This is a genomic window from Paenibacillus sp. FSL M7-1455 (genome assembly GCF_038004655.1).
Lineage (GTDB): Bacteria > Bacillota > Bacilli > Paenibacillales > Paenibacillaceae > Paenibacillus_AQ > Paenibacillus_AQ cookii.
Map to the genome: position 1 here is coordinate 4,156,138 of NZ_JBBORO010000001.1, position 115,343 is coordinate 4,271,480.

Sequence of the window (115,343 nt, forward strand, 5' to 3'; positions counted from 1 at the left end):
AATGTGGCTCATGGCCAGATTGACGGTTTCGGGCGTAAACTGTCCGGCAAGCTTCTTCATGAGCGTGCCTACGCGGGCGCTGTACGCCTTGCGCAGCTCTTCTTCCCCGCCTTCCGCCGAAAGCAGTTCGTTCAGCCTGGCTTCGGAAGGATAAGGCAGCGCGGCGATTTTGGCGATTTCCCCCGTCCGGGAAACGCCCACCGTCACCGCCTCGGCCACGGGCAGCCCGATCAGCGTAATCCCCTGGCGCGCCACCAAAGGCGATACCGAAGAAACGCGTTCAGGCTGGTCGTGATTCCCGGAGATGACGACCAAAGGCCGCCCGTTTTCCGTCAGCTTCGCGCAAGCCTCGTAAAAAAGCTGCTCCGCGGCCGCGGGCGGATTGACGGAATCGTAGACGTCTCCCGCCATCAAGATCAAATCCGCCTGCTGCCAATCGGCGATGCGGACGAGCTCGTCCACGAAATTCTCCTGCTCCTTCAGCCTGCTGCGGCCTTCGAGCGTTTTTCCGAAATGCCAGTCCCCGGTATGCAGTATCCGCATGCGGCGTTCTCCCCTTTCCCATGTGCAAAACTTGACATCTATCAAATTGGGCATGCGCAAACTTGATCCTACAAGCGGACGGCATGTCCGCCGTCAAAAAAGTACAGCCATTTCTCGGCGATTTCCTCGTGCAAAATGTCTTCCAGCGCTCTGGCGTACAGGTTCAGCTGGAATCGATACCGTTCGGTGAGCCCGTCGATTCCCCCCCGATGCTCGAGCACCCTGTCCGTTTTATAATCGACCAGCACCAGCTTGCCGTCATGGCGGAACAGGCAATCGACCACGCCTTGGATCAGCACCGTTTCTCCGTTTAAAGCGGAGGCCTCGAACAAGTCGGGCTCGTCCGGATGCAGGCCCGCCTGCTGCGTGAACAGCCCTTGATGGGCTTCCTCCGCGGGCATGCCGTAGCTGAACGGCATTTCCCGGGCCGTCCATTCGGCGGCCAGCAGCCGCTTTCCGACCTCCGCGGCAAAAAACATGCCTGCTTCTTCCGGCCGGATGACCTCCGCCTGCTCGCGCGTCAGCAGCTCGTGTTCGACCAAACGGCTTACGGTTTCCCTGACGGTCTCGGCGTCGACATGGCCCCGGTCCAGCGGTATATGCTGCATCAGCGTGTGGTACACCGTGCCGCGCTCCGCCGGCGTCAGCGCCGTTTGTTCCATGAATTTCGGCCGTCTGAGCGGAAGCGTGGCCGCCGCAACAAGTTCCGGACCGTCCGAGATTTCCCGGCGAAGCATCTCGTCCTCCATCCAATTTTCGGACGGCTGGTCCTGCAGCGTCAACAGCTTCTTCATTTCGGACACCGAGGTTTTGGCGGACAGCCGGGTCACGGTTTCGTAAGGATACCGCCAGGTCAAGCGTTCCGATACCCAGGACTCGCCGCGGGCCTCCCCGCTCTCCGCGGCCTCCACCGGCCGGCGTTCCATCATGGCTTGCAGCCGCTGTTTCCTGTCGGGAGAGGATGCCTCCTCCTCTTCCCAGCCGCCGAGCGCCGCCAGCGAAAGCTCGTCCGCAGAAAGCACCGATACGCTCCACCTGGAGGGATCGGAAGCGAGGACCGGCGGGGGAGCGGCGTCCGTTTCCGCCAGCTCCCGAAGCTTGCCGGCTCCCGGATGCCTGATGAGCGCCGGACCCACCCAGTCGATGTAGCTGCGCCCCCTGGCGAGCAAATAATCCGGAAGCGTATATTCGCGCTGCTCAAGCACCTGGGCCCAGGATGACGCCTTTTTGCCGACGTCCTTGATCGTCCCGATCAGGTACAGCTTCTCCTTCGGGCGCGTCAGCCCGACATACAGCACGCGCATTTCCTCCGCCAGCAGCTCCAGTTGGGAGCGGCGGCGGATCGCGAGGTTCGGGAGCGTCGGGAAGCTGACCCGCTTCTCCTCGTCCACGAATTTGGGCCCGAAACCCAGTTCCTTATGCATCAGGAACGGAGCGTTCAAATCCTGTTGGTTGAAGGTTTTGGACATGCCCGCCAAAAACACGACGGGAAACTCGAGCCCTTTGCTTTTGTGGATGGTCATGATCCGTACGGCGTTGTCCCGCTGCTCGGTGCCGCTGCCGCCGCCGAGGTCGCCGCCCCGGTCGCGCAGCCGGGACACGAAGGTCAGGAACCGGAACAATCCCCGGGATGCCGTCGTCTGTTCGAATTGGACGGCCCGGTCGTGCAATGCTTTCAGGTTGTTCTGGCGCTCGGCGCCTCCCGGGAGTCCCCCGACCCAATCGAGATATCCGGTCTCCCGGTAAACCTGCCAGATCAAATCCCCGAGGCTGATTCTGCGCGCGGCGTCGCGCCAGTTTTGCAGCTGCTCCGCGAACCCTTGGATTTTTTGCTGCAAAGCAGCCGGGATGCCGTCAGCGGCTTCGGCTCCGATCGCTCCGGCGTCCCCCTTGGCCTCCGCGCGGTCCGCAGGGAAAGGCGCGGCTTCCGAGGATGCCGCCGCCTCCGCTTCCGCAAGCAGGAGCTCCCTACGGGCCTCGTCTCCGGCGGACGCCGTACCGGGCCAAGCGGCCGCCGTCAGCGCATCGTAGAACGATCCGCCTCGAACCAGCCGGATCTGCGCAAGTTCTTCCTCCGTCAAGCCGACGATCGGGGAACGGAGTACGCCGGCGAGCGGAATATCCTGCATGGGATTGTCGATGACCTGCAGAAGGGACAACATCACTTCCACTTCCGTCGCCTGAAAATAACCGCGGGCCTGCTCGCCGTCGGCGGGAATCCCGAGCTGCTTCAGCTCCTCCATCATCAGCGGCCCCCAAATATAGGCGGAACGCAGGAGAATGACCATATCGCCGTAACGCACCGGCCGCATTTCTTTAAGGCCCTTGTCGTAAACGAGCAGCGGCTTGGCGGACGTGTCGCCCATCAGCTGCCTGATCTTTTTGGCAATGGCCCTTGCTTCAAGCTGGGCCGTCTCCATTTCCTGCACTTCGCTTTCCTGCATCAACCCGTCCTGCTCGCCGGCCTGCGCCTCTTCCTGCTCGGACGGCCCGCTGCCGGCACGGTCGATCAGCAGAAGCTCGGGCGCATACGGATCCGCCGCCGCTTCCTCCGGCTCGGGAAACGAAGCCCCGTATACAAGCTCGGCCCGCTCGTCGTAGCCGATCTCGGCCACGGTTTCGTTCATGATCTGGCGGAAGATGACGTTGACCGCGTCAACCACTTCCATCCGGCTGCGGAAGTTCCGCGCCAGGTCGATGCGGATTCCGCTTCCGCCTTCGCTGCCGTAGCTTCGGTATTTATCCAGGAACAGCCCCGGCTCGGCCAGCCGGAACCGGTAGATGCTCTGCTTCACGTCGCCGACCATAAATCGGTTTCCCGGTTGTTCCCTTGAAATCAGCCCGACGATCGTCTCCTGCACGCTGTTGGTATCCTGATATTCGTCAAGCAGCACTTCGTCAAACTGCTCGCGGTATTCAACGGCCGCATCGGAAGGCATCGGACGCTCCGGCGTCGAATCGGGATGCAGCAAAATCCGCAGGCAATAGTGCTCCAGATCGCTGAAATCCACGGCCCCCCGCTTCCGTTTTTCCGCTTCGAACCGGTTGCCGAACTGAATCACAAGCTCCGCAAGCTCCCGCATCAGCGGGGCCGCTTCGTTCATTTCCGCCAAAAAGGATTCGGCCGGGCGGCCAAACAACGCGCCCCGCAGATCGGTCAGCGTTTTTTTGACGGTATCCCGCAGTTCCTTCACGCGCTCCTGCAGCCGGGGATCGGTATCGTCCTTGCGCACGCTTTTCAGCTTGCCGAAGGAAATCCCCTGAAACACCCCGTACAGTTCTTCCCAAGGACGATGATCCAACGCTTCTTGCAGGCCGCGGACCATGTCCAGATCGGCGTCCAGGTTATCCGCGTACGGGGCCGGTCCTCCGGAAGCCAACGCCAGTCCGCGCGCTTGCCGCAGGAGGCCTTCCGCGCCGGCCAGCGCCAGGCGGGCATCCTGCAAAATGCTGCGCACCCAGGCGGTTTCTCCGAGGCTGGCGGCATCCGAAACCGCAAAGGCTTCGGCCATGCTTCGCAGCCACTGATCCGGCCAGGCATGGCTGCGGGAAAAATCGTAGAGCTTTTGCACCAGCAGATGCATCGCGTCGTCGCTGCGCTCCCCGCTGAACCAATCCACCAGACGGATAAAATCGCTGCCGTCCGCTTCCTCGCCGTATTTTTCCTCGAAAAGCTCCTCGAGCAGCTCCTGGCGCATCAGCTCCGCTTCGTTTTCGTTGATGATCCGGAAATTCGGGTCCAAGGGAATCATCTGGTAGTAACGCCGGATGACCTCGAGGCAAAAGGAGTGGAGCGTCGTGATCGACGCCCGGCCCAGAAGGGAAAGCTGACGGCGCAAATGCACGTTGTCCGGCTCCTTCTCCAGCTCCTTGTCCAGCGCTTCGCGAATCCGGTCCCGCATCTCCGCGGCCGCCGCCTTCGTGAAGGTTGCCACGAGCAGGCGGTCCACGCTGAATCCCTGCTCCACGTCCGTTATTTTACGGATGATCCGTTCCACGAGCACGGCGGTTTTGCCGGAACCGGCCGCAGCGGCCACAAGGATGTCGTCGCCCGTTTCGGCGATCGCCTTCCATTGGTCGTCGCTCCATATGCTGCCTTCGGGTTTCGGTTTTAAGCTCAAGACGTTTCTCCTCCTTTATGCTCGGACAACAGTTCCCATACCTGCGTTTTATCCGGTTTGCCCAGCAGATGGTAGTGGTTGCCTTCGACGGTCTCGTCAAATTGGCATACCGGCTTGAACGGGCAAAACGTGCAGGCGGTTTCCTGCTGGATGCGGTACGGTTCGATCCGCACGTCGCCCTCCGTAATCCTCGTTCCGATGCTTTCAATGCTGCGGCGGACCGAAGCCAGCAAATCGTCCCACTGCTCCGGCGTTGCCACGGACGCGCTGCTGTAGAAGCTGCCGTCCGCTTTGACGGCCACCGGCAGAATGGACGAATGCCCCTTGTCCAAGGAAGCGTCCATCAAGGACACCGTCTCCCGGTCGGCAAGCAGCAGCCCTTTCATTTTGAACCGTTTGAGCAGCTCTTCCGCCGCCTGCTCCATCGTCATGCCGTTGGCCGACTGCAGGATCGGGTCATGCACGTGAAAATACAGCGTCCCTGCCGGCAGCGCCTTACTGCCGAGCCACTTCTCCGCATAGGTCAGCAGCACGTCCAAATACGTCAGCATTTGCAGCGCAAGTCCGTAATACACTTCATGCAACTTCAGGTCCTTATGCCCGGATTTGTAGTCGATGACCCGCAGCAAAAGCCCGTTTTCCCCATGGGCCAGGTCCACGCGGTCGATTCGGCCGACGACTTCCATCACGGAACCGTTCTCCAGCTTGAAGGTCAGCGGCGGCAGCGGTTTCCCCGGCCCGAAATCAAGCTCCAGCCCCACGGGCTCGAAGCTGCCGCGGCGGGCATGCTCGCCCAAAATGACGGAGGCTCTGCCGACGATGTTTTTCAGCTTCCTTGAAATGTAGCCGTAGCGCTTCGAGCTGAGCAAAATTTCGCCCTGAAGCATCGGGGCGAGCCGTTCCACCGTCAGTTCCGCTTCCCTTCGGCATTCCTCTGCCGTCAGGCTTCCCCAGCTGCGGTTCTGCTCCTTCAGCCGAACGGCCATTTCGCTTAGCGCGGCATGAAAAAGCTGACCGATGTCCGGCGCCTTCAGCCGGTACAGCTGGCGCTCCCTCAGCTTTAGCCCATGGGAGGCAAAATGCGAAAACGGGCACGCCACGAACCTCTCCATCCGCGACACGCTCGTGCGGACCTTGCTGCCGTACAGCCGGCGGCTGGTGCCGGCCGAAAGCGGCTTCGTCCCGTTGCGGTAAAACAGCGAACGGAGCAGCATGTCGAGCGGTCCGCGCCACTGCGGATCGGTTAAATACCAGTTGTAGGCGTTCCACCATATCTCCGGCATGTTCATACCCTGTTTCCATCGCCGCAGCTGCACGATCAGATGCTTCAGCGTCTGGCGGGGATGTTCGATGAAGGCTTCATGCTCCGAAGCGGGCTGTTCCGCTCCCGGCTGGGCCAAAAGCGGCCGTGCCTGAAGGTGCGGAAACATTTTCGCCAAATGGCGGACGACTTCCGAAGGAAGCAGCTCCTTCCCTTCGTCGTCCGCCGCCGGATAACTGATCCAGACATGCCGGCTGGCGGAAGTCAAGGCGTTATAGATCAGAAAGCGTTCATCCAGCAGCCGGCGCGAAATGCCGGGGGCCAGTTCCATGCCCGCATCCGCAAGCACGGACCGTTCCTGTTCGGTAAGGACGCCGTCCTCCTGGAACACCGCCGGAATGACCCCGTCGTTCACCCCGAGCAAAAAAGCGTATTTGACGCCGCTCGTGCGGGTCCGGTCCATCGTTCCCACGAGCACCTGATCAAGCGAAGGGGGAACGAGTCCAAGCTTCAGCTCGCTGAGCCCGGTCTCCAGCATGCCCGCGAACAGGTCGAACGCCATTTTCTCCGGCCCCATCATCTCGACGATCTGATCCAGCAAATCCAGCACCTCGCCCCAAAGCTGCCGATGCTCCCTGGCCGCTTCCGGACGGCCGCCGAGCAGCGCTTCGCGGTTCCACGCGTCCAATTTCTGGGGAACGCCCGCGTCCTCAAGCAGCCCGTAAACGGCCGTGCACATCTCCCGTGCCGTTTTGGCGCGTTTCATCCGTTTCTCGAAAGCAGCCAGCGGCCCGGTAACCGCCGCCCGGCAGCGTTCCATCAGCTCAAGCGTCTCTTCGGCCGTCTTCGGCCGCGCAGATCCCCCTTCTTCCAGCGACAGGCTCGGGACCGCCTTGAGCGGCCTTCCGTCCGTCCAGCGGTAGCCCTGAAGCCCGCAAGCGAGCGCATAGTTTTCGAAGCGGTCCATGTCTTCGCGCGTCAGCGACCCGTCAAGCGGGAGAAGCAGGTCGCTTTTGACGCAGCGGAACACGTCCTCATGCCTCCAGAACCGCCGGACCACATCCAGCGCGGCGCGAATGAACTCGGCAAGGGGATGGTGAAGCTCGCTCCTTTTCTGGTCAAGGAAAACCGGAACGCCGTAATCGTGGAAAAGCGGCATGACGAGATGCTCGTAATCCGCGAGATTGCGCACGAACACGGCCATTTCGCGGAAGCGTACGCCTTCCTCGCGCGACAGCCGAAGCATCTCCCGCAGCGCTCCTTCGACCTCCGCCCGCCGGCTGGAGGCGGGATGGATCGAAATCGCTTCGCCGCTTTGGCCGGCGTTCGCCTCGTAGCGAAGGCGGCGATCGTACCCCCGCTCCAAATGGGCAAGCATCGGACTTTCCGCGAAACGCGGCGGCACGGGCGGAGCCAGCACCGTATCGTCGATGTCCAGGCCCAATTCTTCCGCCATGCCCCTCAGCTTGACATAGGTCGTGGCGGTCGGATGGAACAAATCGAGCTCATGCGGCATCCGCGCGCCGTCGTAAGGTTTGTCCAGCGTCAAGGAAACGGTGACGGACCGGGCATGGAGCATCAACTGGCCGACCGCCAAAAGCTCCTGCGGAGTAAAACCGTGGAACCCGTCGATCCATATTTCCGCTCCGCGCAAATAGGCGGAGTCCTTCACCGCTTCGGTCAAACGGATCAAATTGTCTTCCTCGTCGATATACAGCGGCGACATTTCCTGCTCGAAATCTTTGTATACCGTCCACAAATCTTCAAGCTTGCTGCGAAGGATCGGCGTGACGCCTTGCGGCGGCAGTTGCTCCAGCAGCTGCCCGACGGCGGACGCATCGACGCAATACCGCTTCATCTCGGTATACGCGTCGCCGAGCTTGCCGACGAACCCGAGCTGCTCGCCCGAGGCCCCAAACAGTTTCAGCTCGTCCTTGCGGCGCTGTATGATTTTGTACAGCAGCATTTTTTTGCCTTCGTCGCTGATGCCGACGCGCGCCGTTCCCCCGGTCTCCTGCATGACGCGGTAGGCGAGGCGGCGGAAGCTGAGCACTTGGGCCCTGACGCTCCCCTTGATCCGCCCCGACGTAACCAGCCCGTGTTCGGCCTGGAACGAACCCTGCTCCGGAACGAGCAAAATGATCGCATTCCCTTGCGGCTCGGCCTCCAGTTTGGCGGAAATTTGATCCAATATGGCCGTCGTTTTGCCGCTGCCCGATCGTCCGATCAGAAAATGAACCGGCATGTTCCTCCCCCTTCATCTATGTAAAATAAAAAACTATGGATTTTGCTCCAAATCTACCTTCCAGTATATCATACACAGCTCAAAATAGAACGTATGTTTGCAAAGATCACATCCACGCCGGTAGCCCTGCAGCCGTTAGCTCTGCCGTGCAGAGCGCTTCTCCTATTTTACCACTAAATTTCCGCCAAGGTTGAACGTCCAGTATTTGCAAAAAAGCGCTGCAGGCCGCATTTTTTCGAAGCTCCTATTTTCTTGCAAAAAAAGAAAGAACCGCCGCCGAATCCTCTCGGATTCAAAACGGCAGTCCGGTATCTTCCCGATTAAAAGGTTTTGCTTCTCACTTCGAAAATCGCAAACTTCAGGTAGTGTCCTTCATCGACGCCCAAAATTTGCGGATGGTCTTTCCCGGCGGCGCGCCATTCGATCAAACGCAGAATCTTCCCTGCATCCGCCGCAGCCTCCCGGATCGTTTCCAGGAACAAATCGGGGCGCATATGGTACGAGCAGCTTGCCGTGACCAGGTACCCGCCTTCGTTCACCAGCTTCATGCCGTGCAGGTTGATGTCCTTGTATCCTCTGCAGGCGCCTTTTACGGCGCTTTTCGTTTTCGCGAAGGCTGGCGGGTCCAAAATGACGACGTCCCATGTTCTGCCGCCCCCCGCGGTCATTTTTTGCGAGGTGTCGATCTTCCCTGCGCCGGCGGAACGGATCTGTCTTTCCTCCAGCCCTTTGACCTGCGACCGGAGATACTGGAACGCGTCATCCACGACGAACTCCACGCGGTCGCCGAAGCCGTTCAGCTCCACGTTTTCCCGCGCGCTGTCGATCGCATGCTGGGAGATGTCCAGGCAGGTCACTTTTTTGGCCCCGTATTTGCAGGCATGAAGCGTAAAGCTGCCGGTATGCGAAAAACATTCCAGCACCGTCGCGCCGTCCCAGTAAGGGAACGTGACGACCTTGCCGCTTTTGTTGACCGGACGCCGGACCCGTTGCCCGTTTTCTTCGACTTCCCGAACCTCGATCCCGCTGCGTTCGCCCCAGCCGGTCATCAGCGGCTCGATGGACGCGCGGTTTTCCCGCTGGTCGAAAAAGTAGCCGGTTTTTTGCCCTTCTTCGATATCGACGCGGATCAGCAGCCCGTTTTCCCGGACCGTAACGTATCTCGGGCATTCCCCGTAGAGGGGCCCCTTCGTCTGCTCCAATCCTTCGAGCTCCCGGATCGGTACATCGCTCCGTTCATAGATGCCGCGCGGGTTCATCACCTTAGCCAAGGCGCCGACGATTTCCTTGCGCCGGATATCCATGCCCAGCGTCAAGAGCTGAATGACCAGCACGTCATCGAACCGGTCCACGATGAGTCCAGGGAGGAAATCGGCCTCCCCGTACACCAGGCGATAAGCATTTCCTTCGTCCAGGAAGCGCTCCCGGTGCTTCAGGCAGCCAAGGAACCGCTCGGCGAAAAAGTCCTCGTCCATCGCTTCGATCTCGCGGTAGGAAACGGCGCGCACGGTAATCTGCGATGCCGGGTTGTAATAACCGGTCGCCAAATAGCGGCCTTGATGGTTCACGACTTGGACCAGGTCCCCCGGCTGCGGATCGCCTTGAACCGACTCGATTTCGTTTTTGAAAATCCAGGGATGACCCTGCTCCAGCCTTTTTTTGCGGTTTTTATGAAGAACGACAGTTGCCAACATGTCCACTCCTACTCATGTCTATTTCTTGATCCTAAAGGTTTGCTCCCCGGCCTCCCGTGTCATGGTTGTCCAGGCAGCGACATATACGTAATACATGGACAAGAATTCGCAAAGGAGAACCTTACCCATGTTTCATACGATGATTTTCCCCGTCGTGTACGGGCTGATCATTTTCCTGGCCGGGATGAAAGTGATGGAAGCCGCGCTGGGCAGCTGGGCCGGACCGCTGCTTTCGTCCTTCCTGCAAAAAGCGACCGCCTCCCCGCTCAAAGGCATGCTGTTCAGCACCGGCATTACGGCGGTGCTCCAAAGCAGCACGGCCGTGACCGTGCTCACGATGGGACTCGTCAATGCCGGCTTGCTTTCATTCGACCGGACGCTGGGCATCATTCTCGGCAGCAATATCGGCACATGCATCACGACCGAGCTGATCGGCCTGCAGATCGGCCAAATCGCGCTGCCGCTGCTTGGCGTCTCCATCGTCGTGTGGGCGGCCGCGGTCCTGTTCGACGAGTACGGGCTTTTTGGGAAAAGCGGCAAAACGGGGCGCTTTATGCCGATACAGCTGATGGCGCTGGCCGCTGCCGGTTTTGCCATGGTCATGCTCGGCATCCGCGTCATGCAGATGATCGGGCCTTCCCTCGAAACATCCGGACTGTTCGGATGGTTTATCGCCCAATCCACGCATAACCTGTGGTGGAGCCTCGCTGCGGGCGCGGCTTTAACCGCGCTTATGCACAGCAGCGCCGCCGTCATCGGCCTGGCGATCGTGCTGGCGGCGTCCGGAACGCTTCCGGTGGCCGTCGGGATCGGCATCGTGCTCGGCGCGAACGTAGGCACTTGCGTAACCGCCGTCATTGCAGCGGTCGGAAGCACGAAATCCGGCCAATTCGTCGCCTGGACGCATGTCGTGCTCAACGTGGGCGGCGCGCTGCTGTTTATGCCCTTCATCCCGCAGCTGCAGCTTGCGGTGTCCTGGCTGTCCGCCGAGAGCGGCGCCCAGATTGCCCATGCCCAAACGCTGTTCAACATCCTTTGTTCGCTCGTCGCGCTCCCGTTATGTTATTTGCCGGCGTGGAAAAAAATCCGTTTTCACGGATAGTCCCCGAGGATCCTCCAAAAAGGCGGCCTGCCCTTGATGCCCTTTAGACCTGAATGCCGAGGCGGGCAAGCGCCTTGCGGACGATGACGTCGTTGTTGTCGTAACCGCCTTGTTCCTGCCTGCTCCACGCTTCCTTCGGATCGTACCAGGAGACGCCGCTGATTTCCTCCACCTGCGGGCGCAAGGTGCCGCTTTTGGCTTCGACGAGATAATAATGGACTTCCTTGTCCACTTCGCCATGGACCGGGTGAATGTATTTATATTTAATGATATCCACGGGAGCAACGATTTCTCCCCTGATTCCCGTTTCTTCTTCGATTTCCCGCAGCGCGGTCTGCTCCACGGTCTCGCCGGGCTCCATTTTCCCTTTCGGGAGCGAAATTTTGCCGTAACGATCCGTGATGAGCTGCACCATCAGCCGGTCTCCTTCGCAGCGGTATACGACGCCGCCCGCCGAAATCTCCGTTCTGGCCATCCCCATTCCTCCCTTGCCGAAGCCATAGTGCAACAAGGATTCCACTTCCTTGTTTGCACCGGAAATGAAATCCTTGTTTTTCAATCCATTTGGTTCCTGGTTTACATCGCTGCGCCGGTAGCTCCGTCCAGAACGCGGACAAGCTGGCCTTCGCATTCATGCACGCCTGCTTTGGTGACTTTCACCCGGCAGAGCTGGCCTTGAAGGTCCTCGGAGCCGTCAAAAACAAGCTGCAGGTAGTTGTCGCTGAAGCCGTGCATTTTGCCCGGGCCATGCGATTCTTTCGAGCCTTCCGGAATAACGTCCAGCACTTGGCCGACGAATTTTTCCGCATAGGCGAGCTGCATGCTCTCCGAAAGGCTGATCAGCTCGCGCACGCGCTCGTGTTTGATTTCCTCGTCGACCTGGTCCTGCATCCGCGAAGCGGGCGTGCCGTTCCGTTGGGAATACGGGAACACGTGCATCTCGGAGAAATTGATCTCCTTCATGAAATTGTAACCGTTCCGGAACATTTCATCCGTTTCCCCCGGGAAACCGACGATGACGTCCGTCGTAATGCCGACGTCCGGCATCGCCTGGCGGATCATCTGCATTTTATTGTAGAACTCCTCGGTCGTGTACTTCCGGCGCATCCGTTTCAGGACGGTATCGTCTCCCGCCTGCAGCGGGATATGCAGATGACGGCACATTTTGGACGAGCGGTTCAGCACGTCCAGCATGTTGTCGTCGATTTGGCTGGCTTCGATCGAACTGATGCGGATCCGCTCCAGCCCGTCCACCTTGTCCAAATCCCACAGCAGGTCCGACAAACGGTAGTTTTCGAGGTCGTCGCCGAAACCTCCCGTATGAATGCCGGTCAGCACGATTTCTTTGTAGCCCGCTTCGACCAGCTGATGCGCCTGGGTGATGATGCTTTTCGGATCCCGGCTGCGCGACAGACCGCGGGACCACGGAATGATGCAAAACGTGCAGAAATTGTTGCAGCCGTCCTGGATTTTCAGGAAAGCGCGGGTCCGGTCCGCAAAACTCGGAACGTCCATGTCCTCGAACACGCGGTTTTTCATGATGTTGCGCACGGCGTTGATCGGCTCGCGTTTTTCGCGGATTTCATTCACGAACGGAATGATTTTGTCGCGGTCCTGGTTGCCGATGACGAGATCGACGCCCGGAATGTCCATAATTTCGGCCGGAGACGTTTGCGCGTAGCAGCCCGTTACCGCGATGATCGCTTCGGGATTGCGGCGCACGGCACGGCGGATGATCTGCCGGCTCTTCTTGTCACCGGTGTTCGTTACGGTGCATGTATTGATCAAATAAACGTCTGCGGTCTGTTCGAAATCCACCTGCTCGTAGCCTTCTTTTTTGAACAGCTGCCAGATGGCTTCCGTGTCGTAAAAATTAACTTTGCAACCTAATGTGTAAAATGCAACGGATGGCATTTTCAAACTCCCCCCATTTCTCCGGATTCGTAAAGTATGCATGCAAGGGCAACCATACCCGCTGTTTCACAGCGCAGGATCCGTTTGCCGAGACCGACGCTGGCCGCTCCCGTTTCCTCCGCCTGACGGCATTCCTCCTCGCTGAACCCGCCTTCGGGACCCACGAGGAGCAGCACGCGCGGCGAACGGTCCGCCGGCATAACGCCGATGAACGGTTTCAACGCATCCCGCAGTTGGAGGCCTTCTTCCTTCTCATAGCAAAAATAAACGGCATCGTAGTTGCGGAACGTCGCCAAAAGCTGCTTCCAGCCAAGCGGCTGCTCCACCCGCGGAACCGTATTCCGGTGGCTTTGCTCGGCCGCTTCTTTCGCGATTTTGTTCCAGCGCTCCAGCCGCTTGGATTCCTTTTTGGCATCGTACTGGACGATCGTCCGCTCCGAAATGAACGGAACGAAGGAAACCGCGCCGATTTCGGTGCATTTCTGGATGACGGTCTCCATCTTGTCCCCTTTCGGCAGGCTCTGCGCAACCGTTACCTTCACGGCGGGTTCGTGCGTCATCTCCAGCGGCCGGACGATGGCCGCCGTGACCGTGCCGGATTCGATCGACGCAATTTCGACGAGCGCCTCGCGGGACACGCCGTCGCTGACGATGAACTGATCCCCGCTTTTGCCGCGCATGACCTTCGAAATATGGCGCGCATCCTCGCCGGATATGTCCACTGTATTTTCCTTGAACTGCTCAGGCGATACGAAATACCGCTGCATGTCATCAACATCCTATTGAAGATTTTGCAAAAATCCTGAATTTAAAAAAATCACAATCCTCATCATACAACATTTGCCCGCCCGATGACCAGTACATGTTTACCGGTCGGGCGCCCCCGGCCTATGACAAAATATGCAAAAAGACCTGCATGAAGTGGTAATACAAATCCCTTGCCAACTGATAGAGAGGCGAAATCGTATATCTTTGCAGCACCGGGATAAACAAAATAAGCAAAAAGATGAACACCGACCACTGCTCCACCTGCTGCAGCTTGCCCCTTACGCGGCCCGGAACGAGATCCTCCACGATCCGGTAGCCGTCCAGCGGCGGCAGCGGAATAAGGTTAAACAAAAACAGGAAAAAGTTCATCAGTCCGAACAGCTGGAAAAACATCATGATCGCTTCCAGCAGCTTTTCATTCGAAATCGACGCCAGCACGCCCGTGCTGATGAGCAGCGAATAGATGAACGTGCCGATGACCGCCAGGAAAAAGTTGCTCAAAGGACCTGCGGCCGACACGACCACGCCCATCAAGCGCGGGCTTTTGAAATTGTCGCGGTTGACCGGAACGGGCCTCGCCCAGCCGAAGCCGGCGATCAGGAGCAAAATGATCCCGAGCAGGTCGAAGTGAACCGCGGGATTTAACGTAACCCGGCCCAGCAGCTTCGCCGTCGGGTCGCCGAATTTATTGGCAAAATAAGCATGCGAAAATTCATGCACCGTAAAGGCGATGACCAGCACGACCAAATAAAAAGGGAGCTGTTCGAGCGGTACGCTGAGTATTTTGTTCAAAAAATCCATTATGACCTCTTTCTAGCTACAAATGCGACCCAGTCCTCATCGCGGCATACGTCCTCAATGGCAAAACCGGAATCCTCAAGTGCCTGCTGTACGATTTCCACTTTATTTTTATAAATGCCCGACGCGATATAAACGCCGCCCGGCTTAAGCGCCTGATACACGTCATCGATGAACAGCAAAATGATTTCGGCCAAAATGTTGGCCACGACGATATCGACCGGCAGCGTGATCCCCAGTTCGCTTCCGTCGCCGCCGCTTAGCAGCCCCAGCAGATCGCTTTCTTTTACCGTAATCTGCCGCTCCATGCCGTTCAGGGCCGTATTTTCGCGCGCGCTGGATACCGCCACGGGGTCCAGGTCCAGGGCAAGCACATGTTTTGCCCCGAGCAACACCGACCCGATGGACAAAATGCCCGAACCCGTTCCGACGTCGATGATTTCTTCTCCGCCTTTGATCACCTTCTCCAGTGTCCGCAGGCATAACGCCGTCGTCGGATGGGTGCCCGTGCCGAATGCCATGCCGGGGTCCAGCTCGATGATTTTTTCGGCTTCATGCTCCGGCTCGTATTCCTCCCAGGTCGGTTTGATCGTCAGCCGGTCGGAAACGCGCAGCGGCTTGAAATACTGCTTCCAGGCCGTCGCCCAATCATCCTCGTTGACCGTTTTGATCTCGTAACGGACATCTCCCGGATCGATCCCAAACTCGCGCAGCCCTTCGATTCTATGCTTCACTTCCTCCAAAATGTCCTCCACCTTGGATTCTTCCGAAAAATATCCTTTGATTTCGGCCTGTCCTTCAGGAATATCGTTAAGCGGCACCTCGTACCATTGACCGTAAGACGTGTCGCGCTTTTTGTTCAACGAACCGGATTCTTCGATCGAAACGCCGCCTGCCCCGGCTTCATGCAGGAAATTGGAAATCATCTCCACGGCTTCCTCTGTCGTATGTATCGTCATTTCATGCCATAACATCGTAATTCATCTTCCTCCTCAACTCGTGCATAGCTTTTATTGTACTATACATGGGCTGCCGAGTACAAAATTTTAAGGAAATTAGCCGTTAACCTTCGATTCAGCTGATAAAAAAATAACCGCGCCAAGGCTTTGTCAGCTTGTGCACGGTTATCGAGGCGGATTCCCGCATCAAGGTTTGGGGGAGGTCCAGCCGTCATCCATCTTGCGCAGCTGGCGCTCGTCGGCGGCTTCGCTGCGGCGGATCGCTTCCACGTCGTCCGCGTCGGCAAGCGCCCCGGAAAATTCGACGTCTTCGTTTTTCATGGACATCAGTTCCTTGATTTTTTCCGTTTTGGTCATAATGCGTCCCTTTTTATCACGGCTTGCCACTATTTCGCACCTCTTTCGAATTGGTAAACGTGTCTTCAAGACAGCCATCCTTAGGAAAAGTTACACAAATCCGCCCGCTTCTTCGATAATTTTCATCGCTTTATCGAAGGATTCTTCCTCGACCACGACGGTCAGCAAAATATCCCGTCCGGTCGGACCTCCCTGGCCCCCGTCGCTCATGCCGCTGGCCGACGTGTTCGTGGCGGCCAGCACCCCGGCATCGCCGCCGATCGTGTTCCCGAACGTCACGGAGCTCAGGCTGTCCATGCCGGTAAGGTTCCGGTCCCCATAAGGGTCGGTCCCCGGGTACATGCTGAAGCGGTCGATCGACATGTCCACGACGCGCAGCGACTGCAGCTTCCGGGACACGCTTTCGGCTTCTTCCGGGCTTTTGAAATAAGCCAAAATATTTTTTTCGCTCAAAACGCTCACCTGCCTGTCGTATGTCTTCCTTGGCTGTTGCATAGGCTTTCCTGCCTTTGGTTAGATTTTGCCTTATGCGGACCGAATATGCGCCGGATTCCGACGAAAGCGCGGCTAGCCGGCTTTGGACACGAAAAAAACCGGCCAACAAATGGCCGGTTCCCCGTCGTGCGTATATATCCATTATTCCCCGCGGAAAGCGCGTTTCATGCGGTCGAAAAACGATTGTTCATGCTCGTGCGTCTGCTCGCCGTCAAGGGCGGCAAACTGGCGAAGCAGCTCTTTCTGCTCATCGCTCAGCTTGCTTGGCGTAACGACGACGACCTTCACGTGCTGGTCGCCTTGCCCGATGCCGCGCAGGCGCGGAACGCCTTTGCCCCGCAAACGGAAATAAGTTCCCGTTTGGGTGCCCGCAGGAATTTTCAGCTTCACTTTTTCCGTCAGCGTCGGGATTTCGATCTCGTCCCCAAGCGCGGCCTGGGCGAAGGTCAGCGGAATTTCGCAGTAGATGTCGTCCCCTTCGCGTTCGAAGAAATCATGGGATTTGACCCGAATGACGATGTAAAGGTCGCCCGAAGGGCCGCCGCGCAGGCCGCCTTCGCCTTCGCCCGTCATGCGGAGCTGGGCGCCGTCGTCCACGCCGGCAGGAATTTTGACATGAATTTTGCGCTGCTTTTTCACTTTGCCGCTGCCGCCGCAAGTCGAGCATTTATCCTTGATGATCTGGCCGGTGCCGTTACAGTTCGAACAGCTGCGGCGGTTCACCATGCGCCCGAACGGCGTGTTTTGTACCACTTCCTGCTGGCCGGAGCCGTGGCACACGGAACAGGTTTGCGGCTTCGTGCCCGGCTTGGCGCCGGTTCCGTGGCAGGTGTCGCAGTTTTCCGTGCGCGGAATCGTAATATCCTTTTCCACGCCGAATACCGCTTCCTTGAATTCGATGGTCATCGTATATTGAAGGTCATTCCCCCGCTGCGGCGCATTCGGGTCGCGACGGCCGCCGCCGCCGAAAAACATGTCGAAAATGTCGCCGAAGCCGCCAAAATCCGCTCCCTGGAATCCTCCGCCCATGCCCTGGTTCGGATCGATATGTCCGTACTGGTCATAAGTGGCGCGTTTTTGGCTGTCGCTGAGCACGTCATAAGCTTCCTTGACTTCCTTGAACTTGGCTTCGGCGTCAGCCGCTTTGTTGACGTCCGGGTGATATTGGCGGGCCAGCTTGCGGTAAGCTTTTTTGATTTCGTCTTCCGAAGCGTTTTTGCCGACGCCAAGCACCTCATAATAATCACGCTTATCAGCCACTCTTCCACCCCCGTTGTGTCCTCTGGAATATGCCGCTCATGGAAAAAGGAAAGCCGAAGCACCTGGGATGCCCCGGCTTTGACCTTCCCTTCCTGAACATAACTTTCTTAAGGTTAACCTTGTTTTTTATCCTCGTCAACAACCTCGTAATCCGCGTCGACGACGTTGTCCTTTTTAGCTGCGCCTTCCTGGCCGCCTTGAGCCCCTTCTGCGCCTTGCTGAGCCTGAGCCGCTTGCTCATACAACTTCACGGAAAGCTGCTGCACGATTTCGGTCAACTCTTCGGTTGCTTTTTTGATTTGCTCGAGGTCGTCGGATTCGATCGCCGCTTTCACTTTGTCTTTGGCTGCGTTCGCTTTTTCCACTTCCGCCGCATCGACTTTGTCGCCGAGGTCCTTGATCGTTTTTTCGGTGGAATATACGAGCTGGTCGGCGTTGTTTTTCGCTTCAACCAATTCTTTGCGTTTGCGGTCTTCCTCGGCATGCGCCTCGGCGTCTTTCATCATGCGTTCCACTTCCTCGTCGCTGAGGCCGCTGGAAGAAGTGATCGTGATTTTTTGCGTTTTGTTCGTGCCTTTATCCGTAGCGGACACGTTGACGATCCCGTTCGCGTCGATGTCGAACGTAACTTCGATTTGCGGCACGCCGCGAGGTGCCGGAGGGATGTCCCCAAGCATAAAGCGTCCCAGCGTTTTGTTGCCGGCCGCCATTTGGCGTTCGCCCTGCAGCACATGGATTTCCACGCTTGGCTGGTTGTCGGCGTACGTAGAGAAAATCTGCGATTTGCTTGTAGGGATCGTCGTGTTGCGCTCGATCATTTTCGTGAATACGCCGCCTGCGGTTTCGATACCGAGGGACAGCGGAGTTACGTCCAGCAATACGACGTCTTTGACGTCGCCCGTCAGCACGCCGGCTTGCACCGCTGCGCCCAGCGCGACGACTTCGTCAGGGTTTACGCCTTTATGAGGCTCTTTGCCCGTCAGTTTTTTGATCGCTTCCTGAACGGCAGGAATACGCGTCGAGCCGCCGACAAGCACGACTTTGTCGATGTCGTTCGGAGTCATGCCCGCATCGCTGAGCGCTTGACGGGTAGGACCCAGCGTACGTTCGACGAGGTCTGCGGAGATCTCTTCGAATTTGGCCCGGGTCAGGTTCACTTCCAAGTGCTGAGGAACGCCGTCGACGACCGTGATGAACGGCAGGGAGATCGTCGTGGTCAGTACGCCGGAAAGTTCTTTTTTCGCTTTTTCCGCCGCGTCTTTCAGACGCTGAACGGCCGCTTTGTCTTTGCTCAGGTCGATGCCCTGTTCTTTTTTGAACTCGTTGACGAGGTAATCGATGATGACTTGGTCGAAGTCGTCGCCGCCCAGGTGGTTGTCGCCGCTGGTCGCTTTTACTTCGAAGAAGCCGTCGCCCAGTTCCAGGATGGATACGTCGAACGTACCGCCGCCAAGGTCATAAACCAGGATCGTTTGGTCTTCCGATTTTTCGAGGCCGTAGGCCAGCGCTGCCGCCGTCGGTTCGTTGACGATCCGGAGAACTTCCAGGCCCGCGATTTTGCCCGCGTCTTTCGTTGCTTGGCGCTGGCTGTCGTTAAAGTATGCAGGAACCGTAATGACCGCTTGGGTCACCGGCTGTCCCAGATAGGCTTCGGCATCGGATTTCAGCTTCTGCAAAATCATCGCCGAAATTTCTTGCGGCGTATATTCTTTGCCGTCGATGACTTCCTTGTGGTTGGAGCCCATATGGCGTTTGATGGAGATGATGGTACGGTCAGGGTTCGTAATGGCCTGGCGTTTTGCCGTTTCGCCGACGATGCGCTCGCCGTCTTTTTTGAAACCGACGACCGAAGGGGTCGTGCGCGCGCCTTCCGGGTTCGGGATTACGACTGCTTCGCCGCCTTCCATCACGGCTACGCAGGAGTTGGTTGTTCCAAGGTCAATACCGATAACTTTACTCATGAGAAAATATCCTCCTTCATTTATGAATCAGACGCTTTATATTCAAAAGCCGCCGAATTACATGCTGACTTTGACCATGGCCGGTCGCAGCACTCTATCTTTTAGCATGTAGCCCTTTTGGACTTCCTCAACGACGATGCCTTCTTCGTATTCTTCGCTTTCCACCTGCATGATCGCTTGATGGAATTCGGGGTTAAACGGCTTTCCTACCGAATCCATCGCTTCAAGGCCTTCAGCCTTCAGCACGCCTTCGAGCTGGCGGAAAATCATGCCCACGCCCTTGGCGAAAGATTCGATCTCGGCATTGTCGCCGGCAGCGGAAATCGCCCGGTCAAAATTGTCGATGATCGGCAGCAGTTCCGTAATCAGCTTGGAGGAAGCGTATTTAGCAAAATCCTCTTTTTCCTTCAAGGTCCGTTTGCGGAAGTTGTCAAAATCCGCTTGGGTCCGCAGTGCGCGCTGCTGATATTCGTCGGCAAGCGATTGAAGACGCTGTACCTCGCTTTGAAGCTGCGCCGGGTCAACCGCTCCCGCATGTTCCTCTTCCGCAGAAGAAGCATCTGTGCCCGCCTCGGCAGCCGCTTTTTCTTGTTCGGCCGCTTCCTCGATGTTTTGGTTTTCATTCAATTCGTTTTCGTTTTCTTGAAATTGCTGGTTTTCTTTCAAGATGTCTTCACCTCCTTAATATGCTCTATCTTTTTTGGCGTCGAACTTACTTTTCTTTAGCGACTCTTTAGCGACGTTCATTCATTTCGGCTGCCTCTCATCTTGATGACGTTATGAATGCGCAGCACGGCCGCCGCGACTTCGCCGGCCGTCAGCAGTCCATGGATTTTAACGAGCGCGGGATCGACGATGCCTTGATCCTCGTAATGGATGACAAGCCCGGTATCGCAATCGATGCCCATGCCGTCGCAATGTTCAGCCAGCTGCGCGGCACGGGCCTCTTCCATTTTTTCGAGCGGATTGTAGCCGGCGTTCAATAGAATTTGAGCCATCGGCTTGCGCAGGGCGGCGGCCACGGCGGCAATGCCGTAGGCTTCCATCCCCTTCACCGCCTCGCGTCGGCGCTCCAGCTCGTAGGAAACGGCAAGCTCCGCGGTCCCGCCGCCGGGAAGAATCCCGCCGGAGATGGCCGCCTGCAGCGCGGAGGCCGCATCCGCGGCAATCCGGGCCGCTTCGCCGACGACCTCGGCCGTGCTGGCCCCGACGATCAGCGTGACGACAGGGTCTTCCTTCTGTCCGCCGCTGCGGATCCGTACGCGCTCCAGCTGTTCGTCGTAACGCGCCTGCGGAGTAAAGCCGAGCTGTCTTGACAACGACTCCGGCTCCTTATGTAAAGCCGTCCGCCGCAGCGGCACGGCTCCCGTCATCAGGCTGACGCGGGCCAGGTCCTTCCGGCTTACCCGGGGAACCACCATGATGCCGTGGTCCATGCAGAACTGCTCGGCATCCGGATGTATTCCCTTTTCAAGCAAAATCAGGCCAACGCCAAGTTCCGCCAGCACATGCAAATCGCGGGCAAATCGTTCCCGCAGCTCCATATAGCGGGCAAAACCGGCCTCGGTCGTCAACACTTCCTCATCCAACGTTTCCGGCTCGAGCGCATCGTGCAAAATAAGGATGCGGGTATCGGAAAGATCCGGGGCATCATGCGGATACAAAGGCGCCTGTCTCAGCAGAAGTCCTTCAAATACTTCATTATTGCCTTTTTCGTGGGCCGTAACCGCCTCGGCGAGGGAATAGGAAGGATCTCTCAGCTTGCGCAGCCCGACGATCCCGGCTGCTTCCATGACAAGCGAGACGATCTCCTCCCGTTCCCTGCCGGCAACATAGACGGCTTTGGCGAGCAAAGGATCGTCCAGGTCGCCGATCTCCCTCGCCCTGCTCCGGAGGGAATCGGCCGCCATGCGGACGCCCTGCTGCATGCCGGCCACGACTTTGGATGCAGGCACCCCTTTGACGATTTGGGCGACGCCTTCCTGAACGAGCGCTCCGGCCAGGACGGTGGCCGTCGTCGTGCCGTCTCCGACTTTTTGCTGCTGCGACCGGGCCACCTGGATCAGGAGCCTGGCCGCAGGATGGCTGACGTCCATTTTATCGAGGATGGTTACCCCGTCGTTGGTAATGATCACTTCCCCGCGGTCTCCCACCAGCATGACGTCAAGCCCTTTGGGTCCGAGGGTTCCTTCGACCGCCGAGGTGACGGCGCGAACGGCGTTGCTGTTGTTAAGCAGCGAAGCGTAACGTTCCTCGCCTTCACGCACCGGCTGCTGACCTTGACTCATCCGTCTTCCAGCCTCCCTTATTTATTCAGCTTCGACAGCATCGCGGTCAGATCCTTGGACAAAATGCCGAGCAGGCTCATCACCTTGGCGTATTCCATCCGCGTAGGGCCCAAAATGCCGATCGTTCCAAGCGCTTCCCCGTCCAGCGAATAAGTCGCCGTGATCAGGCTGCAGTTGGCAAACGCCTCGTGGTCGTTTTCGGTGCCGATCCGCACCTGAACCCCGGCCGCCCCCTGCATCGAAGCCATCATTTTCGTCAGCGTCGGCGTCTCTTCAAGAAGATCCAAAATATCCTTCACTTTCTCGACGTCTTTGAACTCGGGCTGCGTAAGCATATTCGTCGCGCCGCTCAAATACACGCGCTGGTCGGACTCTTCTTCGACGAATATGTTGTCCAGGATGCTCATGATCTCTTCGAAATTGGTCAAATGACGCTGCATTTCCTGGCCGAGCTCGCGATAGAGCCTCGTTTTCAGCTTGTAGAGCGGAACGTTCACCAGTTTGCTGTTCAGCAGGTTCACCACTTTTTCCATCTCCGAAACGGAAACGCCTGGCGGCACGGACACCGTTTTGCTTTCGACCTGGCCCGTGCTGGTCACGATAATCGCCACTGCGGTCGTTTCGTTTAAGGAAAGCAGCTGAAAATGACGCAATGACGTATGAAAAACTTCCGGCCCAAGCAGGATGGAAGTGTAGTTGGTGATATTGGAAAGAATCATGGCCGCATGCTGGATCACCTGCTCCGTGGCGTTCAGCTTTTCCGCGAAAAAAGCGCGCAGCGTGCGCAGCTCGGCGGAAAAATTCTGGTACGTCGGATCAAGGTGGTCCACGTAATATCGATAACCTTTATGAGAAGGGATGCGCCCGGCCGATGTATGTGGCTGCTCCAAAAAACCAAGCTCCTCCAAATCAGCCATTTCGTTCCGTATGGTCGCAGGACTAAAGCCGACATCTCCCCGTTTCGATATGCTGCGCGAGCCGACAGGTTCCGCAGAACGGATGTAATCGTCCACGATGGCATTCAGGATTAATCTTTGGCGTTCGGTTAGCATGTCTTCCCCTCCCTTTGGTCGTTCATTTTGCATCGTTAGCACTCGACTCTAACGAGTGCTAACCACTACTACAAAAATACCAAACTGACCTGAGCATTGTCAAGTCGGTTCGGCATGTGCGGGGGATTCTGTGCTTGCGTCACGATTGGCGGTTTAAGGCGCCCTGGTCTCCATTCTTCACGGTCAAGTCCCGCACCTGAAACAAAACCGCTTCCTCGCAACCCTGAACACCGGGTTTGCTTGAAAGCGGTCCACGTTTGATCTCCATAAACGGTATTAATCCAGCATCTTCAGCACGGCGATCTCGTCGCAGCAGGACTGCTTGCTGCAGTTCACGCAGTCGGTCCACACCTTTTCCGGAAAGATCTCCTTCTCCACGACCGAAAAGCCGTTTTTCACGAAAAAGGATACCTCGTACGTCAACGCCATCATTTTCGGAATGCCCTGCCGTCTGGCTTCCTCGGTCAGCTTGTTTACGAGCATCGAACCGATGCCGAGTCCCTTGTACCCGTCCATGATCCCCAAGGACCGGATTTCGACCAAGTCGTTTCCGAGGCGGCATAACGAGCCGCAGCCGATGACGGTGCCGTCCACTTCCGCCACGACGAACTGGTCGAGCTGCTTCTCCAGCACCTTGCGGGACCGGGGCAGCATAATCCCTTTTTTCGCATATCCATCGATCATCTGAAAAAGCGGCTCGATATCCTCCGGGACCGCAACCCTGCACGTCACTACAGCCGGCATCCTACTTCTCCTCCTATTCGAGGATGGAGCAAAGCAGGCTAGGGCCCGGGGACTTTTGCGCATCCTCTACGCGTCGCTGTTTTATAATATGAATAAATATACAACATCGCGTATAGAAGTGCAAGCCTATTCTTTGACCGTCAAATACCCGATAAATTCGCCGAATACGTCGTTTCCGAACAAGAGCCCCTTTTCGCTGAGGCGGTATCCCGCATCCGTCGGTTCGAGCAGACCCGCATCCAGCATTTTATGCAGCGGCTCCGCAAACACGTCTTCGATCCCGACTCCGAACTGATCCTCGAAATGACGGTTCGACACCCCGCTCAGCACGCGCAGTCCGACCATCATGAAATCCTCCATCGCTTCCTCGCGGGAAACCTCGAACGACTCCAGCCGCGGCAGCCCTTCCTTCGTCGCTTCCGTATACGGGTTGACGCCTTTAATGTTCATGTGGCGCCGGCGCCCGACATAGCCGTGAGCCCCCGCCCCAAGCCCGTAATAATCTTCGTTCAGCCAATACGCCATGTTGTGGCGGCTGTGATAACCGGGTTTGGCAAAATTGCTGATCTCATATTGCACGTAGCCGGCTTTTTTCATCCGCTCCATTAATAGAAGGTACATCTTCAGCTCTTCGTCTTCGCTTGGGAGCGGCAGCTGGTTTTTTTTGTACATCGTATGGAAAAGCGTGTTTTCCTCGACCTTCAGGCTGTAAATGGAATAATGCGGCAGGTCGAGCGCCAGCGCTTTGTCCACGCTTTCGGCAAGCATGTCCACCGTCTGGTTCGGCAGGCCGAACATCAGGTCGATCGACAGGTTTTCGAAGCCGGCTTTGCGGGCGTTTTCGAGGCTTTGGTACACGTCGTCCGTATCATGGATGCGCCCGATGCCCTGAAGCAGCTCGTTCTGGAACGATTGCACGCCGAAGCTGACGCGGTTGACGCCGCCTTCGCGCATGACCGACAGCTTTTCGAGGTCCGTCGTACCCGGGTTTGCCTCCATCGAAAACTCGATGTCTTCGGCCCAATCCGGAAAATAGGTGCGGACCGTCTTCAGGAAGTAGGCCATCTCGTCCGGCTTCAGCACGGTCGGCGTGCCGCCGCCGACGAAAATGGACCGGATGACGCCCGGCGGAACCTCCTTGACCGTCCGTTCCATTTCGCGTTCAAGCCCCTGCAAATATTCCATGACCGGCTGATTTTTCAGCACGTAGGAATTGAAATCGCAATAAAAGCACTTGTTCGTGCAAAAGGGAATGTGAAGATAGACCGCCTGCGGTTTCGGTGTTCCTTGGGATCGGTCGCTCGCCGTTTGCGGCTGTAATGCTGTCATGGTTCAATTCCCTCCTTGTTCTGTACATTTTAAAAAAGCCCCAACCCCGTAGGGCTAAAGCTCCGAAACCGGCGCATCCTTTTTCGGGAATGAAAACGAATACGCCCTATAATCATGGGAAAAGCCGCTCCAGCGGCTCTTCCGTCACATTGAACTTAGTTGTCGTCGATTTTCAGGACGGCCATGAACGCTTCCTGCGGCACTTCGACGGAGCCGACCTGCTTCATGCGTTTTTTGCCTTCCTTTTGTTTCTCCAGCAGCTTCCGCTTCCGCGAAATGTCGCCGCCGTAACATTTGGCAAGGACGTTTTTGCGCATCGCTTTGACGGTTTCGCGGGCCACGACCTTCGTTCCGACGGAGGCCTGGATCGGCACCTCGAACATTTGGCGCGGAATCAGCTCGCGCAGCTTTTCGCAAATGACCCGCCCGCGCTGGTAAGCCCGGTCGCGGTGCACGATAAACGACAAAGCGTCCACCTGCTCGCCGTTCAGCAAAATGTCCATTTTCACGAGATTGGATTTCCGGTACCCCGACATTTCATAGTCGAACGAGGCGTACCCTTTGGTTCCGGATTTCAGCTGGTCGAAGAAATCGTATACGATTTCCGACAGCGGGATTTCGTACGTGATCGTGACCCGGGTCGTATCCAGGTACTCCATGTTCACGAATTCGCCGCGTTTGCCCTGGCACAGCTCCATGACCGTACCCACGTAATCGTTCGGCACGATGATCGCCGCTTTGACGTAAGGCTCTTCCACCGAATCGATTTTGCCGATTTCCGGATAGTTCGACGGGTTGTCGATCTCGATGACGTCGCCGTTCGTCAGCGTAACGCGGTAAATAACGCTCGGCGCCGTCGTGATGAGCGGAATGTTGAACTCCCGCTCGATGCGCTCCTGGATGATCTCCATATGAAGGAGTCCGAGGAATCCGCAGCGGAAGCCGAAGCCGAGGGCGCTCGAGGTTTCCGGCTCGAAGCTGAGCGACGCGTCGTTCAGCTGGAGCTTCTCCAGCGCTTCGCGCAAATCGTTGTATTCCGACGTTTCGATCGGGTACAAACCGCAGTACACCATCGGATTGATTTTGCGGTAGCCCGGCAGCGGCTCCGGCGTCGGGTTTTTCGCGTCCGTGACGGTATCGCCGACCCGGGTATCCCCGACATGCTTGATGCCGGCCACGATGAAGCCGACGTCGCCGACCTTGAGTTCGTCCACGATCGTCATCCGCGGCTTGAACGCCCCGACTTCGATGACCTCGAACGTTTTGTTCGTCGCCATCATTTTGATTTTGGAGCCGGCTTTAATGCTGCCGTTGACGACGCGGACATAGACGATGACGCCTTTGTACGGGTCGTAATGCGAGTCGAAAATGAGGGCCTTCAGCGGCTCGTCCGCTTCGCCGGACGGCGGCGGAACCTGCTTGACGATCTGCTCCAAAATTTCCTTGATCCCGATCCCCGCCTTGGCCGAAGCAAGCACGGCTTCGCTGGCGTCGAGGCCGATGACGTCTTCGATTTCCTGCTTGACGCGGTCCGGATCGGCGCTCGGCAGGTCGATTTTGTTGATGACCGGAATGATCTCCAAATTGTTGTCCAAAGCCAAATACACGTTGGCCAGCGTCTGGGCTTCGATTCCCTGCGCGGCGTCCACGACGAGCAGCGCGCCTTCGCATGCGGCGAGGCTTCGCGACACTTCATAGGTAAAATCGACGTGTCCCGGCGTGTCGATCAAATTGAGCAAATATTCCTGGCCGTCATCCGCCTTGTATGTAAGATGTACGGCCTGCAGCTTGATCGTAATGCCGCGTTCGCGTTCCAAATCCATCTGATCGAGCACCTGATCCTGCATTTCACGGGACGTCAGCGCGCCGGTGTACTCCAAAATCCGGTCGGCGAGCGTCGATTTGCCGTGGTCTATATGTGCAATGATGCAGAAATTCCGAATATTTTTTTGCCTTGCTTGTACGTCTGTCATGCCCTACCCCCAAAACAGCCTGATGTGTCAATCAATTCATTATAGCAGTTGAAATAAAGGCGGGCAATCCCACTGGCGGGCCGGAATTACTCGGTGATGGAATCGAAGACGGAGACGACCAGCCGGATGCCTTTTTGCGATAGATTTTGCAGCAGCCCGGCCGTTTTGTCCGCCAGAACGTCCACCGTCGGTTTGCCCGTCTCCGGCGACAGAATTTGCTCCGGCGTTTGCGGGCCGTCTTCCTTCGCTTCGACCTGCTCGGGCTCTTTTTCCTCGACCTTGAAACGGTTCGAGCTTTTGGGCGCAGGGGCTTGTCCATTGCCCGCCGCCGCGGCTTGGGTGCTTGCGTATGCCGGGTTTTTCCCGGAGTCGGGGGCGGGCCCGCCGGGGCTTGCAAGCTGCATGCCGACCAGCACGCCGATGCCGGCCCAAACGCCCACCATCCAAATTCTTTTCGCCCATTTCGACATGACCGGTCTCTCCTTCCATCCATTTCCGTCTTCGCTTTGGATTAACTGCCGGACCCTGCTTTTTGCGCGGAACCCGACTTGTCGGCGCTGGCTTTCTCCGCTTTCTGTTCCTTGAAATACACTTCGGCGATCATTTGCGCCAGGACGTCCGCGGTTCTCTTCAATTCTTCCTCGGTGCTGTCGATGCCGCCGACTTCGATCAAAATGCTGTGCTCCGACAGGGATTGGTTATATTCGCCGTTGCCTTGAGATGAAGTTTTGCCCCAAACTCCGCGCGATATTCCCGGATACGCTTTCTCCAAACGCTCGTGGATGGCATTGGCGAACGCCTCGTTTTTCCGCCAGTTTTTGTTGGCGTGGCCGATGATGAAAAACACCTGGGCATAATTTTTTCCATGAATGGACGTTGTCGTTTTCCCGTGTTTTTGGGAATCCCGGTGGATGTCGATCAAGTAGGCAAGCCCGCTGTTTTGCGCCATGGCCTCTTTAACCGTTTGACGGGAATATTTATATGAATAGTTATAATTGTAATTATCAACGGCCGACATATAGTCTTTTTGCGAATGGATCGCCCCTACCCCCATCTTTTCCAGCTTGTCGGCCACGTATTTCCCGACCAGCATGACGTTTTTGTCGGGCGACGTGGAGCTCGGGTTGTCGCTGGTTTTGCCCAGCAGCGGGTTATACGCCTCTCTCGGGTGCGAGTGGTAGATCATCACGACCTTTTTGCCTGCGTTTGCGGCGGGCGGCGTCTGCGCTTTGTCCTGCCCTTTCGGCTCCTGCTTGGCCGCTCCCGGATTTCCGGGCTCTTTTTTGGCGCCGGGCTCGGGCTCTTTCGCCGGCGGCTTCTCCGCCTCTTTGGGTTCCTCTGCTTTGGACGGCTGCTCGCTTTTGCCCTCCGTTTCGGGTTCGGGCGGCAGATGGAAATCTTCGGGCGGGTCTAAGTTCTGGTTGCCGGAGGCGCTTCTCAGCAGCACCGGATCGGTCGTCCCCATGCCCGGCATTTCCTTGGCCAGCAGGCTTTTCGGATCGCGGGGATTCACGCTCGTCAGCATTTGAAACACGAAGGTGGTCATTTTTTCGCCCGAAAACGCCGACGTTCCCTTTTCCTTATCCAGATGCGGCACCTCCATCCCCAGCATGTCCATAAAAAACCCGCTGGACAGCGATCCCGCAAAACCTTTCATGGACGAAACGGGGGAGGTGTTCAATTTGTTTTCCGCCATCCCGCCCAGCCCCAGCATGACAAAAAATAGAAACGACCCGAGCATCAGCAGCAAAAACGTCCGCCCCATCGACAGCATATGCAGCATCTTCGTTCTCCATTTGCGGATATTCCACAGTCGAAATCCATTTCTCATTGTGTCGTCCTCCTGAACTCTCTTATACTTCAAAACTATGAGCCCGGAAGATTCGCTAGAACCAAAAATGATATATTTGCGAGAAAAAAAAGAAGCCGCGATAGATTCGCAGGCTTCCTGATTCGTTCGTAACGGACAAACGGCCGACCGGCCTTAGTGGGTGTAGGCCCCCGAATTGCCCGGATCCACGGCCTCGTGCAGCGAGGCGTTTAATCCGCTGGCCACGATGTTGGCGATATCCTCGATGAATTCGTCGATTTCTTTCGGCGTGACGATCAGGTCATGGCCAAGCGGCTCCAGCACCTCTTTGACCAGGGCCAGCCGCTCGTTTTCGGAGATGCTGTCGAGCAGCCCCATGATTTCGCGCGTCTGGTTCTGGTTCCCGCCAAAATGCTTTTTCATCATTTCCATCACGTTGTTGACGATCGTCGAAGCATAACATACCGTCGGCACGCCGATGGCGATGCAGGGAACGCCGAGCACCTCTTTGGTCAAGCCGCGCCGCTTGTTGCCGATGCCCGAACCCGGGTGGATGCCGATATCGGCGATTTGGATCGTCGTGTTCACCCGTTCCAGCGAACGGGAGGCCAGCGCGTCGATGGCGATGATCAGGTCCGGCTTCGTCCGGTCGACGATGCCCTGAACGATTTCGCTCGATTCGATGCCCGTAATGCCGAGCACGCCCGGCGCGATCGCGCTGATTTGGCGGTAACCCGGCGCGACCTGATCCGGCATCAGCTCAAAATATTGGCGGGTCACCAGCACGTTCTCCACCACGAGCGGGCCGAGCGAGTCCGGCGTGACATTCCAGTTTCCCAGGCCGACGATAAGCACGGTGTCTTTCTTTTGAATGCCGATCAGCGTCAGAAAGTCCTCGAACTCCCTGGCAAAAGCCTCCGTCACCCGTTCCTGCAAACCGGTATCGCCGTTCCGAAGTCCAGGTACCTCCAGCGTCACGTAATGGCCTTTGATGCGGCCGATCGCTTGCGAACCTTCGTCCGTCAGCACGTTCAGCCGGGTCACCTTGATCCCGTCCTTTTCCGATACCTCTTCATCCACGCCCGGGATCGAATCCGGATATTGCTTCGCGGCCAGCTCTCTGGCGTCCACCGCCAGATCGGTGCGCACGTTGTATTTTTGCAGATCCAATTCCATCTCAAAATCATCCTCCTTTGCCTTTTTCGTTATAGTGTGCGGGAGGCGGCCTCCGATTATGCAAGCCTTAGTATTGCTTTTTGCGGTACCCCATGCTAAACTATTTTAAGTTGTGAACCATTTGAAGTTCTCGAATGCCTTACAGGAGGTGAATGCAATGCCAAACATTAAATCCGCCGTTAAACGCGTAAAAACGAACGAAAAACGCCGTGCGCTTAATGCTTCCCAAAAATCCGCGCTCCGCACAGCCGTGAAAGCCGCTGATGCCGCGCTGGCTAATAACGAAGTTGAAGCTGCTAAAGCTGCAGTTCAAGCCGCTTCCCAGAAGCTGGACAAGGCTGTGACAAAAGGTCTCATCCACAAAAATGCTGCAAGCCGCAAGAAATCCCGCTTGGCGCAAAAACTGAACGCCCTGACTGCACAAGCATAAGGTGCGCTATCCATACGATGAAAATGAAAAGTCCTGAACAGCCAACCCAGCTGGTCAGGACTTTTTGATTCAATATCCCGTACATACATTTTTCTTGCAATCAAGCCCACTCATCAAGTCAGGAGGTTGACGAGCAATGGAAATCTGGAAGAAAAACTTATGGGTGTTATGGTTCGGTTCTTTTATCGTCTCTTCAAGCTTCTCCATGGTGGTTCCGTTTCTCCCGATCTTTCTCATCCAAATCGGCACGACCGAAAACGTTGAAATGTGGTCCGGCTTGCTGTTCAGCAGCGCGTTTTTGGCAGGGGCGCTATCCTCCCCGTTCTGGGGCGCCGTCGGCGACAAATACGGCCGCAAGGCTATGATCGTTCGCGCCGGTTTCGTCCTGTGCGTCATTTATATCCTGACTTCGTTCGTGACCAGCCCGGTGCAGCTGCTCATCTTGCGGATTCTGCAGGGCCTGCTTTCCGGCTTCATCCCCGGGGCGATCGCCATCGTCGGCACCAACACGCCCGAGCATAAAGTCGGCTACGCCCTTTCCACGATGTCGACCGCGACGGCGACGGGCAGCATCATGGGGCCGCTGTTGGGCGGCGTGCTGTCGAAGCTGTTCGATAACCGCTTGGCGTTCGCCAGCGCAGGGGTGCTTTGTTTTCTTGCCACTTTGCTCGTCATCTTTTACGTCAAGGAAGAAAAATTCGTTCCCGGCAAAGGACGCGTGTCCGTGCTGAGCACGATCAAGCTGGCCGCCGATAACAAGCTGCTTCTGGTCGTGCTGCTGCTGACGATGTTTACGCAGTTTTCGGTCATGACCATCGAACCGGTGCTCCCGCTTTATATCGTGGAGATCGGCCATTCGGCTTCCGACGCCTCGATTCTGGCCGGCATCATTTTTTCCCTGGTCGGCATCGCCAGCATCCTGTTCGCTTCCCGCTGGGGGAAACTTGCGGATAAAATCGGCTTTCAGAAGGTGCTTTTGATCGGATTGTTTGCGGGAGGCGTCGGCTCGCTGCTGCAAATTCCTTTCCATAACATTTGGGCGTTTTCGGTCGTCCGGTTTTTGTACGGATGTTTTTTCTGCGCGGTATTCCCGGCCCTCAACGGCCTGGTGGTACGGGCGACTTCGGCCGAATTCCGCGGCAGGGCCTTCAGTTTGAGCCAGACGTCGAACCAGCTGGGCGGCATGCTCGGCCCGCTTGCGGGCGGCGCCATCAGCGGCGTGTTCAGCATCCATACCGTCTTTTTGCTGACCGGCATTTTGCTGCTGCTGACGATGGGCCTTGCCTTGTGGTCCGGACGATTCAGCCGCCAAACGGAAACGCCTTCGTCCTCTAGGGCGATAAATCACTAAAGCGCTTTCCTTGGCTGCCCGGTATGAGGCTTGGAAAGCCCTCGCCCGCATTAAGCGGAACGAGGGCTTTTTTCCTTGAAACCGATATAAAAACGGATCGTTTGATCCTCCGTCTCCGCATGGCAGCGGAAGCCGTGCCGGTCCAAAACGGTTTTGACGATCGCAAGCCCGAGGCCCGTTCCCGACAACTCTTTATGCCGCGAGCTTTCCTCCACGTAAAAGGGCTCCCACAGCCGGGAGGCGTCGGCGATCTCTCCCGCAAAGCGGTTGCTGATCCGCAGTTCGATTTCATCCCCAAGCTTTCCGAACGATACGTCGATCCGTTCGCCCGCCGCGTATTTTACCGCATTGCCTATCAAATTCCGAAATACCATCCGCATTTGATCCGGGTCCGCCTCGATGCACGGGTTTCCCGGCAAATCGTCGCGCAGGGCCAGCTTCAAACGTTTTGCCGCAAGCTCGATGGAGAACGTTTCGGCGCATTCGCGGAACAGTTCCTTTACCGCCACCGGCCGCCGTTCTAGCTCGTCCCTTTCGATTTTCGCAAAGTCCAAAAACTCGTCGATGAGCTTCGCCAGCCCCTCGTTTTGGCGCAAAATGGTGGCGGCGTAGCTGCCGTCGTCCAGCCCGTCCTGAATGCCTTCGGCATAAGCCTGAATGAGCGAAACCGGCGTTTTGAGCTCATGCGTCATGCCGGCCATAAACCGTTTCAGGCTCGCGTTTTTTCGGGACAAATCGGCATGCGCCGCCTTCAGCTTGTCGCTCATGGCGTTGATGCTTTCCGCCAGCTCGCCGATTTCGTCCCGGGCGCCGACCCGGGCTTTCCGGAAGCGGAGCTCCGAGATATCCTTCGCGACCTGCCCCAGCTCCTTCAGCGGTTTTGTCATGCGGTACGACAAAAGCCAAACCGTCAGGACGATGATCAGGACCGAACCGACCGCCAGGATCAAAATGAATTCGTTGATCATCCCGATCGCTTCGCTGACATAAGCCATCGACAACCCGACCAGGACGATGGAGTCGTCCTTGCGGATCAAGCCGGCGTAAAAGCTGGATTTCAGCTTGCCCTGATCGTATATTTTGTTGACCCGGCTTCCGGCGATCGCCTTCTTCAGCGAGGCGTCCGTCACCCAAAACTTGCTCAGCGTCACTTTCTTTTTCGCGAGCTGCTGCTGCAGCGATTCGTTCAAGTCGTTTTCCCGCTTCCGCCAGTCGTCATAGACGATCGTCACGCGGTACTGCCGCTCCAGCTGTGGAATCGCCTCGATCCACTGCGGCCCCGGCAGCCCGGAAATCGCACTCACGGCTTCCCCGAGCTGTTCCTTCGTTTTGTATATAGAATATTTGGGCATGAACAGGTTCGCCAGCAGCACAAACAAGACAAAAATAAGCAGGACGGCGGACGCGATGCTCAAAAACAGCTTGCGGCCAAGCTTATTCATCGTCGGCCTCCACGCTGTAGCCGAGTCCCCGGTGCGTTTGGATCAGATGATCGCCGACCTTCTCCCGCAGCCTGCGGACATGGGTGTCCACCGTTCGCGCGTCGCCGAAATAATCGAACCCCCACACCAGATCAAGCAGTTGGTCCCTCGACAATATCCTGCCTTTATGGCGCACCAAGCAGCACATCAGCTCGAATTCGGTTTTGGTGACCTGCAAATCCGCGCCATCTTTATATATTTTGCTGCCCTCAAGATCGATTCGAAGCGACCTGTAGCGCATTCCCTTTTCGTCTCCCAGCAGCTTTTTGGCACGGAGAACGAGAATTTTCGGGTGAAACGGCTTGCGGATGTATTCGTCCGCCCCGATGCTGAGCGCCTTCAGCTCATCTTCTTCCTCGCTTTTGGCGGTTAAGATCAACACTTTTTTATCCGACCGGGCTTTGATTTCCCGGCATACGTCCAGCCCGCTCCGCTTCGGCATCATCCAGTCCAAAACGGCAAGATCGATTCTCATGCGGTAAAAAACCGCCAAGGCCTCTTCCCCGTCTTCGGCCGTATGCACCTCGTAACCTTCCTTTTCGAAATATGCCCTCAAAATCCGCAGCATATCCCGGTTGTCGTCCGCAATCAAAATCCGCATAGCAATCTCCTTTCAGGGGAACCGCCTTCTCCGTCACATTCATGTAACGCGGCTCCGGTATATTGGTCGTCGAAAGGAAGGATTCCTATGAAACATCAACCTAAAAAAACCGCAACCTTCGCATGGTTCCATGGGATCGCCGCTTTGCTGCTTCTGGCGGCCGCATCCGTCTTCTATTATGCAAGATATACGGAACCCAATCTACTCCGCCTCCAGAACGTAAGCATCGGCGCAGCGTCCGTTACCCCCGACCTGGACGGGTTCCGCATCGTTCAGATTAGCGACATCCATCTGGGCCGTTTCTATTCGCCGGACAAGCTGCAAAGCCTGGTCACCCGCATCAATGGACTGAAGCCGGACATGATCGTATTCACGGGCGACCTCATCGACAACTTCGCAAACGATCCCGTTTCCGGCGCTATCGCTCCGATATTATCGCAAATGAACGCCCCGCTTGGCAAATTTGCCGTATACGGGAACCATGACCAGGGAGGCGGCGCCAAACGTCCTTACGCCCGCATCATGGCATACAGCGGCTTCAAGCTGCTCGTAAACGAACATCAAACGCTGTCCATCGGCCGCAGCAAGCTTGTCGTGGCAGGGGTCGACGATTTTCTGCTCGGCTCCCCCGATCTAACCAAGACGTTAAGCGGGATCGACCGGAATGCCTTCGTCCTACTGCTTGCCCATGAGCCTGACGTGGCCGACCGGCTGGGCAAATATCCGGTAGACCTTCAGTTGTCCGGCCACAGCCACGGAGGCCAGGTTCAGCTGCCGGGATACGGCCCGCTATATACTCCGCCGCTTGCCCGCAAGTATACCGAAGGGCTATATACGTTCCATGCCGACAGCCGCAGGCCCTTGCAGCTGTACGTCAACCGGGGCATCGGCACCACCCGCCTGCCGTTCCGCCTGGACAGCGTGCCCGAGTGCACGATCATTACCTTGAAACAGCCGGCAAGCCCATAGCCGTTTAGGCGGAAGGATGGGCGGCCGCGACTTTTCTTAAGCAAACGCGAAAAAGGCCGGTCAGCCGTCCCGGTTTCCGTAACCGATCGGCCTCAGCCTTTTTGCGCTTTCGTTTTTATGCCGCCAATCTGAGCAAAAACAATTCCAAGCCCAGCACCTTGTCGACGGCTCCGGTTTTCATTTGGTAATCCAGCGTGCCGAGACGGCTCAAAATCTGCTTCAGCTGGGCCGCCTGAAACTTCCGTGCCTGCTCCCCGGCGATTTTGACGGCGTAGGGATGGAGGCCAAGCTGGGAAGCGATTTGCTGCTGGGAAAAACTTTGCCCTGCCAGGTCCTTGACCTGAAGAATGATGCGAAACTGCCTTGCGATCAGCGCGGCGATTTTGATCGGCTCTTCCTTCTGCTTCAGCAGCTCGTAAAAGATCGAAAGCGCCCGGTCTACCCTTAGGTTGGCGATATCCTCCACAAGGGCAAACACGTTTTGTTCCGTGCTGCGCGCGATCAATTGGTCTACCATGTCGGTGCGGATGATCCCGCCTTTGCCCGCGTACAAGCAGAGCTTGTCGATCTCGGCGGCGAGCGTCTGCAGCTGGGTACCCGCATTGCGGATGACGAGCTCCGCGGCCCCTTCTTCAAACGTGCAGTCCTGCTCCTTCGCTTTTTTGCCGACCCATTTCAGCAAATCTTCGCTGCCAAGCGGCATAAACGATAAAAGCGCGCCGCTGCTTTTGACGGATTTCACGATCTTTTTGCGCTCGTCAAGCTTCTCCTGGTTTACGATAAAAACGAGGATGCTGTATTCCGCCGGGTTGTTCATATATTCAAGGAGCGATTCCGGACGATGCTCCACTTTGCCCTGATCTTTGCCCGCCGTAAAAACGGAGGCATCCTGCACGAGGATCACCTTGCGCGGCACCATAAAAGGCACCATCTCCGCCTCTTCGACCACCTGCTGCAGGGGCGTATCCGCCAAATCGTAATGGACAAGCGCAAAGTCGCGTTCTTCTTTGGAAATCGTCTGCTCCACGAGAAAAGACACAAATTCGTTCATCTGGTATTTTTCCGTTCCGTACAACAGGTACACGGGAGAGATATCCCCCTGCTTCACGGCCTTTACCGCGGTTTTCACATCCATACTTAAGCCCCCTTTCATCTATGTAACTCTGCTTAAGTTTTGGCCTGCTTAACTATATTAACAAAAATCCAGGCCCGGGAAAACAGCAGAGGGGCCCTCCGCAGGAAGGCCCCCCTGTCCCAGCTCATCTATGATAAACACCGGCTTGGCAGGGCTCTAGAAACCCCGCCGCCAGTGGTTACACGACGATCCTGGTTCAATGCTGTCGGTATATCCTATTCCATATCTCTTGTATTGGTGCATGTTTGTATCTCTAATTTTTGGTCTCCCATGGATTCCTCGTCAAGGATTCGAAACCTTCGAGTCGTCGACGCGATAGGTTTTGCTCGTCGTCGTTCCTTGGTCATCGGCCGTTTGGTAAGTAAACACCGTGCTGTCCGCAGACCAGACCCCGGTTACCCAGTTGCCCGGCAGGTCGATGGTCTTGACGGCCTTCTTCTGGCCGTCCTGATCCGAAAGGGCATAAATGACCAGCTTGCGGTCTTCGACGGAAGCCGCGTATTTGCCGTCCGGAGAATTGATCTGGACCGCCGCGGTTTTGATCGAGCTGATGCCCATGGTTATTTTTTCATCGGCGAGGGACTTCTCCTGGTCCGGATGATCCGGCGCGACCGCTTGGCCTTGCGCTGAATCTTGGCTGGCCCCGCTGGCCCCGCTGGCCCCGCCGTCGCCGCCCGCATTTCCCGAAGCGGTCGCTTTTCCCTGATCCTCGGCGGTCTGATCCTGATTCGCCGCGGCTTTATCTTGATTCGCCGCCGTTTTATCCTGGTTGGCCGCGTCTTCGGCAGGTTTCTGCGCGTAGTTTTGTTTCGGCTTCAGGTCTCCCGGGGGAACTTGCTTTTTAGCCGCCGCATCGTCTTTCGGAGCAGTCGCTTCGGTTTCCGTGCCCGCGCTGCGGGCATCCTTGGAATTCTGCTGATCCGCAGGCGTTTCGGACCGGGCGGGCTGTTCCTTCGCAGGCTCTTCCGGAGGGGAAGCGTCCTGCGCTTTCATTTCCGTCATGCCGCTATCGCCTGCGCCGGCATCTTCTTGCGCAGGCTCGCTGCCGCCGTCGCTTCTGTAGAGCATTTCCTGTTTAGGCTCGACATCCTGCCGCTCGCCGCCGCTGCCCGTCGTGGAATCGGCAGACGAAGTCGCGCTTTCGGCCGTTTTTTGCCCCGCTTCTTTGAAAGCAGGCTCTTCCGCGGTCGACAGATGTTTCGGAGAATAATTATAGATCGCCACTCCCAAAATGATCACCGCGGCTACGGCCCCCATGGCCGTACGTCCGACGATCGAATTGCGGAATTTGCTTTTGCGCGCCGGACGCGCGGGTACCGGTACCATCTCGGCAGGCTCCTCTTCGCGGGAAGCGCTTTTTTCCTGACGGGCCTGGTCGATGGCTTCCAGTTGCGGCATGATGGCGTCGACAATGCTGAATTTGGGCGTTACCTTCGGCAAATCCTCAAGATCCCGGGACAATGATTTCAGCATCCGAAAGGTTTCCGTACATTCAGGACAATGTTTCAAATGCTCATACAGCTGCACGGTTTCTTCCTCGCTTAAATCATAATCCAAATAACGGTGCATCCACTCCACCACCTCTGGACATTTCATCCTGATACACCACCTTTCTGATGCTCTTGAAGCATATTCTGGAGCTGCTGCCTGGCCCTGAACAGGTAAGACTTCACCGTGTTCAGCGGAAGGTTCAGGCAGTCGGCAATTTCATTGTAAGAAAAATCCTGCAAATACCTTAGCACGATCACGCTTCTATGATGATCCGGCAGCTGGTCGATGGCTTCCTTGATATCCTGGGCCAGGTACGAAGACATGACGGTGCGTTCCACGTTCTGTTTGTCCTGAAAAACCAGTTCATGCTCATCGATGGAAACCGTCGGTTTCGTGCGCCTGAATTTGTCGATGCAAATGTTGGTCACGATCCGTTGAACCCAGGTTTTGAACTGCGCCTTTTCTTCATAGGAGCCGATTTTCGTGTAGATGCGGATGAGCGCTTCCTGGGAAGCGTCCATCGCATCCTGTTCGTCGTTTAAAATATAGTAGGCTGTGCGGTACACTTGATGCTCAATTTCTCTTAATAGGGTGATTAGAGCGTCGCGATCGCCCGATTGAGCGGCTCTTATGAGTCCCTGCTCTACCACAAAGGATCCCCCTCTCCCTGCAATCTAACAGACGTGCAAGTGTGTCAAATTGTTGCAATTTGTAACCAACTTTTTTCTATACATGGATAAGGCCGATATATCTTATGTACGTAAGAAGGTGTCGGGTCTCGTTTCTTCGGAAAAAGAAGATGGCAAACCCCAATTAAGGATACCAAATTCTAGTGAGCCCGTCACCAAGAAACATGATCGCTTACGCAACTCATCCATTTTACGAGTTTTTCCCTTTTAATTCTTTAAGATTTTGTCAGAATCGGAACGATTTCCTGACGTATTGGTGTCAATTCCGTCATGTGTCCGGGCCTTGTACGCCCTGCTGGAATTCATTGGCGGAAAGGACCGAATTTGCTTCGGATTTGTATGCCTTCGGCACGGATCCGCATTTGGACTTCGCCGTTTTGGTCCGTCCGGAACAAGCGGGCCCCATCGCGTTCGATCCGCCGCACGACATCGGCATGCGGATGGCCGTATAAGTTGTTCACGCCCGCCGATATGACCGCGGCTTTCGGCCGCCAATGCCGGAGCCATTCCTCGCCGGTGGACGACTTGCTGCCGTGATGGGCGATTTTGATGACATCGATGCCTTCGCCGGGCCGATCGGCCCCGCCGGCATCACCGGACGAGCGCGGGTCCGATGCCGCTTGAACGCCGCTGCCGGCCCAACCGAGCACGTCCTCTTCGGCAGCCTGGTCCATATCGCCCGTAAACAGCAGCTTCCTTTCGTTCATGGTCAGCACAAACGCCACCGATAGATGGTTTTGGCTTTTTTCCACCGGAACCTCTTCCTGCTCCGCGCCGTCCAGCATCGGCGAAATGAAGGCAAGCTCCGTATGCTTGTCCGGCTTCAGCTTCATGCCCTGATGGACGGCATACACGGGAATGCGCCGCTCCAGGGCCGTACCGATCAGCTTGTCGAAGGACTTCGTTCCTGAAAGCGTTCCGTTGAACAGAAAGGCCTTTACCGGGATTTGATCCAAAACCGCCTGCAAGCCCCCCGCATGGTCCTGGTCTCCGTGCGTAACGATCACCGCATCCAAACGGTGGATTCCCCGCTGCTTGAGCAGGGGGACGACCACCTTGGCGCCGACTTCAAACGGATTTTTCCGATCCTTCCAGCCGTCTTCGGGCTTGCGGAAGCTGACCGTGCCGCCCCCGTCCACGAGAATGTTCCGTCCCTCCGGAGTCGTGATCAGGATGCTGTCGCCTTGCCCCACGTCCAGAAACTGTACGAGCCCCGCCCCGTGCAAAGATGTAGGCCGATACTCCCAATATATCAGAAACAGAAAAGCAAGCATAATTCCGGCAAGCGCGGCTCTCGTTTTCCTCTTATTAGGCGCAGCATCATCCGGATCCAAGGAACTCCCCTTCCCTTCAAGCTCCGCCGTTTCGTCATCGGCGTTTTCCGCCTGCCGGGCTTCGCGCCTTCCCGTCTGCCGGTTCGCTATAAATAAAAACAGGTACATCAATACAAAATAAGCCGCAATCCACATGAAAGACGGCGATTTCCAAATCGTGACGAACTGCGGGAAACCGTTCAGCCAACGGACAAGACGGAACGTCCAATCGCTCGTCAGCTCCGCGACCCGCCCCAATGCCCTGCCCGCCGGCAGCCAGATCCACCCAAACAGCAGCGCGGCAGCGCCAAGCGGGAGCGTAAGGAAGGTAATAAACGGCACCAGCACGAAGTTGGCCGCAAACGACAACAGGGAAAACTGGTTAAAGTAATAAATGGTCAGCGGAAATGAGACCAGCTGGGCGACCAGCGTCACATTGACGGCGCCGGCGATGCGCTTCGGCAAAAAGCGAAGGAGCGGGCTCATCAGCGGAACGTACACCATCAGCCCGGCCGTCACCAGGAATGACAGCTGGAAGCTGACGCTCAGCAGGTAATACGGATTCCACAGCATCATCGCAAGCGCCGCTGCCGCCAACACGTTCAGTCCGTCCTTCAGCCATCCTTTTCTCGCGGCATAAAGCCCGATCATGCCCATGATGCCCGCCCGAACGACCGATGGGCTCACCCCCGACAAAAGGACGTACAAGGGAATCAGCAGCATAGCCATCAGAAGGGCCTTTTCGCGGGTTATTTTGAATAAGGAAAAAATATACAGCAAGCTGGCGACGAATACCGCGACATGCATCCCGGAGATCGCCAAAATATGCGTCAGGCCCAGCTGCGAAAACTGCGTGTACGTCACGGGGTCGATATCGTCCTGCATGCCGATCAGCAGGCCTTTCATATATCCGGCGTGAGGCTCCCGAAAAATTTGGCCGAGTTTATCCCCAAGCCCGCTGCGGGCATGATCGTTCCACCGGAAAATCGTCACCGCGCTCCAAGGCGAAACCGGCGGGGAAACCCGAACTTGTTCGCTCCCTTTCGTTTTAAAAAGCCAGTGGATGTGCTGCGTCCGCAGATAAGCCGCGTAATCGAAAGCGCCGAAATTGCGGGCGTTTCCGGGAAGCTCCAGCGTTCCGTCCAGCATGATCCGGTCTCCCCGCTGCCACTTGCGGGCTTCGTCCTGCTGCTCCTTGCTTAGAAGTTTGACTTGAACCATGACCCGTTCCCGAAACCCTTCGGACGATGGCATTCCCCTGCTCCCATGACCCTCCTGGCTTCGGCTCGCCTTCCGCAATTCGGCCTGGAAGTCCGCCCGATCCCCGTCCACGTCGACGGAAGAGACGATGACCCCCTCGGCATGCAGCGGCATCCCGTTTAATTCGTCCGCAGCCGCAGCCAGCGCCTCCGGCAGGGCCGTGACGTTCCGCGCGTCATGCCACAGCCAGTATGCGCCCGACAGCGTTACCGCGATCCAGGCGATCAACATGCTCTGCAGCAGCTTCCGGCGCAGCAGCACGGCAGCGGCGAGCAGAAGCGTCAGTCCCATCCAGATGAAAAGCAGCCGCGCGTCCGAAAAAGCGCAAGCAAGGCTGCTCCCGGCCAGCCAACCGGTCGTTCCGACGATTAAAGGCCTTCCCTTCACGTTCATTCACTCCTATCCGGCTCATCGCAAGTAAAAAACAAAAACCCCTGCCTGCGGTCAATCGCCGCTTTGGCAGAGGTCCTTCCTCGAAAAGCATCTCATGGACAATCGATATTTTCGTTAATTGCAAACGGTCATGACCGTTTCGCGCGGTGGTTCGTAGGATGACAGTTTGCGGAAAACGATCCCTTTCTGCTTCATCATCTCCGTCACCTTGTCCGAATCCTTCGGATAGGCACGGTGAAACACGATTTCCGTCACGCCGCTGTTCGCGAGCATGTTGGCGCAAGTCCAGCACGGCTCGTCCGTCACGTATACCGAACTGCCCTCCCGGTCGATCCGGTCCGTAAACAGCAGCAGATTCTGCTCGGCATGGATCGTGCGCACGCAACGCTGCTTTTTGACCATTTCCTGCCTGCCGTCCTGCTCGATCATTTCGATCTCCTCCGCGATCATGCAGCCGGCCTCCGAACAATCGGGAACGCCCATCGGCGCGCCGTTGTATGCCGTACCGAGCAGCTTTTTGCCCTGAACGAGCACGGCCCCGACATGCCTGCGGGGACAGCGGGAACGCGTCGACACCATGTAAGCAATGTCCATAAAGTATGTATCCCAGTCTTTTCGTGTTTCGACGTTCACCTGTTATCACCTTGTTTGTCATAGAATGTTTGTCTTATTGTAGCACATCTCCGGGCTAAAGCTCTATGTAGGGCTTTATTTTTTCAAGCATCTTCGGGCCGATCCCTTTTACCTTGTCCAAATCCGCGACCCTCTTGAACGGCCCGCGTTCGTTCCTGTAATCGATGATCGCCTGCGCCTTTTTGGCGCCGATGCCCGGAATGGTCATCAGTTCGCCAGCCTGGGCGGTGTTAATATTCACCTTGGGACCCGATGGGCCTTCCGGAGATTTCGTTTCCAGGTCTCCGGCAGCCTTGTCGGGCGCGGCATGTACAGGCGAACTCCCGGATCCGGGCGGCGCAGCTTCTCCGGCAGGGCTGCTCGTGCCCGTTTTGGTGGCGACGTTGCTGTCCGCTTGCGGTTCCGGTGCCGAAGCTGTTTCCTGGCCGGTCTGAAGCTCCGTTTGCACGGACTGCTTGGGCTGCCGGGTTTGGGCCGCACTTGCGGCGTTTTCCGCGCCGATGTTTTCCTTCCCGGTTTTTGCGGCCCCGGAAGGGTCTTGCCCGCCGCCGCTCTTCGATTCCGGCATTCGCTCCCCATCCAAAGCGCTTGCGAGATTGTTGTTTAACGGCTCCCAGCCCTCGATGCCCTTTTCGGTTTTGAGGCCTGAAAGCAAGATGGCGGCGCTTCCCAATATCGCGCAGCACGCGCTGATCGCCAGCGTCCATTTTTTCATACGATCACCTCATTTTTTTTAATAAACTGCGGCCGACCCCGTTTCGATCCTGCCGCTAGACTAGGGATGATCCTGCGCTGCCAATAAAGGCGTCCGGCAAAAGCCTCTTCCTGCCGAAAACCGTCATGACGTACAGGCCCACCTGCATACATTAAGAAGAAGGACTGCGCCGTTACCGTAAAGCACGAAAGGAGGGAAAGCATATGAAGGTGGGATTCATCGGAACCGGCAGTATGGGAAGCGTGTTGATCGACGCCTTCATGACTTCCGGTGCGCTTATGCCAAATCAAGTTTTCGCCAGCAACCGTACGGCAGAAAAAGTCGCTTTGCTCGCTCAGCGCCACCCCGGTCTAAACGTATGCAGCAGCAACGCGGAAACCGTAAAAAACAGCGATATCGTATTCATATGCGTAAAACCGCTTCAGTATAAAGCGTTAGTGGAAGAGATCAAAGATGAGGTCAAGCAGGACCAGATGCTGGTGTCCATTACGAGCCCGGTGCAAATTCGTCATCTGGAACAAGCTCTTGCCTGCAAAATCGCCAAAGTGATCCCGAGCATCACGCATTTGACCTTAAGCGGGGCTTCCTTATGTATGTACGGCACCCGCATCGCTCCGGAAGACAGGCTCGTGCTTGAAAAGCTGCTCGGCGCCATCAGCGAACCGCTTGAAATCCCGGAGTCGCATGTCCGTATTTCCTCGGATTTCTCCAGCTGCGGCCCTGCGTTTATCAGCTTTTTCCTCGACCAATGGGTCGAAGCCGCCGTAGAAATGACCGGGATCGGGCGCGAACAAGCCACCTCCCTGGCCGGGGAAATGCTGCTTGGAACGGGCAAGCTGCTCACGGAAGGCGGCTTCCATCCTCTGGACCTTCAGGAAAGGGTCGCCGTGCCCGGCGGCATCACCGCCGAAGCGCTTGCGCTGCTCAGGCAAAGCTTGAACGGCGTGTTTCATCAATTGATCGCCACCACCCATGCCAAATACGAAGAGGAATTGAAAAAATGCGACGGACTCATAAGCGATACGAAAACATAGCCGTGCATGCTCCTCCAGATACCGCAATTCCGCTAGCCGGATCAGGTTCATCCTTGTCCAAAAGGGCTTGGGAAACAAAAATCCCCGTACGATTGTACGGGGATTTAATGCTTTTAAACCCTGTTTCGGATGCCGCAGCGTTTATGCCAAGCTTCGGACAAGCTCGGGATTTCGCGGTATCCTCAAGATATGCATTTAGTTCGCTACGATATTGACGAGCTTGCCCGGAACCGCGATCACCTTGCGCACGGTCTTCCCGGCGATGGCTGCCTGCACGTTCTCCTGGGACAGGCTGAACTCCTGCATAGCCTCCTGGCTCATGTCTTTGGCGATTTTGGCGCGTTGTACGATTTTGCCGTTCACCTGGATCACGATTTCCACTTCGGCATCCACGGTCCAAGCTTCGTCGAAAACAGGCCATGGTTCGTACGTGATCGATTCCTCGTGCCCGAGGCGCTCCCACAGCTCTTCGGCGATATGCGGCGCAAACGGAGACAGCAGCTGCGTGAAGTCCTCGATCGCTTTGCGCGGAAGCGAGTCGGCTTTGTACGCGTCGTTAATGAAAATCATCAGCTGGCTGATGGCCGTGTTAAAACGCATATGCTCCATGTCTTCGGTCACTTTTTTGATCGTTTTATGCCATACGCGTTTGAAGTCGTCGCTGCCTTCGCCGTCCGTCAGTTTCGGATTCAGGCTGCCGTCGTCGTTGACGACGAGGCGCCATACGCGCGACAGGAAGCGATGGGCGCCTTCCACGCCGTTTTCGTTCCAAGGTTTCGTCGCCTCCAGCGGCCCCATGAACATCTCATAGATGCGGAGCGTATCCGCGCCGTAGGTTTCGACGATTTCGTCCGGGTTGATGACGTTGCCGCGGGATTTGCTCATTTTTTCGTTGTTCGTGCCCAGGATCATGCCTTGGTTGACCAGCTTTTGGAACGGCTCCTTCGTGCTGACCACGCCCAGGTCGTAAAGCACTTTATGCCAGAAACGGGCGTACAGCAGGTGAAGCACCGCGTGCTCGACGCCGCCGATGTAGAGGTCGACCGGCATCCACTCGCGCTCTTTTTCCTTCGAAACGAGCGCTTCCTTGTTGTGCGGATCGATAAACCGCAGGTAATACCAGCAGCTTCCGGCCCATTGCGGCATCGTGTTGGTTTCGCGGCGCGCTTTCATGCCGGTTTCCGGATCCACCGTCTCCACCCATTCGGTCACGTTCGCAAGCGGGGATTCCCCGGTTCCCGACGGCTTGATCTGGTCGATGTCCGGCAGCATCAGCGGAAGCTGGTCTTCCGGCACGGTTTTCATCGTTCCGTCTTCGAGGTGCAGGATCGGAATCGGTTCGCCCCAATAACGCTGGCGGCTGAACAGCCAGTCGCGCAGGCGGTAGGTCGTTTTGCCTTGGCCTTTGCCGTTTTCTTCGAGCCATGCGATCATTTTGGCGATCGCTTCTTCGGTGCCCAGCCCGTCCAGGAATCCGGAATTGACGTGTTCGCCGTCACCGGTGTAAGCCTCTTCCTGCACGTTGCCGCCTTTGACGACCTCAATGATGTCCAGGCCGAATTGCTTCGCGAATTCCCAGTCGCGCGTGTCGTGGCCCGGCACCGCCATGATGGCGCCCGTTCCATAACCCGCGAGGACGTAATCGGCGATCCAAATCGGCAGTTTCGCGCCGTTGACCGGATTGACGGCATAGGCGCCCGTGAATACGCCGGTTTTGTCCTTCGCCAGATCCGTGCGCTCCAGATCGCTTTTGCGGGCCGCAAGGTCCTGGTACGCTTTGACCGCTTCCTGCTGCTCCGGCGTCGTGATTTCGGCCACGAGCTCATGCTCGGGAGCCAGCACGCAGTAGCTGGCGCCGAACAGCGTGTCCGGACGCGTCGTAAATACCGTCAATTGGCCGCTATGGCCTTCGATGGCGAAATTCACTTCGGCCCCTTTGGATTTGCCGATCCAGTTGCGCTGCATGTCCTTGATGCTTTCGGACCAGTCGAGCTCCTCCAAATCTTCAAGCAGGCGCTCGGCGTATTCGGTGATTTTCAGCACCCATTGCCGCATCGGCTTGCGGATGACCGGATGGCCGCCGCGTTCGCTTTTGCCGTCGATGACTTCTTCGTTCGCCAGCACCGTGCCCAGAGCCGGGCACCAGTTCACGGGAAGTTCCGCTACGTAAGCGAGGCCTTTTTTGTACAGCTGGATGAAAATCCACTGCGTCCATTTGTAATATTCCGGATCCGTCGTGCTGATCTCGCGGTCCCAGTCGTAGGAGAACCCGAGGGATTTGATCTGGCGGCGGAAATTGTTGATGTTTTTGACCGTGATGTCGCGCGGATGTTCGCCCGTATCGAGCGCGTGCTGCTCGGCCGGCAGGCCGAACGCGTCCCATCCCATCGGATGAAGCACATTGTAGCCGCGCATTCTTTTATAGCGGGATACGATGTCGGTCGCCGTATATCCTTCCGGATGGCCTACGTGAAGGCCGGCGCCGGACGGGTACGGAAACATGTCCAGCGCATAGAACTTCGGTTTGCCGGGATCTTCGCCCGTTTTGAACGTATGGTGCTCATCCCAATACTTTTGCCACTTCGGCTCGATCGACTGGGGATGATACCCCTGAGCCTGCTGATTGTCACTCATCTACTAATGCCCCCTCATACAGTCAGGCGGACGCCTTGCGCGGCCGCAAATTCGCGTGAATCTCATTAAAAAAACCTCTGCAATCCATAGCGTATTAGCGCTAGGGACGAGAGGTTTGATTCCCGTGGTACCACCCTAGTTAGCGGAAAACATGCTTTGCTTCCGCTCCCTTTGCACCCTTAACGGAGGTGAGGCGATGGTTTTTCACGAAAGGAGGGTTCATCCGTCCCCCGTTCAAACCATGACTCCGAGGCGAGTTCATTCCGCTTCGTCAACCGGCTTGCACCGACCGCCGGCTCTCTGGGTGACACCGCCGAAACTACTACCCCTCATCATTGCCATCATGTCATGAAATTGTTGTCAAACATTAAGTCATATTATATATAAAACCCGAATTCTAGTCAATCCGCTCGCTTTTTCGGTCAGTGTCAAGCTAGCGTGGGCAGTCATTTAAGATGCCTGGAACGCGAACCCCGAAGGAACCTCTTCCTTGTAAGCGCTTTGCTTCGTTCTTTCATCAAACACAAGTGATTTGTCAGAATTTTTTGCCGTTATCCGCGAAGTGCTTTGAGTGCCATACCCGTTGTGCTGCTTTGCTTCGGTCCTTGCAGCATGCGAATCATTCCAGCGATACAACCCTTGACCGGTTGCGTCACGTTCTTGAGCAATTGCCGCATGTTTATCGACTGCTGCGGCGTTGCCTGCTTACTCGCTTGTCCTTCAACCGTTCTTACCACCGTGCCCGCTTCTTGAATCCTCATCATCGTCCTCAGCATCGCCCTGACGCCTCGCTCACTCCAACTGTACCCGCCACGCTTCGTCCGCTTGGCGAATATACGCATCTGCGATTCCGCGCTTCCCATCGGGCGCATGCCGCTTGTGTCGATCCCCTTCGCCTGGAGTGTTTTTCGGTAGTCGTCCAAATGCTTCTCATGCCGCTTTAGAAATCTTTTATACGGCTTCCAATCCTTCCGGTTCTCTTCCGCTATCTCTTGCTCCGACACGCCTTCCAGGACCGCCATAAGCGCGGCTGCATCCTGTTTGGCCAAAGACCGTCTCACGGTCTCCCACACCTGCGGCAAATGACCAACAAAGCGTTTCAAATCACGCGCCACATGAAAGCGGTCCAGCATGTACAGACATTGGTGAAAGTAGGATGTACATTCCCCGATCCACGCCGCGCCGTCTCCGTTCACCACAAGCCACGTGTTCTCGTCGATTTCGTAACGCTCCACCAGAAAGTCCCCGAACCCTTCCCAGAAGTCGCCGCCGCTCGTATGCAGGTAATGCTGTTTGTTCTTCAGCTGTACCCGCTTGCCGTTCTTCTCCCAGCCTTCGTGTACGACTGCAATTGCGTTCTCCATCCCGCGCTTTTTGCTCCGCTGCAGCTTCGTGTACAGCCCATCCACTTCCACGAACAGCACGCGGGCAGCGCGCCGTTTCACCGCTGGCATCGGCTGTTGCGCACGCTCCATCAGTTTTTCCCTGATCGCTTGGTGGCTCAGCACATTGTAGCCCAAAAGCTGCTCCAGCCGCTTTGCGCTGTCCCGGTACGACGGTCCTTGGCTTGCGAATGCGATTGCTGTCTCTTCCAAATGCGGACTGACTTTCCCGCGCCCTTCGAATTGCAACAGCTGATCCAGCAGATACACGTGTTTGCCGCTTCTACGGTCACAGTACAATCTCCGCTTAAAGCGCACATTCCCGAACACTGTGTTGACGCTTGTTTCACGCTCGTCCTTTACTCGATAACGCTCTCGGTCCCGTTGCTCCAGGATCTGCTGATCCAGCGCCTCCAGCACCTGCTTCATCGCACGAGCGAATTCCTCCTGCATTTTCCGGAAAATCCATTGCTCAATCTCTTTCATCGTCGGCATTGTTGTGGTAAAGTGGCTCACAGGAGCTTCCTCCTTCTTGGTGTGTTGTGCGCAAACATCACTTTACCAAGGGAGAAGCTCTTTTTCTATATCCGCTTTTTCCAATTCCTACACCCACAGAGATTTTACACTATCGCTTTTTCGAGCTTCCTTCCCTTAAAATCAAACGCCGTGCGTCATGAGGAACGTTAAAAACAAAAAGGACGACCCGCCGGAAATTCATTTCCGACGGCCGTCCTGCGCTATCCTTTCGAAGCCAATCTATTTGACCGCGACGTAAAACAGCCTTTGGGCATCGTCTCCGGGCTCCACCCACTTAAAATCCGCATAACATTTGACGTCCCGGAAACCCGCCTTCACCAGCTCCGTTTTCATCCATTCCGGATCGTAAGCGCGCTGCGCATGCGTTTCTTCGAACCGGCGATACAAATCGCTCTGGTCCTCCTTGGCGAAAATGCTTAGATGGTGCTCGATCTCGCAGCGGGAAGCGTCCAGCTCGCATGTCCAGATGTACGATACCGACCGGTCGTCCCACACGAAAGGCTGCTCCTCGGCATAGCGGATGATCGTGTTCGGATGATGCACGTCGAACAGGAAGATGCCTCCCGGCTTCAACCCCTGATACGTATGGGCAAATGCCGAAACGACGTCCCGCTCCTCCAGCAAATAGCTGAAGCAGTCGCAAAAAGAAATCACCGCGTCCACCGGCTCCGGGACTTCCCATTCCCGCATGTCCTGCTGGACCCAACGGATGGAGCCTTCGCGGTAAAGCCTGCTGCCTTGGGACGTGCCTTCCATTTTCCTTCTGGCCACGGACAGCATGTCCGCCGACAAGTCGATCCCGATGACCTCGAAGCCCGAATTGACGAGCGGTATCGTGATGCTGCCCGTGCCGCATCCCAGCTCCACGACGCTTTTGGGCATGCTTCCATGCTTCTCCCAAGCCTCCCGGGCAAATCGGAGCCAATCGGGGTAAGGCATGTCCTCCATCAACTGATCATAGACATATGCAAATTTCCGGTAAGAAGACATGATGCCACCGCACTTTCTTTTCACTTTCGCGCCGGAAACAGGGGAAGGCTATTCGCCTTGCCGATCCTGATCCGGCTTCGCCAAATACGTCCAACTTTCCTTTTGCGTGACCAGCCCTTCTTTCATCAGCTTGCCGAGGGCCCGCTTAAAGGCCGACTTGCTGATCCCGAAGCGCTGTTTGATAATGTCGGGAGGCGTTGCGTCGGAATAGGGCATCCCTCCCGAAGGGCGTTCCTTCAGAAAAGACAAAATCCGCTCCGAATCGACGTCGCGGCCGATCTCCTTGCGCTGGGCCATGGAGAGGTTGACGCGGCCGTCCTCGCGGATATGGCTTACGCGAACGTCCACTTCCTCGCCCAGTCGAAGCAGCCTGACCCGCTCCGAGGAATGGATCATGCCGATGACGCCGAGACCGAGCACGCCGCCGTCGACGATCACGAAGGTGCCCATCTGCAGCGGCCGGTATACGGTGGCTTTGAACCATTGGTTCAGCCAGGAGCCCGGCGCCCTGAAGGCGTGCTGCGACAGTTCCTGCTCTCCCGCCAGTTTGGCGCGGAGGCGCCCCTGCTTGTCATGCTCCATGATGACGAATACCGAGTCGCCGACCTGCGGGCGAAGCTCCTTCATTTCGGGCAGCTCGCGAACCGGCAGCAGAAGCTGGCGGCCAAGCCCCATTTCGAGAAAACAGCCGAGCCGGGGGTGGACGTCGGCCACGACCAGCTTCGCCATTTCCCCAAGGGTCAAATACGGCTTTTTCATCGTCGCGGCCAGACGGTCTTCGGTATCGTAAAAAATGAACACCTCGACCCGGTCGCCCGGCTTGATCTCTCGCGTCAGCTCCGAATAGTGCAGCAGCACGTCCTGTCCGTCCGCATCCAAAAAGTACCCGTACGGCGAAACCTCGCGCATTACCTCATAGGTTTGGATCGTTCCTGCAATCGGGCTCATACCGTTTCCACGACCTTGGCGTCCGACCACAGGCGTTCGATGTTATAGTAGTCGCGCTCGTCCCGGTGGAAGACATGAACGATCACGTCCCCAAGGTCGATCAGCACCCAACGCGCGGAATTCATCCCTTCGATCCCCCGGATTTCCGAGCCGGCTTCCTGAACGCGTTTGCGGATTTCCGTGGTGATCGACTGGACCTGCGTATCCGAGTTCCCGTGGCAAATGACGAAATAGTCCGCGATCAGCGATACGCCTTTCAAATCGAGCGCCACGATATTCATTGCTTTTTTATCTTCAGCAGCTTGGACTGCCAGGTTTAACAATTGTTCCGATGTAAGGGTCATGAATTCGCCTCCAACTGTTTAATAAGATCATTGCGCGCAAAAACCGTCAGCGGATAGATGATTTGCCGCCGCGACACGAGCAGGCTGATCGTGGAATCGAACCCGGCGACCAATCCCTCTTCAAGGCTATGTTGGGCCAGTTGCCGGATATTATTCACGCCGGGAAAATCCCTTCCGGGCTCGATATAGTCGGCAAGGCAAACCACCTTGTCCATCAGCGTCATGCCGATTCGCCCCGATGTATGATATTTGATGGCGTCCAGGATTTCCGGATCGTCCACGCCGTAATCGCGCTTGGCGACAAACGCTCCGACCTCGGCGTGCCATAACGATTTGTCGTAAAGCAACAGATCCTTGGACAAATCGTTTTCCCGGATCACGGCCTCCATTTGCTTGACGGGCCAATATTTGGCGACGTCATGCAATATCGCGGCGCGTTCGGCTTTGACCGGATCGGCCCCGTATTGCTCCGCAAGCTTCACGGCCGTTTCCATGACGCCTTGGGTATGTTTCCAGCGCATGGCGGGCATTTGCTCCGAAACCGATTTAATCAGTTCTTCGCGGCTGAATTCCATACAATCCTCTCCTCCTGATATAGTCGTAGACGCTGTCCGTTACCATATAGCGGATCGAATGTCCCGTAGCCAGCTTTTCCCGGATTTCGGTCGACGAAATATCGACCTGGGGCATGTCTGCCAGATGCACCTTGCCCTGCAAATAACCGGGGAGCGCATCCAGGTCCAGCGTCGACCCCGGCCGGCCCACGCCGATGAAGGTCATCAGGTTCACCAGCTCCTCGATGCCCTCCCATTTCGGCAAATAGTTGACCATGTCGGCGCCGATAATGAAATGAAATTCTATGCCTTCAAAAGAGCTGCGGATTTCCTTCACCGTGTCGATGGTGTAGGAAACGCCGCCCCTCCTGATTTCGATGTCCAACGTGCGGAAACAGGGGTGGTCCGAGATCGCTTCGGCCACCATGCCGAGCCGGTCCTCTCCCGATGCTCCGGCCTGTTCCTTGTGGGGCGGGATGTGGCTTGGCATGAACCATACCTGGTCAAGCCCGAACGAATCCCTTGCCGCTTCGGCGGCCAGCAAATGGCCGATATGAATCGGATCAAAGGTGCCGCCCATGATGCCTACCTTCATGGTGAAACCCTCCCGCTTTTATGGCAATTCGATCGTTTTGTGGTCTTTGGATTCTTTGTACAAAATAATCGTGCTTCCGATGACCTGCACCAGTTCGGACCCGGTGCTTTCCGCCAGTTCCGCGGCGATATCGTGTTTGTCTTCGATGCAGTTGTTCAGCACGCTGATTTTCATCAATTCCCGTTTCTCGATCGCTTCGTTGATATGGCGCACCAGCTGTTCGTTGGTTCCTCCCTTTCCGACTTGAAAGATCGGCTCCAAGTGGTGCGCAAGGGACCGGAGATAACGTTTTTGCTTACCCGTTAGCATGTATGATCATAACTCCTTAATATTCGACTGTACTTCTATTGTTCCCCGAAAAGGGTCTATTCCGACATACTCTTCAGCACCGCGTTTCGCATCGCGGCCACCGGAGCCGGCAGCCCGGTCCAGTATTCGAGCGCGTACGCGCCCTGATTGACGAACATGCCGAGCCCGCCGTGCACGGTGCAGCCTTTTTGTTCGGCTTCCGCAAGCAGCCTCGTTTTCAGCGGGTTGTAGATGAGGTCGCTGACAACGATTCCGTCCGGTACGAGGTCCGCCTCCACCGGCGTGTCCGACACGTTCGGGTGCATCCCGACCGAAGTCGTATTGATTAAAATATCGGCATCCCGCAAGTACGCAGGCAGCTGCTCCATGGATATCCCGCGGATATCCGCAAGGTCCTTCCACTCGGCGGCTACCGCTTCCGCCTTGTCGGCCGTCCGGTTGGCCACGCAGATCCGGTCCGGGCCTTCCAGCGACAAAGCGTAGATGATGCCCCGGGCCGCGCCGCCCGCGCCGATCACCATGATTTTTTTTCCTTTGAGATCGGGCGCGGCCTCTTCTTTCAGCGAGCGAACGTAGCCGATCCCGTCCGTGTTGTATCCGGTGAGGACGCCCTTGTCGTTCACGATCGTATTGACCGCGCCGATCCGGAGAGCCGTCTCGTCGAGATGGTCCAAGTGCGGGATCACCTCAAGCTTATGCGGGATCGTGACGTTGATCCCCCTAAAGCCGAGGGCTTTGATCCCGGCGATCGCGTCACCCACCTGTCCGCTTTTGACGTGCATCGGAACGTAGGACCCGGGCACCCCGAGCGCCTCCAGCGCGGCCTGATGCATGGCCGGCGATTTGGAGTGGGAGATCGGGTCCCCGATCACGCCGAGCAGCAGCGAGCCGGTGCCTGCAAGCAAATCCGTTTCGATTACCATGTCTTCATCCTGCCTCTCCGTAATCTTTCCGAAAGCTTACGCTTAAATCAAAGACGGTCTGGCAACCACCTTGACGCCTTTCGGCGCGTGGATGGCCGTCAAGGCACCTTGATCGCCGTTGACTTTAATCCAGCCCAGGCCGGAAACGAACAGATCGAGCTTGCTGCCTTTAGGCACGCGGATTTCATGCCTTGTCCATTCCGGCAGTTCGCCGAGATGATCCGCATCCGGCGGAGACAAAAGCTCTCCCGCATGCTCCTTGTAGAGGGCGTCCGCCTTCTCCAGCTTCGTTCTGTGAATGTTCAGCCGGCCGCTGACATAACAGGTGAACGACTGCCGGGCACCCTGGACAAAGTCAAAACGGGCCATGCCGCCAAAAAAGAGCGTTTGTCCCTCGTTCAGCTGATATACCATCGGTTTCAGCGGATTCTCCGGCATGATCGTTCCCAAATCCTTGCGGTTGACAAGCTCGCTGTACCGCCATGGATATACGATCCCCGGCGTATCGATAATGAAATGTCCGTCATCCAGCGGGATGCTGACCATGTCCAGCGTCGTTCCCGGATAACGCGATACCGTCAGTTCCTGATCAAGGTCGCTGTAATCGCGGATCAACCGGTTGATCAGCGTCGATTTGCCGACGTTGGTGCCTCCGACGACGTAGACGTCGCGGTCGCCCCGGCGTTCGGCTACCGCATCGAGCAGCCGGTCGAAGCCTTGATTCTTTTTGGCGCTGCAAAGGATGATCTCTTCGGTTTTAAGCCCCTGTTCCTTGCATTGCTTCTGGACCCAATTAATGATTTTATTCCAGTTTGTCACTTTTGGCAGCAGGTCGATTTTGTTCACGGCGAGAATGACGGGATTGTTGCCCACGAACCTTTGAAGGCCCGAGATCAGGCTGCCGTCGAAATCGAACAAATCGACGATATGGATGACGAGCGCGTTCTTGCCGCCGATTTGGCTCAAAAGCCGCAGGAATTCATCCTGATCCACCGTTACGGAAGACGCTTCGTTGTAATTTTTGATGCGGAAGCAGCGCTGGCAAACGACGGGTTCCCTGCCCAGCGACTTCTCCGGAATGTACCCCGGCAATTCGGGATTCAGCGTCTGCAGCCCAATGCCGCAGCCGCTGCATTTTTGGACGCTTTGTCCTTCGATCGGACCTTTCATTAACGTTTTTCCTCCTCAAGCCATAGTCCTTTTTTACGCAAGCGCCTCAAGGCGATTTTCTCCAGGCGGCGGTTGATCCTCGTCCCCCAGCTCTCGTCGCCGATCGATATCGGAAGCACCAATACCGTAAAAAGTCCCAAGCGGTTGCCGCCGTACACGTCGGTCATCATCTGGTCGCCGACGACGATCGTTTCCTGACCGGTCAGCCCCATCATGGTCATCGCTTTGCGGAACGGCGCATTGCTGGGCTTGCGCGCCTCATGGACGAATTCGATGTTCAGCGGCGCGGCAAACGCCGACACGCGCTCCATGCGGTTGTTCGATACGATGACGAGCTTGAACCCGATCTTTTTCACCTGGTCGAACCAGGCGACCAGCTCCGGAGTCGCAAGCGGTTCCTTGGCCCCGACGAGCGTGTTGTCCAGATCGGTGATGATTCCCCGGTAACCTTTGGCGTATAGGTCCTCCAAATCGATATCAAATACGGTATCCACCCTTAGTTTAGGGATAAACATTTCAAACAAGTTGTTGTCACCTCAGTTTCATAGGACAAACTATACCATAATCCGCGTAGTTAGCAAAATAATCCGATGAAAGCAAATCGCCCGTTTCCGGGCTTTTCCAAAAAGAAAGCGCCCGCGAGGGCGCCAGGTATAAACCCGCGTGTCATGCCGCAAAATCCTGCGTCTTTTTGAACGCATCCCAAAGCTCCCGGCTGACCATGTGCACTTGTTTCCATTCGTCTTCGGTGACGGCCGCGGGGCTGTATCTTGCCTTCTCGAACAGCGCCAGCAGCCGGTTCAGGGAAGGAGCCAATGCAGGCATGTCCTTGTTCCATCTTTTGACCGATTCCCGCAGCGTTTCGTGCGAATCCCTGCGGATTCCTTTGCGCTTCAGTTTCCGGAGCCACCGCTCCGTCAAAACGACGACCTTCTGGTCCGGCGTCAGTTTCCGGCCCGTCCGGAAGCCCACGAGCAGGAAGCGGAGCGGAATCCGCAGCAGCCATGCGGAATATGCGGCAAACAAGGCGACGATCAGAATCGTGGTCCAGAGAACGACCGCGCCGGAAATGCCGGACGGCTGCGGTGCGGTTTCCGCGGGTTGCACGTCCTTCTGCACCTCGGGCTCCTGCTCCTCGACGGCCTCCGGAACGGTGACGGGCTTGCTGTCTTCCGCATGCGTAAGCAGCGGCATATTAAAGCCGGGCGTCGCTTCGACCGGAATCCAGCCGTAAGGGCCGAAATAAATTTCCGCCCAGGAGTGGGCATCGGCATTGGTTACGGTATAGGTCCCGCCGTCCGGAAAATCGCCGCCCTGGCGGTTCATCATGTCCGAATCCGCTTGCTGCATGCCGGGAGCATACCCTTTGACCCAGCGAGCGGGAATGTGAAGCGAACGGGCCATCATCACCATGGAAGTGGAGAAGTAATCGCAGTACCCTTCCTTCACTTCGAACAAAAAGCCGTCCACGAAATCCTTGCTCGTTTTGGCGGACAAATCGGGCTGGTTCGTATACCGGAAATTGTTTATCAGGTAGTTTTGCAGCAAACCGATTTTTTCATACGGCGTATCCGCCGAAGCCGTCACCTGCTCCGCAAGCTTGCGCGTCCGTTCCGGAAAGTCCCTCGGAATCTGCAGGTAGCTGTCGTCGACGCCATGGTCGCCGTAGAGCTGCTTAAACGTTTTGCGGCGGATTTCATCCTCCGGAACGACCGGGATCTCCGAAACGACCGTATACGTTTTCGGATATTCCGGCTGTTTGGTCGAGGTGGTCCAGTGCAGGGCCGACTGCTGCGGGTCCCACAGCAATTTTCCCCCATCCGCGTTGTCGACGCTTTTGAGCTGGGACACATGGTAAGCGCCGAACAGCACGGGATAAACCTGATCGCTAAGCATCGTCACCGTCTGCTCCAGCTTTTCGGTTTCGGGGGCTTGCGGGGTTTCGCTCGGAAGCGGCTCTCCCGCTTCCACTTCCTCGTAGCCGCCTTTGCCGCCCTGGTCCGACCAGCCGTTGCCCGTGTAAATCTGCCTCGTCTCGCCGCGCCAATAGCCGCGTTTGTCGGATTGAACCAGCATGACGGGGGAATAGTCGAAATTAAATCCTCCGCCCAAACGGCTGTCGTTTCGGCTGTAGCCCGAGGAACTGCTCTCTTTGGCGGAATCGAGCTCGCCGCTGACATCGGACGCGCCCCCCGCTCCGCCCGAAGTATCGATCCAAGCGGTATACGGGTCGGTCAACGTCGGAGGAACGTTCGGCATGCTGACGCCGGCGATGAACATGACGGAAAACAAAACGGCCGCATGGATCAGGATTTTGGCCGGGTACTTCCGCAGGCGCCGCCATCCGGCCGGAAAACGGGCCTGGAACCGGCGGAAATGCTCGCTGACGAGCCAGCCGAGCGAAGCGAAAACCGTCCATGCCACCTCTTGCCATAGGTTAACGGGCGTGAAGGAATCCAAAATACAAAACGCGATCACGTTCATCCCCGAAAAAAGAAGGATCCTGCGCTTCGTGCCGACAAGCGATGCGCTGAGCACCATCAGCAGCCAAGCTCCGAGCGCAATCCAGACGTAAGGCGACATATGTTCGATGTACTGCCGGATCCTGTCCGCCAAAGAGCCGGAAGGCGTGTACACCCAATACCGGACAAGCTCCCGGTGAATGAGGTATAAAATGACGACGGCTTCAAGCACAACGCGGTATATCCTTTTAATAGGAAGCAGCATTTCCGCGACGGCAACGAACGTGATCGTCAGCCATACGATCGATTTGGTTTCCTCGAACCACGTAAAATCCATAAAAAAGATCCATTGCTGGCCTATGATCCAAATCCAAAACATGGACAAGGAATAAAACAGCGATTTTTTCGCAAAAGACAGCCAGTCGCTCATGCCACTCCTCCTCCCAATGCCGCGGGCAGATCCTTTAAGTCGGCAACGGCGCAGCCGAACGTTCCCGCCGCTTTAAGCATCGAAACCCAGCCGTTTTCCTTGCCGGCATCGCCGGACGAACCGACCAGGATATGGGAAGGGGTAAACCCGCGCGTTCCGGCCCAACGCAGCGTTTCCAGCGTTTTGCCGCCGCTTGCCGGGCTGATCAGGACGAGCAGGCAGCCGGACGGGATGATCCGCGCATGTTTCTCCAGCTTGGGTTGAAGTTCGCCGAAACCGTCCGGCGTCACGTCCACCAGATGATGCATCATCCGCTGAAGTTCGCCCGGATTTTCGCTCGGAACGAACATTTTCGTCGGCTCTCCCGCCGTCAGCAGCCCGAGGCACAGCCTCTTTTGCATGGCGTAATGAATGAGCGAGGCCGCGGTCGACACGGCGAGCTCAAACTGCTTGTCCGAAGCGTAATGCCCGGAGATCGCGTCCAGCGCGATCATGATTTTGGGCACCGAATCGTATTCGAATTCCTTCGATTTCCAGGATCCGGTTTTGGCCGTGGCATTCCAATGGATCCGCGAAATCCGGTCCCCGTAGACATAGTCCCTGACGCCGTTGATCTGCGTCGTTTCCCGGCGGGAAGCGATCGACCGCTGCGGCCCGGCAAGCCTGGAATTCCGGTCGATCATCTGCCAGCCCGGGATGGGCACCGTGCGCGGAAACACCCGAAATTGTCCGGGCACATGGAACGTGCCTTTATGTTCGACGAAGCCGAAGATATCCTCGGTCACGCACTGGGTTTCGGTGAAATAGTACCTCCCCCGCTCCAGCGGCGGCGTTTGGAATACCAGCTCGCCGCCGCCGCGAAAATCGGGGATGACGCTTTCCTCGAACGACCACGTTTCCCCGTTGTGCCTTTTCATCACTTCGCGGATCACCACGTACGGCATCGGCAAAAATCCCGGCACGGCAAAGTTCAGGCTTACCTTCACCTGCTCGCCCGCCTGCAGCGTGTGGTCCGGCTCGAGCCCGGCGGAGAGGGTCCGCCGCCCGTGCACCCGCCGGATGCCGCCAAGTCCGCCGGCGATCAAATACGCGACAAGGACGGAGATCATGACAAGGAGCATCAGCGACGTTTTCCCGCCTTGAAACAGCACGAACAGCAGGCTGGCAGCCCATACCGCAAGCACGATCCAGAAACGGACATTCCGCAAAATCGGTCTTAAGGTCGTCAGCAGCGCCTTCATTCCGATCAGCGCTCCAAAGCCACAGGCACATGAACCTGCTGCAAAATCTGTTTCACGACCGATTCCGCGCTGACGTGATCGAGGCGGGATTCCGGACGCAGGATGATGCGGTGGGAAAGGACGAAAGGCGAAAGCACCTTGATGTCATCGGGCAGCACGAAATCCCTTTGCTGGATGAATGCATAGGCTTTGCCCGCCATCATCAGGGACAACGAAGCGCGCGGGCTGGCGCCCAGCATGACGGAAGGATGCTTGCGGGTCGCGCGGACGATGTTCAGGAGATAGTCGGCAACGGCTTCGTCGATGAACACGTTCCGGACTTCCTTTTGAAGCTCCGCGATGGCGTCCATGCGGGTTACCGGCTGCAATTGGTCGACGGGCTGCCCCTGCTTATGCTTCAGGAGAAGGTTTCGCTCTGTCGCCGCATCCGGGTAGCCCAGGCTGATTTTCATCATGAACCGGTCGAGCTGCGCCTCCGGCAGCATGTATGTTCCTTCAAAATCGATCGGGTTTTGGGTCGCGCACAGCATAAACGGTTTGGGAAGTTCGTACGTTTCCCCGTCCACCGTCACGTTCCGTTCTTCCATGACTTCAAGCAGGGCCGACTGCGTTTTTGTCGTCGCGCGGTTGATTTCGTCGGCAAGCAAAATGTTCGTCATGACCGGCCCCGGACGGAAAAAGAACCTCTCTTCGCGGGGATGGAATACCGATACGCCGGTAATGTCGCTCGGGAGAATATCGGGATTGCACTGCACCCGTCGGTAATCGCCGCTCATGGATCTGGCCAGCGCCTTGATCATTTGGGTTTTGCCCGTTCCCGGGACGTCTTCGATCAGGATATGCCCTTCTGCCAGGAGAGCAGTAAGCAAGAGCTGGATTTCAAAGGCTTTGCCTAAGATGCAGGATTCAAGGTTCGTTCTTAAGGCTGCAATGGTTTGCAGGGATTCGCTGCTTACGGGCATAGATCCGTGCCTCCTTATTTCGTTCGTTATCGTTGGATTAAGGGAATGATCGTTCATCGAATATTGCTAAATCTTGAGATAAGAAGCATATATCTTACATTGTACATGATCCTTTCCCGAAATGTATATTGTGCAGGACTCCTAAATTCGTCGTATACCTCGACATTCCCCTTCCCCCGGGCCTAAGAACGCATCAAGAAACAAAAAATCCCGGCTCGCCCAAATCGCTCCCCTGCTCCTATCGCGCAACGCAAAAAAGGCTCGCCCTGCAGTTCGAACGCTGCTAGGGAGAGCCCTTTGCCGTTGCTGTTGAGTTTTGAAAAACACGGCGGTTATCCGCGCGGACGGACGATCAAGGCTGCCAAAAACGAGAAAATGATCGCGGCCGATATCCCGGCGCTTGTCACCTCGAAAATCCCGGTCACGATCCCGACCCAGCCGTCCCTTTGCAGCTCCGACAGCGCGCCGTGCACAAGCGAGCTTCCAAAGCTCGTAATCGGAACCGACGCTCCGGCGCCGGCGAATTTGACCAGAGGGTCGTACAGGCCGAACCCGTCCGCGACCGCCCCGGCCACCACCAGCGTGCTCATCGTGTGCGCCGGCGTCAGCTTGAACGCGTCCATCATGATTTGCCCGATGACGCAAATTAATCCCCCGATGATAAATGCCCATAAAAATTGCATGTCAATCCTCCATTTCCAGCGCCACGGCATGGGCGATGCAAGGAATGCTTTCTCCCTGCTGGTAGGACAGCGGGGACAGCAGCGCTCCCGTCGCCACGACGAGCACCTTTTTAAGTTCTTTATTGGCCATTTTTTTCAGCAGATGTCCGTAAGCGACGACGGCGGAACAGCCGCAGCCGCTGCCCCCGGCCCTCACGTAAGTCTGGTTTTGACGGTCGTATACCATCAGGCCGCAATCGCCGAACTCCGTCTCATCCATGGGGACGCCCGCTTTTTGCAAAAGCTCCTTGGCGATCGGTAGGCCTACGGATGCAAGGTCCCCGGTAACGATCAGGTCGTAATGTCCCGGCGTCAATCCGGTATCCCGAAAATGGGCTTCGATCGTGTCCGCTGCCGCCGGCGCCATCGCCGCCCCCATGTTGAACGGGTCTTTGACTCCCAAATCCATGACCCTGCCGATGGTTGCCCTGGCGATGACCGGTCCGTTCCCGCTTTTGCCGACGATGCCGCAGCCGGAGCCCGTCACGGTATATTGCGCGGTGGGCGGTTTTTGCGACCCGTATTCCGTGGGGTAGCGGAACTGTTTCTCCGCCGTGCAGTTATGGCTTGTCGTTCCGGCCAGCACCCGTTCGGCAGCCCCGGAATCGACGAGCAGCGCCGCAAGCGCCAAACTTTCCATCGAGGTGGAGCAGGCTCCGAACACGCCCAAATAAGGAGCTCCGAGCGTCCTTGCCGCAAACGTGCTGCTGATGATCTGGTTCATCAGGTCGCCGCCGATGAAAAACTGGATTTGCTCCTTCGTCAGCCCCGCCTTGACGACAGCCAGCTGGGAGGCCTGCTCCAGCAGCTTTCGTTCGGCTTTTTCCCACGTTTTTTCGTTGATTTCGAGATTATCGTAAATATAGTCAAAATCGGAGGCCAGCGGTCCCTGGCCTTCTTCGGGGCCTACCACCGTCGCGCTTGCAAGGATGCGGGGTTTCGCCTGAAACTCCCAAGTCTGACCCTTGAGCTTCATTGGTGATGCACTCCCTCCAGCCCGAAAATGGCGTATACCAGCCCCACAAAAAATGCGGCGACGGTGCCGAACACGATGACGGATCCGGCCAGCTTGAACATATTGGCGCCTACGCCGAGGACGTATCCTTCGGCTTTGTGTTCCAAGGCGGCGGAGCACATCGAGTTGGCGAATCCCGTAACGGGAACCGCGGTCCCCGCCCCGGCGACCTGGGCGATTTTGTCATACACCCCGCAGCTCGTCAGGATCACGGAAATTATGATCAGCACCGCGACCGTCGGACTTGCCGCTTCCTTCGTCGACATGTCGAACAAAGCCATAAAAGCTTGCTGAATCGCTTGTCCGAGCAAACAGATGCCCCCGCCGATCAGAAAAGCCAAAATGCAATTTTTGAATATGCTCCGCTTCGGCTCGTGTTTTTGCGCTATGCTTTTGTAATCTTGGCTCGAAAGGTTGTCCAGCGAAAATTTGGCGCCTTTTTTAGTGCTCGCAGGCAAATGCGATACCCCCTCTTCCTCTTTTTCGGGCTCACGGAAAAATACGCGGTCCGGCTGTGTCGGAATGCCCTCGATGTGGCTTATTATTTGTCATGCGAAGGATAGTTATGTATTTTGCGCAAATGCTTCCTGACGGCGAACAGCCGCCTCGCAAGCTTCACGGGCAGCCGTTTACGCCAAAAGCTTCATTCCGCCAAAGCGGCAATCAGAAACACATCAAAACGATGACAAGCAAAATAAGAAGTACGCAAACAAGGATGACCGCTTTGTTCATCTGTATGAACTCCATGGCACGATGCTCCCTTCTGCACCTGATCAGGGCGTTCATCTATATCTATCGTATTCGGGAAAAAGCGGGAGGTGCTTCACCGCGGCAACATGGACAATCCGCTTCGCGGAGTTCATACTATAAAAATGGGAAGTACATAAGAAATGAGGATGGCATCCATCCGGATAGCAAAGCGCAAAGGAGATCAAAAGCATGGACCAAAAAACGATGGACTTATTCCGCAAGCTGACGGAATTTCCGGCCGCTTCGGGCTTCGAAAAAGAACTTCGGGCATACGTCAAGGATTTGATGGCCCCGTATACGCAGGAATTCGTTCAAGACCGTCTCGGCAGCTTGTTCGGCGTGCTCCGCGGCGACGAGCAGGGACCGAAGGTGATGGTGGCAGGCCATTTTGACGAAGTCGGCTTCATGGTAACGGGCATTACCGACGCCGGGATGATCCGTTTCCAGCCGCTGGGGGGATGGTGGAGCCAGGCCGTATTGGCCCAGCGTCTGCAGATCATGACGCCAAACGGACCCGTGATCGGCGTCGTCGGCTCGATTCCGACGCATCTGCTGGACGAATCGCAGCGCAGCAAGCCGGTGGACATCAAAGCGATGTACATCGACGTGGGCGCGGACAACCGCGAGGATGCGGAATCGTTCGGCATCCGTCCCGGGCAGCAAATCGTGCCGATTTGCGAATTCACCCCGCTTTCCAATCCGAAAAAAATCATGGCCAAAGCGTGGGATAACCGTTACGGCGTAGGCCTTGCCGTCGAGCTGCTGGAGGCGCTGCACAAGGAAAAGCTTCCGAACACGCTATATTGCGGCGCGACGGTACAGGAAGAGCTTGGACTGCGCGGTGCGCGGACGTCCGCCAACCTGATCCAGCCCGACATCTTTTTCGCTCTTGACGCAAGCGCCGCCAATGACATGACAGGGGACAAAAGCGCCTTCGGCCACATCGGGCAAGGTGTGCTTCTTCGCATTTTCGACCCGTCGATGCTGACGCACCGCGGCCTGGTCGAATACGTCCAGGATACCGCCGACACCCATAAGATCAAATACCAGTATTTCGTGTCGCAGGGGGGCACCGACGCCGGGCAGGTCCATTTGAGCGGCATCGGCGTGCCGTCGACCGTCATCGGCATCTGCTCCCGGTACATCCATACGTCGTCCTCGATCATCCACACCGACGATTACGACGCGGCGAAGGAGCTTTTGATCAAACTGGTGAAGGGCCTTGACCGCACGACGTTAAATACGATTTTGGAAAACGCGTAGTATCGCCAAAGAAACCGTCCGATCGATTCGTTACGAACGAAGGACGGTTTTTTGTTTGGCATCGGCCGATTTTGTCCAAGCTTACAAAAAAAATCATAAAATTCACAAAAAAATAGCATACACCGCCCAAAAATATGATAAAATGAAAGCGCTAACAGCTATCATCTTCTAAAGGGGGCTTTTGCAAGATGAACCAAAACGATAAGGTGATTACCGAATATTACGATTTCGATCCGGTCACCGACGCCTTTTTCTTCAAAACCGGCGCACAGGAGCAGGTTATTTTCCACGGCAGGAACTACATCATAAAAAAAAGACTGTCCTCCGCAGAACTCGCTTCGCTCAAATCCCAGCCCAATTTCGTCCGCGCCGCCTCAAACCTCTACGTCAATGTGAACAAAATTACAAATATCGACGGCACTACGCTGCATTTCCGGGACGAATTCGCCTACCCGCGCACGATTACGGTTTCCCGGCGGATTTTGGACCAAATCAAACGCCGCATGCCAAGCGCTCCCGACATCGCGTTGCCCAAGCAATGAACCCGGGTCCGGTTTCGTGAAGCGCCAAACGGCAGCCCCCCCAACCGGGAGACTGCCGTTTTTTCATGAACGGATGATGTCAATTGACCCGGAAAGGTTCCACTTTCCGATATCCCCACGAGCTTTTTCCGTCCTCCGGCATACCCGGCAGGATCAGTCCCCCGTCGATCCGGATCGTGATTCCCGTAATATAGGAAGCCTGCTCGGAGACAAGCCAAAGCGCCGCCAGGCCGATATCCTCCGGCATGCCGATCCGGCCGAGCGGAACGAGGGAGCCCATTTGGTCTACGGAAGGTTCCGGGTCCCGGACGAGGATGCCGCCGGGAGCGATGCAATTGACCCGGATGCGGTACGGCGACAGATCCAGCGCGACGGATTCGGCCGCCCGCTTGAGCGCCGCTTTGATCCCTCCGTATACGGCGTCTCCGGGATACGCCCGTTCGGCGTGCGTCGAGAGGATGTTGACGATGTTTCCTCCGCGTCCGGCCGCGATCATATGCTTCGAAACCTCCCGCATAAGCAGCATCGGGGCACGGAAGTTCAGCCGCATCGTATAATCCAGATGTTCCAGCGGCAGTTCCGTAATCGAAGCGTACATCCCGACGCCCGCGTTATTGATCAGGCAGTCGATTTGCCCCATCGTGCGCACCGCTTCCGCCGCCGTTTCCACCGCTTCGTCCGCTTCCGTCAAATCGCCTTCGCGCACGACACACGCCCGGCCGGATAATTTTTCGATTTCCTCCGCGGTCTGTTCGGCCATGGCGTCATCCCGGTAATGGGTGATCATGATTTCGTATCCCGCTTGCGCCAACGCAAGCGCGATGCCGCGCCCGATGCCCCGGCTGCCCCCCGTAACGAGGGCCGTTTTTTTGGCCGTCTTTGCCTGATCGTGATGCTCCATGATTTACGCCTCCTTCTCGTGCTTCAATATCAAGACCGATGTTTAGAATACACGTTAGCGTGATCCAAGGATGCTCTATACTGATCAAAACGCATAAAGAAGAAAATGTCAAACATGGTTATTTGATCAAATTCAAGGCGAACGAAAAACCGGTCCGGGCGAGCCTCCCGCCGCCCAAACCGGCTTTTCCTTTATTTTGCCATGCTTTTTTTGCCCGTCGCCCGCACTCGCGGATCCACCAACGTATACAGCATGTCCGCCGCCCAGTTGGCTAAAACGACAACCCCCGAAACGATCATGATGATCGCGATCAAAACGGGGAAGTTGCGCTTCAAGGCGGAGGTGACCATCAACGTGCCCAGGCCCGGCCAATTGAATACGTTCTCGACGATGGCCGATCCGCTGATTAGGACGGGAATGTCCAGCGCGATGAGCGTGATGACGGGAATGAGCGCATTTTTGAGCGCATGGACGTAGATGACTCTTCGCTCCGAGGCTCCTTTCGCCCGCGCCGTCATCAGAAAACCGTCATCCAACACCTCCATCATGCCGTCGCGGACAAACTTCAAATAATAAGCGAGCATGCCGATCGCCAAGGTAGCCACAGGAAGAATCATGTGCTGGATCAAATCCCATAACTCTCCCTCTTTGGAAGGCGTGTGCATGCCGCTCGGGGGCAGCCATAAAAGCTGCATCGAAAAAATCTGCTGCAGCCAATAACCAAGCACGAAGCCGGGAACGCTGAATCCGATCACGCTTAAAAACAATGCCGTTCTGTCCGAAACTCCGTATGGTTTGGTGCTGTTATGTATTCCCCACGGGATGGCGACCAAAAGCGTAAGGAGCCATGCGATGCCCAAAAGGAAAAAGCTGTTTTTGGCATTCCACCAAATGTAATCGCCGATCGGAACAAAGTTATAGTCGACGCCCAGATACCCTTTTGCAAGTCCCTTCAACCAGCGAAAATACTGCTCGTAAAGCGGCAGGTCCAGCCCATGAAGATGCTTCTGCTCATCCACCCACTTATATTGCTCTTCGGTCATGCCGATGCTCGCCCAGGGATTTCCCGGCATGAGATGCATGAGGACGAACGCAACAGATGAAACGGCAAACAGCACGACAACGGATTGCACCGTCCGAAAAAGGATGTACTTCCACATACGGGGTGCCTTCAAGCTCCTTTCCTCTGAAAAGTCACTCTATCAACTTCCACATATTAGTAGGATACACCAAGATCGCGCAAACCTAAAGACAAAGTTCTGCAGAAACCGGCGGCTTTTGCGGCAGCGGCTGCATGACCGGAGTAAGTCGGGTCAGCAGGCGGATGCGCGACAAAAGGCGGCGGACATTCAAATTCCGCGCGCCTTTTTTTGATGTGTTTACCCTCCGGCGACACGGAGCGGGCAACTAAAAAACGGCATCAATAAAGTCCGTTATTACGACGACGATTTAACCCCTTTTCCTTCGGGTTGATGCTCCGGCTGCCCGTATACGACGGTCCCGTCGTTTTGGCGGATCCAGGTCGCAAAATCCCGTTCCCCCGCTTTCAATTGAATGACCCGGGCCCCCGTCGGGAAATGGTCCTTCCGTTCCCCGCCCACGTAGCTGACGTATTTGGTCGCCCTGCCGTAACAAAGCCGGATGCCGTGCAGCGTGCCGCAAAAATCGTTGGCATGGTCGTGCCCGACGAAAGTGCCCATCACGTCGCCCATTTCGAGCATCGCCGCAAACATCCCCGAATTGAACCGCGGGGCGGAGCAGGTGCCGTCCAAACGATGACCGTGGCATACTTCCGTTTCCCACACCTCGTTGTACTCAGGCAGCGGAATATGGAAAAAAGCGAGCGCAGGCAGCGGCGTCCCGCCGTTTTGCCCGGTTAACGCCTTCGATTCCGATACGTACCAATCGATCTGGTCCCTGCGGATCCAATCGTACCCGCCGAACGGGGAATAATCGCCGCTGTCGAGAAAATAAAGCGCAGCTCCCGCTTCGCCGCGGTCGTTCATGACGGTTAACGTAAAGTTTCCCGCCCCGCTGATCCCCGGCGGATCTTCCTTGGCGACGCAGTATTGGTGCTCCAGCTGCAGCCGGTGCATCTCGGCCCGGGCGACGATCCCTTCCGAATCATGGTTGCCGAATACCGCGGCCCACGGAATGCCGCTGTTTTCGGCGACGGCTACGGCCTTGCGGAACGACGCCATCGGGTCTTTCGTCCTTGCGCTCGCGATGACGTCTCCGGTGAACACGATCAAATCGGGCTGCTCCTCCCGGATGACCATCTCCATCAAGCTTTTTGTTTCCGCATCCAGTTTGGGGGAATCGGGATCGACGTCAAATTCGTCGATAAACTCGACGTCCGTAAATTGCACGATGACAAACGTGCCGTCCTTGCGGAATTTCAAGTTTTTGTCCATCTTGCGGCCAGCCTCCGTTCTTGCTATGGATTTTTGCGGCATGTTTTATGCCGGTTGCGCCTTGCCTTCGTTCCTGCATAGGGGTGCATTCCAGCCGATCAAGGACGGCCGCGCCTTCCTGCTCGCGGATCAAAGCAGCATCCGTTCATCCGGTATATTGCTGCGGCAGACGGTCTGGAGATCGGTTCGGAAAGCGGCTCCAAAATCGCTTCGGCGCCACCTCCATGATAAGGCATCAGAGGGACGAACATCCAGCCCATGCTCGGCGTTTTTTCCATGTTCCGTCAAAAATATTCTGCCGGGCCAACATCAGCTGCCTTTCCCTCGGCAAGTCCCAGTTGACTTCGCGGTATCCCATGCCCGTTTTGTTCGAGCCGTTCAGAAAATACCAATCCGGCACGTTAAGGTACACGCCGCTTCCCCTGCACCATTTGTAAAAATCGGTGATCGCCCTGTCAAAGCCAGCTTCCGAAAGACAAGATCAATTTCGAAGCCGACCTCGGCGCATTGGTCGATGGCCGCCCGCACTTCCTCCGCCCTGTCGCTCATGACGTGCATGAAAATCGGATTGTCTTCGACCCAAGGGGCCAAAACGCGGTACATCCTTTTTTTGAGCAAGCCCCTTGCGCTCAAGGTCCGTGCTGTCATGAACCAGCTCAAACGTCCGGAACGTGTCGAACGCCTCGCCGGCCGGCAGGGTAACTCCGGGTCCAAGCGGCGGCGGGACAGTGGAAGATCATTTCCCCAAAAAATATCTGCCTCAAATCGCTTGAGGCAGATATTTGGCTAACCTTTTAGAGTTTTGTGTAAACTTCCAATGAAGATTGCTTATCGCTCCAGAACGATATCTATTTCAGACGCAGCTTTAGTCAGTCCTTCTTCTGCCGATAATTCTCCTTGAAAAATGCGGGTCATATAAGAAGTATAAATTTCATCAATTTGGCTCCAAGCTTTAACGGGCGGTCTTAAAAAACTATTGTTCAATGCCTCTTCATAAGGACGAATGATGGATTCCAGCGCTGCGTTTTTTACTTTCGCCTCTCGGTTTGTTGGAATTAGCCCGGTTTGCGCCATGATTTCCTGAGATGGTTTACTCGTCATAAATTTCATGAACTCCCAAGCCTCTTCAGGTTGTTTAGCCCCCTTAGGAATGACTAAATCTTCACCACCGACGATTGAGGACGGACCAAATTCATGTGGAAAAGGAACTGCTATCGTTGAATTTAAGGCCCTACTCAGTTCATCCCCCTGAAAAACACTATAAAACCATGGACCTTCATCAGTGACGAGAATATTTCCTGATTTGACTCCTTCCCAGTTATCGCCGCCGCCATTGACAACAGTTCTATCGATTAGTTGCTCTTGATACAAAGAGACTAACTCCTCAACCGCATGAACGGTTGCTTTACTGTTAAGGTAGCCTGTAGCCTGCTTATATTGGTCATCAGTCATTTTGCCGCCCAGCGCATAAATACAAGGGAGGGTCTTCCATGTATCCAAACCGCCGAGACCGATCATATACCGTTCTTTCCTTGCCAGCTTAATAACTTCTTCAAACCTTTCCGGAGGAGAAGACAAACCAGCTTGTGTCAAAAGAGAACGGTTATATATTGCGACTTTAGTATTAATGTTAACCGGAAGCGAATAATTGAACCCCTCATAATATCCCACCAAACCTGCGCTCGATTGAAGCAGGCTTACTACGGATTCAAAATCATGGAAACCGTTCAATGGGGTGAGCAAACCGCTTTGGGAAAACTCCGGGACCCACGCGACATCCATACGTACCACATCAGGAGAGCGGTTGGCGGAGGCCTTGGCGATTAGAGTGTATTTGAGTTCAATGTTATTTGCATGTCTTACCGGATGTACCCGTATCCCCGGATTTTGTTTTTCAAAGGCAGGAATGAGCTCTTGTTCAAGGAGATGAGTTTCTTCATCACTGTAAGTGTGCCAAAACTCAATGGTACGGGTCTGAGGATTGTTTAGCTTTTCGACAGCTTCAGGGTCCGTGATGATCGAATTTCGGTTGCAAGCAGTCAACATCACGATGATGACAAAAAAACAAAGGAACCGCTTCATCCCCAAACCACTCCCTTTTTATACTTTCCGATCATGCTTATCCCTGTATTCCACAGGCGTCATTTGCGTTATTTTCTTAAACAGTCTGCTAAAATACTTCACGTCATTGAATCCCGATTTCTCAGCTACTTCGTAGATTTTATACTCCTTCATCAAAAGCAATCGTTTCGCTTCATGTAATCGCAGGTCGATGACATAGTCAATGAAATTTTGTCCCGTGTGTTTCTTGAATAAATTTGAAAAATAGCTTTTGCTGACATGAATAAAATTGGCAACTTCCTGCAATGTTAATTCATCTGTAAAACGGGATTTAATATAATCAATAGCATTATTAATTAATTGCCCGCCTTGTCCACGATCAGTGGAAACAAGAAAACCCGGATGTTTCATTTCGTCGACCAGCCCGTTGATCGTCTCGATTAATCCATCCAAGGTTTCCGAATGTAAAATGCGATCCCGGGTATCCGCCAGCAGTTTTGCGTCTCCGAAGGAATAAGCTAGAGCGCACAACAACTCGTAAGCTTCATTCTTCACTTGGTCGGGTGGATTCTTGCTCTTTTTCCAGCGGGAAACGAAGCACTCCAATACGGTGGCTGTATCCCTTGCTTCACGGATCATATCCAAAATACGGTGCAGTGGAATGGATTCCGGAGAGGGTTTAAAAGTATAAGAAGTCGAATCCTTCCACTTGAACGATTTTCCCGCCCCTTCATAAAACCGCCGGACGCTGGCTTCCCGGCTTTTTTTGAGCCCTCTTTCAAGCCATTCATCTGCTTGTTCCACGCAAAATCCCAACGTGATACTGACGTGAAGGTCACTCTCGATGCGAGATTTTAGTTGTTCAAGGATAAGTTCTGTATCTCCTTCTTGCGGAAAGATCATAAATATTCCCTCACCTGCAAGAATGGGAGCGCTCCCCTGCGGGATTTGGTCATAAAAACAAGCCTGTATTTCTTCATAAATGATACTGATATGAAGCTTTCCGTACAGCTCTTGCCATTCTTCAAGTCCGTCCAATACTCCGAAGGCACATACATAAGCTTCTGTTGTTTCTCCAAAAATATCAGTAAACCTCATTTTCGCCTGCTCCGTAACGAGCCATCGGATAATTTCCTGTTCCAGCCGTTTTCTCTCCAATTTATGCACATGTTCCGAATATATTTGCCGCTCTACGACTTGTTGCCTCTGCTTTTGAAGCATCACCTTACAACGGTCCAGCACTATGATCAGTTCTCCGGCTTCCAACGAAGGTTTTAGTAAATAGTCTACCGCTCCATATTTCATGCCTTCTCTGACATAATCAAACTCGTTATAGCTGCTGATCAGAACGACTTTCATATCCGGATTTACCTGCAATGCCTTCTGTGTAAGCTGAAGACCATCCATGAGAGGCATTTTAATATCCGTAATCAAAATATCGATCGGCTTTGTTTGAATCAACTCCAGCGCTTCCACCCCGTTTGCACAATCCCCTTCCAACTGAAGTCCATGCAGTTCCCAATCGATAAAACCTTTCAGTCCTTTTCGGATTATGGGTTCATCATCAACGATCAGCACACGATCTGTCATTTTCCAACCTCCTTCGGGAAACGAATCAAAATCAAGATTTTCGTTCCTTTCCCCACTTCGCTGTCAACGGTCATTGTTGAGCCGTCATCATAATACAGCCGCAAAGTGTCCGAAATATGCATCAGTCCGATTCCCATTCTCTTTTGTCCGCTAGCCGATGTCAGTTGTTTTAACTGATCTCGACTCATACCAGCTCCATTGTCTTCAATCGTTATCCATAATTCCCCTGGCTTTACGATAGAGGAAATCTTAATGTTTCCCCCTCGGTTCAAAGGAACGAATCCATGGAAAACCGCATTTTCCACAAGTGGTTGTAGCAGCATACGTGGAATTTTGAAATGTTTGGATTCAGGCTCTATGTTCAAAACCAGTTCATATTTACAATCATAACGCATCTCTAAAATGACCAAGTACTTCTCGATGATCTCCAACTCTTCCGAAAGGGTGATCAGTTGGCCGTTTTTGCCCATATTGGCTTGCAAGAGACGGGTTAATGCAGCCAGGCCTTCATCGGCCCGGTTATTTTCCCCGGAACGGATCAGCCAACGTAATGTACTTAACGTATTATAAAGAAAATGAGGATGAATCCGGTAGGTGACGGCTTTAATTTCAGCCTCCATTTTTTGTCTTTCTTCCTCTCCTACCCTCGTCATCAATAGCTCTATTTCATCAAGCATTTTGTTGAAGTGCCTGCTCATAAGTCCAAATTCATCAGTAGCTTTCACTTGGGTGCGAACCTTCAAATCCCCTTGTTGAACTTTTCTCATTCCGATGGTCAATTGTTTAATCGGATTGGTTACCCATTTCGCGATGATTAAACCAATGATGACGGCAATCAAGGCAAAACCCGAGGATGTTAATAAAATGCGACTATGAAGTTTGTCCAGCGCCCCGGTAATTTCTGATGCCGGAACTGTACCCACCAATATCCACCCGTTGCTTAACAACTGCTTGACTCCGTAATAATGAGTATTCTTCATTGTTATTTCAAATTCCGCAGCATCTTTTAACACAATTTGTTCGTAAAGCTCCCGGCTAGAAACAACTTGTCCGACTTTGGACAAATCGGGATCAATCACGATTTTCCCATGCCGATTAACGACCATAAAGCTTCCCGTCTCACCTAATTTCACTTGACTGATCGTATCAATGATTGACTTCCCGTTTAAATTCACTAGTAATATTCCGATTTGATCCAAAGATTGAAAATCTTTCATGGCTCGGCTGATCGGAAGAACCAGGTCGGTGTTTTCTCCCCCGCCACTAAAGGGGTCTCTACGTAAGCCCAACCAAACCAGTTCCCCGTCCTTCTCTCTAGATTCCTTCACCCACTCCAAGCTGCTAAAATCCATTCGCTTTAGTTTTACGGATGAGAATGTACCGCTACCCCAACCAAGACTGCCGTCTTTCACGATATTTATGCTTCTCACAAAGGAACTCGAGAACACGACATTATTTAGTCGAGCCGCCATGTCCCGACTCAAATCTACTTGGGTACCGAGAGAGCTGCTTTTAAAGTGGTTGACGGATTGTTGGATATTTAAGTCGCTATAGATCAAATCCGATGTATCGCTACCCACATTAAGAATCGACGATAAGGAATCAGCCGTTTGCTTAGTCAATTGTATAGCCGAAGCCCGAACATTTTTCTTTACCAAGGCGGATGATTCCAGATAAAAGGAAAATCCAGATAAAATAGTCGGAATAAGGATGATGAACAAAAACGCCAATATCATTTTGGTAGCGAATCGGTTCTTCATACGATTAAAAAATGACATTTGCTGCTCATCTCCCTAGTTTGTTTCATAGACATATATAATCAATGCTTTAAGTGACGCAACCCAATCGGATTGCACCACATTTCTCCATTATTGATTATAATACCAATCCGCTCAACAATCATTGCCATTTCCTGACGGGGGGCTTCGGGTAACCGAATCTCCCGACGCTTCCATTTCATGGAGTAAAAATTAATCGTACGAAAGTGAAACGAGCGAAATTTCATAGGCGCTCACACCTGTACTGTCTATTGTTATGTCGTATATTCAGCAAACGCTTTCATATAGTACGGAAAACCAAAACGAGCGAGCTTAGAATCCCGCCTCATTTTGGTATCTTTTCTAGCGTGTTATTTATACGATATTTTGATTAAATCCCAGTATTTTAACTTTGGCAGCTCAATAGCGACTTGGCCGTCCTTTTGTTCAAACGCCAATTCAACAGGCGACCCTCCATAGTAGTCCGGGGAAGCAAACATAATCCGATCCACTTCTCCGCTTGTTCGAACTGCAACTTTCACATTTTGGCGCTCGGTAGGTTCGGTCTGTTCTCCGGCGGAATCATTCCAATCCATCGTTGCCGCATCTGTGAAGTTAATGAAATGAATAATATCATCGCCATCCCTCTGCTTGGCAAAGGACCATACTTTACCTTGATCGGCAGATGCAGAAATTTGTACGTCGCCTGTTCCCTCAACTGTGGTCTTGGATTCCTCCAATCCGCCTCGCAGAATATTCTGATAAGCTACAAGGAAATCGTAATAATGAATTAATTGCTTCTCAAGCTCAACCGGAATTTTCAAATTCTTGTTTGGAAAATATTCTTTAGCCAACATGTTCTCCCCAAGCTCGAGGTGGGATCCGCCGGAAGCAAAAATAACCGCATCGGTCAGTAGGACCCCCGGAGTATTAAACTCCCCCGGAGCGTTGGCCAGATCATAATTCATATAGGCGGCCAATACCGTATTTAACCGTTGTTTGCTATATTTCGTGTTCTGATCGATAATTTCTTTCAGGTTTTTATACTTCGGATGACCATCCCATACTTCCGTATACAGAAAATCCAGAGGTGCGTTAGGGGCCAAAAAGGCTTGACCGTACTGCCCGACCGCATTCATGACGTAGTATACATCTAATTGTTCCTTAGCTTTTTTCAAAAAGGAAACGTATCCTTCAGGCAGTTTGACACTTTCTCCCTGCGCATTCCAAAGACCTCCACGGTCCCCTAACTGGTCTACATGCCACCCGTCAAAGGGCAGATGCTCAAAAACTTCGGCTTCCTTCGAGATCAAATAATTCTGCCATTCCGTGTTCGATGGATCATATAGCATAATGTCACTGGCCCATCCTTCCGGAAGTGGATGTTTATCCTGATTTGTCGCGCTTGGATCTTTAAAGAGCCCCCACTCCCGTTTGACTCCGTCCTTCTCCGCGTCTTCATATGCTCCGAAGATCAGGTTGTAATTCATTGCTTTCATGTTGCGGGCGTGGACCAGATCGATATAACCTTTCACCGTATTGAAAGCAACCGGGCGGTTTGCGATATCCTCCCAGCTTTTTGCCGGTTGGCCTCCATCCATCTTAATCGGCGTCTGATGCTTATATTGCCAATCATAAAATTGCACCCCGTTGATATGGAATCGGTTCAGACGTTCAATGACCGCTGCCATCTCATCTTGGCTCATTTCATGAAAATCCGCCAAATACCCGTACCGAGGGAATTTAGTCCAATCGGAGGAAACATCCACTGCGATATTAAGATGATCCTTTGCCTCTCCATTTTGGATCGAGAAAATCTCGGCCATATAGCCCTTTCCGTCCTCTTTCGGAGGAGTCCAAGTCCAATCCAGCTTTTCGCCAGAACCTTTCAATACCTGTTCTTCGATCACTTTCTCCAGATGGCGGTACTGGACTCTAACCTCCGCATCACTAACGCTTTCCTTAAAATAAAGCGTAAAGTTTACTTGTTCTCCAGGCTCATAGGCCGCCTTATCCGTTGCGACTCGGTCCATCATTGACTCACCCGTCACCTCTTCCGCTTTTAACAATTGCTTTTTATTGCAGCCTGCAATCAAGACCGTCAAACAACTTAATATTACAAGTGAAGTTCTCCCCAACTCCCAAAATTTCTTTACCATATCGCTACTTCTCCCATCTTCGTTAATGAACTAACCTTTTACACCGCCTTCATTAAATCCGCCTTGTACGAACTTCTTCTGGAAAACAACGTAAAGAAACACGGTTGGAATCAGCGCAATGATTGAAGCCGCAAACACCCAGCCGTAGTTGGTTGCGTATTTATCGTTAAACATAAGCAAAGCGATCGGCAGTGTTCTCATCGCCTCGTCTTTAATAATGACAAGTGCCGTAAAATATTCCTCCCACGTGCCTTGGAAGGACAATACCGCTAAAGTTCCGATCGCCGGAAGGGATTGCGGCAAATAAATATTCCAGAAAATCCGCCAATTACCGCCCCCGTCTATGAGGACGGACTCCTCATATTCCTTGGGGATGCTTTGGAAAAAACCTCGGAGGAAGAACGTACTCCCGACTACTCCGCCCCCAATATAAATCAGCCATAGCCCCCAGTAGGTGCTTACCAGTCCAAGGTTTTTGATAATAAGAAACTGCGGGATAATATTAATGACACCCGGGATCATCGTCGTCAACAAGAATACGCGGAAAAGCAGTTCCTTGCCCGGAAACTGAAATCTGGCGAATCCGTAGGCCGTTAAGCATCCCAGCAGCATACTGCCGACCATGGATACGACCGTCACAAGCGAACTGTTCAGGAAGTAACGGGCAAAATTATTTTTGTTCCAAACAAGAAAATAGTTGTCCAGATTGGGGACCACCGAGAAAATTTCTTTCGGTCGTGGCAGTGAATACGCACTCTTGATAAAACTAGTCAAGATCATATATACAAAGGGAAACAGAAACGCTAGCGCCCCCATAATAATGACGGCATATACGAGGAGTTGAAGATACCATTTTGTTTTCATCGTCCGCCCCTCCTACAACATTTTCTGATTGCCGAATTTCTTCATCTGGGTGTACGTCACCAAAAATACGGTGATTCCCATCATGACGGCAACAGCGGAAGCATATCCGAAGTTAAAATTTTTGAACGCCTGCATGTACATCAAGCTTGGAAGCGTCTGGGTCTGGTCCATCGGCCCTCCTCTGGTGATGAAATACACCTGCGGGAAGAAGTTAAAGGCCCCGTTAACCAGATTTATGATCACAAACGCGGTTACCGGCGCGAGCATGGGCACCGTAATGCTCCAAAACTGTTTGATTCCGCTCGCACCGTCGATTTGGGCGGCCTCATAATATTCTTTCGATATCCCCTGAAGACCCGCCAAATATATGACAACCCCCCAACCAACAGTCTTCCAGATATGGAACAGCCAAATAACGATCATGGCCGTCCAGTAATTTGACAAAAAATTGACCGGCTCCGGGAAAATGCCGAGAACCTTATAAAAAATGAAGTTGATAAGGCCGTACTCCCCGCCTGCAAACAAAAATCTGAACAAAAATGCAACGACAATCCAGGACGTAATAATTGGTAAATAATACACGGTTCTGAACACAAGTTTGTATTTTACAAAGTGAAGATTGATCAATACAGCAAATACGATCGCCAACAGCCAATTAATCGGCACGGTAACGATCACGTTCAGAATGGTGTTGCGAATTGCCATCAATACCTTGTTGTTGGGGTCAGTAAAAGCCGAAATATAATTTTCGAATCCGACAAAGGGATTCTCCGCATTTGGCATGATACTGTAGTCCTGAAAGCTGATAATGATATTTCGGATCATAGGGTAAACGACAAATACCGCCGTTCCGAGCACCCCCAAAAAAATAAAAGGCAAAACCGCCATCCATTGTTTAAAGCCTTTTTTCATCCGAGTTGCCGCTGGCGGTTTATTTCCAGTTTGCGGTTGGCTGGCCAATGGAATTGACATCTTCACCACTCCTTTTCCTTCCGGTTAAAGATGCGTCGCCTGATGATATCATCAGGCGAAGCTCCCTTATAACTCTTGTTTCAATTATTTATTAAGAATAGCCTCGATATTTTTTGCAGCTTCATCCAGGGCGGCTTTCGGTTCCGATTCGCCGCGTACCGCTTTTTCGATCGCCAGGTTTACGATCGTCTCCATTTCACCATACTGCGGAATCGGTGGCCGTGGGAGAGCCTTTTCCAACTGCTTCACGTATTCCGCCACGTATGGTTCTTTCAAAACAGATGGATCGTTTGCAGCCTTTTGATTTGTCGGAATCAATCCGGCTTTGGCCAACATTTTTTGGGGTTCTTCCGTAGTCAACCACTTGGCAAATGTCCAAGCTTCTGCCGGGTGTTTAGAATTTGCGAAAATAACTAAGTTCTCACCACCGACAACCGAACGACTGCCCCCAGGGCCTTCAGGAATTTGCGTCCATATCGTATCCTCGATGTTAAAGTTTGCATTCTCTTCATTCATCAATGTGCTAAAGAACCAGGGACCATCATCAATCATGAAATATTCATTGTTTTTCAATCCGTCCCATACTCCCGGTTCGCCGCCAAGCATGGTAGGGATAATCAACCCTTCTTTGCCCCACTGTACAATTGTCTCAAGTGCCTTCACGCTTTCAGGGCCATTTAAATAGCCTTCAACTTTGGTATAATCCTCGTTTGTCAAAACCCCGCCAAGGCTCCAAAAGTAAGGCGACACTCCCCATACATGCGCTCCCGAGATACCAATTGCGCCTTTGGCTCCTTTCTCCATCGCCTTTTTGGAAGCCGCAACAAACTCATCCATCGTTTTTGGCGCTTCTGTAAGCCCTATTTTCTCCAAAAGCGTCTTATTATAAATCGCGATCTTTGTGTTCGTATTCAAAGGAACACCATAGTAACCGCTGTCAAAATGGTTTGTTTCCATCGGCGCATCAAATACGCTGGACTTCACTTCCTCAAACCCTTCCATTTTGCTGACGTCTTGCAGTGCGCCCATTTTCGCGAATTCAGGAACCCAGATAATATCCATTCTCATCAGATCCGGCGCGGCATCACCGGCCACACCCGCAATAACTTGCTCTTTCAACCCTTCATAAGGCATTCGGGTCAAATTCACCTTGATCTCAGGATGCTCTTCTTCGAATTTCGGAACTACCTCTTCCATCAGCACTTTTTCTTCCTGTTCCCCGTAGGTATGCCAGTATTCGATTGTTACTTGCTTTTGGCCGCTGTTTCCGGAGCCCGTCTTGTCTGATTTACTGTTCGAAGCCGAGCCGCCGTTACTTCCGCCACAAGCTGACAATGATATTGCCAAAACAGCCGCCATAACACCAAAAGATATCTTTTTGTGCAACTTCATTACTATGAAACCCCCTTGTGCAATTTAACTTACTCTTTTATTATGAGGCGGAACTCCATGGCGAGTAACCGTTTACATTTAGCTCAAGGTGAACAATATTGCGAAGTTAGAGTTTCCAAATATACCCAATTCAAAAAAGGTGCATTATATTTTGATGGAATCTCAAAATAATGCACCTTTAGCAACTTTTATTTACCAACTACTTAGGGCTTGCTGAACGCTTCTTTAACAGGGATTCGGAAATAGGCGCCCGCGAGATAGTATCGTAAAATGAAGCAAAAAAGATCACGTAGCCTGCGCTCCCAATGCCGTTCCGCTGAGCCGGATGCCATGCTAATTACAGAAAGCCTGATTCTCGCGTGTGCGGTAGATCTGATTGGACGACAGAAGGGGCAGCCCCTTCTTTTATACCAATCTATATACTCTCGCTTCATAAGGTCTGAGGTTCCACTCACTGATCGGTCTTTCAGTCACGTTTTCGTAATTGGAAATGATTAATTGACTTCCACTACGATATTCCTCCAGCTTTTCCGGAAGCGTGAATTCCGCCTCCCTGTCAGAGAAATTGAGAATCACGATCCATTTTTCGTTTCGCCAAGTTCGGGTATAAGCATAAATTTGCTCATGCTCTTCAGCCACGATGTCATAATCGCCATAGATCATAATCGGATGCTGCTTGCGCAATTGGATCAATTTTTTGTAGTAATGAAAAATGGAATCCTTATCCCGAAGCGCATCCTCGACATTAATCTCCTTAAAGTTGGGATTTACTCCGATCCAAGGCTCTCCTGTCGTGAATCCGGCGTGTTTGCTTTCGTTCCATTGCATCGGAGTTCTTGCGTTATCCCGGGATTTTGCATAGATCGCGGCCATCGCTTGCTCCACCGGCATGCCCCCGTCATGAACCGCCTCTTTAAAGAAATTTAGCGTCTCGATATCCCGGTATTGGTCGATATTATCGAATTTCACGTTCGTCATGCCAATTTCCTCGCCCTGAAAAATGTAAGGCGTGCCCTGAAGGGTGTGAAGGAACGTGGCCAGAAGCTTGGCCGACTCTTTCCGGTATACCGTGTCGTCGCCAAAACGGGACACCATACGAGGTTGGTCGTGGTTGTTCAGATAAAGGCTGTTCCAGCCTCTGCCGTTCAGTCCGTACTGCCATTTGTTCGTAACGGCTTTCAAGTCGGCCAGCTTCCACTTGGTGAAGTTCCACTTCCCGCCTTCCCCGGCGTCGATATCCATCGTCTCGAAATGAAATACCATGTTTAATTCCTTGTTAGCCGGATCCGTATAGCGCGCAGCCAGCTCCGGCGTCACTCCCGGCATCTCCCCGACGGTCATGACGTCGTATTTGGACAATACCTCTTCGTTCATTTCTTTCAGATATTGCTCCAACCTCGGCCCGCAGAGGAAAAACTCGCCTCCCCAAGCATATTTGTCATCCCCAGCGCTCGGCAGACCTTCCGCTTTTGAAATACAATTGATCACGTCCATGCGGAATCCGTCGATCCCCTTCTCTAACCAGAAAGTCATCATATCGTATACCGCACGCCGAAGCCTTGGATTTTCCCAATTCAAATCCGGCTGCTTCTTCGAAAACAGATGCAGGTAGTATTCATCCGTCACCTCGTCATATTGCCATGCTGAGCCGCCGAAGAAAGATACCCAATTGTTCGGTTCGGAACCGTCCCCTTTCCCGGGTTTCCAAATATAAAAATCACGGTAAGGATTATCTTTGGATTTTTTGGATTCCTGAAACCAGGAATGCTCGTCAGAGGAATGATTGACTACGAGGTCCATAATCAACCGAATACCGCGTTCATGAAGGCCGTGGAGCAGCTCCTCCCAATCGTCCATTGTGCCGAATTCATCCATAATATCCTGATAATCGCTGATGTCGTATCCATTATCGTCGTTCGGAGATTTATAGACCGGACTCAACCACACGATGCCTACTCCGAGCTCCTTCAAATAATCTAATTTGCTGATGATCCCCCGCAAATCTCCGATCCCGTCTCCGTTGCTGTCCATGAAGCTACGGGGATAAATCTGATAAACGACTTCTTCTTGCCAAAAAGCGCCCATTTTCACCTAAATTCCTCCCAATACCGCATATAAATAAACGTTTCAAATTCATCTTAAAAAATCTCTCTTTCATGTACAACATTCTATAATCTCCAAAACATCAAAAAGGAGAGCGTTGACATATTCGCCCTCCTGTGATAACTGCCTTTAAATTAACGAACTGTCTCCAGAGGCGCCACGCGCCCGTAAGAGAATTTGGCAAGTTCACTCTTCGCCGCCCAGCGCACGCTGTTGGCAATCACCTGAAGCACCTCGGGGTGGTGGTATACGGGGAATGTTTCATGTCCCGGCCTGAAGTAGAAAATATGACCCTGCCCTCTTTTGTAACAACAACCGCTGCGGAACACTTCACCGCCTTCGAACCACGAAATAAAGATCAATTCGTCCGGGGCCGGGATCTCAAAACGTTCCCCGTACATTTCTTCCTTCGGAATTTCGATATACTCGCCAAGGCCCTTCGGGATTGGATGGCCGGGCTCGATAATCCAGATTCTTTCCTTTTCTCCGTCATCCCGCCATTTCAGCGCTCCCGTGTTCGTGCCCATAAGAGCTTGGAATATTTTTGAACCGTGTCCCGAGTGAAGGACGATCAGACCCATTCCGCACAGCACTCGTTGGCGCACTTTTTCTACGATCTCATCGCTCACCTCGTCGTGAGCCAAATGCCCCCACCAAATCAGCACGTCGGTTCTATCCAACACCTCATCGGTCAGTCCGTGTTCCGGCTCATCGAGCACGGCGGTTCCTGCCTCCAATCCGTCCTGGCCGTTCAGATAGTTCGCAATGGCCCTATGAATGCCCTCCGGATAAATCGCTTTCACTTGTTCACTTTGTTTTTCATGTCGGTATTCGTTCCATACGGTTACATTGATGTTAGACATGATGAAACACCTCCTGTTTGATATGAATCCATCGTTGTTCCGTAAATGATTCGATAATAGAGTCAAGGGTAAGCTGATTCATATAACCGTCTTCCATATCGGCGTCACACCCATCCCCTTTTCCTTGGACAAGGTTGATAAAAGACTGCATCTGATCAGTTCGGAAGGATTCAGGAATTTCCGCTTTCCGGAATCCGCGGTCTCCCTCTTCGGAAAAATGGACGTAAAGAGTGTCTTCCTCTTCGAGATTGTACACAAGTGCTCCGCGGGTACCGTAAATCTCCAGCTGTTGGTAGTTCCCCCGCCCGTAAGCGAATCTTGAAATGGACATGGCTCCCGAAGCACCTCCCTTAAGGCGCATCAGCACATGACAGAAGTCGTCGACGTCGACCTCCCCCTTACCGTCTCCGGAAATGAGGCCGCGTTCCTTGATAATCGTATCCGCATCGGCAATCACCCGTTCTGCATCGCCGATGAGAAAACGCTGAAGATCGAGAATATGCGAGCCCAAGTCTCCCAGCGCCCCCGATCCCGACAGCTCTTTGCGGAATCTCCAGACCAGCGGAATGCTTTCGTCCAGTCCCCAGCTTTGCAGGTATTGGCTGTACACGTGTTTAATATCGCCTAATTTGCCCTGGTCAATCATCCATTTTGCATATCTCACCGCCGCTTTGTAACGGTAACTGAAGCAAACCATATGCGGCAGGTAATCGTTCGCCAGCATATCCCTCAGCATACGCGCCTCCCGCGTATCCAGCGACACCGGCTTTTCAAGGGCAAAAGGCTTACGCCGCTTTATCGCCTCACAGGCGATCGCATAATGATTGTGATTTGGCGTACCGATCGTCACTGCGTCGAGTTCGGGATTCTCCAGCAATTCCGTAACACTCAGATATCTTCGCGTTTCCGGGATGCCGAGTTCTTCGCCCCTTCTTGCCAGCGCTTCTTCATTGCAATCGCAAATCGACCATACGTCGGCATCCTCGCTGGACAATATGCCCCCAATATGCATGTCCGCGATACCGCCCAAGCCGATCACACCGATTTTCAGCTTTTCCATTTCATCGCCCCATCCCTGTTAACATCGTTTTAATCACAACCCCAGTATAGAGTGTGATAGAATGGACGGAAATGGCGGAAAGATACCCTTTTTGTACAAAAGCGACTTTTATAAATTGATCTGGGAGGATAATCATGCTTGCTATTAATGTGGAAGTAATGCCGAAGATCAAATTGATGGGGTTCGTTTCCTATAAACAGCCTTGGATTCACTTTAAGAGAACGACGCACGAATGGGTTCTCTATTTCATCAAATGCGGTGAGCTTCATCTCCGGGAAAACGGTGTCGACTATATCCTGAAGAAGGGGGATCTCCTTGTCCTGGAGCCAAATTTGGAGCACGAAGGCATAGATAAGCACGTTTGCGACTATTACTATGTTCATTTTGAGCATTCGGACATGAAAGCGGTGGAGGTGAAAGATATCCTTCCCTTAGCCAGACACGTCATTCTGGAAGAAGAAGCCTATCAGGCCGGCCAGGACAATTCTATTTGTCATTTCCCAAAAAACTATTCTTTGTCGAAAAAAGACCTGTCTTTTTCCTTTCTTGCGATGAATGAAATACTGGGGCTGTACAGGCGCAAATATTTCAACCGCGGATTGACCGCTCTAAAATTTACCGAATGGCTGATCAAGGTCTCCAGGAAATACTTTATCGATACGCTTCAAACGCATGAGGGAGGCAATACCAAATCGTTCATTAAAGTCCACGCCTTGCTTGACTACATCCATGAGCACTATACCGAAAAAATAACCAGCACGGACATCGAGCAAGAATTTGAATGCAATTATGATTACATCAACCGGGTATTCACCAAATGGACTGGCCGGAGCATTATGCGTTATGTAAACCGGATTCGAATCGATCATGCGAAGGAATTAATCGAAGCGACCCATTTAAGCTTTAATGAAATTGGCTATTTGTCCGGGCTGGACGATCCGTATTACTTTAGCAAGGTATTTAAGAAGTATGAGGGACTTTCGCCCAGTCAATATTATAAAAAAGTTCGGGAACGAGGAGAATCCGGGCAATAGCTCAGACTCATTTCCCGACTTTTTTGATCAATGTTGATTCACTCCCTTGGTTTCGTCTTTGTCTTACAAAGCAATATTTTAATTTTGGAGAATAATGCAAAAAAAGACTTCGCAAGTCGAAGTCAACGTATCGGAAGCCAGCTTAGATCACACTTATATCCTCTGTTTTTCATGCATCGAGTAAAAAATGCCTTTTTGGGACAACAATTCATCCGGGCTGCCTTTCTCCGCAATCTTGCCGTGATCGACCACGATGATGTAGTCGGCATTTTTAACCGTCGACAGTCGATGCGCAATCACCAAAATGGTTTGACGGCCTTTCAATTTTAACAACGTATCATTTAAATGACTTTCCGTGATGGCATCTAAAGCCGAAGTATATTCATCCAACATGAGAATTTTGGGATCATGCATGAAAGTTCTGGCCAATAAAATCCTTTGAATTTCCCCGCCCGATAAATTTTCTCCGTTGCTCTCCACCTTTGTATCATATTTGTTCGGCATAATCTCGACAAAATCTTTCACATGCGCAAGTTCAACCACATGATCAAACCTTTGGAGTAATGCTTCATTCAGCTCTTCCTTTTGGATGGGATAAATAATATTCTCAAGAATGCTGTGGTTCCAAAGGATCGGTTTTTGCGGGTTATAGCCCACATACTTTCTGAACTGATGGATGTTGAATTCGGAAATGCGGATTCCGTCAAGCAATATTTCTCCAGACTCCGGTTCAATATGCCGGTGAACTAATTCGAACAAGGTGGATTTTCCCGAGCCGCTTAAACCTACAATGCCGACAAAACTCCCTGGTGCTACATCGAGGTCAAAATTTGAAATTCCGGGGGAGTTTTCACCTGCATGGCTGTATGAGACATTTTTCAATTCCAGCCTGGGGATTCTATTGAAATCAGGGGTGAGACTACCATATGGCAACTTATCCAATTGAAAAATTTCATTTATATTCCCCATAATGACCTTCATTCTGGTCAAATCGATATTGACTGTAAACAACGACTTAAAAATACTGTAGAGTCTCGGGAGCAATATAATAAACGCAAGTAACGTGCCCGGCGAGATTTTTCCAGATAATATTAAATAGAGGCTGTAACCGTAGATGATGCCCGTAATTAAGGAGATCACCGTATCCGCGATCAAGTTGACGACCATATGATGAAAAACATAGGATTTTTTGGATACGTTCCAGGCTTGATCATTCCATTCATTCCATCTCTTTTTTTCCACCTCTTGTCCATTGAATATTTGAACCGATTTAAGATTGGAAAAGAAATCATTTAAATGAGCGTTTTGCAGTAATCTGAGGCCTTGAGCCGTAAGGATTTTCGGACATAAAAAAGGGACTTCACCCCAACTTGGAGAAGTTTTCAAGTGACCAAACCCAAAAACCTCAAGGATGGAGGAAGTCACTTTGTATATTCTCCAAGAATGTCTGTTTTCCTTCGAAGAACTTTTAAAAATTCAACCCAAGGAGAGATTGCCGATCTTCTTCAGCTCTCTCGATCTGAGACCGTATGCCAAGGAACTGAGAAGCCGTTCACCCCGAGGCGCTGAGGGATACTGCAGACAAGGTATTCTACGAGCACTCTTGGCTGCGCCGCTTGAAGGAATAAGTACCTTTTCAGGGTTGCATAAGCGTTTGGATACGGATCTCCGGTTTCGTTATCAGTGTGGTCTTCCGCTGGATCGAGAAGCTCCTTCCATATCCACATTAAGCCGAGTTTTCTCAGAACTGACGAGAAAGGACTTGGCAAAACGGCTTTTTGAGGATTTGGTCACACGCTGTCAGCAGGAAGGTATCATAGAAGGCAGTAACGTCGCCATAGACAGCACCGCTCTCCGCGCTTACGAGAAAAAGCAGCCCAAACGCAAAAGCGAGCAAACGGGTAATGCGAACTGGGGCGCAAAAATTGATTCCTTCGGCAATAAAATCACATGGTTTGGTTACAAAATTCATCTGGCGGTCGATACGAAAAGTGAATTGCCGATCGCCTTGGAAGTAACGCCGGCGCATGTCAATGATGGAGAAATGGCGCCGGGCCTGATCGAGAAAACAGCGTCCAGGACGAGCACACGATTTTTCATACTCGATGCGGGCTACGACCAAATGAAAGTTTATGAGGCCGCCCGCAACGTCAAGGCACAAGCCATCATTCCCCTTAATCTTCGGGGGGAGAAGGAACCGCCTGCTGGCATGACCTCGAACGGAACACCGTGCTGTTCCATGGGTTATGCGATGACATACTGGGGAGTTGACGGCGATATGCATAAATTTCGCTGCCCGCATGCCACGGGTAAAGTCGACTGTCCGCTTGGCATGGCTGCCTGCTCGTCTTCAAACTATGGAATGGTCGTCAAAGTAAATGCGAAGGATGATCTCCGGCGATACAGCATCCCTCATCGGGATACAAAGCGTTGGAAGGAACTTTACAATGAACGAACCAGCGTAGAACGCTGCAACTCCCGATTGAAAACCTATTTGACGGCAGACGCCGCACATGTCCGGGGCATTCAGAAAGTCACAACTCACCAGTATTTGAATGCCATTGTTCTGCTTGCATCTGCGCTCGCCGTTTCTCATCATTCAAAACGGGCTGCCGCTTAAAAAACGAGCTGTTCTAAAATTCTGCAAGTCTGCCCTTTTCTTCATCCATATAATACCATTTTCGAAAATTACCCCTTAACGACAGTGAATATGCTATCGCTTCTTCTCTGAAACGGAATTATGCAAAACACTCAAATAACTCATGCCCTTTTCCAGGATCGAATAATAATTTTCGTCGAGAGTTTCGGTTTTTTTTCTAAATCGTTTGAAAATGTACATAAAGACCGGAAACGAAACGATTGCAACCGACGTAAGCTCGATGCTCATTGAAAACATGATCCACAAAGTGGCAAACAATAAAATGAGATTAGAGACGACCGACATCACGGTCTCTACAACGAATACCTCGCATAACATCCCGACTTGGGAAGTTAGCCGGTTCATCATTTCTCCTCGTCCAACCTGATCCATATGTTTAGGTCTAATTTGAAGTACATGCGAAAATAATCGCATTCTTAAGTTTTTTGAAAGTTTATTTCCCAGCTCATTATTGTAATATGCGGTAAAACTATTGAGCGCGGCAAATAGAACCGGAATGAGCACGATGAGCAAAATATAAAAAATGGCGGTATTGATTTCCTTTCTGGGCAAAAGCTCATCGAACAACTCTTTGAAAATGACGGGTTGCAGGATGGAAACGAGTGAAGCGGATATATTGAAAAATAAAATGAGAAACAGAACTTTTTTGCTTTTCTTTAAAACCTCGATAATGGCACTCCTGGCTTGATTCGCCATTCTTACACACCTCTCGCCATCTTTATTCCCGGCTAAAGCGCATTTTGGCCTCAGCACACTTAGCACAATAGATCAATTCAAGATAATCTTATCGGGTGCCGCAGATGATTTATACCTGTCAAAATATATGTATTTCACCCTAAATATGATCGAAGTCCAGCTAGGATTGCCCCTGTATCCGAACGCAAAAAAAGCCGGGGTGCTCGCGAGCTCCCGGCCACTTCTTATTGTTTCTGCTTGTAAAACTCGTGGTACAGCTTCATGAGCGCCCTTTTTTCGATCCGCGACACGTAGCTGCGGCTGATGCCAAGCTCCTTGGCGATCTCCCGCTGGGTCCGCTCCTCGCCTCCGAACTCCAGCCCGAAGCGCCCCTTGATGACTTCCTGCTCGCGTTCGTCCAGGATGTCGAGGTTACGGTAAATTTTGCTTTTTTCGATTTTCAGCTGCACCGTATCGGCGACGTCGTCGGCTTCGCTGCCGAGGATATCGATAAGCGTGATTTCATTTCCCTCTTTGTCGGTTCCGATCGGATCGTGGAGGGAAACGTCTTTTCGTGTCTTTTTAAGGGATCTTAAATGCATAAGTATTTCGTTTTCGATGCAGCGCGCGGCAAACGTGGCGAGTTTCGTGCCTTTTCCCGTCTGAAAGCTTTCGATCGCTTTGATCAGCCCGATCGTGCCGATCGAGATCAAATCTTCCAAGTCCTCGCCGGTATTGTCGAATTTTTTGACGATATGAGCCACCAGCCGCAAGTTATGTTCGATCAGCATGTTGCGGGCATGAGCATCCCCTTCGGACATCAATTGAAGGTATTTGCTCTCCTCTTTTTCCGTCAGGGGCTGAGGAAAAGCGTTATTTTTGACATACGATACCAGCAGCGTCAGTTCTTTGATAAACAGGGCAATAAAGCTGAATAATCCGGGCACAGATGACACCTCCTGCTGAATGGCTTAGGACACCGCGACTTCGTCAAAATACCACGGCGGCTCACAAGTGCGGTCTGTTCATTCTATGTGGGCGATGACCCATCTGTGCCTGTACGGCGCGAAAAAACGGGTTCCGCATGCGGAGCTTCCTTTTGCACGCCATCGTCAACATAAGCAGCGATGAAAAAGAAAAAAAGCCGAACGGTGTCACCCGGACGGCTGCAAAACGATGGCTTATTTGTTCTGGAAAGCTACTTTCAATCCCAGCGCGATGTAAATCGTCCCAACGATTTTTCCGCTCCAGCGGCCCAACCAGGAGATTCGCTTGGCCGCCCTCCCGATCGCCTGTATGCCCGCGGCAAGGGTCGACGTATAAATCACGCTTAACATGACGAAGACGAGGCCGAGGATCAAAAATTGGATCAGGGTCGAACCTTGCTCCGGATGGACGAATTGCGGCAAAAACGATAAAAAGAACAGGGATGTTTTCGGATTCAACACTTCGATGACGACGGCTTGGCCGAAAATCTTGGCGGAAGTCTGCGGCGCGACCTGCGGGAGCTGCGGGTCCGACGGTTTTTCCATGATGGCGCGAACGCCCAAATAGAGCAGGTAGGCGGCTCCGGCGAATTTGACGGCGTTAAACGCGATCGAAGAGGTCATTAAAATGGCCGAAAGCCCGATGCTCGCAAACAACGTATGAACCAAGTCGCCGGCCGCGATGCCCAGGCCGGCGATCATGCCGGCTTTGCGGCCGCCCTGGACCGCACGGGAACCGACCAGGAGAACCGCCGGGCCCGGGATAACAAAAAGACCGATGACGATCACTGCAAAAGCGCCCAACGTAGCCAACGAAACCATGAATCTTCCTCCTGTTTGCTTTATCGCTTTAAATCAAAGCCTATTCTATCATGAATGCAGCGCTTTGGGCAGGACCTTTTTTGCGATCTCCAGCCGTACGCTACCGGCCGTTTTACGGCAAGGCCGCTTATATCAGCCGATCCGCTCCCGGGCTTCTTCGGCCAGCCGGAGCAGCTGCTCCCGTACGCGGACGACATCGCCGACGATAAGCAGCGCCGGATTTCGGGCCTGCATCCGTTGGCAGATGTTAAACATGGTGCCGACCGTCCCCGTAAAAATGCGTTCCGCCGCGCACGTGCCTTGTTCGATGACCGCCGCCGGGGCAGATTCGGGCTTGCCGTGCACGATGAGCTCCCGGCAAATTTCCTCCATCCTGCCGACGCCCATGTATACGACAAGCGTATCGACGCCCCGCGCCAGCAAATCCCAGCGAACGCCGCTCGCCTCGCCCGAAACGCTGGTGCCGCTGACGAAAGCAACCGAGGAGCTGAGGCCCCTATGGGTCAATGGAATGCCTGCCGAAGCCGCGGCCCCGAGCGCCGAGGTTAATCCCGGCACGATTTCGCAGGGGACGGCAAGGGCCGCCATCGCTTGCGCCTCTTCCCCGCCGCGCCCGAACACCAGCGGATCCCCGCCCTTGAGCCGCACGACGCGCAGCCCTTTCATCGCATACGCTGCGAGCAGTTCATGGATTTGCTCCTGCGGTACCGCATGCCGGCCCGGGGCCTTGCCGCAATACGTAAGCATGGCCCCTTCTTTGGCATATTTCAGCAGTTCTTTGTTCGCCAATCGGTCGTATAAAATGACGTCCGCTTCCTGAATCCGCCGCAGCGCTTTCAGCGTGATCAGTTCGGGATCGCCGGGGCCTGCGCCGACAATCGATACGCTGCCCGGCTTCATAGGCTGCGCTCCGCGGGAACGGCCGTCCCCGGCTTGCCGGCATCCTGCGCGCCGTGCCGCGCTTGACGATGCCCCTTGTTTCGTCCGAAGCCGTGCTGGGACCCGTAAACCATAGCGCCGGTAAACAAGGCGCCCCCCAAGAAATTGCCGATCAGCACCGGGATTTGGTTCCACAGCCACCAATCGGCCAAACTCACGTTTGCCCCGAGCATCATGCCCGCCGGAATGACGAACATATTGACGACGGCGTGTTCGAAACCTTGCCCGAAGAAGATCAGAATCGGCAGCCACATCGCCAGCACCTTTCCGATGGTCGAATGAGACGTAAACGCCATGACGGCGCCAAGCGTTACCATCCAGTTGCACAGCGCGGCCTTGATCACGACAAGCAGGAGCCCTTCAGCGCCAAGCTCCTTGTAAGCAAGCGTCTTGGCTTCGCTGGTTTTGACGATCGTCTGCACGAGGGGGCTTCCCATATCCGTCCCCATTTTGGAGGCGGTCAAGGCATACAATCCCGCATAAACCAAACAGCCGATCACGTGCCCGAAAATGACCCATCCGAAGTTTTTCGCCATCGCGGCGGCGGAGGTTTTCCTTTGCGCCACGGCCAGCGGAATGAGGGCAAAACTTCCCGTAACGAGCTCCAGCCCCAGCAGCACGATGATCACGAATCCCGCCGGAAATACAAGCGCGCCCGCCATGCCGACGTTCGTCTGCGCGGTGGCGGTGAATGCCAGCGTCGTGGCGCATGCCAATATCGCTCCCGACAGCATGCCGCGAATGAGCATTTGCGTCCGGCTTAGCCGCGTTTTTCCGGCGCCGGCCTCGATCATGTCGTGAAGCACCTGATCCGGTTTCACGTAATCCATGGACATCACTCCCCGAGAAATAATAAGGGTTACTCGTAAAGGGACGAAGGACGGGGGCCCTTACCCCGCCGCCTGATCCGGAGGCGCGGTTTCCCCGCGTCCGGACCGTCCGCATAAATACATAGCGCCGCTGATCGGATCCACTTCCACGGCGTACGTGGCCACGCTGCCGGTATCCGGCTCGCATACCCGTCCGCTCGAAAGATCGATCTTCCAATCATGCAGCGGACAATGGACCGCGCGGCCGCAAACCATTCCTTCGGAAAGTTTGCCGCCTTTATGCGGACATTTGTTTTCCACCGCCAGCACGCTCCCGTCCGCCAAACGGAACAGCGCGATCTCGGTGCCTTCGAACAGGATGGTCCGCGCCCCTTTGCGGTCGATGTCCGATACGTTGCCTATATGAATTTTGGCCATGAGCAGATCCTCCCTAGTTTCTTGCCGATGCCGCTTCCGGAAGCGGCTCGAAGTTTTTGCGCAGGGCGCCGTCCGCCACGATCTCCTTCCACGGGTCGTTCAGCCTGCTGAGCGCCTGCTTCACCCGCGCGAAGAGGGCTATCCGGTCTTCCTTGTTCTCCAGCGCCTTTTTGACCGACTCCAACCCAACCCGCTCGATCCATACCGAGGTACGCTCGTTCCATTGGGCATTTTCCCGGTAGTATTGCAAAAATGCGCCTGCCCATTCGACGACCTCGTCTTCCGTCTTGACCACGCAAAGCAGCTCCGTCGCCCGGACATGCACGCCGCCGTTGCCGCCGACATGCAGCTCCCAGCCGCCGTCGATGGCGACGACGCCAAAATCCTTGATCGTCGCTTCCGCGCAGTTGCGGGGACATCCCGACACCGCAAGTTTTACTTTGGCCGGCGTATTCAGGCGTTCGAATTCTTTTTCAAGCCGGACCCCCATCCCGATGGAATCCTGCGTGCCGAAACGGCAGAAGGTGGAGCCGACGCAGGTTTTGACGGTCCGGAGCGCTTTGCCGTACGCATACCCCGAAGGCATGTCGAGTTCCGCCCACATGTTCGGAAGATCCTCTTTTTTGACTCCCAGCAGGTCGATCCGCTGCCCGCCCGTAATTTTGACCATCGGCACGTCGTATTTTTCCGCCACCTCGGCGATTTTTTTCAGTTCGGACGGGGACGTCACGCCGCCGTAAATCCGCGGGACGACCGAATAGGTGCCGTCCTTCTGGATATTGGCGTGGTACCGTTCGTTCGTGAATCGGGATTCCTTCTCATCCGCGTACGATTCCGGAAACAGCATGCCCAAATAATAATTGAGCGACGGCCGGCATTTGGAGCATCCCTCCGGGTTGTTCCAGCCGAGCACATGCATCGTTTCCTGAACCGATTGCAGCTTCATCCGCGACATTTCGGCCACGATTTCGTCGCGGGTCAGCGTCGTGCAGCCGCATATGCCTTCTTTGGCCGGTTCCCCTGCCGCATCGCCCGCATAGAGCTGAACCAGACCCTGAACTAGCGGTTTGCAGCCGCCGCAGGAGCCCGATGCTTTCGTGCAGGCCTTCACAGAGGCGACGGTCGTGCAGTTTTTCGTCAAAACGGCATCCTTGATCGTTTCTTTGGTCACTCCGTTGCAGCCGCAAATGATTTCATCGTCGGCCATGGCCGCCAGGCGCTGCTCCGCCGTTTCGGTTCCCGAATCTTGCGCCGAAAATCCCAGCAGCAGCTCCTTCTCCCTGCCTTTGACGGACTCCCCTTTTTTCATCAGCGAAAACAGCTTCGAGCCGTCGCTGGTATCGCCGAAAAGCACCGCGCCGATCAGGCGGTCTCCGGAAATGACGATTTTTTTGTATACTTGATCGACTTCGTCCTGGTAGCGCAGCGATCTTGCGCCCTCCGTTTCGGCAAAATGTCCCGCGGAAAAGACGTCCACGCCGGACACCTTCAATTTCGTGGACGTGACCGAACCTGCATAACCTTCCGTCTCCGCACCCGCCAAATGTTTCGCCAGCACGGCCCCCTGTTCATACAGCGGGGCAACGAGCCCGTACGTGATTCCCCGGTGTTCGGCGCATTCGCCGACCGCGTATATGCCCGGAATATTCGTCTGCATCAGGTCGTTGACCACGATCCCGCGGTTGACGGCGATGCCGGCTTGGCGCGCAAGCTTCACGTTCGGCTTGATCCCGACGGCCATGACGATCAAATCCGCTTCCAGGCGGGTACGGTCGCTAAACACAAGCTCCCTCGCCCTCTTCCGGCCTGCGATTTCCTCGGAATGCTTGCGGAACAGAAACTTCATTCCTTGCGCTTCCAGCTCCTTCTGCAGCATTTTTGACGCCGTTTCATCCAGCTGGCGTTCCATGAGATAAGGATGGATGTGCACGACCGTGACGTCCATCCCCAGGTGAAGCAGGCCCCTTGCCGCTTCCAGCCCGAGCAGGCCTCCGCCGATCACCGCTGCTTTTTTGTATTTCCGCGACGCTTCGAGCATCGTTTCGCAGTCTTTGATATCGCGGAAACCGATCACTCCTTCCTTGTCCGCACCCGGCAGCGGAAGCATGAACGGATCGGAACCCGTCGCCAGAATCAACACGTCGTAATCGGCGGCTGCCCCCTTGTCCGAATACACTTTCCGCGCCAGCGGATCGATCCGCGTGACCGTGTGCCCCGCGTGCAGGCGGATCCGATGTTCCTCGTACCAGCTCCAATCGTTCAGGATGACTTCGCTCATGTCGGCCCCGCCCGCGAGAACGGACGACAACATGATGCGGTTGTAGTTCGGATGGGGCTCGGACCCGAAAATCGTAATCTCATAGGCCTCCGGCGCAAGCTTCAGCACATGCTCGATCGTCCGGATGCCTGCCATGCCATTGCCAACCAGCACAAGCTTCTTCCTATCCATATATCCCGCTCCTTTCTCTATTTGAAGCCAGATCATGCGGCCCATAAAACCATAAAAAGCCTGCTTTTCGTTATCCGGGTAAAAAGCGCAAACGCACTTTCACGATCCGGGTTACGAAAGCAGGCTCCATTGCCGCATTCAGGATACGCCATTGTATCCTTCCCATTTGTTCTTGAGCAAAAATATACCGTATGCCAGCGTCCCTTGTCAACATATTTAACATAAAATCATCATTTATAATTAAAACGTCGACATTTACAAGGTTTTTGTGTTATATAAATTAACATCAAGATATGCATTTAGCAATTCAGAAGGGAGCGTGCCATACATGCGTTCGTTGCTCGTGATCCATCAACCGTCCGCTGATTTGGAGCGAAACGCATCCGATTCCATCGGAACGCATCGACCGGAATCCTTGCTTCGCTCCTGCGGCTACCAAGTCTGCCTTGCGAAAAACCCGGAACAGGCCGTAAATGGAATCGCCGAGGCGGACGGGACGGTGCTCCATTTGCCGATCGGCGACATCCCGTCGTGGAGCTGCAGACTGGAACAGCGGAAGCCGACGCCGATTCTCTGGTGGTGCAATGATGACGTTTCCGCCCAATCTATCAACTTATGTAAGGAAGATGTCATTATTGACGGAATCCTGTTCCCGGACATGAAGGCGCATGAGCTGCACTGGACGCTTTTCCTGAGCTTCAGGCATTTTAGCGAAAGGCAGCAATGGAAAAGCGAAAAGCAGCAGCTTCTGGCACGGATCGAGGAACGGAAATGGATCGACAAAGCGAAAGGCATTTTATGCGAGCTGAAAAACATATCGGAGGCCGAAGCATATGACCTGCTGCGGAAGCAGGCCATGAACGAGCGGAAACGAATGGTCGACGTGGCAACTTCCATCGTCCGTCTTCACCCTTTGCTTCGCCCATCCGACTCCGGAGGGATCAACACATGATGAATCGATGGTTAAAGGAAGTCGCCCGCGGCAAAAGGGGAGCCCGGGATTTGGCCTATGAAGAAGCGCTGCAGGCCGCCGAAGCCATTTTAGAAATGAAGGCGACCCCGGCGCAAATCGGCGCTTTCCTGATCGCCCAGCGGGTCAAGGAGGAAAGCGTGGAGGAGCTTGCGGCTTTCGTCGAGGCGTGCCGCAAGCATGCGGCACGGGCGCCGCTGCAGCAGGGCATTGACTGCGCCGCCCCGTATGACGGCCGCCGGACATCGTTTATGTCCGGTCTGGCCGTCGCGTTTGTGCTCGCTGCAGCCGGCCTTCCGGCGACGCTTCACGGCGCGGATCCGCTGCCTCCCAAATGGGGCGTCACGCTGCCGGACGTGCTGGCCGCGGCGGGCATCCCGCGGGCTTCGCTCGCCAAGAGCCGCTGCATTGCCGCGGCGCGGGAAACGGGCGTGTTAGTCGTCCACGCCGAAGACTGGTGTCCGCCGCTGAAGAGCCTCCGCCCGATCCGGGAGGAGCTGGGCATGCGAACCGTGCTGAACACGGCGGAGAAGTTCGCCGATTACGGCTGCTCCGCCTACCTGACTTTCGGCGTTTTTCACAGCACGATGTTTGACCGCATCGGCCGCCTGACCTCAAGGCTCGGTTACCGGAAAGGGATGGTCGTGCAGGGCAGCGAAGGTTCGGATGACCTGTACATTCACCGCCCTACGCGCATCTGCAGAATCGAAAACGGCGAAACCTGCCTTCAAATGATCGACCCGGAAACGTACGGCTTGGATACCCCGCTGCCCGAAAGAAGCTGGACCGCCGCCGAGCAGGCGGCCGCGACCGAACAGGCGCTGCAAAATGCGGGCCATATCGCCTTCATCCATCAGGTGCTGCTGAACGGAGCGGTACGGCTTCATCTGGCGGGACGGGCGGACTCCATTGAAGAAGGGATCTATGCCTGCAAAGCGCTGCTGGAATCCGGCAGGCCGTGGGCGTTATACCGCCGGTGGATGGAGCTTGTTAAAAATCAGCCCTCCGCCGTATAAATTTGCCGGCTTATATTCGCTTCTTGGCGTCAAAAGGCCCGCTGCACACGTTCTGCCTGCAGCGGGCCTTCTCTTGATCAGCTAAATTCCAAGGCGCCGACTCCTTGGACATGCGCCCTTATCGGAAAGATATCGGCGTTTTTTTCGGCAAAAAACCAGCGCCGGCCCTTTTTTGCGACGATCAGCAGCCCGTGCTCATCTCCGACCGGGGCGAATTGGTCGCTGCCTTCCCGATACTTCGGAAACCCCCGGCCGACAAGCTCATCCACAAACGGCGGCACGTCCTCCTTGACGATGCCGATTTCGCTGACGCAAAGCAGGCTTTCCGCTCCAAAAGGCCGGTCGGATGCGTCGTTCAGGCTGTGCCTTGCGATCAGCTCCACGATATTGCCGGCGGGGTCCTCAAAATACAACGAGTGGGCGTCCCAATCGACCGAATACGTTTCGTCTTCGCCGTTTTCCCGGTTCAGCGCCGTTTTTCCGGAAATCCAGGCCTTCGCCTCCTTGAACTGATTTTCGGGGATGTTGAAAGCAAAGTGATAAAACGGCCGCCCCTCCGCCGTCTCCTCGAAGGTCAGCTTCGTTTCGCCGATGCCAAACGTGACGAAGCCGCTCCCTTGTGCGATGACCGGCACTCCTAAAACGTCTTTGTAAAAATGTTTTATCGCACCCATTTCAGCGGTCTTAAACGTGATGTCCGTAAAACGCATTTCCATAACCTCCTTATCCGTCTGCAATTCTGTGTCTAGATCTTATCGAATCGGCCTTCCTTTTTCAATACGGTGCATAAAACGCGGACGGGCGGCGGTCCTTTCCCCCCGCTTTATAAGAAAAACGTCTATCGACGTACAGGCTGTCGAGAAACCCCCTGTTTTTTTGCAGGGGGTTTAAAATTGCCTCGTCGGTCACTGAAGTAGGGTTCTCAGAGCGCTTTAAATCGATTTTTATTTTAAAAGATATGATTCCCCATATAAAAAATAGAGTGTCGAAAAGTCCGTTGGACTTTCTCGACACTCTGAACGTCTATCGACGTACTTTCTTAGTAGACAGACTGCGTTAAGATGAAGTTTTTCTTGCAATGTCCATTCTGATATTATAAAAAAGCCCCGGATCCCCCGGGGCTCTTGCTCATCATATGATGTTTTTCGGCAAAGTCCAATCCTTCGATCAAACCTTAAGCCCGTGTTAAAACCGGTCGGCCCAAACGCATACCGGCTTCGAAATTTCAACGGATTTACCCGTGAAAGCCAGCTTCCCGCTGGTTTCGTCGCGCGTGAAGACGGCCAGGTTGTTCGTATCCCGGTTCGCGACAAGCACGTAACGTCCGCCGGGAACGATCGAAAAATGGCGCGGATGCTTGCCTTCGGCCGCTGCATGCTGAACCGCCTGCAATCTGCCGTTTTCCGCGTCCACCGCGTACACGACGATGCTGTCATGCCCGCGGTTGGAGCCATACAGGTGACGTCCGTCTTCCGAAATCGTGATCTCCGCGCAGCCGTTCTCGACGTTGACGCCTTCCGGCAGCGTCGATACCGTTTCGATTTCCGTCAGCGTTCCTTGATCCGCGTTATACCGGAATGCCGTCACCGTCGACTGCAGCTCGTTGATGACGTAAGCGAATTTTCCGTTCGGATGGAACACGAGGTGACGCGGACCGGCGCCTTCCTTCACTTTTGCTTCGCTCGTCGGAACAAGCTTCCCTTGCTCCCGGTCGATTTGGTATGTAAAAATCGTGTCCAGTCCCAAATCGCATACGAACAGGAAACGCTGGTCCGGGCTGTAGAAGGAGGAGTGGACGTGTGATTTTTGCTCCGGCTTGCTCCCTTCATGGTTGCGGATATCAAGCACTTGGCCGACGGTGCCGTCTTCCTTCAATTCAACCAGGCTGATCGAGCCTTTATGATAGCTTGCCAAGGTCAAATAGCGGTTATCCGCGCTGCGCTGGATGTGGCAGGACGGTCCGTTCAAGGCATTGGCGCGGCTGGTTTCCTTCAGCTTGCCTGCTTCCGCGTCGATCTGAAACGACACCGCGTCGCTCAGCTTCGACCCGTCCGCCGCGGCCGTTTCGCTGATCGCGTACAAAAGCCGCCGGGGCGTGTCCACATTCAGGAACGTCGGGTTTTTGAAGCCGGATAACTGATCGAGCCGGGTAAGTTCTCCGCTCGTTTCGTCGAATGCATATACATATACGCCGTCCGCAGATTCTTCGGCATAAGAACCTACGAATACGAGCATGCGCTGTTGGTCTGCCATTTAATTCGCCTCTTCTCTAACATTTTATAGGACTTTTGCAAATCCAATATGAAAACATTGTATCATTTTCAGCCGGTTTCCGGCAAAGATTTTCAAGCCGCGGGGGCTGCCTGACATCGGCCATTGCGCGGTCGTTCGGCCAAAAACAAGCGTTCCTTGCACACAAAAACCGCCCCCGGATCCGGATGATCCCCTGGGGCGGCTGTTGAAGGTGTTATACAAGACTTCCCGGCTTTTTGTGGTATTTGATAATCCCTTCGGCGGCCCGGTACGCCAGCGCGCCCACGGTGCCCGTAGGGTTGTAGCCGCTGTTATGCGGGAAAGCGGACGCGCCGATGACGAACAGGTTGTCGACGTCCCACATCTGCAGGTAATTGTTGACGGCGGAGGTGTCGGGACTGCTTCCCATGATGACGCCTCCGGTGTTGTGCGTCGATTGGTACGTCGTAATTTCGTACGGCGCCAGCTTCGTGTTGGCCACGACCTTGTCCGCGCCCATTTCCTTCAGGATTTCGCCGCATTTGGCCCCCATGAATTTGACCAGCTCCCGGTCCTGGTCTTCGAAGTCGAACGTAATCCGCATGAGCGGATCGCCGAATTCGTCCTTGTACGTCGGATCCAGGTCCAGGTAGTGATGGCGGAACGGCATGCAGGAACCTTGGGCGCCGACGTTGAGATGGCGGTTCGCGTATTTAATGGACGCCGCCTTGAAATCCTTGCCCCAAGTCGGCGTTCCCGGCGGAACCACGTTGTTTTGGATCGGCCGCGCCCCGGTTTGGCTGTAGGAAATGTTGGCCCCGTGGATGAAATTCAAATCTTTATGATCGAAGTTGTCGCCGTTGAAATCGTCGATGCACATGCCGAGCGCCCCCGCGCCCGCAAAAAGGTTGAATTCCTTGTCCTCGTAAAAACCGACGGCGGCCCCTTTCAGCACTTGGTATGCATAGTTTTTCCCGATGACGCCCGTTTCGGTTTTCGGATCGTACGGCTTGCCGATGTTGGACATGAGCAGCAGGCGCACGTTGTTGAAGACGTAACTCGTCAGGACGACGATGTCGGCCGGCTGTTCGTATTCTTCCCCGGTGGTCGTATCGACGTACAGCACGCCGGTCGCTTTGCCGCCTTTGTGCAGCACCCGTCTGACGTTGGAATGCGTGCGCAGCTCGAATTTTCCCGTGTTTTTCGCCACCGGGATGACCGTCACGACCGGATCGGCTTTCGCGCCGTATTCGCATCCGAAGCGTTCGCAGAAGCCGCAATACTGGCAGGCCGCGCGGGCGATGCCGTCCGGGTTCGTGTATTGGTCCGACAGGTTTGCGGAAGGCATGTGGTACGGATGGTAGTTCAACCCTTTGCAGGCGTCGGCGAACAATTTCATTCCCGGCGTCGTTTTCATCGGACCCGTCGGATATTTGTCGGAACGTTTGCCGCCTTTCGGGTTTTCTTCCCCGGAAATGCCGGCAACTTTTTCGAATTTGTCGAAATACGGCTCCAGCTGTTCATATGTAATGCCCCAGTCCTGGATCGTCATCCCGTCAGGAATTTTGTTTTTCCCGTAACGTTCGATCGTTTTGGATCGGATTTCAAAATCGTACGGCAGGAAACGGAAAGTTTGCCCGTTCCAGTGGACGCCGGAGCCTCCCAGCCCGTCGCCGAGCAAAAAGGAACCGTAGGAGCGCATCGGCAGCGCTCGGATTTTTTCGTTGCCGCGGAACGTGATCGTCTCCCGGGACAAATCCTGGAACATCTCGTACCGCAACGCGTAACGCAATTCGTCGTGAACCATGTAATAATCTTCGGTTTTTCTTTCCTTGCCGCGTTCAAGGCCGACAACGGACAGCCCCTGCTTGGTCAGTTCCGACGCAATGATGCCGCCGCCCCAGCCGACGCCGACGATGACGACATCCGTTTTAGGCAGTTTCGTAGCCATGAATCAATCACCTCTCGTTTAGTTTTTAGGAATGTGGCAGATGTTCTTTCAAGCTGACCGGCGGCATTTTGGCAAATTGGTCCTGCTCGATGATTTTCGCGTAGGACATTTGGTTGCCGGGGTAATTTTTCAGCTTCCAGCCGTTCATGTTGTTGTTGCCGCCGTAGAGCGGGTCGGCGTACACGCCTTCCATCGTTGCGCTGAACAGCGTCTTGAAAAATCCGCTTGCGGAAATGGTCGTCAGCTTCACCTCGTCGGTTTCGAAAGCCTTAAGGACGGCATCCTGCTCTTCCGGCGCCAGATCCTTGAACTTTTTCTGATATTTTTTATTGCTGTAGTTCTGGATTTCCTGAAGGCCGATATCGAAAATTTCCCGGCGTTTCAGGCGGCCCTGGTAGCCCTGCGTCGTTTCCCCTTTATAAAAGGGACCCTGCATGTATTCCCTGCCGTTGTTCCCCCATTCGCCCGCAAGCTGGTGGTCGATGTAATAAGCGACGCCAAGCTCTTTGGCTCCGGGTCCGTTATCGTCCGCAGGAAAAAGGCGCTCCGTGGCGGCTTCCGTAATCAGGAATTGTTCCTGCGTGAAATACATCAGCGCTTGGTTGAAATTGACGGGTTCGGCCGCGGGAGCCCCGCCGTTGTTTCCATTGCCGGTATTGGCGTTGTTGTTGGTCGTTGCTTTTTTCGGGGTCCGCAGCAGGCTGCCGACCACGCCGCCGACGATCAGGCCCCCGACGGCATAACCCGAATTTTTCAAGAAATTCCGGCGCGACTGATCCGGTTCTCTATGGTCCTTCAACTCTTTGTCTTCAGTTTCGTTTGCCATAAAAGTCAACCTCCAACTGTATGGATGCACGCCCATGAATTTGGGGCAGCATCAGTTTTTTGTTATTTTGTCGAAATATCCCACAAATAATACATCCTCCGAAAGATAATCATACTCCTATGCTCAACATATCCAGGGAGGGATCATCCATGAAAGGACCCATCGCCAAAATAGCCGTTCCGGCCATTTGCGCCGCCGTGGCATTGAGCGGCTGTAACGGCAACGTCAAACAAAATGCGCAGACGAACCCCGTCCGGATTCAATCGAACGCGAACCAAAACTACGCGTCGGACCGGTTGACCAATGACGGGCTTCGGGGCGGCACGAATGCCGAAGGGCATCCGCATCTCAACAGCATCAAAGTGATTCCGAAGTTCAACGGCGAAAAGGTGCGCACGACCAACGAAAACGGCACGACCTACAGCGGAATGGGCTCGGGGGTTTACAGCCGCATCGGCACCTCCAGCCTGCATAATACGCCGGAATCCAAAACGCTCGAAGACCGCCTGGAATCGGCCGGCATCACCGGGATCAGCGTGCTGACCCTAGGAGACTCGGTCTACATCGGCGATCCGGACGGCCACACCCATATCCGCAACTCCGAACCGCAGCCGCATAAAGTGCTCAGCCCGAACGAAGGGTCGTCCGGCAAAGGATACATGAGCCAAAAAGGCGGCTACGGCTACACCATCGGCCAACGCGACAACACGAAACACAATCTTAACGTGATCCGTGCCGAAGTGGCCGGCGTATACGGCAAAAAGGTAAAGATCTACACGGTACACGACCCGAAAGCCATCCAGGCGATCCATCGCGTGAAAACCGCCATGCGGGCGGGCACGCCGGTCTCCAAAATGAACAAAGACCTGGCCGTCATCAAAAAAAGCGCGCATGTGGACCAAAACAAATAAAGCTTGAACGAAAAACACCTCCTCGGGCGCAAGCACGCGCGAAAAGGAGGTGTTTTTCATCAACACGCTAATTTTTTTCGGCAAGCTTTTCCGGCTCTGCGGCCGGATCGCTCGTAATTTCCTCGACGACGCCTTTGGTGGAAGAACGGAATTCCCGCAGCGTATCCCCCACGGCCCGTCCGAGCTGGGGAAGCTTGGATGGACCGAATACGACCAGGGCGATCATCAAAATGATCAAAAGCCCAGGCAGTCCGATATTGTTAAACATGGTTGGCTCCTCCTTTCGGATCTAGAAGTGGATGCTCCGTCTCCTTCCGGTCCAAATACCACCTGGAGACGAGAATGCTGAGTTCGAACAACAAAATCAGCGGAATGGTCACAGACAGATGCGAGACAAAATCCGGCGGCGAAATCATCGATCCGATGACCGCCAGGGCTAGATACACGTATTTCCGCGCCTTTTTCAGCTGCGAAGGGCCCAGAATGCCCAAACGGGTCAGAAACAGGACGACCGCCGGCATTTCAAAAGCAAGCGCAAGCGGAAACACGAGGCTGAACATGAGGGAAAAATACCGGTCCATCCCGTACGTTTCGACGGCTCCGACCGTTTGGTTCATTTTCGAGAGGAAGGAAACCATCATCGGAAACGCGACGTAAAAGCTGAAGGCGATTCCGATCATAAACAGGACGAAAGCCAGCGGGACGAACCAAAAGGTTTTTTTGGCCTCATCGTTGGTCAAGCCCGGACGCACGAATGCCCATATATGGTACAGCGCCAGCGGAACGGTAAAAAACACCGCCACCAGGAAACCGCATTTCATATAAATGAACATGCCGTCCGTCAAAGAAAACACATTCCACTCGATCTCGGCGGCAGCCGGCCGGTTTTTAATGTACATCAGCACCCGGGGAGACACGTACAAGCCGGCTGCCAACGTTACGATAAAAAAGAGCATCACCCAGATCAGCCGTTTTCGGAGCTCCGTCAGGTGGGTGACCCATTCTTCACTGTTCATCCATGAACCGCCTCCTCTTGTAGCCCCTGCCGGGCAAGCCGTACCGCAGATGGCGCCCAGCGATATGTATATTGTATCCAGAATTTGTAGAATTATAGCGAAACAGGTCGACAAAAAAGCATCCGCGCAAACTTAAAGCGCACGGATGCTCTTTTTCTGTTATTCTTCCACCTTGGCCCCGTAGGAGCGGGCTACCTGCACCGCTTGCTCCAGATCGATGCGCACGCCCGTCAAATCAAACGACCGGTAATCGATCCGGTCCATTTTGGCCCCGCGCAAATCAGCTCCTTTCAAAGCCGCTTTGAACAGCTTGGCGCCCGAAAGGTCGGCTTCCCGCAAATCCGCCTTCTGCAGATTGCATTCGGTAAGGTCCGCTTCAATCAAACGGATGCCCTTTAGCGCCTGCTTCGACAAGTTTGCCTGCCGCAGGTTCGTATAGGACCACTCCCCGCCCTGAATCGTAATGCCGTCCAAATAAGCGCCTGCGAAATCGCTGCCGGTCATTTTGCAGTCCTCCCACTTCGAGACAACCAGATTCGCTCCCGCAAACCGGCAATTCGTAAACGCCGACCTCGTATGCAAGGAAGCATTCAGCGCTGCCCCGCCAAAATCGCATTCGATGAACCGGCAGCCGGTGGTCCAAATTTCGTTCATTTCCGTGCCGCGGAAAAGGCAGCGCGTGAAAACGCAGCCCTTCAGCTCCCCGCTTTTTAAATCCGCCTGGCTGAAATCCTTGTTTGCATAGGTTTGCTCGATGTACTGAAACATGACCGTGTTCACTCCTTCGGTTTTGCTTGCCGCCGTTTGGCTTTTCCTAGAGCGTAACAAACATACGTTCCTTCAACAAGGACGTACATGGCCGAATTTTTTGGCAAGACCCGAAAAACGCACCCCTAAAAACGAAATTTTGGACCTGTTTCTTTCCTTCCTCCCCTTCTACAATAGGAGATGCAACAATGAAAGCACTTACAGGAGGTCGGATGCCATGCGTGCCAAACTCGGCGCAAAAACGGCGCAGACCGGAATCGCCGCCCCGGCGGGGAGACGGAACCTGCTGCTGAAGAAGCTTCTAAGCCAGAAATATTTGCAGGTGATGGCGCTGCTCGGCGTCGCCTGGATGATTATTTTCAACTACATACCGATGTACGGCATCATCATCGCATTCAAGCAATACGTCATTACGCGTCCGATTTCGGAAGCCCCGTGGGTCGGGCTGGAGCATTTCCAAGCGTTTTTCGAGGACGAAGACCTGCCGCGGGTCATTTGGAACACGATCGGCATCAGCCTGATCAAGCTGGTCGTCGGTTTTCCGCTGCCGATTTTGTTCGCCTTGTTCCTGAACGAGCTGCGCTCGATCCGGCTGAAAAAGACGGTCCAGACGATATCGTACCTGCCCCATTTTCTGTCCTGGGTCATCCTCGGGGGCATCTTGGCCACCTGGCTGTCGGATGTCGGCGTCATCAACCATATCCTGATGGCGCTGCATATCATCGACGAACCGATCAGCTACCTGGCCGAACCGAAGTATTTCTGGGGAATCGTCGTCGCCTCGGACCTTTGGAAGGAGCTCGGATGGTCGGCCATCATCTATCTGGCGGCGATCGCCGGCGTGTCGCCCGATCTTCACGAGGCCGCAACCATCGACGGAGCCGGGCGGTTTCAGCGGATGTGGCATGTGACGCTGCCGGGGATCCGAAGCACGATCACCATTCTGCTCATTTTGGCGGTCAGCGGCATTTTGAACTCGAATTTCGATCAAATTTTGGTGCTCCGCAACTCGCTGAACGAAAGCGCCAGCAACGTGATCGACATCTACGTCTACCAGACGGGCCTCGTCAACAACCGTTTCTCGTATTCGACCGCCGTCGGCCTGATCAAATCGCTGATTGCCTTGATACTGCTTCTGATCGCCAATTCGGCATCCAAAAAAATCAACGGTACGTCCCTATTTTAATGAAAAGGTGGTTGATGCCCCATGTTCAAACGGAATCGAACAACCGCCGGGGATGCGGCGTTTGACGCCGCCAACGTTCTGGTCATGCTTGCTGTCTGCTTCGTGACGCTGTATCCGATCTGGTACGTGCTTGTCAATTCCTTCAACGAAGGCCAGGACGCCATGCGCGGAGGCATTTACTGGTGGCCGCGCATATTCAGCCTGGAAAGCTACGAAGCCGTGTTCCGCAGCAGCGGCATCATGACGGCGATGGGGGTCACGGTCGCCAAAACGCTTATCGGCACGGCGGTTCACGTGTTTTTTACGGCCATGGTCGCCTACGCCTTCTCCCGGCGGGAACTTGTGGGTCAGAAGCTGTACATCCTGATCGGGACCGTCACCCTGTTTTTTAACAGCGGCCTGATTCCCTATTATTTGCTCATCCGCGACCTCCATCTGCTGGACAGCTTTTTGGTCTACATCATTCCGGCGATGTTCAGCTTTTTCGATCTGATCATTTTTATGACCTTTTTCCGGGAAATTCCGGACGGGCTGGAGGAAGCGGCCAAAATCGACGGGGCCAACGACCTCTCCATTTTCGTGCGGGTCATCATCCCCGTTTCGATGCCGGTCATCGCGACGATCGCGCTTTTCCACGGCGTATACCAATGGAACGACTACTTCACCGGCATGATCTATATCAACGACATGGACCTGCAGCCGATCCAAACCTATTTGTACCGGATCGTCGCGCAGTCCAGCTCGAACCAGATGGCGGCGGCGATGCCCGGCGGCATATCCAAAAACGTCACCTCCCAGTCCATCAAGCTCGCCACCATGGTCGTGACGACGGCGCCGATCGTCCTTGCCTATCCGTTCCTGCAGAGGTATTTCGTGAAAGGCCTCATGATCGGATCCATCAAAGGATAAACGCATCAGGAATTTTTTTCCTTGACGGCAACACAGGTTTCACCAAAATAAATCAAGTGGGGTAAAACGTATGAAAAAACATGTTTTCCGCAAAAGCAGCCTGCTGCTCCTCGCCTTTGCCATGATGCTTTCGCTCGCCGCATGCGGCGGATCGTCCGGCGAAGACGCCAAAACGGCCGAACCTGAAAACAAAAACGAACCGGCTCCCGAGACGAAGACGGTATCCGCCGACGAACCCGGCTGGAAGGCCGATACCTCGCCGATCACCTTCGACTGGTATTTGAACTTCTCGTGGTTCGCCAACAAATGGGGCGTCGACCCGACCTCCCAATACGTCACGAAAAAAACCGGCGTCAGCGTCAACTTCATCGTTCCCGCCGGCAACGAAAACGAGAAACTGAACACGATGATCGCCTCCGGCAGCCTTCCTGATTTCATCACGCTCGGCTGGTGGGAGGACGCCGTGAAAACGATGATCGAAGGCGATCTGGTGCTTCCGCTCAACAAACTTGCCGAAGAATACGATCCTTATTTCATGAAGGTCGCCGATCCTGCGAAAATGGCGTGGTACCAGCAGGAAGACGGCAACACGTACGTGTATCCGAACTCGTCTTCCTCGCCGAAGGATTTTGAAAAATATTCGCGGGAATACGTATCCAACCAGACGTTCCTCGTGCGGAAAGATATGTACGAAGCTTTGGGCAAACCGGATATGCGCACGCCGGAAGGTTTCCTGAACGCGCTGAAGATGGCGAAGGAGAAATTCCCGGAGGTCGACGGCCAGCCGATGATCCCGCTCGGCTTGACCGAGTTCAACGATGTGGGCAACGGCAGCCTTGAAGGATATTTGCAAAATTTCCTCGCCATCCCGTACGAAAAAGACGGCAAGCTGTACGACCGCCAGACCGATCCGGAATATATCCGCTGGCTGAAGACGCTGCGCCAGGCCAACGAGCAAGGGCTGCTCGCCAAAGACGTCTTCATCGACAAACGCCCGCAAATGGAAGAAAAAATCGCCCAAGGCCGCTATTTCGCCATGATCTATCAGCGCAGCGACCTGACGGCGCAGGAAAACGCGCTGTACGCCAAAGATCCGAATTCGGTCTACATCGCGGTGGACGGCCCGGCCAACTCCAAGCTGGATCCGCCGACGCTCGCCGGCCCGGGCATTTCGGGATGGACGGTCACGCTGATTTCCAAAAACGTGAAAGACAAAGCCAGAGCGATCCGCTTCCTGGAATATCTCATCAGCGAGGAAGGCCAAAAGGATCTGTACCTCGGGGAAAAAGGCGTTACTTACGACACGATTGACGGCAAGGATCAATTCAAACCGGAAGTGCTCGAGCTTTTGAACAAGGACCGCTCCGCTTTCGACAAACAATACGGCGCCTCCCTCACCTTCTGGATGATGCAGGATACCAACATGATTTTGCAGTGGCAGCCGCCGAGCGTCGAGCCGTTCAAGCAAATGGAGGATTGGACCAAAGGCAAAACGAAAAGTTTCTCGCAATACGACAACATCAACCCGACCGGCAACTCGGAGGAAGGCATCGCGAGCAACAAAATCGCCCAAACGTGGGGCAAAACGCTGCCGAAGCTTCTCCTGAGCAAGTCCGACGAAGAATTCGACAAGCTTTGGAACGAATTTTTGGAGAAGCGGGACAAAGCCGGCTTTGCCAAAGTGGAAGCGTTCAAACAAGCGAAGTTCGAAGAAAACGTGAAAAAACTTCAGGAGTTCCTGAAATAATCGCATGTGATTTTCCGTCCAAAAAGCCCCAATTTTTCGCGGGCTTTTTGGATTTTCGTCTATCCCGACTCAAAAATGAACCCGGATGTGATGCCAGTGCCAAAACGCATGCGCCCTTGGGCCGACCTGTTTATTCGAAGGCTCGAGCGCTATTCCCTGCAGCAGCGGTTGTTTTTTTCCTATATCGTCATCATTCTCATTCCCGGCATCGTGTTTTCGCTCATCATGTTCCGGCAGCTGAACGAAAGTTACACGAAGGATGTCATCCGCAAAAGCGAAAGCTCCATCGAGGTCGAAAAAACGAACATCCAAAACAACATGGAAACGATGGAACGCGCCGTGCAGATCGCCTTGTCGGACCGGGAGGTCATGAACTACATCGACCGTTCCACCGATCCGGACCCGGCCGAGCTGATCGAATTCAGCAGCAATACGATGAACAATCTTTTGCGGCTTCAATTCAACAATCCCGATCTTGAACATATCCGCATTTTTTCGGACAACCTGCTGATCAGCGAAATTTGGCCCGTCTTTTTGAAGGAAAGCCGGATGGCCAACGAGCCGTGGTACGACGAGGTGCTCCGGCTGAACGGCGGGGCGCTGTGGGAAATATCGGAACGGGATAAGGAGCCGATCCAAAACCATATCCGCGACGAAAAGGAATTCCGGCAAAAAATGTCGCTGCTGCGGGAAATCGAATACCCGAAGGGCAAACATGTCGGCATCATTCAAGTCGATATGCTGCTCAGCCGGTTTTTCCCCAGCACTTACGCCGGGCATAGCAACGGGCAGTCGCAAATGTTCGTCGTCACCCCGAGCGGCGGGCTGTATTACGATCCGTCCCGTTCCCTGCTTCCCGCCTCCGAGCTTGCCGCCGCAAGGCTTGCGGAGAAGCTTTCCCCCACGGAACATGCCGGGGCCTACCGCCACTTCAACTTAAGCCTGTCCGGCGAGCCTTACCTTGCGGTGTACGCCTACATCGACAGCATCGGGGCGTACGTGGTGCAGCTGACGTCGCTGCAGGCGGCGCTGGCGGACCTGAACAAAACCCGGAATACGATTTTGCTCGTGAACGTCGTTTTGATCGCGATCCTGTCGGTCTCGACTTTTTTTCTCAATTCGCTCATTTTGAAAAAATTGCGGCAGCTGACGTTATCGATGAAAAAGATCCGCCAAGGGGACTTCAACGTCCAGCTTCCGGTCGGAGGCGGCAGCGAAGTCGGCGAGCTGACGTTCCACTTCCGCAAAATGATGGGCAAAATCAACGAGCTGATCGCCGATGCGGTCAACAAGCAGGCGGCGACGAAGGAAGCCGAGCTGAAAACCCTGAAAAACCAAATCGATTCCCATTTCCTTTACAACACGCTCGAAAATATCAAAATGCTCGCCGAGGTCGAAAACCAGCGGCCCATATCGGACGCGTTGACGTCGCTCGGCAGCATGATGCGCTACAACCTGAGATGGAGCGGCGAATACGTGCGCCTGCGGGAGGAATTGAACCATGCGCGGCATTATGTCGCCTTGATGAACCTGCGGTTCGACCAGCGTATCGTGCTCAGGGCCGAGCTGACGGAACGGGATCTCGACCTGGAGGTGCTGAAAATGTCGCTGCAGCCGATCATCGAAAACGCGGTCAAACACGGCCTGAACGGTCATGCCGCAAGCGAGTGCGATTTGACCATCACCTTGACCACCTATACGGACGAGCGGGCGCAAATGATCGTGATCGAAGATAACGGCGCGGGGATGTCCCCGGAAAAAACGCGGCGGCTGAACGAAAAAATACGCGCAGCGGACGACGGCCGCAGCATGGAAACCTCGGCGGATTCCGGCGGAACGTCCGGCCGGGCCGCCGGCGGGAACGGCATCGGCCTCCGCAACGTCCATCAGCGGCTGCAGCTGTTTTACGGCAGCGAATACGGCCTTTGGGTCGAAAGCGAGGAGCATCGGTATACCCGGGTCATGATCAAGCTCCCCTACTTTAACCTGATCGGAGGCGAAACCGAACATGTACAGACTCTTGATCGTCGATGATGAACGAAATATAAGGATCGGGCTGAAAGCCATGATCGAAAGGGAATACCCTTCCCGTTTCAGCATCGGCCTGGCCGCCGGAGGCGAGGAGGCGCTGGAGATGCACCGGGCCGAAAAAGCGGACATCGTCGTCACCGACATCCGCATGCCGGGCATGGACGGCCTGGAGCTGATCCGGAAGCTGGGCGAGCTTCCTTTCCCTCCGGCGGTGATGATCTTAAGCGGGTATGACGATTTTCAGTATGCGAAGGAAGCGATCGCGCACAAGGTGCGGGAATATTTGCTGAAACCGATCGTGCGCGAGGAATTGTTCCGGGCGTTGAACCGGATGATCGCCGAATTGCGGCAGGAGGAGCAAGTGGCGCGCGAGCTCGAAGCGCTCGGCAAATACCGCGAGGAGCAGGCCGCGGACCAGCTCAATTATATTTTGCTGCATCCGGACATTCCGGAGGATGAAATCGACCGCCGCTGCGCCAAAGCCGGCCTCGATCCCGCCGCTGCGCCTTATTGCGTCGCCGTCGTCCGCAAAGAAGATCCGCCGAGCGGGACTTTGGCGCAGCTGGCCGAGGCTTATTGGAAGAGCAGGCAGTCCATCTGCTTCGAGGATAAGGATCGGAATCTCGTCGTCCTGGCCGGCGATGAGACAGCCGTGACCGATTTTGCCCGGGATGTTCAAGGCAAAGGCCTTCGGGCCGACATCGGCGTCAGCTTGAAGGCGGCGGGGGCCGCTCAGCTCAAACGCGGTTACCAAGAGGCCAAACAGGCGCTCAAATATGCCTTTTTGCATGCCCGACCGGGCGGCGGCGTCTTTTATTATGCGGACGTCCGCCGTCTCCCGAAACCGGATCCAATCCCGGAAGAGCTTTTCCGCAGGCTGGCCAACCTGCTCGGGACCGGAAGGAAACAGGACATCAAGGAACTGTGGCACGAGATCATGGACCTCGGCGAAATCAAACGCCGCGACATCGCCTATCTGGAGCGTCTCAGCCGGATGCTGAACGAGATGGTGATCGACCGGGTGTTCGCCGATTACGGAGAAGCTTCGGTGGAAATTTTGAAAATCTATAAAAAAATCGGCTACCTCTATCACAGCGAAACCGTGTACGGTTACATCCATGACGCGGAAGCGCTGCTGCTGCGGCTGGACGATTACGTAAAAGACGTCAAGGAGGCCCATGTCGGGCATGCCGAAATGAAAGCGGCGGTCGACTACATCCGGGAGCATTATGACAAGCCGCTCAACATGGCGACCGTCTCCAACCACGTGTCCCTGAATTACTCCTATTTCAGCGAAACCTTTAAGCAGTTTACCGGCATGAGCTTCGTGCCCTACGTCAAAAAAATCCGCATCGAAAAAGCCAAGGAACTGCTCGAGCATAGCCACGGCAAAGTGTACGAAATCGCGGCGCAGGTCGGCTTCGAAAGCGTGAAGCAGTTCAACCGCGTCTTTCGCGAGCACGAAGGCATCTCCCCGATGGAATATCGCGAAAAAGCATGGGCGCATGCCGGAGCGCCGAACGGTTCGAAGGCCAAATGAACAGGCCTTGAATGAAACGAAAGAAGTCCGCGGCAACAAGCCGCGGACTTCTTTTTTAACCTTAACGTTTGCAGGCCATTCCCGCCGAATCCAGAAGAAGCCGCAGCGTCAGCTCCTTCGTGGAAGAGCAAACGAGATCCGCCCCGGAAGGAGCGGGAATGCCGGCTTCCCCGATCCCGACGGCATGCATGCCGGCCGCTTTGATCGCTTCGATGCCCGCCTGCGAATCTTCGATGCCGATGCAATGGGCGGGATCCGCCCCGGCCAGCTTCGCGCCTTGCAGGGAAATGTCCGGCGCCGGTTTTCCCGGAATGCCGCCGGGGTCCACGATCGCATGGAAATGTTCGTTCAGGCGGAGCGCTTCCAAAATAAGCGGCGCGTTTTTGCTGGCCGACGCGATCACCGCAGGGATGCGGCGTTCCCGGAGTTCGATCAGAAGCTCCTTAATGCCCGGGTACGTATCCTCGGGGGTCAAGCCCGCCAGCAGCGAGACGTACTCCTCGTTTTTTTCCTGGGCAAGGCGCTCCTTTTCTTCCTGGGAATAATCCTGCTCCCGTCCCCCGTGAACCAGGATTCTCTCAAGCGATTGCATCCGTTCGATGCCCTTGAGCGACTCGTTAAAATCCCCGTCGATGTCGATGCCGATCCGCCGGGCCAGGTTCCGCCAAGCCGTGAAGTGGTATTTTGCGGTATCGGTCACAACCCCGTCCAGATCAAATAATACAGCCTGCAGTTCCATCATATGCCTCCCGTTTCCCTAATCCATGATGTTTTTTGTAAGTTTGATCGCTTTATAAATGAAGCAAGATTTGCGTTTCTTCGAAGATCCGGGTCTGTCCGTTCCATTCCAGCACGACCTTGTACCCGGACGGATTGGCGATATCGGCATGGAGCGTCCCTTCGCGGACGAGCAGCCGAATGTCCATGGCCGTGTCGCCGATCCTCAGCTGCGTCAACGTGACCGGTTTGCCTTCCCAGGCCGCCGGGATCTGCGGCGCAATATGAACCGTCCGCAAATGAGCCAGCGGCTTGACCCCTACGAAATGCCGGATGATCGGGACTGCCGTCGCATACAGCGTCCAAGCCTGAACGGCACAGCCGTAATCCGGGGACATTTCGCTCATCGATCCGGGGAGCGCCATCGAAAAGGTTCGCATCATCCGCTGCAGCAAATCCAGCGCCGCATCCGCGTTTCCGTACATCGCTTCCCCCGTCGCATGGACGCCCGTGGAAATCGTCATCGTTTCGCTTTGATACAACCCGGACAAATACGTCCCGTAATCCCCGACGAACTCGGCGGATCGCATCCGTTTCAGCGCGCGAATCCCCTTCTCCCGATCGGCGATTCCCGTTTCCATCGGAGTGACGATCACCCAGTTTTTGTTCAAAAGCCAGCCCTCACAGCGCCCAAATCCTGTCAAAACCGATTTCGCCCGGCCTGCGGCCCCGAATTTCGGCTGCCTCCATTCCCCTCTTTTTAAATCCGCGGTTTTATATTATCCTGAATTTCGAAAGTAACATCGTCTGAAAAACAAGAAAAGGGCTCCAATTCTTTGGTAGAATGGTGTTTGTCCAGAACATCACCTACAAAGAAAGGAGCACCTTTTAGATGAAGTCTACCACACCCGTCAGCAAAATCAAGACCGAATTTACCTTGCAAAACGCCTCAAATGTTGGAGGAAGCAAAATCTTTCTGGAATATCTCGAAAAAATCAAGCTCGGTAAGGCTTTGCAGAATTTAAATTGTACCAAGCAAGGCAATTCCCTGTTCCCTGTTTTCCGCATCCTGCTCTATCTCATTGTCGGCTGGATACTCGGATGCGAACGCCTCTTTCATTTCCGCAGGCTGCAACATGACGCGCTCATCCGGCGGTTTCTCGGCGGGCGCTGTCCGCATCACACCCTGCTGTATAAGGAACTGGATCGACTCAGCAAGACCCGCCCAACCTTAACGCTGGATTTGCGAAAGCTGAATCAGCAGATTATTGCACCCTGTCTGCCTTCTGAACTCATCGTGGACCTAGACTCCACGGTAGAAACGGTATACGGTCACCAAGAGGGGGCGGCAGTCGGCACGAATCCCCACAAACCCGGACGTAAAAGTTACCATCCGCTGATGGCGTTTGAGGGCCAGTCGCGCCTGTGCCTGAATGCAGTACTGCGTGCTGGGAATACGCACGCTTCCACCGATGCAGCCGCCTTCCTCCGTCAGATCTTTGAGTTGCTTGGTGACCGTCCGGTAAAGTACGCCCGGTTTGACAAGGGATTTGGCGGCGAAGACTTCTACAGCCTATGGGAAGCCAAGCGAATCGGGTATGTCGGGAAATTGAAATGGACGCAGCGACTTCAGGCCGAAGTAGGGCGATGCCGCTACTGGAAGCGGTTTGTCGATGAGGATTGGGTCATCGAGGGGATCACCCTGATCTACCAAGCCACCTCATGGAAGAAACCGCGCCGCGTTGTGGTGATTCGTAAAGCGCAGGTGTTTGACGGCGATCAAGCTCGGCTTCTCCTCGATACGGACTGGCATTACGAAGCGATCGTCACCAATCTCGAGTGGGAGCCGATCGACCTTTGGCGCTTTTACAACCAGCGTTGCTGCATGGAGAACTATATCAAAGAAGCCAAACGCGGCTTTTCCATCGATCGAATCGCTACCGGTGACTTTACCGCTAATGAAATCGACCTGCTCATCAAGCTGCTCGCCTACAATCTCTACGAGAGATTCAAGCGAGACTGTTGCGAACCGGTCCATCAAGGGTATACGATTGCCCGGTTCCGTCTAGAGTTTTTCCACTGTGCAGCTACGATGATTCAGCATAGCCGACAAGTCGTTCTGAAACTGGCTAAAGATTTCGCGAACCGCTGCGCCTGGCAACGTATCGCCGCCAAAGTCGCTGCCTTAGAATGACGTTTACCACAAATTAACATGGAAACCGTTTAGCCCTGTCTTATGGGGAGGGGGAAAGACTACCCTCTTTTCAGAATCGTCGCGTAATCCACTGGGTATTTCCCTGTTTATTACAGTTGTTGCCTACTAATCCTGCTACAAACTGGCCACCATTATGCGCTTTCGAAATTCAGGATTATATTTCTCTTAAAAACGACAGCGCTTACATGATAATCTTCGGAAGCCCCAAAGAGCCGGAATGGTACGGGAATCCGCTGTATTCATAAAAATCCTTTTAAAGTATAATTATTCCAGATGAACGCGATCAGACAAGGGGTGACACCATGTACAAAGTTTTTATCGTCGACGACGAAGCGGTCGTCCGGGACGGCTTGAAGCGGACGATCGACTGGCAGGAGCACGGGTTTGAGCTGATCGGCGATTTCGCGAACGGACGGGAAGTGCTGGAGGTGATGGAGCATACGGTGCCGGACGTCATCATCTCCGACATCTCCATGCCGTTTATGGACGGACTGGAGCTGGCGGCAAACGTAACCCGGAAATATCCGTACGTCAAAATCATCATCCTGACCGGCTTCGACGAGTTCGAATACGCGCAGCAGGCCATCCGGCTGAAGGTGTCCGACTTTATTTTGAAGCCGATTACGGCCCATGAAATGCGCGAGCTGCTGCGGAAGGTCAAATGCGAAATGGACGAGACGGCCCGGCAGCACGAGGATTTAAGCCGATTGTACAGCCAATTGAAGCAAAGCCTGCCGCTGCTTAAGGAACGTTTTTTGGAGAGGCTCGTCGTGAGCGGCTTAAGGCCGGCCGAAATCGAGGAACGTTTTCGCTACTTCGGGCTTAACCCCCTCCTCCCGCTTCAGCTCGTCATGGTTGCGGACATCGACGATTTCGGCGCGCGGCAGCTTCAGGCGGAAACGGGAAACGATACCGAAATTTTGCGCTATGCAGCCTACAACGTGCTGGAGGAGATCGCCGAACGCGAACATTTGCTGCTGTTTCGGACGCGGGAGGAACGTCTCGTGCTGGTCGTCTCCGGCAACGCCGAAGCAGCCGGGCTTTACGAGCAGGCTTACCGCATTGCCGAAGAAGCCAGGTTTTACATCGAAAAATTTTTGAAATTTACGGTCAGCATCGGCGTCGGACAAGCGGTCAAAACCGCGGAGGAGCTTCCGGCCTCCTATAAAAGCGCCCTCTCGGCCCTGGATTACCGTTTTTTGCTCGGCAAAAACCGCGTCCTCAGCATTTTGGACTTCGAAGACCGGCCTGCCTATGAAAACCATCTCCGCGGCGATTGGGACCGCAAGCTCGCTTCCGCCGTCAAAACCGGCTCCTTGGAGGAGGTCCGGGAGTTCATTAAGCGGTTCGTCGCGGATTTGAAGGAAAGCATGGCTCCGCTCGATGCCTGCATTTTGCATATCCAAAAGGTCGTCCTGTCGCTGATGAATACGGCGCAGGAGCTTGGGCTCGACAACGCCCGGCCGATCCGCCTGACCGACGCCGACCGCTACAAAACGCTGGACGAAATCGGGGCATGGCTTGGAGAAGCGGTGTCTTCCATCATGTCCGCCATCGCCGAAAACCGCAACCATCACACGCTGGCGCAGGTCCGGAAAGCGGTCGAATACATCGAAACCCACTATGCGGAAGAAAAAATGTCGCTGCAGGATATATGCCGCCATTGCCTGATGAGCACAAGCTATTTCAGCCTGGTGTTCAAGCAGCATACCGGCGAAACGTTCGTCGAATATTTGACCCGGGTCCGCATGGACAAAGCCAAGGAAATGCTGCAGCACACGATGTTGAAATTTTACGAAATCGCCGGCAAGGTCGGGTATGGCGACCCGAATTACTTCAGCATTTTGTTCAAAAAGCACGTCGGCATGACGCCGCGGGAATACCGCGACAAATTCGCCAAGGAGAGCCGGGCGTGATGCTCAAACCGAACAAACGAACTTCCATCATTCCGTTTCCGCCGTTCAAGAGCATCCAATCGAGCATCTTTTTCACGTTTTCCTGCCTGATCCTGGTGACGGTCATGGTCATCAGCTTGAACAGCTACCGGTTGTCGGTGGATGCGGTCGAGACGAACTCGCAAAGCTACGTGCAGGAAATCATCAAGCAGGTGAATTCCAACATCCAGTCGTACATCGACAACATGGAAAACATCAGCATGCTCGCCATGACCAACAAAGACGTCAAATATTACATTTCGAACAACAGCTTCATCAGCAAAAGCGACCGCATGCCGTACGAAAAGCGGATCTCCGACTTGTTTCAGGCGATTTTGTACTCCCGCAAAGACATTTCGGCGATCATGGTGTTCGGTTATAACGGATTTAACGTGTCGGACCGGCGAATCACCCTGCTCAATCCATACGTCAAGCTGGAGGAGCAATCCTGGTACAAGGAGGCGAAGCGGAAAGGCGGCCAATCCGTCATCTCGCCTCCCCACGTCCAAAACATCATCCAGAACGAATACCGCTGGGTCGTCTCCTTAAGCCGGGAGCTCAAAAGCACCGACGGCATCCGGGGCGAAGGCATTTTCCTCGTCGATCTGAACCTGAGCATCATCAACGACATTTGCAGCCAAATCAACATGGGCAAAAAGGGGTACGTCTTTATCGTCGACAAGTCCGGGAACATCGTCTACCATCCGCAGCAGCAGCTCATCTACAGCAATTTGCGCTCGGAGCAGATTTCGCGGGCGGCGGCGGCCAAAAGCGGCACCTCCTTCACCGTCGACGACGACAAGGGCAAACGCGTCTATTCCGTTCAGGATACGAACTTCGGCTGGAAAATCGTCGGCGTCGCCTACACGGACGATTTGATCGCCAACGAGGGCATGATCCGCAATTCGATTTTGATGTACGCCCTCATCGGGATTCTCTTTTCCCTGCTGCTGTCGCTGTTTTTGTCCTACCGCATCTCGAAGCCTTTGCGCATTTTGCAGCGCGACATGAAAAAAGTGGAACGGGGCAATTTCGACGTGCGCACCAACATCGAACCGATCAACGAGATCGGGCAGCTCGGACGGTCCTTCAACCTGATGACGGCGCAGATCAAAAACCTGATGGAGGAAATCATCGACAACCAGGAAAGCAAGCGAAAAAGCGAGCTGATGCTGCTGCAATCCCAAATCAACCCGCATTTTTTGTACAATACGCTCGATTCGATCATCTGGATGGGCGAGCAGAAAAAACACGAGGAGGTCGTCCTGATGACTTCCGCCCTGGCGAAGCTGTTCCGGGCCAGCATTAC

Annotated in this window: 98 protein-coding genes, 1 pseudogene and 1 other annotated feature (2 of these 100 only partly in view); of the genes and pseudogenes, 21 read left to right on the forward strand and 78 right to left on the reverse strand. The window is 54.5% G+C overall.

Going from position 1 to position 115,343, the window contains the following annotated elements; translation table 11 throughout:
* The 4 genes from NYE48_RS19240 to NYE48_RS19255 form a co-directional block, all read right to left on the reverse strand.
* On the reverse strand, positions 1 to 543 hold the 5' portion of the coding sequence (locus NYE48_RS19240; protein WP_340999717.1) for an exonuclease SbcCD subunit D. It extends 636 nt beyond the left edge of the window; the window shows 543 of its 1,179 coding nt (coding positions 1-543); the start codon lies at positions 541 to 543; its stop codon lies off the left edge, out of view.
* A 68-nt stretch (positions 544 to 611) separates the two neighbouring features.
* The gene (gene addA / locus NYE48_RS19245) at positions 612 to 4,664 is read right to left on the reverse strand and encodes a helicase-exonuclease AddAB subunit AddA (protein ID WP_340999718.1); all 4,053 of its coding nucleotides are present in this window, start codon (positions 4,662 to 4,664) and stop codon (positions 612 to 614) included.
* Complete coding sequence (gene addB / locus NYE48_RS19250) at positions 4,661 to 8,170, reverse strand: helicase-exonuclease AddAB subunit AddB (protein ID WP_340999719.1); 3,510 nt, start codon at positions 8,168 to 8,170, stop codon at positions 4,661 to 4,663. The genes addA and addB overlap by 4 nt, the downstream gene beginning before the upstream one ends.
* A 320-nt stretch (positions 8,171 to 8,490) precedes the next feature.
* Positions 8,491 to 9,864, reverse strand: coding sequence for a class I SAM-dependent rRNA methyltransferase (locus NYE48_RS19255; protein WP_445324023.1), 1,374 nt, complete (start codon positions 9,862 to 9,864; stop codon positions 8,491 to 8,493).
* Between the two features lie 127 nt (positions 9,865 to 9,991).
* Between NYE48_RS19255 and NYE48_RS19260 the strand changes: the two genes are divergently transcribed.
* A complete protein-coding gene (locus NYE48_RS19260; RefSeq protein ID WP_212947223.1) occupies positions 9,992 to 10,966 on the forward strand; it encodes a Na/Pi cotransporter family protein in 975 nt (324 codons plus the stop codon).
* 43 nt (positions 10,967 to 11,009) lie between these two features.
* Here the strand turns inward: NYE48_RS19260 and NYE48_RS19265 are convergent, their stop codons facing one another.
* The 18 genes from NYE48_RS19265 to gpr form a co-directional block, all read right to left on the reverse strand.
* On the reverse strand, positions 11,010 to 11,441 hold the full coding sequence (locus tag NYE48_RS19265) for an NUDIX domain-containing protein (RefSeq protein WP_036712389.1): 432 nt from the start codon (positions 11,439 to 11,441) through the stop codon (positions 11,010 to 11,012).
* A 101-nt stretch (positions 11,442 to 11,542) separates the two neighbouring features.
* Positions 11,543 to 12,880: a tRNA (N(6)-L-threonylcarbamoyladenosine(37)-C(2))-methylthiotransferase MtaB gene (gene mtaB, locus NYE48_RS19270; RefSeq protein WP_340999721.1), complete on the reverse strand. Its 1,338-nt coding sequence runs from the start codon at positions 12,878 to 12,880 to the stop codon at positions 11,543 to 11,545.
* Positions 12,881 to 12,882: 2 nt separating this feature from the next.
* Positions 12,883 to 13,647, reverse strand: coding sequence for a 16S rRNA (uracil(1498)-N(3))-methyltransferase (locus tag NYE48_RS19275; RefSeq protein ID WP_036712341.1), 765 nt, complete (start codon positions 13,645 to 13,647; stop codon positions 12,883 to 12,885).
* 121 nt (positions 13,648 to 13,768) lie between these two features.
* Positions 13,769 to 14,449: a site-2 protease family protein gene (locus NYE48_RS19280; protein ID WP_340999722.1), complete on the reverse strand. Its 681-nt coding sequence runs from the start codon at positions 14,447 to 14,449 to the stop codon at positions 13,769 to 13,771.
* Positions 14,449 to 15,420 (reverse strand): 50S ribosomal protein L11 methyltransferase, encoded by a 972-nt coding sequence (gene prmA, locus NYE48_RS19285; RefSeq protein WP_036712345.1) that lies wholly within the window; start codon positions 15,418 to 15,420, stop codon positions 14,449 to 14,451. The genes NYE48_RS19280 and prmA overlap by 1 nt, the downstream gene beginning before the upstream one ends.
* Before the next feature lie 171 nt (positions 15,421 to 15,591).
* Positions 15,592 to 15,762: a YfhD family protein gene (locus NYE48_RS19290; protein ID WP_246536537.1), complete on the reverse strand. Its 171-nt coding sequence runs from the start codon at positions 15,760 to 15,762 to the stop codon at positions 15,592 to 15,594.
* 90 nt (positions 15,763 to 15,852) lie between these two features.
* Positions 15,853 to 16,215, reverse strand: a complete 363-nt coding sequence (locus tag NYE48_RS19295; protein ID WP_212947238.1) for a hypothetical protein — start codon at positions 16,213 to 16,215, stop codon at positions 15,853 to 15,855.
* A gap of 183 nt (positions 16,216 to 16,398) precedes the next feature.
* Positions 16,399 to 17,517 (reverse strand): molecular chaperone DnaJ, encoded by a 1,119-nt coding sequence (dnaJ, locus tag NYE48_RS19300; RefSeq protein WP_212947240.1) that lies wholly within the window; start codon positions 17,515 to 17,517, stop codon positions 16,399 to 16,401.
* 113 nt (positions 17,518 to 17,630) lie between these two features.
* Positions 17,631 to 19,478, reverse strand: coding sequence for a molecular chaperone DnaK (gene dnaK, locus NYE48_RS19305; RefSeq protein WP_212947241.1), 1,848 nt, complete (start codon positions 19,476 to 19,478; stop codon positions 17,631 to 17,633).
* A 57-nt stretch (positions 19,479 to 19,535) separates the two neighbouring features.
* Positions 19,536 to 20,144, reverse strand: a complete 609-nt coding sequence (grpE, locus tag NYE48_RS19310; RefSeq protein WP_212947242.1) for a nucleotide exchange factor GrpE — start codon at positions 20,142 to 20,144, stop codon at positions 19,536 to 19,538.
* Between the two features lie 77 nt (positions 20,145 to 20,221).
* Positions 20,222 to 21,766: a TCP-1/cpn60 chaperonin family protein gene (locus NYE48_RS19315; protein WP_212947243.1), complete on the reverse strand. Its 1,545-nt coding sequence runs from the start codon at positions 21,764 to 21,766 to the stop codon at positions 20,222 to 20,224.
* 17 nt (positions 21,767 to 21,783) lie between these two features.
* Positions 21,784 to 22,818 (reverse strand): heat-inducible transcriptional repressor HrcA, encoded by a 1,035-nt coding sequence (gene hrcA / locus NYE48_RS19320; protein ID WP_036712360.1) that lies wholly within the window; start codon positions 22,816 to 22,818, stop codon positions 21,784 to 21,786.
* A gap of 276 nt (positions 22,819 to 23,094) precedes the next feature.
* Entirely contained in the window at positions 23,095 to 23,562 is a 468-nt protein-coding gene (locus NYE48_RS19325; RefSeq protein ID WP_340999723.1) for an N-acetyltransferase, read from the reverse strand.
* 126 nt (positions 23,563 to 23,688) lie between these two features.
* On the reverse strand, positions 23,689 to 24,891 hold the full coding sequence (gene hemW / locus NYE48_RS19330) for a radical SAM family heme chaperone HemW (protein WP_340999724.1): 1,203 nt from the start codon (positions 24,889 to 24,891) through the stop codon (positions 23,689 to 23,691).
* A gap of 155 nt (positions 24,892 to 25,046) precedes the next feature.
* The gene (lepA, locus tag NYE48_RS19335; RefSeq protein WP_212947251.1) at positions 25,047 to 26,864 is read right to left on the reverse strand and encodes a translation elongation factor 4; all 1,818 of its coding nucleotides are present in this window, start codon (positions 26,862 to 26,864) and stop codon (positions 25,047 to 25,049) included.
* A gap of 86 nt (positions 26,865 to 26,950) precedes the next feature.
* Positions 26,951 to 27,334: a hypothetical protein gene (locus NYE48_RS19340; RefSeq protein WP_340999725.1), complete on the reverse strand. Its 384-nt coding sequence runs from the start codon at positions 27,332 to 27,334 to the stop codon at positions 26,951 to 26,953.
* 41 nt (positions 27,335 to 27,375) lie between these two features.
* Positions 27,376 to 28,695, reverse strand: coding sequence for a stage II sporulation protein P (locus NYE48_RS19345; protein ID WP_340999726.1), 1,320 nt, complete (start codon positions 28,693 to 28,695; stop codon positions 27,376 to 27,378).
* A 153-nt stretch (positions 28,696 to 28,848) separates the two neighbouring features.
* The gene (gene gpr / locus NYE48_RS19350; protein ID WP_036715252.1) at positions 28,849 to 29,850 is read right to left on the reverse strand and encodes a GPR endopeptidase; all 1,002 of its coding nucleotides are present in this window, start codon (positions 29,848 to 29,850) and stop codon (positions 28,849 to 28,851) included.
* Positions 29,851 to 30,007: 157 nt separating this feature from the next.
* On the opposite strand from gpr, the gene rpsT reads away from it, so the two are divergent.
* The gene (gene rpsT, locus NYE48_RS19355; RefSeq protein ID WP_036715251.1) at positions 30,008 to 30,280 is read left to right on the forward strand and encodes a 30S ribosomal protein S20; all 273 of its coding nucleotides are present in this window, start codon (positions 30,008 to 30,010) and stop codon (positions 30,278 to 30,280) included.
* Between the two features lie 136 nt (positions 30,281 to 30,416).
* On the forward strand, positions 30,417 to 31,631 hold the full coding sequence (locus NYE48_RS19360) for an MFS transporter (RefSeq protein WP_036715250.1): 1,215 nt from the start codon (positions 30,417 to 30,419) through the stop codon (positions 31,629 to 31,631).
* A 50-nt stretch (positions 31,632 to 31,681) separates the two neighbouring features.
* Here the strand turns inward: NYE48_RS19360 and NYE48_RS19365 are convergent, their stop codons facing one another.
* A complete protein-coding gene (locus NYE48_RS19365; protein WP_340999727.1) occupies positions 31,682 to 33,073 on the reverse strand; it encodes a sensor histidine kinase in 1,392 nt (463 codons plus the stop codon).
* Positions 33,066 to 33,713 carry a response regulator transcription factor gene (locus tag NYE48_RS19370; RefSeq protein WP_340999728.1) on the reverse strand — a complete coding sequence of 216 codons (648 nt, stop codon included), beginning with the start codon at positions 33,711 to 33,713 and terminating at the stop codon, positions 33,066 to 33,068. Before NYE48_RS19370 ends, NYE48_RS19365 begins: the two co-directional genes overlap by 8 nt.
* An 87-nt stretch (positions 33,714 to 33,800) precedes the next feature.
* Here NYE48_RS19370 and NYE48_RS19375 point away from each other — a divergent pair, with 87 nt between their 5' ends.
* Positions 33,801 to 34,682, forward strand: coding sequence for a metallophosphoesterase (locus NYE48_RS19375; protein WP_340999729.1), 882 nt, complete (start codon positions 33,801 to 33,803; stop codon positions 34,680 to 34,682).
* Positions 34,683 to 34,797: 115 nt separating this feature from the next.
* On the opposite strand, the gene holA is transcribed toward NYE48_RS19375, so the two are convergent.
* The 6 genes from holA to NYE48_RS19405 form a co-directional block, all read right to left on the reverse strand.
* Positions 34,798 to 35,817 carry a DNA polymerase III subunit delta gene (holA, locus tag NYE48_RS19380; protein ID WP_212947263.1) on the reverse strand — a complete coding sequence of 340 codons (1,020 nt, stop codon included), beginning with the start codon at positions 35,815 to 35,817 and terminating at the stop codon, positions 34,798 to 34,800.
* 282 nt (positions 35,818 to 36,099) lie between these two features.
* The gene (locus tag NYE48_RS19385) at positions 36,100 to 37,413 is read right to left on the reverse strand and encodes a zf-HC2 domain-containing protein (protein WP_212947265.1); all 1,314 of its coding nucleotides are present in this window, start codon (positions 37,411 to 37,413) and stop codon (positions 36,100 to 36,102) included.
* Entirely contained in the window at positions 37,410 to 37,958 is a 549-nt protein-coding gene (locus tag NYE48_RS19390; protein WP_036715245.1) for an RNA polymerase sigma factor, read from the reverse strand. Before NYE48_RS19390 ends, NYE48_RS19385 begins: the two co-directional genes overlap by 4 nt.
* 341 nt (positions 37,959 to 38,299) lie before the next feature.
* On the reverse strand, positions 38,300 to 40,963 hold the full coding sequence (locus tag NYE48_RS19395) for a ComEC/Rec2 family competence protein (RefSeq protein ID WP_340999730.1): 2,664 nt from the start codon (positions 40,961 to 40,963) through the stop codon (positions 38,300 to 38,302).
* 114 nt (positions 40,964 to 41,077) lie between these two features.
* The gene (locus NYE48_RS19400; protein ID WP_036715243.1) at positions 41,078 to 41,596 is read right to left on the reverse strand and encodes a deoxycytidylate deaminase; all 519 of its coding nucleotides are present in this window, start codon (positions 41,594 to 41,596) and stop codon (positions 41,078 to 41,080) included.
* A gap of 55 nt (positions 41,597 to 41,651) precedes the next feature.
* A complete protein-coding gene (locus NYE48_RS19405) occupies positions 41,652 to 42,311 on the reverse strand; it encodes a helix-hairpin-helix domain-containing protein (protein WP_340999731.1) in 660 nt (219 codons plus the stop codon).
* 203 nt (positions 42,312 to 42,514) lie between these two features.
* Between NYE48_RS19405 and comER the strand changes: the two genes are divergently transcribed.
* Entirely contained in the window at positions 42,515 to 43,345 is an 831-nt protein-coding gene (gene comER / locus NYE48_RS19410; protein ID WP_340999732.1) for a late competence protein ComER, read from the forward strand.
* A 195-nt stretch (positions 43,346 to 43,540) separates the two neighbouring features.
* Here comER and leuS read toward each other — a convergent pair whose 3' ends face one another.
* From leuS to spoVAC, 17 genes are all read right to left on the reverse strand, one after another.
* Entirely contained in the window at positions 43,541 to 45,979 is a 2,439-nt protein-coding gene (gene leuS, locus NYE48_RS19415) for a leucine--tRNA ligase (protein ID WP_212947273.1), read from the reverse strand.
* Positions 45,980 to 46,078: 99 nt separating this feature from the next.
* Positions 46,079 to 46,324, reverse strand: a binding site (T-box leader).
* A gap of 206 nt (positions 46,325 to 46,530) precedes the next feature.
* Positions 46,531 to 47,877, reverse strand: coding sequence for an ISLre2-like element ISTco1 family transposase (locus tag NYE48_RS19420; protein WP_080836672.1), 1,347 nt, complete (start codon positions 47,875 to 47,877; stop codon positions 46,531 to 46,533).
* Between the two features lie 240 nt (positions 47,878 to 48,117).
* Positions 48,118 to 48,888, reverse strand: a complete 771-nt coding sequence (locus NYE48_RS19425) for a class I SAM-dependent DNA methyltransferase (protein WP_340999734.1) — start codon at positions 48,886 to 48,888, stop codon at positions 48,118 to 48,120.
* 48 nt (positions 48,889 to 48,936) lie between these two features.
* Complete coding sequence (locus tag NYE48_RS19430) at positions 48,937 to 49,836, reverse strand: CvfB family protein (protein ID WP_212947275.1); 900 nt, start codon at positions 49,834 to 49,836, stop codon at positions 48,937 to 48,939.
* On the reverse strand, positions 49,833 to 50,180 hold the full coding sequence (gene rsfS, locus NYE48_RS19435; RefSeq protein WP_036715172.1) for a ribosome silencing factor: 348 nt from the start codon (positions 50,178 to 50,180) through the stop codon (positions 49,833 to 49,835). The genes NYE48_RS19430 and rsfS overlap by 4 nt, the downstream gene beginning before the upstream one ends.
* On the reverse strand, positions 50,177 to 50,755 hold the full coding sequence (yqeK, locus tag NYE48_RS19440) for a bis(5'-nucleosyl)-tetraphosphatase (symmetrical) YqeK (RefSeq protein ID WP_340999735.1): 579 nt from the start codon (positions 50,753 to 50,755) through the stop codon (positions 50,177 to 50,179). The genes rsfS and yqeK overlap by 4 nt, the downstream gene beginning before the upstream one ends.
* Positions 50,727 to 51,329, reverse strand: a complete 603-nt coding sequence (nadD, locus tag NYE48_RS19445) for a nicotinate-nucleotide adenylyltransferase (protein ID WP_036715174.1) — start codon at positions 51,327 to 51,329, stop codon at positions 50,727 to 50,729. The genes yqeK and nadD overlap by 29 nt, the downstream gene beginning before the upstream one ends.
* 18 nt (positions 51,330 to 51,347) lie before the next feature.
* Positions 51,348 to 51,638 carry a ribosome assembly RNA-binding protein YhbY gene (yhbY, locus tag NYE48_RS19450; protein ID WP_036715175.1) on the reverse strand — a complete coding sequence of 97 codons (291 nt, stop codon included), beginning with the start codon at positions 51,636 to 51,638 and terminating at the stop codon, positions 51,348 to 51,350.
* Positions 51,639 to 51,694: 56 nt separating this feature from the next.
* Entirely contained in the window at positions 51,695 to 52,561 is an 867-nt protein-coding gene (locus tag NYE48_RS19455; protein ID WP_340999736.1) for a shikimate dehydrogenase, read from the reverse strand.
* 42 nt (positions 52,562 to 52,603) lie between these two features.
* Positions 52,604 to 53,731 (reverse strand): ribosome biogenesis GTPase YqeH, encoded by a 1,128-nt coding sequence (gene yqeH, locus NYE48_RS19460; RefSeq protein ID WP_340999737.1) that lies wholly within the window; start codon positions 53,729 to 53,731, stop codon positions 52,604 to 52,606.
* Positions 53,731 to 54,255 (reverse strand): YqeG family HAD IIIA-type phosphatase, encoded by a 525-nt coding sequence (locus NYE48_RS19465; RefSeq protein WP_340999738.1) that lies wholly within the window; start codon positions 54,253 to 54,255, stop codon positions 53,731 to 53,733. The genes yqeH and NYE48_RS19465 overlap by 1 nt, the downstream gene beginning before the upstream one ends.
* 142 nt (positions 54,256 to 54,397) lie before the next feature.
* Positions 54,398 to 56,623, reverse strand: a complete 2,226-nt coding sequence (locus tag NYE48_RS19470; RefSeq protein ID WP_212947282.1) for a transglutaminase TgpA family protein — start codon at positions 56,621 to 56,623, stop codon at positions 54,398 to 54,400.
* Positions 56,620 to 57,864 carry a DUF58 domain-containing protein gene (locus NYE48_RS19475; protein ID WP_340999739.1) on the reverse strand — a complete coding sequence of 415 codons (1,245 nt, stop codon included), beginning with the start codon at positions 57,862 to 57,864 and terminating at the stop codon, positions 56,620 to 56,622. Before NYE48_RS19475 ends, NYE48_RS19470 begins: the two co-directional genes overlap by 4 nt.
* 5 nt (positions 57,865 to 57,869) lie before the next feature.
* Complete coding sequence (locus NYE48_RS19480) at positions 57,870 to 58,826, reverse strand: AAA family ATPase (RefSeq protein ID WP_036715180.1); 957 nt, start codon at positions 58,824 to 58,826, stop codon at positions 57,870 to 57,872.
* A gap of 332 nt (positions 58,827 to 59,158) precedes the next feature.
* A complete protein-coding gene (gene spoVAE / locus NYE48_RS19485) occupies positions 59,159 to 59,509 on the reverse strand; it encodes a stage V sporulation protein AE (protein WP_036715182.1) in 351 nt (116 codons plus the stop codon).
* A gap of 1 nt (position 59,510) precedes the next feature.
* Positions 59,511 to 60,524, reverse strand: coding sequence for a stage V sporulation protein AD (gene spoVAD, locus NYE48_RS19490; RefSeq protein WP_212947284.1), 1,014 nt, complete (start codon positions 60,522 to 60,524; stop codon positions 59,511 to 59,513).
* Entirely contained in the window at positions 60,521 to 61,021 is a 501-nt protein-coding gene (gene spoVAC, locus NYE48_RS19495; RefSeq protein WP_036715183.1) for a stage V sporulation protein AC, read from the reverse strand. Before spoVAC ends, spoVAD begins: the two co-directional genes overlap by 4 nt.
* Before the next feature lie 481 nt (positions 61,022 to 61,502).
* Here spoVAC and NYE48_RS19500 point away from each other — a divergent pair, with 481 nt between their 5' ends.
* Together NYE48_RS19500 and NYE48_RS19505 are read left to right on the forward strand one after the other, a co-directional pair.
* Positions 61,503 to 62,576 (forward strand): M42 family metallopeptidase, encoded by a 1,074-nt coding sequence (locus NYE48_RS19500; RefSeq protein ID WP_036715184.1) that lies wholly within the window; start codon positions 61,503 to 61,505, stop codon positions 62,574 to 62,576.
* Between the two features lie 188 nt (positions 62,577 to 62,764).
* On the forward strand, positions 62,765 to 63,118 hold the full coding sequence (locus NYE48_RS19505; RefSeq protein WP_036715185.1) for a LytTR family transcriptional regulator DNA-binding domain-containing protein: 354 nt from the start codon (positions 62,765 to 62,767) through the stop codon (positions 63,116 to 63,118).
* Between the two features lie 79 nt (positions 63,119 to 63,197).
* On the opposite strand, the gene NYE48_RS19510 is transcribed toward NYE48_RS19505, so the two are convergent.
* From NYE48_RS19510 to NYE48_RS19575, 14 genes are all read right to left on the reverse strand, one after another.
* The gene (locus tag NYE48_RS19510) at positions 63,198 to 64,019 is read right to left on the reverse strand and encodes an SDR family NAD(P)-dependent oxidoreductase (protein ID WP_340999740.1); all 822 of its coding nucleotides are present in this window, start codon (positions 64,017 to 64,019) and stop codon (positions 63,198 to 63,200) included.
* 191 nt (positions 64,020 to 64,210) lie between these two features.
* A complete protein-coding gene (locus NYE48_RS19515; protein WP_340999741.1) occupies positions 64,211 to 65,179 on the reverse strand; it encodes an ABC transporter permease in 969 nt (322 codons plus the stop codon).
* Between the two features lie 276 nt (positions 65,180 to 65,455).
* Entirely contained in the window at positions 65,456 to 66,433 is a 978-nt protein-coding gene (locus tag NYE48_RS19520; protein ID WP_340999742.1) for a metallophosphoesterase family protein, read from the reverse strand.
* A 235-nt stretch (positions 66,434 to 66,668) separates the two neighbouring features.
* Complete coding sequence (locus NYE48_RS19525) at positions 66,669 to 66,845, reverse strand: hypothetical protein (RefSeq protein ID WP_340999743.1); 177 nt, start codon at positions 66,843 to 66,845, stop codon at positions 66,669 to 66,671.
* Positions 66,846 to 67,261: 416 nt separating this feature from the next.
* Entirely contained in the window at positions 67,262 to 68,515 is a 1,254-nt protein-coding gene (locus tag NYE48_RS19530; RefSeq protein ID WP_340999744.1) for an extracellular solute-binding protein, read from the reverse strand.
* An 18-nt stretch (positions 68,516 to 68,533) separates the two neighbouring features.
* Complete coding sequence (locus NYE48_RS19535; RefSeq protein WP_340999745.1) at positions 68,534 to 70,084, reverse strand: response regulator transcription factor; 1,551 nt, start codon at positions 70,082 to 70,084, stop codon at positions 68,534 to 68,536.
* Complete coding sequence (locus tag NYE48_RS19540) at positions 70,081 to 71,862, reverse strand: cache domain-containing sensor histidine kinase (protein WP_212947296.1); 1,782 nt, start codon at positions 71,860 to 71,862, stop codon at positions 70,081 to 70,083. Before NYE48_RS19540 ends, NYE48_RS19535 begins: the two co-directional genes overlap by 4 nt.
* A gap of 350 nt (positions 71,863 to 72,212) precedes the next feature.
* Positions 72,213 to 74,000: a glycoside hydrolase family 66 protein gene (locus NYE48_RS19545; RefSeq protein WP_212947298.1), complete on the reverse strand. Its 1,788-nt coding sequence runs from the start codon at positions 73,998 to 74,000 to the stop codon at positions 72,213 to 72,215.
* Positions 74,001 to 74,030: 30 nt separating this feature from the next.
* Positions 74,031 to 74,864: a carbohydrate ABC transporter permease gene (locus tag NYE48_RS19550; protein ID WP_036715280.1), complete on the reverse strand. Its 834-nt coding sequence runs from the start codon at positions 74,862 to 74,864 to the stop codon at positions 74,031 to 74,033.
* Positions 74,865 to 74,876: 12 nt separating this feature from the next.
* Positions 74,877 to 75,836 carry a carbohydrate ABC transporter permease gene (locus NYE48_RS19555; protein WP_081992821.1) on the reverse strand — a complete coding sequence of 320 codons (960 nt, stop codon included), beginning with the start codon at positions 75,834 to 75,836 and terminating at the stop codon, positions 74,877 to 74,879.
* Between the two features lie 84 nt (positions 75,837 to 75,920).
* Positions 75,921 to 77,228, reverse strand: coding sequence for an extracellular solute-binding protein (locus NYE48_RS19560; protein ID WP_339324015.1), 1,308 nt, complete (start codon positions 77,226 to 77,228; stop codon positions 75,921 to 75,923).
* Between the two features lie 405 nt (positions 77,229 to 77,633).
* Complete coding sequence (locus NYE48_RS19565; RefSeq protein WP_036715302.1) at positions 77,634 to 79,313, reverse strand: glycoside hydrolase family 13 protein; 1,680 nt, start codon at positions 79,311 to 79,313, stop codon at positions 77,634 to 77,636.
* Between the two features lie 152 nt (positions 79,314 to 79,465).
* Positions 79,466 to 80,194: a ThuA domain-containing protein gene (locus NYE48_RS19570; RefSeq protein ID WP_340999746.1), complete on the reverse strand. Its 729-nt coding sequence runs from the start codon at positions 80,192 to 80,194 to the stop codon at positions 79,466 to 79,468.
* Complete coding sequence (locus NYE48_RS19575; protein WP_055107213.1) at positions 80,187 to 81,254, reverse strand: Gfo/Idh/MocA family protein; 1,068 nt, start codon at positions 81,252 to 81,254, stop codon at positions 80,187 to 80,189. The genes NYE48_RS19570 and NYE48_RS19575 overlap by 8 nt, the downstream gene beginning before the upstream one ends.
* Positions 81,255 to 81,430: 176 nt before the next feature.
* Between NYE48_RS19575 and NYE48_RS19580 the strand changes: the two are divergent.
* Positions 81,431 to 81,601: pseudogene (locus NYE48_RS19580) on the forward strand (AraC family ligand binding domain-containing protein); the annotation flags it as partial.
* 51 nt (positions 81,602 to 81,652) lie between these two features.
* Positions 81,653 to 82,288 carry an AraC family transcriptional regulator gene (locus NYE48_RS19585; RefSeq protein ID WP_341000692.1) on the forward strand — a complete coding sequence of 212 codons (636 nt, stop codon included), beginning with the start codon at positions 81,653 to 81,655 and terminating at the stop codon, positions 82,286 to 82,288.
* Positions 82,289 to 82,441: 153 nt separating this feature from the next.
* Here NYE48_RS19585 and NYE48_RS19590 read toward each other — a convergent pair whose 3' ends face one another.
* On the reverse strand, positions 82,442 to 83,713 hold the full coding sequence (locus tag NYE48_RS19590) for an ABC transporter ATP-binding protein (RefSeq protein ID WP_340999747.1): 1,272 nt from the start codon (positions 83,711 to 83,713) through the stop codon (positions 82,442 to 82,444).
* Position 83,714: 1 nt separating this feature from the next.
* On the opposite strand from NYE48_RS19590, the gene NYE48_RS19595 reads away from it, so the two are divergent.
* Entirely contained in the window at positions 83,715 to 84,908 is a 1,194-nt protein-coding gene (locus NYE48_RS19595) for a transposase (protein WP_340997203.1), read from the forward strand.
* 93 nt (positions 84,909 to 85,001) lie between these two features.
* Here the strand turns inward: NYE48_RS19595 and NYE48_RS19600 are convergent, their stop codons facing one another.
* The 7 genes from NYE48_RS19600 to nirB all read right to left on the reverse strand — a co-directional run bounded on the left by NYE48_RS19600 (position 85,002) and on the right by nirB (position 92,065).
* Complete coding sequence (locus NYE48_RS19600) at positions 85,002 to 85,643, reverse strand: ABC transporter ATP-binding protein (protein ID WP_340999748.1); 642 nt, start codon at positions 85,641 to 85,643, stop codon at positions 85,002 to 85,004.
* 224 nt (positions 85,644 to 85,867) lie between these two features.
* Complete coding sequence (gene sigK / locus NYE48_RS19605) at positions 85,868 to 86,569, reverse strand: RNA polymerase sporulation sigma factor SigK (RefSeq protein WP_036712481.1); 702 nt, start codon at positions 86,567 to 86,569, stop codon at positions 85,868 to 85,870.
* Between the two features lie 234 nt (positions 86,570 to 86,803).
* A complete protein-coding gene (locus NYE48_RS19610) occupies positions 86,804 to 87,430 on the reverse strand; it encodes a LysE family translocator (RefSeq protein ID WP_212947304.1) in 627 nt (208 codons plus the stop codon).
* Positions 87,431 to 87,562: 132 nt separating this feature from the next.
* Complete coding sequence (gene cobA / locus NYE48_RS19615; RefSeq protein WP_340999749.1) at positions 87,563 to 88,330, reverse strand: uroporphyrinogen-III C-methyltransferase; 768 nt, start codon at positions 88,328 to 88,330, stop codon at positions 87,563 to 87,565.
* On the reverse strand, positions 88,327 to 89,199 hold the full coding sequence (locus NYE48_RS19620; protein WP_340999750.1) for a formate/nitrite transporter family protein: 873 nt from the start codon (positions 89,197 to 89,199) through the stop codon (positions 88,327 to 88,329). The genes cobA and NYE48_RS19620 overlap by 4 nt, the downstream gene beginning before the upstream one ends.
* A 60-nt stretch (positions 89,200 to 89,259) precedes the next feature.
* The gene (nirD, locus tag NYE48_RS19625; protein WP_052147137.1) at positions 89,260 to 89,616 is read right to left on the reverse strand and encodes a nitrite reductase small subunit NirD; all 357 of its coding nucleotides are present in this window, start codon (positions 89,614 to 89,616) and stop codon (positions 89,260 to 89,262) included.
* A gap of 13 nt (positions 89,617 to 89,629) precedes the next feature.
* Positions 89,630 to 92,065: a nitrite reductase large subunit NirB gene (gene nirB, locus NYE48_RS19630; protein WP_340999751.1), complete on the reverse strand. Its 2,436-nt coding sequence runs from the start codon at positions 92,063 to 92,065 to the stop codon at positions 89,630 to 89,632.
* Between the two features lie 328 nt (positions 92,066 to 92,393).
* Here nirB and NYE48_RS19635 point away from each other — a divergent pair, with 328 nt between their 5' ends.
* Both NYE48_RS19635 and NYE48_RS19640 read left to right on the forward strand, forming a co-directional pair.
* On the forward strand, positions 92,394 to 93,017 hold the full coding sequence (locus NYE48_RS19635) for an ANTAR domain-containing response regulator (RefSeq protein ID WP_036712473.1): 624 nt from the start codon (positions 92,394 to 92,396) through the stop codon (positions 93,015 to 93,017).
* Positions 93,014 to 94,051, forward strand: coding sequence for an anthranilate phosphoribosyltransferase (locus NYE48_RS19640; RefSeq protein WP_340999752.1), 1,038 nt, complete (start codon positions 93,014 to 93,016; stop codon positions 94,049 to 94,051). The genes NYE48_RS19635 and NYE48_RS19640 overlap by 4 nt, the downstream gene beginning before the upstream one ends.
* A gap of 77 nt (positions 94,052 to 94,128) precedes the next feature.
* Here the strand turns inward: NYE48_RS19640 and NYE48_RS19645 are convergent, their stop codons facing one another.
* The 4 genes from NYE48_RS19645 to NYE48_RS19660 form a co-directional block, all read right to left on the reverse strand.
* Positions 94,129 to 94,761 carry a VOC family protein gene (locus NYE48_RS19645; protein ID WP_340999753.1) on the reverse strand — a complete coding sequence of 211 codons (633 nt, stop codon included), beginning with the start codon at positions 94,759 to 94,761 and terminating at the stop codon, positions 94,129 to 94,131.
* Positions 94,762 to 95,236: 475 nt separating this feature from the next.
* The gene (locus NYE48_RS19650) at positions 95,237 to 96,304 is read right to left on the reverse strand and encodes a lactonase family protein (RefSeq protein ID WP_212947318.1); all 1,068 of its coding nucleotides are present in this window, start codon (positions 96,302 to 96,304) and stop codon (positions 95,237 to 95,239) included.
* Between the two features lie 214 nt (positions 96,305 to 96,518).
* Positions 96,519 to 98,234, reverse strand: a complete 1,716-nt coding sequence (locus NYE48_RS19655) for a GMC family oxidoreductase (protein ID WP_340999754.1) — start codon at positions 98,232 to 98,234, stop codon at positions 96,519 to 96,521.
* A 25-nt stretch (positions 98,235 to 98,259) separates the two neighbouring features.
* Positions 98,260 to 99,060 carry a gluconate 2-dehydrogenase subunit 3 family protein gene (locus NYE48_RS19660; RefSeq protein WP_212947320.1) on the reverse strand — a complete coding sequence of 267 codons (801 nt, stop codon included), beginning with the start codon at positions 99,058 to 99,060 and terminating at the stop codon, positions 98,260 to 98,262.
* 149 nt (positions 99,061 to 99,209) lie between these two features.
* On the opposite strand from NYE48_RS19660, the gene NYE48_RS19665 reads away from it, so the two are divergent.
* Entirely contained in the window at positions 99,210 to 99,971 is a 762-nt protein-coding gene (locus NYE48_RS19665; protein ID WP_340999755.1) for a hypothetical protein, read from the forward strand.
* Between the two features lie 67 nt (positions 99,972 to 100,038).
* On the opposite strand, the gene NYE48_RS19670 is transcribed toward NYE48_RS19665, so the two are convergent.
* The 3 genes from NYE48_RS19670 to NYE48_RS19680 all read right to left on the reverse strand — a co-directional run bounded on the left by NYE48_RS19670 (position 100,039) and on the right by NYE48_RS19680 (position 101,755).
* Positions 100,039 to 100,239 carry a twin-arginine translocase TatA/TatE family subunit gene (locus NYE48_RS19670; RefSeq protein ID WP_339324001.1) on the reverse strand — a complete coding sequence of 67 codons (201 nt, stop codon included), beginning with the start codon at positions 100,237 to 100,239 and terminating at the stop codon, positions 100,039 to 100,041.
* Positions 100,232 to 100,987, reverse strand: coding sequence for a twin-arginine translocase subunit TatC (tatC, locus tag NYE48_RS19675; RefSeq protein WP_212947321.1), 756 nt, complete (start codon positions 100,985 to 100,987; stop codon positions 100,232 to 100,234). Before tatC ends, NYE48_RS19670 begins: the two co-directional genes overlap by 8 nt.
* Positions 100,988 to 101,146: 159 nt before the next feature.
* On the reverse strand, positions 101,147 to 101,755 hold the full coding sequence (locus NYE48_RS19680; protein ID WP_340999756.1) for a pentapeptide repeat-containing protein: 609 nt from the start codon (positions 101,753 to 101,755) through the stop codon (positions 101,147 to 101,149).
* A gap of 217 nt (positions 101,756 to 101,972) precedes the next feature.
* Between NYE48_RS19680 and NYE48_RS19685 the strand changes: the two genes are divergently transcribed.
* The 5 genes from NYE48_RS19685 (at position 101,973) to NYE48_RS19705 (ending at position 109,168) form a co-directional block, all read left to right on the forward strand.
* Entirely contained in the window at positions 101,973 to 102,941 is a 969-nt protein-coding gene (locus NYE48_RS19685) for an ABC transporter permease (RefSeq protein ID WP_340999757.1), read from the forward strand.
* Between the two features lie 21 nt (positions 102,942 to 102,962).
* Positions 102,963 to 103,850 (forward strand): carbohydrate ABC transporter permease, encoded by an 888-nt coding sequence (locus NYE48_RS19690; protein WP_340999758.1) that lies wholly within the window; start codon positions 102,963 to 102,965, stop codon positions 103,848 to 103,850.
* Positions 103,851 to 103,920: 70 nt separating this feature from the next.
* Positions 103,921 to 105,597: an extracellular solute-binding protein gene (locus NYE48_RS19695; protein ID WP_036712459.1), complete on the forward strand. Its 1,677-nt coding sequence runs from the start codon at positions 103,921 to 103,923 to the stop codon at positions 105,595 to 105,597.
* A 96-nt stretch (positions 105,598 to 105,693) separates the two neighbouring features.
* Complete coding sequence (locus NYE48_RS19700) at positions 105,694 to 107,631, forward strand: cache domain-containing sensor histidine kinase (protein WP_340999759.1); 1,938 nt, start codon at positions 105,694 to 105,696, stop codon at positions 107,629 to 107,631.
* Positions 107,606 to 109,168, forward strand: a complete 1,563-nt coding sequence (locus NYE48_RS19705; RefSeq protein ID WP_036712455.1) for a response regulator — start codon at positions 107,606 to 107,608, stop codon at positions 109,166 to 109,168. The genes NYE48_RS19700 and NYE48_RS19705 overlap by 26 nt, the downstream gene beginning before the upstream one ends.
* A gap of 61 nt (positions 109,169 to 109,229) precedes the next feature.
* On the opposite strand, the gene pgmB is transcribed toward NYE48_RS19705, so the two are convergent.
* Positions 109,230 to 109,907, reverse strand: coding sequence for a beta-phosphoglucomutase (gene pgmB, locus NYE48_RS19710; protein ID WP_036712451.1), 678 nt, complete (start codon positions 109,905 to 109,907; stop codon positions 109,230 to 109,232).
* Positions 109,908 to 109,959: 52 nt separating this feature from the next.
* Positions 109,960 to 110,556: a hypothetical protein gene (locus tag NYE48_RS19715; RefSeq protein WP_340999760.1), complete on the reverse strand. Its 597-nt coding sequence runs from the start codon at positions 110,554 to 110,556 to the stop codon at positions 109,960 to 109,962.
* A 221-nt stretch (positions 110,557 to 110,777) separates the two neighbouring features.
* Here NYE48_RS19715 and NYE48_RS19720 point away from each other — a divergent pair, with 221 nt between their 5' ends.
* The 3 genes from NYE48_RS19720 to NYE48_RS19730 all read left to right on the forward strand — a co-directional run.
* Positions 110,778 to 112,079, forward strand: coding sequence for an IS1380 family transposase (locus NYE48_RS19720; RefSeq protein WP_120463466.1), 1,302 nt, complete (start codon positions 110,778 to 110,780; stop codon positions 112,077 to 112,079).
* Between the two features lie 323 nt (positions 112,080 to 112,402).
* On the forward strand, positions 112,403 to 114,016 hold the full coding sequence (locus tag NYE48_RS19725; protein ID WP_340999761.1) for a response regulator transcription factor: 1,614 nt from the start codon (positions 112,403 to 112,405) through the stop codon (positions 114,014 to 114,016).
* A protein-coding gene (locus NYE48_RS19730) for a cache domain-containing sensor histidine kinase (RefSeq protein WP_341000693.1) crosses the window boundary here: on the forward strand, positions 114,016 to 115,343 show its 5' portion. The gene runs 475 nt beyond the window's last position; 1,328 of the gene's 1,803 nt are visible here — the first part of the coding sequence; it begins with the start codon at positions 114,016 to 114,018; its stop codon lies beyond the right edge, outside the window. Before NYE48_RS19725 ends, NYE48_RS19730 begins: the two co-directional genes overlap by 1 nt.

Excerpts from the sequence above, each read along its gene's own strand:
- spoVAE (WP_036715182.1), bottom strand. The coding sequence starts at position 59,509 with ATGCAATTTTTATGGGCATTTATCATCGGGGGATTAATTTGCGTCATC.
- NYE48_RS19725 (WP_340999761.1), top strand. The coding sequence starts at position 112,403 with ATGTACAAAGTTTTTATCGTCGACGACGAAGCGGTCGTCCGGGACGGC.
- NYE48_RS19560 (WP_339324015.1), bottom strand. The coding sequence starts at position 77,228 with ATGAAGTTGCACAAAAAGATATCTTTTGGTGTTATGGCGGCTGTTTTG.
- NYE48_RS19645 (WP_340999753.1), bottom strand. The coding sequence starts at position 94,761 with ATGCGTTTTACGGACATCACGTTTAAGACCGCTGAAATGGGTGCGATA.
- NYE48_RS19280 (WP_340999722.1), bottom strand. The coding sequence starts at position 14,449 with ATGGATTTTTTGAACAAAATACTCAGCGTACCGCTCGAACAGCTCCCT.
- NYE48_RS19260 (WP_212947223.1), top strand. The coding sequence starts at position 9,992 with ATGTTTCATACGATGATTTTCCCCGTCGTGTACGGGCTGATCATTTTC.
- NYE48_RS19535 (WP_340999745.1), bottom strand. The coding sequence starts at position 70,084 with ATGACAGATCGTGTGCTGATCGTTGATGATGAACCCATAATCCGAAAA.
- holA (WP_212947263.1), bottom strand. The coding sequence starts at position 35,817 with ATGGATGTGAAAACCGCGGTAAAGGCCGTGAAGCAGGGGGATATCTCT.
- NYE48_RS19530 (WP_340999744.1), bottom strand. The coding sequence starts at position 68,515 with ATGAAGCGGTTCCTTTGTTTTTTTGTCATCATCGTGATGTTGACTGCT.
- NYE48_RS19555 (WP_081992821.1), bottom strand. The coding sequence starts at position 75,836 with ATGTCAATTCCATTGGCCAGCCAACCGCAAACTGGAAATAAACCGCCA.
- pgmB (WP_036712451.1), bottom strand. The coding sequence starts at position 109,907 with ATGGAACTGCAGGCTGTATTATTTGATCTGGACGGGGTTGTGACCGAT.
- NYE48_RS19720 (WP_120463466.1), top strand. The coding sequence starts at position 110,778 with ATGAAGTCTACCACACCCGTCAGCAAAATCAAGACCGAATTTACCTTG.
- NYE48_RS19365 (WP_340999727.1), bottom strand. The coding sequence starts at position 33,073 with ATGAATAAGCTTGGCCGCAAGCTGTTTTTGAGCATCGCGTCCGCCGTC.
- yhbY (WP_036715175.1), bottom strand. The coding sequence starts at position 51,638 with ATGCTAACGGGTAAGCAAAAACGTTATCTCCGGTCCCTTGCGCACCAC.
- leuS (WP_212947273.1), bottom strand. The coding sequence starts at position 45,979 with ATGAGTGACAATCAGCAGGCTCAGGGGTATCATCCCCAGTCGATCGAG.
- NYE48_RS19360 (WP_036715250.1), top strand. The coding sequence starts at position 30,417 with ATGGAAATCTGGAAGAAAAACTTATGGGTGTTATGGTTCGGTTCTTTT.
- NYE48_RS19325 (WP_340999723.1), bottom strand. The coding sequence starts at position 23,562 with ATGCCGGCTGTAGTGACGTGCAGGGTTGCGGTCCCGGAGGATATCGAG.
- nadD (WP_036715174.1), bottom strand. The coding sequence starts at position 51,329 with ATGAAGGTAGGCATCATGGGCGGCACCTTTGATCCGATTCATATCGGC.
- nirB (WP_340999751.1), bottom strand. The coding sequence starts at position 92,065 with ATGGATAGGAAGAAGCTTGTGCTGGTTGGCAATGGCATGGCAGGCATC.
- addB (WP_340999719.1), bottom strand. The coding sequence starts at position 8,170 with ATGCCGGTTCATTTTCTGATCGGACGATCGGGCAGCGGCAAAACGACG.
- NYE48_RS19290 (WP_246536537.1), bottom strand. The coding sequence starts at position 15,762 with ATGACCAAAACGGAAAAAATCAAGGAACTGATGTCCATGAAAAACGAA.
- NYE48_RS19505 (WP_036715185.1), top strand. The coding sequence starts at position 62,765 with ATGAACCAAAACGATAAGGTGATTACCGAATATTACGATTTCGATCCG.
- NYE48_RS19695 (WP_036712459.1), top strand. The coding sequence starts at position 103,921 with ATGAAAAAACATGTTTTCCGCAAAAGCAGCCTGCTGCTCCTCGCCTTT.
- NYE48_RS19610 (WP_212947304.1), bottom strand. The coding sequence starts at position 87,430 with ATGGTTTCGTTGGCTACGTTGGGCGCTTTTGCAGTGATCGTCATCGGT.
- NYE48_RS19680 (WP_340999756.1), bottom strand. The coding sequence starts at position 101,755 with ATGTTTCAGTACATCGAGCAAACCTATGCAAACAAGGATTTCAGCCAG.
- NYE48_RS19690 (WP_340999758.1), top strand. The coding sequence starts at position 102,963 with ATGTTCAAACGGAATCGAACAACCGCCGGGGATGCGGCGTTTGACGCC.
- lepA (WP_212947251.1), bottom strand. The coding sequence starts at position 26,864 with ATGACAGACGTACAAGCAAGGCAAAAAAATATTCGGAATTTCTGCATC.
- NYE48_RS19660 (WP_212947320.1), bottom strand. The coding sequence starts at position 99,060 with ATGGCAAACGAAACTGAAGACAAAGAGTTGAAGGACCATAGAGAACCG.
- NYE48_RS19265 (WP_036712389.1), bottom strand. The coding sequence starts at position 11,441 with ATGGCCAGAACGGAGATTTCGGCGGGCGGCGTCGTATACCGCTGCGAA.
- NYE48_RS19395 (WP_340999730.1), bottom strand. The coding sequence starts at position 40,963 with ATGAACGTGAAGGGAAGGCCTTTAATCGTCGGAACGACCGGTTGGCTG.
- NYE48_RS19500 (WP_036715184.1), top strand. The coding sequence starts at position 61,503 with ATGGACCAAAAAACGATGGACTTATTCCGCAAGCTGACGGAATTTCCG.
- NYE48_RS19550 (WP_036715280.1), bottom strand. The coding sequence starts at position 74,864 with ATGAAAACAAAATGGTATCTTCAACTCCTCGTATATGCCGTCATTATT.
- tatC (WP_212947321.1), bottom strand. The coding sequence starts at position 100,987 with ATGAACAGTGAAGAATGGGTCACCCACCTGACGGAGCTCCGAAAACGG.
- NYE48_RS19425 (WP_340999734.1), bottom strand. The coding sequence starts at position 48,888 with ATGTCTTCTTACCGGAAATTTGCATATGTCTATGATCAGTTGATGGAG.
- NYE48_RS19565 (WP_036715302.1), bottom strand. The coding sequence starts at position 79,313 with ATGGGCGCTTTTTGGCAAGAAGAAGTCGTTTATCAGATTTATCCCCGT.
- NYE48_RS19405 (WP_340999731.1), bottom strand. The coding sequence starts at position 42,311 with ATGAAAAAATGGACGCTGGCGATCAGCGCGTGCTGCGCGATATTGGGA.
- NYE48_RS19375 (WP_340999729.1), top strand. The coding sequence starts at position 33,801 with ATGAAACATCAACCTAAAAAAACCGCAACCTTCGCATGGTTCCATGGG.
- NYE48_RS19345 (WP_340999726.1), bottom strand. The coding sequence starts at position 28,695 with ATGAGAAATGGATTTCGACTGTGGAATATCCGCAAATGGAGAACGAAG.
- yqeH (WP_340999737.1), bottom strand. The coding sequence starts at position 53,731 with ATGAAAGGTCCGATCGAAGGACAAAGCGTCCAAAAATGCAGCGGCTGC.
- NYE48_RS19570 (WP_340999746.1), bottom strand. The coding sequence starts at position 80,194 with ATGTCTAACATCAATGTAACCGTATGGAACGAATACCGACATGAAAAA.
- NYE48_RS19275 (WP_036712341.1), bottom strand. The coding sequence starts at position 13,647 with ATGCAGCGGTATTTCGTATCGCCTGAGCAGTTCAAGGAAAATACAGTG.
- NYE48_RS19620 (WP_340999750.1), bottom strand. The coding sequence starts at position 89,199 with ATGGATTACGTGAAACCGGATCAGGTGCTTCACGACATGATCGAGGCC.
- NYE48_RS19665 (WP_340999755.1), top strand. The coding sequence starts at position 99,210 with ATGAAAGGACCCATCGCCAAAATAGCCGTTCCGGCCATTTGCGCCGCC.
- NYE48_RS19370 (WP_340999728.1), bottom strand. The coding sequence starts at position 33,713 with ATGCGGATTTTGATTGCGGACGACAACCGGGATATGCTGCGGATTTTG.
- NYE48_RS19430 (WP_212947275.1), bottom strand. The coding sequence starts at position 49,836 with ATGAGCCCGATTGCAGGAACGATCCAAACCTATGAGGTAATGCGCGAG.
- NYE48_RS19515 (WP_340999741.1), bottom strand. The coding sequence starts at position 65,179 with ATGTGGAAGTACATCCTTTTTCGGACGGTGCAATCCGTTGTCGTGCTG.
- mtaB (WP_340999721.1), bottom strand. The coding sequence starts at position 12,880 with ATGCCATCCGTTGCATTTTACACATTAGGTTGCAAAGTTAATTTTTAC.
- NYE48_RS19315 (WP_212947243.1), bottom strand. The coding sequence starts at position 21,766 with ATGAGTCAAGGTCAGCAGCCGGTGCGTGAAGGCGAGGAACGTTACGCT.
- nirD (WP_052147137.1), bottom strand. The coding sequence starts at position 89,616 with ATGGCCAAAATTCATATAGGCAACGTATCGGACATCGACCGCAAAGGG.
- NYE48_RS19705 (WP_036712455.1), top strand. The coding sequence starts at position 107,606 with ATGTACAGACTCTTGATCGTCGATGATGAACGAAATATAAGGATCGGG.
- NYE48_RS19655 (WP_340999754.1), bottom strand. The coding sequence starts at position 98,234 with ATGGCTACGAAACTGCCTAAAACGGATGTCGTCATCGTCGGCGTCGGC.
- NYE48_RS19575 (WP_055107213.1), bottom strand. The coding sequence starts at position 81,254 with ATGGAAAAGCTGAAAATCGGTGTGATCGGCTTGGGCGGTATCGCGGAC.
- rpsT (WP_036715251.1), top strand. The coding sequence starts at position 30,008 with ATGCCAAACATTAAATCCGCCGTTAAACGCGTAAAAACGAACGAAAAA.
- dnaK (WP_212947241.1), bottom strand. The coding sequence starts at position 19,478 with ATGAGTAAAGTTATCGGTATTGACCTTGGAACAACCAACTCCTGCGTA.
- NYE48_RS19540 (WP_212947296.1), bottom strand. The coding sequence starts at position 71,862 with ATGTCATTTTTTAATCGTATGAAGAACCGATTCGCTACCAAAATGATA.
- NYE48_RS19585 (WP_341000692.1), top strand. The coding sequence starts at position 81,653 with ATGAAAGCGGTGGAGGTGAAAGATATCCTTCCCTTAGCCAGACACGTC.
- NYE48_RS19510 (WP_340999740.1), bottom strand. The coding sequence starts at position 64,019 with ATGGAGCATCACGATCAGGCAAAGACGGCCAAAAAAACGGCCCTCGTT.
- comER (WP_340999732.1), top strand. The coding sequence starts at position 42,515 with ATGAAGGTGGGATTCATCGGAACCGGCAGTATGGGAAGCGTGTTGATC.
- hrcA (WP_036712360.1), bottom strand. The coding sequence starts at position 22,818 with ATGCTAACCGAACGCCAAAGATTAATCCTGAATGCCATCGTGGACGAT.
- NYE48_RS19475 (WP_340999739.1), bottom strand. The coding sequence starts at position 57,864 with ATGAAGGCGCTGCTGACGACCTTAAGACCGATTTTGCGGAATGTCCGT.
- NYE48_RS19670 (WP_339324001.1), bottom strand. The coding sequence starts at position 100,239 with ATGTTTAACAATATCGGACTGCCTGGGCTTTTGATCATTTTGATGATC.
- NYE48_RS19480 (WP_036715180.1), bottom strand. The coding sequence starts at position 58,826 with ATGCCCGTAAGCAGCGAATCCCTGCAAACCATTGCAGCCTTAAGAACG.
- NYE48_RS19340 (WP_340999725.1), bottom strand. The coding sequence starts at position 27,334 with ATGTCGAAATGGGCGAAAAGAATTTGGATGGTGGGCGTTTGGGCCGGC.
- NYE48_RS19635 (WP_036712473.1), top strand. The coding sequence starts at position 92,394 with ATGCGTTCGTTGCTCGTGATCCATCAACCGTCCGCTGATTTGGAGCGA.
- rsfS (WP_036715172.1), bottom strand. The coding sequence starts at position 50,180 with ATGACCCTTACATCGGAACAATTGTTAAACCTGGCAGTCCAAGCTGCT.
- NYE48_RS19640 (WP_340999752.1), top strand. The coding sequence starts at position 93,014 with ATGATGAATCGATGGTTAAAGGAAGTCGCCCGCGGCAAAAGGGGAGCC.
- NYE48_RS19685 (WP_340999757.1), top strand. The coding sequence starts at position 101,973 with ATGCGTGCCAAACTCGGCGCAAAAACGGCGCAGACCGGAATCGCCGCC.
- cobA (WP_340999749.1), bottom strand. The coding sequence starts at position 88,330 with ATGAAGCCGGGCAGCGTATCGATTGTCGGCGCAGGCCCCGGCGATCCC.
- prmA (WP_036712345.1), bottom strand. The coding sequence starts at position 15,420 with ATGTTATGGCATGAAATGACGATACATACGACAGAGGAAGCCGTGGAG.
- hemW (WP_340999724.1), bottom strand. The coding sequence starts at position 24,891 with ATGACAGCATTACAGCCGCAAACGGCGAGCGACCGATCCCAAGGAACA.
- NYE48_RS19455 (WP_340999736.1), bottom strand. The coding sequence starts at position 52,561 with ATGGTAATCGAAACGGATTTGCTTGCAGGCACCGGCTCGCTGCTGCTC.
- NYE48_RS19545 (WP_212947298.1), bottom strand. The coding sequence starts at position 74,000 with ATGGTAAAGAAATTTTGGGAGTTGGGGAGAACTTCACTTGTAATATTA.
- NYE48_RS19600 (WP_340999748.1), bottom strand. The coding sequence starts at position 85,643 with ATGGCGAATCAAGCCAGGAGTGCCATTATCGAGGTTTTAAAGAAAAGC.
- gpr (WP_036715252.1), bottom strand. The coding sequence starts at position 29,850 with ATGGAATTGGATCTGCAAAAATACAACGTGCGCACCGATCTGGCGGTG.
- NYE48_RS19385 (WP_212947265.1), bottom strand. The coding sequence starts at position 37,413 with ATGAAATGTCCAGAGGTGGTGGAGTGGATGCACCGTTATTTGGATTAT.
- spoVAD (WP_212947284.1), bottom strand. The coding sequence starts at position 60,524 with ATGAAGCTCAAGGGTCAGACTTGGGAGTTTCAGGCGAAACCCCGCATC.
- yqeK (WP_340999735.1), bottom strand. The coding sequence starts at position 50,755 with ATGGAATTCAGCCGCGAAGAACTGATTAAATCGGTTTCGGAGCAAATG.
- NYE48_RS19650 (WP_212947318.1), bottom strand. The coding sequence starts at position 96,304 with ATGGCAGACCAACAGCGCATGCTCGTATTCGTAGGTTCTTATGCCGAA.
- NYE48_RS19520 (WP_340999742.1), bottom strand. The coding sequence starts at position 66,433 with ATGGACAAAAACTTGAAATTCCGCAAGGACGGCACGTTTGTCATCGTG.
- NYE48_RS19255 (WP_445324023.1), bottom strand. The coding sequence starts at position 9,864 with ATGTTGGCAACTGTCGTTCTTCATAAAAACCGCAAAAAAAGGCTGGAG.
- NYE48_RS19470 (WP_212947282.1), bottom strand. The coding sequence starts at position 56,623 with ATGAGCGACTGGCTGTCTTTTGCGAAAAAATCGCTGTTTTATTCCTTG.